The sequence below is a fragment of the Alphaproteobacteria bacterium genome, assembly GCA_035625915.1.
Classification (GTDB): domain Bacteria; phylum Pseudomonadota; class Alphaproteobacteria; order JACZXZ01; family JACZXZ01; genus DATDHA01.
Genome location: DASPOR010000039.1, coordinates 1 through 93,400, shown reverse-complemented (window position 1 = coordinate 93,400; position 93,400 = coordinate 1). Strand labels below are relative to the sequence as shown.

Sequence of the window (93,400 nt, the reverse complement as noted above, 5' to 3'; positions counted from 1 at the left end):
AGGACGCGTTGCCGCCGTGGCTGTCGCCGTGACAAAGTCCCGTCGAAAGACCCCGCCCGGTCTCCTCCAACCGACCGTCGAGCTTGCGACCGAGCTTCGCAAGATAGCCCCACGCCTTCGGATGCTCGACCGCGAGCGGGGTAAGCCGCGCGAGAGGCCTGCGGACAAGGAAATTGGCGTCGATCGGTGCGCGCGCGCGCCGGCTCGTGAAGCCTTCTCCCGCATTGTGGATGCGCGCCAGAGCATCGCCATAAGACTTGCTGGTGGCGATATCGCGCACGTGTTCCCGCCCGCTTGCATAAGCGAAAAGGACCGCAAGTCGCCTTCCCTCCGGTGCGGCGATGTACGTAATATATCCGCCGTCGCGTCGGGCGACCGGGCCGGCCACCGGCGCGCGCCGGGCGCAGAGATGAAGAAGTGCATCCACCTCGTAGGAAATCCCGGCACGGGTCGTCCACGCGACGCGGCAGATTCGCAGCATGAAGCGCCTCGATCCCGCGCGCACGTCATAGGTATCCGCGATGCCAGAGCGAAATAGCCGGCACTCGAGACGTGGACCGAGATCGTAGTCGGCCTTCACCACTTCGGCGAGATGTTCCGCCGACGGTATCGAATGGGTGACGGGAAAAGTTCTCATTGGCGAGGCGAGATGAGGTGCGTTGCGCGTCATCGAGAGGTGTGGCGCGTGCGCGGCACCCCTTGTAATCTCAGCCCCTCTTAGCAGGATTTCGAGGTAGTTTCATGATGATTCATCTGGATGTTCTAATGTCGTTGCTGGCCCTTGTCGGCGGTATCCTCATCCTGCTCATGCCTCGGCTTCTGAACGTCATCGTCGCAATCTACCTGATCATCGTCGGCCTTATCGGCCTATGGCCCCACATAGCGCGCTAACGGATTTGGCATCGCAGACTGCGCGGCGCCCGCCGCACTTAATCCGACTTCCCCAGAAGGGACATGAGTTCGCGCCACTCGCGCGCCGAAAGGCCCGAGCCGGCCTGCTCGACCTTCTCGCCGTCGATCATGCGCTTGACGATCGCGAGCCCCGCGGCCGAGACATGCGCACCTCCCACCCGGTATTGCACGAACGCATCGTGCACCATGGGAACCCAGCGCTTCATGGTCTCGAGCATCGCATCCGCATAGACGCGGATCTCGTACTGCGCATGCGGATCGGCGCGGAGCGACAAAAAGTGGAGAAGATTCTGGAGATCGGTCTTCCAATACCACTGGGTATAGACGTTGAGGGGCAAATTCATGCGCGCAAGCTCTCGGGCCAGGCCCTGTCGCCCGGCATCGATGCTGTTTCCGGTTTCGTCCTCGTTCAGCATCTCCGTGTAGTGCTCGTAACACCGTGCGGCGTCTTCGCGCAGAATCGCAAGCACGCGCGCCGCCTCGTCGCCTTCGAGCACGTGGCCGCGTCCCTGGCGATTGCTTTGCGACTGGGCGGCGAGCTGAGCCGGTGCTGGAATGTAGAATTCGCGATCCAGGATCGAATAGCGGGCCGAGTATTCGTTCACGTTCGCCGTCCGATGTCGAATCCACTGCCTCGCCACGAAGATCGGCAACTTCACGTGGTATTTGATCTCGCACATCTCGAAGGGTGTCGTGTGGCGATGGCGCATCAGGTAGTTGATGAGACCCCGGTCCTCCGAGACTTTCTTGGTGCCTTTGCCATAGGAGACTCGTGCCGCCTGCACGACGGCGCCATCGTCGCCCATATAGTCGATGACGCGAACGAAACCGTGATCGAGGACGGGGATCGCCTGGTAAAGAATTTCCTCGAGTGCAGGCACGGTGGCGCGACGTGTCGTGGCCTGATTTTCGCGCGAGGCCTCGATCTCCGCCTGCTGCTCACGGCTTAAACCCATCGGCATTCCTCCGTCGCCCTCGCACACGCACGCGATTCCGCTGCGGCACTCTACCCGCTCACCGACAGGCCGCCAACATCGCGCGTGGATATTCCCGAATCGGATCAGATTCAGCCGCCTGGCCCTCGCCGCTCCCCGACCGATCGTCGCCGCCTTTCACGTATTGGTTTGGGGGGTCGGCCGGCTGCCGGTTTCCTGGGCCGGCATTTGAGGTTCCTCCGGCACGCTCGGCTGCTGAAGCGCCATCGCGCCTTCCTCGGCGAAGGCGAGGGCCTTTTCGGTTTCGGGCAACGCCGGCACATCGTTTCTCGGCTCAACGGCGAAGCTGAAGGCGCTCGTGAGATCGCCGGTGACGCCGCGTCGCCACTTGCTCAAGTTCGGGACCTCAACGCCGAATCGGGTCTCGATGAGGCGCAGCGTCGATGTGTGGTCGAACGTATCGTGACAGACATAGCCGCCCCGGCTCCACGGCGAGATCACGAGGCAGGGGACGCGGAAGCCGAGCCCCACGGGCAGGCCGCCGACATACTCGTCGGAGGCGCCGGGTTCGGGTGTGGGTGGAGAAACGTGATCGAACAGACCGTCATTCTCATCGTAATTGATAATGAGTGCGGTGCGGGCCCAGAGCTTCGGGTTCGACCATAGTGCTTCGAGGATGCGCTGGGTGTGGCGCTCTCCGTATGCCGGGAGAAAGTCAGGATGCTCGCTTTCAAAGGAGGGCGGCACGATCCAGCTCACTTGTGGAATGTTCGCGGTGCGAATATCCCACAGAAGCTCGTAAAACGGCCGGGTCCTCATGGCATTTTCCCAGAGGGAGGAGCTTCGCGGCAGATTCTTGTACTGCGCAAGAAAGCGGACGACGTTGCAATTATAGTCGTCGAGATCGTGATAGATGCGCCAGGAAACGCCCGCGCGCTCGAGCCGCTCCGGGTAGGACTCCCAGCGAAAGTTGCGCGGTGAATTGTCGATGCCGGGCCCGCCTGCCTTACCCTCGGGGTCGATGGTGCCCGTCATGAGGTAATAGCGGTTGGGATGGGTCGGCCCCATGACCGAGCAATGATAGCCATCGCAAATCGTGAAGGCATCGGCGAGGGCATAATAGAATGGGATGTCCGCCCGCGTGTAATAGCCCATGGTAATGGCCGCATGGGCGCCATCTTGGCTGCGATGTCCTGAAATCCATTGATCCAATTTGCCGCCGTTCCAGGCGGCATGCTGTCCGCCCCAAGTGTGGTCGGTCGTCACGAGGCGCTGGGCGTTGGTCGTGCGCGTGTCGAGATGAAACGGCAGCACCCGCCGGCCCCGCTCCTCGTCCACCTGTTCGAAGATATGGCCTTGCCGCCGGGCCGAGGGGTCGCCGAAGCCCCGCACGCCCGCGAGCGTGCCGAAATAGTGATCGAAGGAGCGATTTTCCTTCGTCAGGATGATGAAATAATCGATATCGGTCAGCTTGCCCGGCGCCGTGCTGCCAATACCGCGTGCCGGCACGCCGAATACGGCCGCGCCACCCAGCACGGCAGCACCTCGAAGAAACCGCCGGCGCGGAATCTCGATCATCCTTGGATCTCCTTGCGGGCGGTGTCGGAAAGGAAAACCGTCGTATGCTACCAGGGATTTATGTCAGCGCGACGAACCGCGCCGGCGGTCCGCTTTCGGCCCGGATAGTGCCTGCTTTTCAAAACCGTCCGCAATCCCTATATTTCAAGGCGTCGGGGAAACTCGACTATGGCGATAAACGTCGTTCGTAATAACCAATGCGGACCCGGGGGCAGTACCCGGCGCCTCCACCATTCACCGATCGGCCTGCGGCCGCGAAACGCCGGCCGTGGGGTCCAATGGGGGCGAAATAGGATCGACGCGTGGCTAAAGGTGCGATTTTCGCCCGGCATGGTTCCACCGTTATCGGGCCATAGCATAGTTGCCAACGACAACTACGCGGAGGTTAGCCTCGCTGCCTAAGGGCGGCTGGTTAGCCTAAAGTTCAAGTCCTCGGCCGTCGCAAGCTGAGGCGGGGTTCGGAGGGCACCTGGCAACAGAAGCCCTCCACCTCTGATCCCGACAAGAGGATGGGGGGTGCACGCGGGGAGTGGGTGCGGCATGGGCAGAGATCTGCTCCGCTATGACAAGATGGTCGAAGACGCGTTACGCGGCGTCGTGCGGCAATCGCTTGCACAAGTCGAGAAGAACGGCTTTCCCGGCAATCATCACTTCTATTTGACTTTCCGCACCGGCGATCCGGGTGTTGCAATTCCCGACCATCTTCGCACCCAGTATCCCGAGGAAATGACGATCGTGCTCCAATTCCAATATTGGAGCCTCGAAGTGGGCGATGAAGCATTCGAAGTCACGTTGAGCTTCAACAAGCAGCGCGAGCGCCTGCGCATTCCCTTCTCGGCCCTGACCGGCTTCGTCGATCCGGCCGTGCAATTCGGCCTTCAGTTCAAAGGCGAGATCATTGCCGGCCAGCCCGAAAAGCCCGACACAGGAGGTGCGCCGGTCGCCTCGCCCGACCAGGGAACCGCACCCGTCCCGGCAGGCCAGGTCGTGACCCTCGACGCGTTCCGCAAGAAGTGATGTTGCCGCCCTGTCGTCCGACCCTCATATTCCGAGCCTCGTTCCGTTTCAACGCATCTCGCGTGGTCGGCGCGTCGGTCGATCGCCACGGCCATGGATGCGGATGAGACGATAGGAACGGAGCGACGCCTTCAGCCCAGAAACGGAATTAAAATCATGAGCGAGTTCATCCACCAGGAACTCTTCCCCCACGGGGAGGACACTGCTACTTATCGCAAGCTCACCGGGGATTTCGTCGAGACGGCGAGCTTCGCGGGCGGTCGCATGGTCAAAGTGGTGGCCGAGGCGATCACGCGCCTTACCGCCAATGCCTTCAATGACATCTCCCATCTGCTCCGCCCTGGACACTTGAAGCAACTTCGCGCCATCATCGACGACCCCGAAGCATCGGATAACGATCGCTTCGTCGCCCTCGATCTCCTGAAGAACGCCGTGATCGCGGCGGGGCGCGTCCTTCCCATGTGCCAGGACACCGGCACACCCATCGTCATGGGAGAGAAGGGCCAGCGCATCTTCACCGGCTTCGATGACGCCGAGGCGATCAGCCGCGGTATCCATAAGGTCTGGAGCGAGGCGAATCTGCGCTACAGCCAGATGGCGGCAATATCGATGTTCGAGGAGGTCAATACCAAGACGAACCTGCCGGCACAGATCGACCTCTATGCGACCGAGGGCGACGAATACCGCTTTCTCTTCATCGCGAAGGGTGGCGGATCGGCGAACAAGACGTTCCTCTTCCAGGAGACGCCGGCCATCCTGCGGCCGGAGGCACTCCTCAAATCGCTCGACGGCAAGCTGCGCTCGCTCGGCACGGCGGCGTGCCCGCCCTATCACTTGGCGGTCGTCATCGGCGGCACGTCGGCGGAGCAGAACCTGAAGGCCGTCAAGCTCGCGAGCACGCGCTATCTCGATAGCCTGCCCCACGAGGGAAACGCCTACGGCCGGGCGTTTCGCGACCTCGGACTCGAGGCGCAAATCCGCGAATTGACGCGCGGCTTCGGGATCGGCGCGCAGTTCGGCGGGAAATATTTCGTCCACGACGTCCGCGTCGTCCGATTGCCGCGCCATGGCGCGAGCCTGCCGATCGGCATCGGCGTTTCGTGTTCCGCGGATCGCCAGGCCCTCGGCAAGATCACCGCCGACGGGGTTTTCCTCGAGGCCCTCGAGACCAATCCGGCGCAGTACCTGCCGGAACCGACTGAGCGGGAAATCGGCGGCGAAGTGGTGCGCATCGATCTGGCCAAGCCGATGAGCGACATCAGAAAGACCCTCAGCCAATATCCGGTGCGCACGCGCCTGTCCCTGACGGGCCCGATGGCGGTCGCGCGCGACATCGCCCACGGACGCCTCAAGGACCGCATCGCACGCGGCGAAGGGCTGCCGGATGCGATAAAGAACTACCCGATCTATTACGCCGGCCCCGCCAAGACGCCCCAGGGTTTCGCATCGGGTTCCTTCGGACCCACCACATCGGCACGCATGGATTCATACGCCGATATCCTGATGAGGAACGGCGGGGGATTCGTCACCGTCGGCAAGGGCAATCGCTCGAAAGCCTTCATCGAAGCCTGCAAGGCCAACGGCGGTTTCTACCTGGGATCGATCGGCGGTCCGGCTGCGCGCCTCGCCCAGGATTGCATCCGCAAGGTCGAGGTCATCGACTATCCTGAGCTTGGCATGGAAGCGATCTACCGGATCGAGGTTGAGGATTTTCCCGCTTTCATCGTCACCGACGACAAGGGCAACGATTTCTTTCAGGGGCTTACCCGGTAGAGGGTCATGGCCTCGCCCAATCCTCCGCTCGTTGCGCGTATCCTAAAGCTGCTCACGCCCCTTGGCCCGGTCGAGGCTCGACGCCTCTTCGGCGGCCACGGGCTCTATCTCGACGGCACGATTTTCGCGCTCATTTTCGATCGCACGCTTTTCTTGAAGGCCGACGAAAAGACGAAGGGCGCTTTCGAAAGGCGCGGCTGCGGCCCGATTACCTACGAAGGGCATCGTGGGCAGGAGGTGGCGCTGCCTTATTGGGAGACGCCCAAGGAATTGCTCAAAGACGGCAAAGTGCTCTGCCGGTGGGCGCGGAAAGCCTATGAGACGGGTTTGCGCACCAACGCCAAGAAAGCGCAGAAACGCGAGGCGACGCAGGCTCGAAAGCCGTCGCGCGAAAGTGCCCCGGCCGCAAAGTCCCGGCGCCGTCCCCGATACGAACCGGATTTCTGAGTTCTACCGCTCGGGTGTTCCCACCCCACACCCGGTGCTATGAGTGGGCGCGCTTTTTCATGTGTGCTGGGAGAAGGCCATGGCGAGACCATCGAAGCAAAGAACCAGGATCGAGACCGACAGCTTCGGCCCCATCGAGGTGCCCGCGAATCGCTACTGGGGTGCTCAAACGGAGCGCAGCCTGCGCAATTTCAGGATCGGCGGCGAGCGGCTGCCGCCCGAATTCATTCGCGCGCTCGGCTTGCAAAAAAAGGCGGCGGCCCTCGCCAACATCGGACTCGGCGCCCTGGACAAGAAGCGCGGCCGCGCAATCGTCAAGGCGGCGGACGAGGTCATCGACGGCACGCTGACGGACGACTTCCCCCTCGTCGTTTGGCAGACGGGCTCGGGCACCCAGACGAACATGAACGCGAACGAAGTGATCGCCAACCGGGCAATCGAAATCCTCGGCGGGAAACTCGGATCGAAGACGCCCGTGCATCCGAACGATCACGTGAATATGTGCCAATCCTCGAACGACAGCATCCCGACCGCGATGCACATCGCGACGGCGGCGGAGATCGCCTGGACGCTCGTGCCGGCTCTCGAACATCTCCAGGGTGCCCTTGAAGCGAAGTCGAAGGCTTTCGCGGGCATCGTCAAGGTCGGACGCACACACCTACAGGACGCAACCCCACTCACCCTCGGGCAGGAATTCTCGGGCTATGCCGCGCAAGTCGAGAACGGCATCGCACACGCGCGCAACACGCTCCCCCGCCTCTTCCGTGTCGCCCAGGGCGGCACCGCGGTTGGAACCGGGCTCAATGCGCGCCGCGGCTTCGACAAGGCGTTCGCACGCCAACTCGCCAAGATTACGGGGCTTCCCTTTGCACCCGCCAGGAACAAGTTCGAGGGGCTTGCGGCACATGACGCGATGGTCGAAGCTTCGGGTGCGTGCAACGTGATCGCCTGCTCCCTGATGAAGATTGCGAACGACATCCGGCTTCTGGCGTCGGGGCCGCGCTGCGGCTTGGGCGAGTTGCACCTCCCCGAGAACGAGCTCGGCTCCTCGATCATGCCGGGCAAGGTCAACCCCACCCAGTGCGAGGCGATGACGATGGTCGCCGTCCAGGTCATGGGCAATCACACGGCAATTACGTTCGCCGGCAGCCAAGGCCATCTCGAACTCAACGTCTACAAGCCCGTGATCATCTATAATCTGCTGCAGTCGCTTCGCCTGCTTTCCGACGCGTGCGTCAGCTTCACCGACAACTGCGTCATCGGCATCGAAGCGAATAAAGAGCGGATCGACCGGCTCGTGCATGAATCGCTCATGCTGGTGACCGCACTCAACCCCCACATCGGCTACGACAAGGCGGCAAAGGTCGCGAAGAAGGCCTATGCCGAGTCGACGACGCTCAAGCGCGCCGCCATGGCACTCGGGTTCCTTACCGAGGCGCAATTCGACAAATGGGTGCGGCCGGAAGCGATGCTCGGGCCGCGCTAGGCATGGCGGGCCTCGCGAAACGCTCGGTCACGATCGCGGGGCACCGCACGAGCGTGTCGCTCGAGGCACCTTTTTGGGAGGCCCTCAAGGAGATCGCGAGCGGGCGCGGGATTTCGCTGAACCTGCTGATCGAGGAGATCGACGGCAAGCGGCGCGGCAATCTTTCGAGCGCGTTGCGCATTCACGTGCTGGAGACACTGAAGGCTTCTCGGTGACGAGGGATGCGCGCCGCGCAGAGCGATGCCCCGACCGATCGCGTCGGTTGATCGCGCCCGTTATTGCGGGGCCTTCTTGTTCAAGCTTTTCAAAAGATCCTGGATGATCGAGTCGGCGGATGGATTCGCCTCCGTATTGGCAGGTGCAGTCTGTCCCGCGTTGGCCGGCTTGTTCTCCTTGCCCGTGTCCTTGACCGCGGCGGCACTGCGCTTCAAGAGGTATTCCTGGAGCGCGTTGGCATCCAGGAACTTGCGCGGCTCGTCCGGAGCGCCCTTGAGCTTGATCGAAAAGGGTGGAGCGTCGGCCGCACCCGTAAGCGTGAACGCGATCTCGTATTCCATGTACCAGTTCGGCAAATCGAGGGTGCCCGCGCCCTTGCCGGAGGCGCCGTCCGTTTCGATCGTCAGGTCCTTGTTTTCGCCGACACCGTTCTTGAGCGTGAAGCTACCTGCGAGGCTTTTCACCTGACTTTCGCCGCCGGAGGTCGCGATCGCGGCAAGGGCGAGCAGATCGACCGTGCGGTCGAGCTTCGCGACGCGGTCGCTCATTGCCGAAAGGTCGATTCCCCTGAGCGTGCCGTCTTGCACCTTGAGCGAACCGCTGCCGTTCAAGGCGCGCACGAACGCGGCCTCGCTTGCGCCATGCGCCGAGAGGCTCGCCGTCGCCGACAATGAGCCCTTGATGAGCCGCACAGCACCGATCTTCAATCCGGCCTCGCCGAGGTTGGCTCCATCGAGATTCAGATCGAAATTCGCTGCCGGTTCGCCCGAGGCTTCGAGCCTCCCCGACAGCTTGAGATTGCCGTCAAGGAGCTTGCCGGTCAGCCCAGTGATATCGAGCGTGCCGTTCGACAACGTCGAGGTGAGTTTGGCGCTCTCGATCCTGTATTGCCCGGAGGTGAGTGCTGCACTCGCGAGCGTGAGATCGGCATCGGCGGACTTGAGACCTGCGAGATCGAGAGGTGCCGTCGACCAGCGCGAATTGATGCCCGTCACCGCCTGGCCGCGCGGCCGCGGCTTGCCTTCGCCCCCGCTTGGATCGCCGGCAGGCAGAAACGAATCGACATCGATGGGGCCGGCATCGAGCTTGGCGACGATCTTCGGGCGCGGTCCATCGAAGGATATCTCGACAGGGCCGCTCACCGTCGTGGAACCGATGCCCACTTCGAGATTTGAAATCTTCGCCTTGTCGAGCCCACCCGCCACCTTCGCATGAAGCCGCAAGTCGCCGAGCTTGTCGCTCATCGGTCGATAGCCGACCCCGCGCAGGAACACCGCGAAATCCGGGTGGGTTGCGTTGACGTCGAGGTCGTATGTCGGAGCATTCCCCGCGAAATCGATTGTGCCCACACTCTTGTAAGACACACCCCTCGTTTGCGCGTCGAGATCGATCGCGAACCGGTCCGGATTGCCTTTGACGTTACCCTTAAGGGTAAGGGCACCCCACTGGTCGGCGGTGGTGGCGGATTTGAGTCCGGAATATCGCAGGAACGTCGCCAGTTCCGCCGTTGCCACGCTTCCGGCGAGTTCGAATTTAGGCGTATCGTCTAAATCCGTGATCTTGCCGGCGACATTTCCCTTCAAGCCCGCGACGTCGTCGACGCTCGCGTCGCGCAGGATAAGATTGCCGCCCTGCAACGTGCCATCGAGGCGCAAGCCGAGAATTCGCTCGCCGTGAAACGTGACCTCGTCCGCACGTGCGCGAAAGTTCGCGTCGAACGCATCGAGGACGCGCGAGGGAATGGCGCTCGCGCCGGCCGTTGCCGATCGCGCTTTTGGCGGCGGCGCGGCACCCGGTAGCGTTCCACCCGACGCTGCATTGCCGGCCGCACTCGGCAAATAGGCATCGAGGTTGATCCGGTCGAGTGCAAGGCTCACGCCGAATGCGGGACGCCCCTGGAGCAGGATCGTAGCACCGCCGACGACATGCGATGAATCGATGTTGGCGTCGATATCGCGTAACTGTAGCTGATCCTCATTGAGTTGCACCGCCGCCGTAAGCAGGAGCTGGTGCAGCCGCTCGGCCGGCACGCCATCCGCGTCGATCATAAGCCAGCTAAGAAATCGACGCAGGTCGTCCGATGCAAGCTCCACATTGCCCGAGAAACTCGGCTTGCCATTCTGTGCGTTGAACGCCCCGTAGATCGTGAGATCGGAGCTGCCCGGAAACTCCGCCTTCAGCTCCTTGAGCGACACCTCTCCCTTGCTCATCCCCGCACCGAGGTGGATTTGGCGCACGACGTTGCCGCGGTAGAGAAGGGCCTCAACGGTGCCGTCGAAATCGAGATCGACATCGTTCGGCAGTGCCAAGGCCGCATTGCGGCCTTCGACCGGCTGCTTCGTTCCGGGGGAGGTGCCGGATGCGCTTCGCGCAGCCCCGGCGGGCAGCGGTGGCGCTGTGATCGAAAGCCATTTGTCTAAGTCGATGCTGTTAAGAGCGAGCTTGAGCGTTGCCTTCGTGGGCGTGCCGGGAACGATGTCGAGCCCTCCCCTCGCATCGGCGTCTCCGAGACGAAGGGCGAGGTCGCCAATCGCGACCTTCGCGGCCGACGCCGTGACGGAACCGTCGAAAGCGTAATTCTGCGCGAGGAAAGCCGGCAGGGAAGCTGCCCCGTCCGGATCGAACATGTCGTAAAAGCGGCGCAGGTCGCTTCCGGACGCTTGCAGCCTTCCTGTGAGCTGAGGGCTCCCGCCGCCATCTGATATGCGGCCGGCGAATTCCAGCTTGGCATCGGCAAGCGAGAGCTTGAGGGTCAGACCCGCAAGGCCGCCGCTGCCCGCTCGTTCGAGTGCGGTGTCGAAAGCGAAAGGCTGACCGGCTGCCACAGCTTTGCCTTGCGCGCGGATCGTCCCGATCTGCGGTGCGACGACCACGCCATCGATCTGGCCGAGAGTTGCGACCTTCCCGCTCCGATCGTCGCGATAAGCGAGCGTGCCGTTGTGAACCGCAATCCGGTCGAGCTGAATCCACTCCGGCAGACCGCAGTCCGCCGGGCTCAAGGCGACATTCGCTGGCGCTGGCTTGGCGCGCGAAGTGGCCGCTCCACTTGCGTTCGGCCCGAAGTGCCAATTATCCCGCCCATCCGCGAGGCGTTCGAACGTCAATTGAGGTTCGACGAGATCGAGACTTTCGACCTGGACGCGGCTCTCGAGCAACGGCGAAAAGCCGATATTGAGCGCCAGCGCCTTGAGTCGGAGGATGTCGGGCTCCGCCGCACCGGCGATGTTGGCGAACTTCACGCCGCCGACGTAAAGATAGGGACCCGGAATGATGCTGAGGGAGATTTCACCGTCGATTCTTAGCTTGCACCCGGTCGCCGCCTCGATCCGGGACGCGATTTCGCCCTTGTACTGGTTCCAGTCGACAAAGCTCGGACCGATGAAAGCCGCCGCCAAAATTCCGGCGATCAGAACGACAAGGCCAATCAGCAGCTTCTTCACGAAATCGGGCCTCCTCTCACTCTCGACGCCGGCACATCTTGTACCGCGAAGCCCGCGCGATAATAGCGGATGATCCGATCGGATTGAATCGGGTCATGCACCAGCTTTGGTGATTTAGTTGCATCTTCCACGGCAAGCCTGCAGCCACTTTGCCGGAAAATGCTCTATGTCGAATACCTGTCCGATTTACGGCGTGGGAAGCGTCAACCTTTCGTTCAAATGCGCAAGATCTTGCCCGGGTTCATCAGGTTATCCGGATCGATCGCCCGCTTGATCTGACGCATCACGCTCACGGCCTCGCCATGCTCGGCGACGAGAAAATCCATCTTGCCGATCCCCACACCGTGCTCGCCCGTGCAGGTGCCATCCATGGCGAGAGCCCGCATGACCATGCGCTCGTTGAAAGCCTCGGCCTCGTGTCGCTCCGCCTCGTTGTTCGGATCGATCAGGAAGAGGAGATGGAAATTGCCGTCGCCGACATGGCCGACGATGGTGATCGGCATGGTTGCTTTGGCGATGTCCTTGTGAGTTTCGAGAATGCACTCGGCAAGGCGCGAGATCGGCACGCACACGTCGGTTGAAATGCCGCGACAGCCGGGGCGCAACTGGATCGAGGCGAAATAGGCGTCATGGCGCGCCTGCCAGAGCTTGTTTCGCTCCTCCGGCCTCGACGCCCACTTGAAATCGTTGGCGCCGTGCTCGCCCGCGATCGCCTCCACGGTCTCGACCTGTTCCTTGACCCCGCTCTCGCTGCCGTGGAACTCGAAGAAAAGCGTGAAGGCTTCGGGGTAGTCGAGCTTCGAGAAGCGATTGATGGCGCGCATCGCGGTCGGATCGATGAGTTCGATACGCGCGATCGGCACGCCCATCTGAATTGTCTGAATGACCGTATTAACCGCCGCCTCGAGATTAGGGAACGGGCAAACCGCAGCCGAAATCGCCTCCGGTATGCCATAGAGGCGCAATGTCACTTCCGTGATCACGCCGAGCGTTCCTTCGGAGCCTACGAAAAGTCGCGTGAGATCGTACCCGGCAGAGGATTTCCGCGCGCGCTTCGCGGTGCGTATGACGCGCCCGTCGGGCAGCACGACGGTGAGGCCGAGCACGTTCTCGCGCATGGTGCCGTAGCGCACGGCATTCGTACCCGAGGCCCGCGTCGCCGCCATGCCCCCCAAGGACGCATCCGCGCCTGGGTCGATCGGAAAGAAGAGCCCCGTGTCGCGGATGTTCTCGTTGAGCTGTTTGCGCGTAACGCCGGCCTGGACGGTGACGTCGAGGTCCTCGCGGCTCACGCGGAGAATATTGTTCATCTGGCTCAAATCGACGCACACCCCGCCCTGAACGGCCAGCACATGGCCCTCAAGCGACGTACCCGTGCCAAACGGAATGACGGGCACCTTGTGGCGCGCGCAGATCTTGACGATGGCGCTCACTTCCTCGGTCGATTGCGCGAACGCGACGGCCTCCGGCGGTACGGCCGCGAAGCTCGACTCGTCCTTGCCATGAAGCTGACGCACCGCCATCGCGGTCGTGAAGCGTTCGCCCAACAGCGCCTTGAGTTCATCGAGGGCCGCCGCCTTGAGCCTCGGTTCAGAAGAAGTCTTCGGCACTGCACTCATCCAATGTCTCCTCGCCGGCACTCGTGACGGCATGACCCGGTGCGAATGCACCGGGGATCGACGCTACTCCCCGCATTTGGAGCCGGCAAGGACGAAAGGCAATAAGTGCTGCGGACGGCGGCGCGACCCGCTTCGAAGATTTTTTGGCCGAAGCGAGCGCCGACGACTTCATGCTCGCCATGCTAAGCTACTCGAACCTGCGCCTGAGCTAGACGATCGTTTGCACGGTGGGAGTCGAGAGATCGTGAACGAACCGCGTTTCATCGAACATCCCTCACCCAACCACGACACGCGTCCGGCCGGCGGTGCGATCGATATCCTTCTTCTTCACTATACCGGAATGACGACGTGTCGTGCCGCACTCGAACGGCTATGCGATCCTGCGGCGAAAGTCAGCGCCCATTACGCCATCGACGAGGACGGCGCCTGTTACCGTCTGGTGGCCGAGGAACGTCGGGCCTGGCACGCGGGTGTCAGCCATTGGGCAGGCATTCGCGATGTGAACGCACATTCGATCGGGATCGAACTGGTCAATCCAGGCCACGAGTTCGGCTATCGCGATTTCCCTGAGGCGCAGATGGAAGCCCTTGAAAACCTCGCCAGGGCAATCCTTGCGCACCATCCCATTCCCGCGCATCGGGTCCTTGGGCACTCCGACGTGGCTCCCACGCGAAAGCAAGACCCGGGCGAGCGTTTCGACTGGGCGCGGCTCGCGCGCGCCGGAGTTGGCCTCTGGCCGGATGCGAGCTTTCGGATTTCCGCCAACGCCAGCCGACTTGGCCCCGGTGCCTCAGGTCCGGCCGTTACAAATCTCCAGCTTGCCCTATCCGGCTTTGGCTACGGCGTTGAAGGGACAGGACTCTACGATCCAACCACGGAAGCGGTCGTAACCGCCTTCCAGCGGCATTTCCGCCAGCGATGCGTCGATGGCGTCGCCGACCCGGAGACGGTCAGCCTGCTGCATCACCTTTTGGGCCGGTTGCCGACCGAATAGCGCGCTGGGCGTGCCTCTGCTGGCAAGCGGCCGCCAGGAGGTCTTGACCCCATTCCACCCGGCGCGTACCTCTAAGGCGCCAGACGGCCGGATGGCCGCCTTCCGGCCGGCATGGCCGGGGGGAGGAAAGTCCGGGCTCCACGGAAACGCGGTGCCGGGTAACACCCGGCGGGGGCAACCCCAGGGACAGTGCCACAGAAAATATTCCGCCGGCCGGCCCGGAAACGGGTGCCGGTAAGGGCGAAATGGGGCGGCAAGAGCGCACCGCGCCCCCGGCGACGGGGGCGGCAGGGCAAACCCCACCGGGAGCAAGACCAAGTAGGGATGGCCGCTAACTCATTGTTAGCAGGCGAGTTTCTGCGCTGCCATCCGGGTAGGTCGCGCGAGGCGCCCGGCAACGGGCGTCCCAGATGAATGGCCATCCTTCGCCCAGGGTCATTGATCCGATGGCGAAGACAGAACCCGGCTTATAGGCCGTCTGGCATTTCTCGATTCCCGCGAATTGGAAAACAACGCGGCCCTTGCAGAGACTGCAAGGTGAGACCCATGAAAATCCGTGAAAGAACATTTTGAGAACAAATTTCCGCCTCAATCCCGTGAATGAATGTGCGCCGTTCCTTCAGCAACGTGGCACCTTTGGTCTTGGATGACCTTCGCGGCTTCAAATCGAGCAGGCGAAATCTCTTGGCTAAGCCTTCGCTTTTACTATGAAAATCCATTGACGGCCATTTTATCCCATGTTATCCCATGTTTTCCCAAGGATAGCATCCCGCCAACCAAGCGCAGGCGGGTGATGCCGGGGAAGTTCGGACCGTGCTGGCGGTCCAGTTGGGGGCAGCATGGCGCTGTTCGTCGGAACGGTGGTGAACAAGGTCGATCGGAAAGGGCGCGTGTCCGTTCCGGCGAGCTTCCGTTCCGCCATTGCGGGCCAGAGCTTTAGCGGTGTCGTCGCGTTCCCCTCCTTCAAGCACAAAGCCCTCGAATGTTGCGCCATCGACTTCATGCACCAGTTGGCCCGAAGCCTTTACGACGTTGAGACCTTCTCCGATCAACAGGAAGACCTCGCCGCCACCATTTTCGCCGAAGCCCATCAGCTCCCGTTCGATTCCGAAGGGCGCATCATGCTGCCCCAAGCGCTCATCGACCATTCGGGAATAACCGAGCTTGCGGCCTTCGTCGGACAAGGCCCTCGCTTTCAGATTTGGGAGCCCAAAGGGCGAGAGAGCTTTGCGGCCGAGGCGCGCGAGCGCGCGCGGCGCCAGGGCATGACGCTCAAGGTCCGCCCGCCCCAGGGCGCGCCGGGCGAAGGCGACGGCGGTGCTGGAGGCGCGCCATGATCGCGGCGAATGGCCTCCCCGGCGGCCACGTGCCGGTCATGCTGCGCGAAGTGCTTTCCGTGCTGGCCCCACGTGACGATGGAATCTATGTCGACGGCACGTTCGGCCTCGGCGGCTATTCCGAGGCTTTGCTTCGAGCCGCCCGCTGCACGGTTTGGGGAATCGATCGCGACCCGGTGGCGCTCGAGCGCGGGGAGCGGCTCGTGCAGCACTACGAAGACCGCCTCACGCTGCTTTCCGGCCGCTACGGCGAGATGGGCGACCTGCTCGCAAAGCATGACATCACGGCGGTCGACGGCGTTGCCCTCGATCTCGGCGTGAGCTCCATCCAGATCGACGACCCCGCGCGCGGGTTCTCCTTTCGCGCGGACGGCCCGCTCGACATGCGCATGGAACGGGACGGCGCCAGTGCCGCCGATATCGTCAACACCCTCGACGAAGCATCGCTTGCCCGCATCATTCACCATTATGGCGAGGAAAGGTTTGCCCGCCAGATCGCCCGTGCGATCGTGGCGGCCCGTACCGAGGCACCGATCGACACGACGGGCCGCCTCGCCACCATCATCCGCCGTGTCGTCCGCCAGGGACGCGACGGCATCGACCCCTCGACGCGAACCTTTCAAGCACTGCGCATCCACGTGAACGACGAACTTGGCGAGCTTGACCGCGGCCTCGCGGCGGCGGAGCGGATTCTCGCACCCGGCGGCCGGCTCGCCGTCGTCGCGTTTCACTCCCTCGAAGATCGCAAGATAAAGCGCTTTCTCAAGGCCCGCAGCGCGGTCGGAGCGTCGAAATCGCGGCTGCTGCCAGGCGAGGTCGCACCCCGTGCTGCGAGCTTCGAACTCATCGCCAAGAAGGCGATGCGGCCCAAGGACGATGAAATCGCAAGCAATCCGCGGGCGCGTTCGGCACGCCTACGCGCGGCCGTGCGCACGGGCGCCGCTGCGTGGCCCGTTGAGGCTTCCCCGGCCGAGGAGGTCCCATGATGCATCGAGCAACATGGCTCTGGCTCGCCTTCGTGTTGGCGCTCGGCTTCGCGCTCTTTCAGCTCAAGTACCAGGTCCAGGGACTTGAAGAGAAGCTGACTCGCATCAATCGCGAGATTCTCCAGAACGAGGAAACCATTCACGTGCTCAAAGCGGAATGGAGCTACCGAAATCAGCCCGAGCACATCGAGGCCCTCGCGCGCAAATATCTCAATCTCCAACCGCTCGCGGGTAAGCAATATGGCAGATTCGACGATCTGCCGATGCGCCCAGCACCTGCTGCGCCGCAGCCCGACGATGCGTCGCCGAGTGCTACGGCACCCATTCCTCCTGCCATACCACTGCCGGTTCCCCGGCCCCAAAAGGGTCGAAGCGGCAGTGTAACCCTTGCGAAGGACACGCTATGATGAAGCTTTGGCGGCAGAACCCCTGCCATCCGCACCACGACGCCGCCTGTAACGGCGGTCCGGTGCGCCTTGAAGGTGCGAACAAGCAAGCACTCGAGATCGGCCGCAATCGTCTGGTCTTTTGCGCCGGCCTCTTCACCATCGCGTTCGCGGTCATCGCCTTTCGCCTCGTCGACGTCACAGTCTTCAGCCAGCCGAAGGAGCCCTCACCCGAGCATGCGGAGCGCGCCACGCGCTTGCCGCTCGAGCGCGCGGATATCGTCGACCGCAATGGCGTGCTTCTCGCGACCAGCTTGGAGACGGCCTCGCTTTACGCGGACCCGAAGGAGATCCGTAACGCGGCCGATACCGCACGCCAGCTCGTGCGGGTTTTGCCCGAGCTCAAGGTAAAGGAGATCGAGGAAAAACTGACAAGAGAGCAGCGCTTTGTTTGGATCCAACGCAGTTTGAGCCCACGTCAGGAGTATGAGGTCAATCGTCTCGGCCTGCCCGGCCTCTACTTCCAGCGCGAGGATCGGCGCGTTTATCCGCATGGCGTCTTGACTGCGCACGTCGTCGGCTTTACCAACGTCGACAATCACGGCATGGCCGGCATCGAACGCCACTTCGATGAAACGTTGTCGAAGGGTGGCTCGCCGCTCGTCCTCTCGCTCGACCTCCGGATTCAGCACGTCCTGCGCGAGGAGCTTGCCCAAGGCATGGCGGAATACCAGGCCGCGGCGGCGGGCGGTGCGGTGCTCGATGCGCGCACGGGCGAAGTGCTCGCCATGGTCTCGCTTCCGGACTTTGACGCGAACAAGGCGGGCGAGGCGGGCGATGACGAGCGCTTCAACCGCATGACGCTCGGCGTCTACGAGATGGGATCGATCTTCAAGGTGTTCACGGCGGCGATGGCGTTAGAGACCGGTACTTCCAAACTGACGAGCAGCTACGACGCCTCGCATCCGATCCAGATCGCCCGCTTCACGATCAACGACTACCACAACATGCGGCGGGCCCTTACCGTGCCCGAAATCTTCATGTATTCGTCCAACATCGGGGCCGCCAGGATGGCGCTCGACTTCGGCGGGACGGTCCAGCACGAGTTCCTCGACCGGCTGGGGCTTTTGTCGCAATCCAAGCTCGAGATCGACGAACTCGGCGAGCCCGCCTTTCCCGCCCAGTGGCGCCCGATCAACACCATGACCATCGCATTCGGGCATGGCGTGTCGGTCGAGCCGATCCAGGTTGCAGCCGCGAGTGCGGCGGTTGTGAACGGCGGAATTCTCCACGACCCCACTTTGCTCAAGCGCCGGGCGGGCGAAGACGCATCGGGCGTGCGCGTCATCTCCGAGGGCACCTCGGATGAGATGCGCCGCCTGATGCGCCTCGTAGTCACCGACGGCACGGCCAAGGAAGGTTCTATTCCCGGCTATCTTCTCGGCGGAAAGACCGGCACGGCGGAGAAAGCGTCGCTCCACGGATATGCGAAAAAAGCGCTCCTCTCCTCATTCGTCGGGGCGTTCCCCATGACCAACCCGAAATATGTGGTGCTCGCGTTTTATGACGAGCCCCACGCGACAAAGCAGACGCACGGCTACGCGACCGGCGGCTGGACCGCGGTGCCGGTGGTCAACCGCGTCGTGCAACGCATTGCCCCTCTCCTCGGCGTCATGCCGATCGACGAGAAGGACCCGGCGATCGAGCGGGCACTTTGGGTGCAGATCAATCCACAGGAACGGAAGCTTGCGCTTAATTGAGCTGATGAACGGAGTTGCTTACACCGCACTGAATGACCCTGCCTGGGCCGAGATCGACATCCTCGGCCTTGCGTCCGACTCACGACGGGTCGAACCCGGTTATCTTTTTGCGGCCTTGCCCGGCGCAAAAACCGACGGACGGGAATTCATCGCTGACGCGGTCGAACGAGGTGCCGTCGCCATCCTCGCCGATGCCGACCGGATGCCGCTCAGGCGTGGCGTCGCATTTGTCGCCGATCCGAACCCGCGTCGACGGCTTGCGCTCATGGCGGCGCGATTTTACCGCCGCCAACCGCGCGTGGTCGCCGCCGTGACCGGAACCAGCGGAAAAACCTCGATCGCGTGCTTCACACGCCAGCTCTGGACCGAACTCGGTTTCCAGGCCGCGAGCCTCGGCACGCTCGGCATCATCGCGCCCGGCCTCACGCGCTATGGCAGCCTCACCACCCCGGATCCGATAGCGCTCCACAAGGATTTGGCCGATCTCGCCGCCGCGGGCATCGACCATGTGGCCATGGAAGCGTCCTCTCATGGCCTCGACCAATATCGCCTCGACGGGGTCGCGGTGCGCGCCGCCGCCTTCACCAATTTGAACCGCGACCATCTCGATTATCACCCGACGATGGAGGCTTATTTCGCGGCGAAGCGCCGCTTGTTCGCCGAGGTGATGGCGGATGGCGCCAGTGCCGTTCTGAACGCCGATGTGCCCGAATACGGCGCACTTTTGGAGACTTGCCGGGTGCGCGGGCTTCGGGTGCTGAGCTACGGCGTCAACGGCGAGACCTTGCGCCTCGAGAGCGTGCGCGCCAGTGCAACCGGCCAGACGGTCCACTTCGTCTATGAGAGCCGTCGTCATGAGGTATCGGTCGGACTGGTGGGCGATTTCCAAGCCGGCAATCTGCTTGCCGCCCTCGGTCTCGTCGTCGGCTCCGGTGGAGATGCGCACGCGGCGATCGCATCGTTGCCTCACCTGCAAGGTGTTCCCGGTCGAATGCAGCGCATCGCCCGCCTTTCCAACGGGGCAGCCATATTCGTCGACTACGCCCATAAGCCCGGCGCACTCGAAGCGGTCCTCCATGCCCTTCGTCGTCATACCGAGCGCCGTCTGGTCGTCGTCTTCGGCTGTGGCGGCGATCGCGACGCCGGCAAGCGGCCCCAGATGGGCGCCATCGCCGCGAGGCTTGCCGACCGGACGATCGTGACCGACGACAATCCTCGCACGGAGGATCCGAGCGCCATCCGCAGCCAGATTCTCGCGGATTGCCCGGGTGCGCTCGAAATCGGCGACCGTGCGGCGGCGGTGGAAACGGCGATGCGCTCGCTTGAAGCGGGCGACACGCTGGTGATCGCGGGCAAGGGCCATGAACGCGGGCAGATCGTGGGGGACAAGACGATTCCCTTCGACGACGCGGAAGTGGTGCGGGCAGTCGCTTCGGCCCTCGACGGGACCGTCAAATGACTGCCGTAAGGACTCAAATCTGGCGCTCGGATGAGGTTGCGCGAGCGACCGGCGGGGTGAGCAACGCGACATGGCATGCAAGTGGGGTTTCGATCGACAGCCGAAGTGCCGAGCCAGGCGACCTCTTCGTTGCAATCAAGGGTCCGCGTGTCGACGGGCATGACTTCGTCGCCGCGGCACTTGAGGCTGGTGCTGTCGCCGCGGTCGTGGCCGCAATACCCCGTGGCTGCGATGCGGCCCCGCTCGTCGTCGTCGAGGACACCCAGGCCGCACTCGAAGCCCTGGGCCGCGCCGCGCGTGCGCGCACGAACGCCAAGGTGATCGCGGTCACCGGCAGCGTTGGCAAGACCGGCACCAAGGAAGCCCTCAAGCTCGTGCTCGAGCGTCAGGGGAAGACGACGGCAAGTGCGGCGAGCCTCAACAATCTTTGGGGCGTGCCGCTTTCGCTTGCGCGCATGCCGCGCGATGCGCAATACGGCGTCTTCGAGCTTGGCATGAACCATCCGGGCGAACTGGCCCCACTCTCGGTTCTCGTGGCCCCCCACGTCGCAATCATCACCACCGTCGCCGCGGTGCACATGGAATACTTCGACACGGTCATGGCGATCGCCGAGGCGAAGGCTGAAATCTTCTCGGGCATGCGCGGCGGGGTCGCAATCCTCAACCGCGATAATCCGTTCTTCCCGGTCCTTATCGTAAGCGCCTACGCGGCGGGCGTGGACCGCGTCATCAGCTTCGGCGCTCATCGCGAAGCGCAAATGCGGCTCACGTCTTACAAGCCAGTGCGAAACGGCAGCGATGTGGGCGCCTCTTTCGATGGCCGCGAGATCAAATTTCGACTGGGTGTGCCAGGCCGGCATTGGGCGTTCAACAGCCTAGCCGTGCTCGCCGCCGCGCATGCGGTCGGCGCCGATGTCGACCAGGCGGCCGCAACGCTCAAGGAGCTTGCGGCGCCGAAGGGTCGCGGCAAGCGCCATCGCGTCGAAATGGCGGGCGGCAGCTTCGAGTTGATCGACGACAGCTACAATGCGTCGCCCGCATCGATGCGCGGTGCTATCGAAATCCTTGCGAATTCGAAGCCCGGTGCGGCGGGGCGAAGGATCGCGGCCCTCGGCGACATGCTTGAGCTTGGACCAGAATCGAGGCATCTCCACGCAAGTCTCGAGAGCGCCTTGCGCGCCGGGCGCATCGATCTCGTGTTCAGCGCCGGTACATTCATGCGGGCACTTCACGAGGCGCTGCCGGCCGAGATGCGCGGCGCCCACGCCGAGACTTCCGAAGCGCTTGCGAAGATTCTCGTGGAACAGATCCGTCCCGGGGACGTTGTGACCGTCAAAGGCTCGCTTGGCTCGCGCATGGCGAAGGTGGTGGATGCACTCCTAGCACTCCACCAGATGCCCCATGCGGTCAACGGGTAAGGAACAACAAGAAATGCTCTACGACATCCTTTCCCCCCTCGCCGAAGATTTCGGACCGCTCAACCTATTTCGGTACATCACGTTCCGCACCGGCGGGGCGATCGCGACGGCACTCTTCATTAGCTTCTGGCTCGGGCCGCATTTCATCGCCTGGCTCAAGCGCAAGCAGCGCGAAGGCCAACCGATCCGCGACGACGGGCCCGAGAGCCACCTCATCACCAAAAAAGGCACGCCTACGATGGGGGGCGTACTCATCCTCGCGGCCCTCACGCTCAGCACGCTGCTCTGGGCCGACGTGACGAACGGTTATGTCTGGCTCGTGATGTTCGTGACATTCGGCTTCGGGGCGATCGGCGCCGCCGATGACTACCTGAAGCTCAGCCGCCGCTCGAGCAAAGGCTTGCCGAGCAGGGTCAAGTTTCTCGGCCAGGTCACGATCGCCCTCCTCGCCGCCCTGTGGGTGATGCAGCATGCACCTTCCCCGCTCAATACGAGTTTCGCCGTACCTTTCTTCAAGGCCGTGCTCTTGCAGCTCGGCTGGTTCTTTTTGCCCGTCGCCGCATTCGTCATCGCGGGGGCATCGAATGCGGTCAATCTTACGGATGGACTGGACGGCCTCGCGATCGTGCCGGTCATGATCGCGGCGAGCGTGTTCGGTCTTATCTCCTACGTGGTCGGCAATACGGTCTTTGCGAACTATCTCCAGCTTCACTATGTGGCCGGAAGCGGCGAGCTCGCGGTTTTTTGCGGGGCACTCGTCGGCGCCTCACTCGGCTTTCTTTGGTACAATGCGCCGCCGGCGATGGTCTTCATGGGCGACACCGGCTCGCTTTCGTGCGGCGGCGCGTTGGGCGCCATCAGCGTCATCACCAAGCACGAGCTGGTGCTTGCGATCGTGGGCGGTCTTTTCGTGCTCGAGACCGTCTCGGTCATGGTCCAGGTCGCATCCTTCAAGCTCACCGGCAAGCGCGTCTTCCGCATGGCGCCGCTCCACCATCACTTCGAGAAGAAGGGCTGGAAGGAGTCGACGATCGTCATCCGGTTCTGGATCATCGCGTCGATTCTGGCGTTGGCCGGCCTATCCACGCTGAAGCTGAGGTGAGGCACATGATCGAAGTCGCCTCACTGGCCGGGCAGCCGGTCGCCGTGATGGGCCTCGGCAAAAGCGGGATGGCGAGCGCAAGGTCGCTGCTGCGAAGCGGCGCCGAGGTTTGGGCGTGGGATGACAATCCAGCACGCCGTGCCACGGCAGCCTCTTCGGGCGTGCCGGTCGTCGATCTCACAGGGGCAGATCTCGCCCGTGCACGCACCATCGTGTGGAGTCCCGGCATTCCTCACACCCATCCGAAGCCGCATCCGATTGCGGTGCGTGCCCGCGATGCCGGTCTCGAAATCGTCTGCGACGTTGAGCTTTTGGCGCGGAGCCAGCGGGACGCCGCTTATATCGGCGTCACTGGCACCAATGGGAAATCGACCACGACAGCGCTTATCGGCCACGTCCTCCGCAGCGCCGGACGGCGGGTCGAAGTCGGCGGCAATCTCGGCACGCCGGCCCTCGAACTTGCCCCGCTCGACCGGCACGGCATCTACGTGCTCGAGCTGTCGTCCTACCAGCTCGAACTCCTCTCATCGCTCGCATTCGACGTTGCGGTCCTAACCAATATCACACCCGACCATCTTGACCGTCACGGCGGGATGGAGGGCTACGTCCGCGCCAAGGCGCACATCTTCGATCGCCAGACGAAGCCTTGCACCGCCGTCATCGGCGTCGACGACGCCCATTCAGAGGGCATTTTCGAGGCGCTGACCAAAAAGAGTGACCGGATCGTCGTGCCGATTTCCGCAAAGCGCCGCCTGCAGCGCGGTGTATATGCGCCCGACGGCCTGCTCATCGACGCAGCCGATGGGCCCGAGACCGAGGTCGCGGACCTCAGGCGAATCCCGACCCTGCCCGGCCGGCACAACTGGCAGAACGCCGCCGCCGCTTACGCAGCGACGAAACCCACGGGCGCATCCCCAAGTGCTATCGCCGTCCATCTCGAAAGCTTCCCCGGATTGGCGCACCGCCAGGAACTCATCGCCACGATCGGCGGCGTGCGCTTCGTCAACGACAGCAAGGCCACCAACGCAGACGCAGCGGAAAAAGCCCTCGTCTGCTACGAGCATATCCATTGGATCGCGGGCGGGCGGGCCAAGGAAGGCGGCATCGCGTCGCTTGCACACCACTTCGGTCGCATCGCGCATGCCTACCTCATCGGTGAAGCGGCCGGGGATTTCGCGCGCACACTCGAAGGGAGAGTACCCCACACGCATTGCGGAACACTCGCCAAGGCCGTCGTGGCGGCGAATGCGGCCGCGACGCGCGAGCGCGCCGTCCGGCCCGTGGTTCTGCTTTCGCCTGCCTGTGCGTCTTGGGACCAATTCGAGAATTTCGAGGCCCGCGGCGAAGCGTTCCGCGCACTCGTCGGTGCGTTGCCCGGAGCGGACGGGCCGCGGCGCAATGCCGAGGTTCGCGCATGACCATGACCTTCGCCCGCACCGACAGAAGCGTCATTGGCCGCTGGTGGTGGACGGTCGACAAGTGGCTCCTTGTCGCGATCGGCGCCCTCGCCCTGTTGGGCATCATCCTGTGCCTCGCCGCGAGTCCCTCGGTTGCGGCCCGGATCGGCTACGACTCCTTCTATTTCGTGAAACGCGAACTTTTCTATCTCCCGATTGCGCTGGCGCTCATGTTGGCCGTCTCGCTCCTCGAGCCGCGCGGCGTGCGCCGGCTTGCGGTCGTCGTGTTCCTGATCGCTTTCGCCCTGATGGCGCTCACGCCGGCGATCGGCACGGAGATCAAGGGCGCTCGGCGTTGGATCTATCTCGCGGGCCTTTCGATTCAGCCCTCGGAATTCATCAAGCCCGCCTTTGCGGTGGTGACCGCGTGGATGTTCGCCGGGCAGCGTCAAGGCGCACGAATCCCGGGCAACTTCATCGCGATCGTACTCTACTTCGCCGTCGCTGCGATCCTCGCAGCACAACCCGACATTGGCATGCTCTTCGTCGTCTCTGCCGTGTGGTTCGCCCAATTCTTCCTTGCGGGATTGCGCATGTATTGGGTCGTCCTTTTCACCACACTCGGGATGGCGGCACTCGTAGCCGCCTATTTCACGCTCCCGCACGTAGCGAGCCGCGTCGACCGCTTTCTCAATCCGCAGTCGGGCGACAGCTATCAGGTCGAGCGCGCGATGGAAGCGTTCTCGAATGGCGGCCTCTACGGGCGCGGCCCCGGCGAGGGTGTCGCAAAGCTCCACCTTCCGGACGCGCACAGCGACTTCGTTTTCGCGGTTGCCGGCGAGGAGTTCGGGCTCTTCGCCTGCCTTGGGATCGTGACGATCTTTGGCTTCGTCATCCTGCGCGGCATCGGTCGGCTGTTGGAGGAGCAGAACCTCTTCGTGCTGTTATCGGGTGCGGGCCTTCTTGTGCAGTTCGGGCTTCAGGCCGTCGTCAACATGGCGTCCGAGCTGCATCTCATGCCGACCAAGGGTATGACGTTGCCTTTCATCAGCTATGGCGGGTCCTCCCTCCTCGCCCTGGCGCTCGGGATGGGGATGGTCCTAGCACTGACCCGCCGGCGCGTGGGACCGGGAGGAATCGGATGACCGGAGCACCCCGTCTCATCCTCCTGGCCGCAGGTGGAACCGGCGGGCACATGTTTCCCGCCGAGGCAACGGCGCGCACCTTGCTTGCGCGGGGCCATCGCGTCCTGTTGGTGACCGACCGCAGGGGTGCGGCCCATACCGAAAAATTCGCCGGTTCGGCGGTGCGCACGATCGCGGCGGGTGGAATCTCCGGCCGCAGCGTCCTTCAACGTGTCGCGGCGACGTTTCGCTTGGGCATCGGCTTTCTCGAGGCGCGATCCTGCATTTCATCGATGAAGCCCGACGCCGTTTTGGGTTTTGGCGGCTACGCCGCACTGCCGACGATGGCCGCGGCCGTCCTCGCCCGTCTCCCTACGGCCCTTCACGAGCAGAATGCGATCCTCGGTCGCGCCAATCGTCTGCTCGCCCCTTATGTGCGATCCATCGCGACCTCGTTCGAGGACACCGCGGCCGTCCGCCAGACCGACCGGGTGAAGATCGTGGTGACCGGCAATCCCGTCCGCGCGGACATCGCGGTTCTTGCGACGCAGCCGCCCTTCGCCTTCAAGGCTGACGGCCCGTTCAAGCTCCTCGTGACCGGCGGAAGCCAGGGCGCTCGCGTGTTCGCACACATCGTGCCTGCGGCAATAGCGCAACTCCCGCAAAGCCTGCGCGGGCGGATCGCCGTTGGCCAGCAGGCGCGGCCGGAGGATGTGGAATCCGTGCGCGCCGCTTACAGTGCCTGCGGGGTCGCGGCCGACATTCAGCCCTTCTTCGACGACATGCCCGCACGACTCGCGGCGTGCCACCTCGCTATCTGCCGCGCCGGTGCTTCGACCTGCGCCGAACTCATGGCTTCCGGCCGGCCGGCGATTCTCGTTCCCTACCCCCATGCGATCGACGGCCACCAACTCGCAAACGCGCAGGCCATCGACGCCGCAGGCGGGGCCTGGCTGATCCCGGAGCGACATTTCGATGCGGCCAAACTCGCAAGCCGGCTCGAAGCGCTTATCACGCTCCCCGAAGCGCTCGCTGCCGCCGCGCGCGCAGCGCAGGCGGTTGCGCGAATCGATGCCGCCGAGCGGCTCGCCTCGCTCGCGGAGCGGCTGTTGCCGGCCAACGGAAACCCCCAGCCCATGAAAGTTGCCGCGGAATGAGGACACTGCCTCTCGATATCGGGATCATCCACTTCGTCGGCATCGGCGGCATCGGCATGAGCGGCATCGCCGAGATTTTGCACAATCTCGGTTACAAGGTTCAGGGCAGTGACGTCTCGGATAGCGCCAACGTCCGCCGCCTCAGAACGTTCGGGATCCCGATTGCACTCGGCCATCGCGAGGAAAATCTCGGTGAAGCCGAGGTCGTCGTCGTCTCATCGGCGATCAAATCGGACAATCCCGAGGTCAAGGCCGCACGCGAGCGGCTCATGCCGATCGTACGACGCGCGGAAATGCTCGGCGAGCTGATGCGGCTCAAATGGTCGGTCGCGGTCGGGGGAACCCACGGCAAGACGACGACGACTTCGATGGTCGCCGCGATGCTGGAGACGGCGGGCATCGACCCGACCGTGATCAATGGCGGCATCATCAACGCCTACGGCACTAACGCGCGCCTCGGCAGCGGCGAATGGATGGTGGTCGAGGCCGACGAATCCGACGGCACTTTCGTCAAACTGCCGGCCACGATCTGCGTCGTGACCAACATCGATCCCGAGCACCTCGATTTTTACGGAAGCTTCGACAAGGTGCGCGACGCGTTTGCATCCTTTGTCCAGAATATCCCGTTCTACGGTTTCGCAGCGCTCTGCATCGACCATCCGGAGGTGCAGGCCCTCATCCCCCGCGTGCTCGACCGCAAGATCATTACATATGGCATGAGCCCGCAAGCCGACGTGCGTGCCTCCGACGTAACACTGGGCCCAAGCGGTTCGCGCTACACGGTCACAGTCGCCGACCGGTTCCGGGGCGAGGAAAAACGCTTCGAGGGGCTCACGCTCCCCATGCTCGGCCAGCACAACGTGCAAAATTCCCTCGCCGCCATCGCCATCGCCTACGAGATGGGAATGGAGGAGGCGACGATCCGCAAGGCGCTCGCGAGCTTCGCGGGAGTGAAGCGTCGGCTCACCGTGATTGGCGAAGTCGCGGGTATCCGCGTCATCGATGACTACGGCCACCACCCGGTCGAGATCGCAGCGGTGATGCGCGCGGTGAGGACGGCTTGCCACGGTCGAGTCATCGCGGTCATGCAGCCCCACCGCTATACGCGCCTTCACGATCTATTCGAGGATTTTTGCACCTGCTTCAACGAGGCGGATGCCGTGATTGTCGCGGAGGTCTACGCGGCAGGCGAGCAGCCCATCGAAGGGGTCGGCCGCGACGCGCTCGTCGAGGGACTGCGCAGCCACGGCCATCGCAGAGTGATCCCGCTCGCCGATCCCGCCGAGCTTGCCGGCATCGTCGCCGAGGTGGCGGAACCGGGCGACATGGTTGTCTGCGTTGGGGCGGGCAGCATCACGAATTGGGCGCACGCGCTACCGGCGGAGCTCGAGGCGCAATTTTCGCGGCGTGCGGGCCAACGAAGCGGGGCAAACGGATGATGGCCGCAAAGCAACTCCCGCTCCACGTTATCGAGCGGCTCCCGCCCGTTCGGGGACGACTTACGGAGAACGCGCCCCTCGACCGGATTACGTGGTTCCGTGTCGGCGGTGCGGCGGAAGTGATGTTCCGGCCCGCCGACCGCGAAGACCTCGCCGCATTCCTTGCCGCAAAGCCCGTCGACGTGCCCGTAACGGTCATCGGCGTCGGATCGAACCTTTTGGTTCGAGACGGCGGCGTGCCCGGCGTGGTGATCAGGCTCGGGCGCGAATTTGCGGGGATCGAGGTCGAAGGTACGAGGCTGCGCGCGGGTGCGGGTGCGCTCGATCTCAATGTCGCGTTGAGTGCTGCCGAAGCCGGCTTGGCCGGACTAGAGTTCCTCTCCGGGATTCCCGGTACGATCGGCGGCGCCTTGCGCATGAATGCCGGTGCTTACGGCCGCGAGATCAAGGACGCATTGGTGGAGGCGGAAGCGATCGATCTCGCCGGGCATCTCCATCGCTTGCCCCTCTCGGCCCTCGGCCTCTCCTATCGACATTGTGCTGCACCCGAGGATTGGATTTTTACGGGAGCACTCCTCCAGGCAGCACCGGGCGACCGATCCTCGATCGCCAAGCGCATGCAAGAGATCCAAAGTGCGCGCGAGGATAGCCAGCCGATTCGCAGCCGCACCGGCGGCAGCACCTTCGCAAACCCGGATGGCGCCGATCCTGCGGGCCGTAAAGCATGGCAACTGATCGACAAGGCCGGTTGCCGCGGCCTTCGCTGTGGCGGCGCCATGGTTTCGGAAAAGCACTGCAATTTCCTGATCAATGTCGGCGGTGCGACCGCCGCCGATCTCGAAGCGCTCGGCGAAGAAGTCCGCCTGCGCGTTTGTGAGACGAGCGGGGTCAAGCTTCGCTGGGAAATCCGCATCGTCGGCGTGCCGCCCGCGGGCGGCTTGCGGCCCATCCCGCAGGTATCGCCATGACGAAGCATGTCGCGGTGCTCATGGGCGGGTGGTCGGCGGAGCGGGAAGTATCCCTCACGAGCGGGAAGGCATGCGCAAGGGCGCTGGGTCAAGCCGGCTACGAGGTGAGCGAAATCGTCGTCGAGCGCAACCTGCCAAAGCTCGTAGCAGCACTCGAGCCGTTGCCGGACGTGGTTTTCAACGCGCTTCACGGCCGCTGGGGCGAGGATGGTTGCGTTCAGGGTGTGCTCGACATTCTCGGCGTCCCCTACACTCATTCCGGATTGCTCGCCTCCGCGCTCGCCATGAACAAACCGATGGCGAAGCGCTTGTTCCAGTCGGTTGGAATCCCCGTTGCCGACGGAAAGGTCGTGCACCGCGACCTTGTCCTCCGAGGCGACATCATGCCGCGCCCCTATGTCGTGAAACCGGTCTCCGAAGGATCGAGTGTCGGCGTGCGCATCGTCAACCTTGGCGACAACGCAATGCCCTTCGAGCGCGATGCCTGGCCCTATGGCGACGAGGTGCTTGTCGAGCGCTTCATTCCGGGGCGAGAGCTGACGGTCTCGGTCATGGGCGACAAGGCGATCGCCGTGACTGAGCTTCGTCCGTTGAGCGGTTTTTACGACTACGCCGCGAAATATACGGAGGGCAAGACCACTCACCTGGTTCCCGCCCCCATCCCCGAACGAATCGCGCAGCAATGCATGGAGTTCGCCGCACGTGCGCACGAAGTGCTCGGTTGCAGAGGTGTCTCGCGCGCCGACTTCCGCTACGACGACACCGCGCGCATCGGCGAGATTTATCTCCTCGAAATCAATACCCAACCCGGAATGACGCCGCTTTCGCTCGTGCCCGAGCAGGCGGCGCACATCGGCATGTCCTTTTCCGAGCTCGTCACCTGGATGGTGGAGAACGCGGCATGCGACAAGTAACCGCCCCATCGCTCCCCGCGGCAAAGCCGCGCTGGCGTCGACCGACACCGCGTTGGCTCGGTGCGGTGGTTCGCTACGGAGGTGCAGCGCTCCTTGCAACGCTTGTTTGCGTCGCCGGAGCCTGGGTTTGGCGGAGCGGGACGGCTGAAAGGACTTTGCTCGCCTTGCTCGATGCCGGACTTCAAACGACATCCGGCCTCGGCCTGCGCGTCGGCGATGTGATGGTCGAAGGCCGGCATGAGACCACCGCGCAGGAACTTCTCGCTGCACTGGGTGCGAAGCGCGGCGCACCGCTTCTCGGCCTCGACCTCGGCGCGGCGCGCGAGCGGCTCGAATCGCTCCCCTGGGTTCGCGCCGCCTCGGTCGAGCGGCGCTGGCCGAGCCTCGTCTTCGTGACCATTGAGGAGCGCACCCCGCTCGCACTCTGGCAATCGGGCGGCAGGATCAAGCTCGTCGACCGGGAAGGCAAGGTGATCGAGGGTGCTGACGTCGCGCGCTTCGCTCAGCTCCCGATGGTCGTCGGCGAAGGGGCTCCCAAGCAGGCACCTGCTTTCCTCGACATGCTCGCGAAAGTGCCCGAACTCGCGCGCCATGTCGAATCCGGCATTTGGGTCGGAAACCGCCGTTGGAATCTTCACCTCAACGAAGGCATCGACGTGCGCCTGCCCGAGATCAATCCGGACGAAGCCTTGCAGCGCCTTGCAGACCTCGACGCCAAAGAGCGCCTGTTCGAGCGCGACATCGTGCTGATCGATCTGCGTTTGCCCGACCGTCTCATCGTCCGGCTTTCGCCCGACGCCGCGGCACGCCAGGGCAAGCCCGGCAAGAACACGTGACGCCGCGATGACCCAAGGGATGAAGCAACAAGGCAGCAAATGGGGATGCCGATGAAGAGGGGATTGGCCAAGCCGCGCAGCGGTCTCGTCGCCGCACTCGACGTCGGCACGACCAAGGTCTGCTGCTTCGTCGCCCAGATCGGCGGCGAGGGAAATATCCGTGTCGTCGGCATCGGGCATCAGAAGTCTCGTGGCCTGCGCGCGGGAGCCATTATCGACATGGACGCTGCCGAGGAATCGATTCGAGGTGCCGTGCACGCGGCCGAACAAATGGCGGAAGAGACCATCCGCGAGGTCTTCGTCAATCTGACGTGCGGCACCCCGCTCTCGCAGACCGTCGCGGTCGAGGTCTCGATCGCGGGTCATGAAGTCGGCGACACCGATCTGCGCCGCGTCCTCGGACAAGGTTATCTCCTGAACGATGCCAGCGAGCGCGAAATCATCCACTCCATCCCCGTGAGCTACACGATCGACGGCAGCAACGGAATTCGCGACCCGCGCGGCATGTATGGCGAACGCCTCGGGGTCAACATGCACGTGGTGAGCGCGTCCGCGGGATCGGTTCGAAACCTCAAGACCTGCGTCGCACGGTGTCATCTCGATCTGCAGGCGCTGGTCGTCTCGCCTTACGCGGCCGGCCTCGCAACGCTGGTCGAGGACGAGATGGACCTCGGCGTTACCTGCATCGATATGGGCGGCGGGAGCACCTCGATCTCGGTCTTTTTCGACGGCGAGGTCATCTATACCGACTGCATTCCGGTCGGCGGGCAATACGTCACGAGCGATATCGCACGCGGCCTGTCGACCCCGCTCGTCCACGCCGAGCGCATGAAGACCCTCTACGGCTCAACGTTCGCCACATCCTCCGACGAGCACGACGTGGTCGACGTACCGCAGGTGGGCGAAGACGAGCATGCCAGTCCCAATCATGTGCCGAAATCGATTCTCGTGAGCATCATTCAGCCGCGCCTCGAGGAGACGTTCGAGCTCGTGCGCGGGCGTCTCGAGGCAAGCGGCGTCGATCGTACCGCCGGGCGTCGCGTGGTGCTCACGGGTGGTGCGAGCCAGCTTCAGGGCGTGCGCGAACTCGCAGCACTCGTTCTCGACAAACAAGTTCGGATGGGTCGCCCGCTGCGCATCGGCGGGCTCGCCGATTCGACCGCGGGCCCTGCGTTTGCGACTTGTGCGGGATTGCTTCAATACGCGTTGACGCGCTTTGCGGGTTCGCCCTCGCGTGCGCGCCGCGTTCAGGAGCCGCCGAGCGATGTGTTCGGCCGATTTGGAGTGTGGCTGCGGGAAAATCTGTAGGCTTGCCACGGCCGCGCCGCCGCGGCCGGAGCCCGGCAAGGGCTCGAAATGTCGACGGCCGTTACGGATTACGGAAGTTACCGACGAACATGGGGAACTGGAGGCTGACATGACCATCAACCTATCCGTGCCTGAGCCGGCTCATGAGCTGAAGCCGCGCATTGTTGTAATTGGCGTCGGCGGCGCTGGCGGCAACGCCGTCAACAACATGATCGCCGCCAACCTCGAGGGAGTGGAGTTCCTCGCCTGCAACACGGATGCGCAGGCGTTGGCGCTCTCGAAGGCGGATCGCCGCATCCAGCTTGGGCTGAGCGTTACCCAGGGATTGGGTGCGGGTTCCCGACCGGACGTTGGTCGCGCCGCCGCCGAGGAGGGCCTCGACGCCATCCTCGAGTATCTTGACGGCGCTCATATGGTATTCATTACCGCGGGAATGGGTGGCGGGACCGGCACCGGGGCCGCACCCGTCATCGCGCGCGCCGCACGCGAGCGTGGCATCCTCGCTGTCGGCGTGGTGACCAAGCCTTTCCATTTCGAAGGGCAGCACCGCATGCGCATCGGCGAACAGGGGATTGAAGAACTCCAGCAATTCGTCGACACGCTGATCATCATTCCCAATCAGAACCTCTTCCGCGTCGCCAATGAGAAGACGACCTTTGCCGACGCCTTCAAGATGGCGGATGACGTTCTCTATTCCGGCGTGCGCGGCGTCACCGATCTCATGGTCATGCCCGGCCTTATCAATCTCGACTTCGCCGATATTCGCACGGTGATGAGCGAAATGGGGAAGGCGATGATGGGCACCGGCGAGGCTCAGGGCGAGCGGCGGGCGCTCGATGCCGCCGAAGCCGCGATCTCGAACCCGCTTCTCGACGACGTGTCGATGAAGGGGGCCAAGGGAGTCCTCATCAATATCACGGGCGGCATGGACATGACGCTCTTCGAGGTCGACGAGGCGGCGAATCGAATCCGCGACGAGGTCGACCCCGAAGCGAACATCATTTTTGGCTCGACATTCGATGAGCACCTGGACGGCAGCGTGCGCGTGTCCGTCGTCGCAACGGGTATCGATGCCGCAGCCGTCCAGCAGCCGAAGCCGCTTCGGCCCGTCCTCGTCAGCGATCGCCCAGCGCCCCGTACGATCGTGGCGGCAGCGCCGCAGCCGGTTCAAGCGCCGGCCGTGGCGAGCGAGCCACTCCGCGTCATCCGTGCTGCGGCCGAAGCGCCGCAGATTGTCGCCACGGGAGCGGAGCCGGCACTCGCCCCAATCCCCGTGGCTGTACCGACTGCACCCACAGCACCACCGGTTCGGGCGGCGGCGGCCCCCGCTTCGGCCACGATCAAGCCTGCACCTACCCAACGCGTCTCGGCGACAGCTGCAGCGCCCAACGTGCAGTCCGAATTTTTCACGGCCCATGAGCCGGAGCTTGCGGCCGCGGTGGAGGAAATCGCGGCGCGTGGTGTTCCATCCGCCGAGGCGGCCCACGGTTCAATGGCCGTGGAGCCAGGCAAGGTACGCCGGGGCATGGCGGGTCTATTCAATAAAGTGACGGGTGGAACGCGCAGGGCACCCGAACCCCAGCACGAGCCGGCGACACCATCTCAACCTCGCCTTGGGGGGCTCGATCCCAGTGACCGGCTTGCAACTTCGAAAGGAGACGACGACCTCCTGGAGATCCCCGCGTTTCTCCGCCGCCAAGCTAACTAGGGTAGCGTAAGTTATTGAGAATGCAATGTTCTACCGGTAACAATCCGTAACAAAAGGTGATTTGAGTGCTTCGCGGACCATTGGTAAAGAGTCATCGAAGCACTCGGTCGCCCGTGGGGACCGGAGCAGACCGGAAACAAACATTTTAAGTCGCAATGGGCCATCGACGGTCCTGAGCGTCGATCCAAGGGGAGACTGTAATATTTTCCAACGAACCCTGAAGACCCCGATCAGTTGCTCGGGCATCGGCTTGCATTCCGGACAGAAAGTCACGATGACGCTATTGCCGGCTGAGCCGAACACCGGCGTCGCTTTCCGTCGCATCGATCTCTCGGGCGGTGGGGTCAAGATCCCCGCCACTTGGCGGCACGTCGTCGATACCCGCATGTGCACCACGCTCGGTGCTGAGGCTCCCGGCAAGCACGGTCCCGTCAAGATCGGCACGGTCGAGCATCTTCTTGCGGCGGTGGCCGGCTGCCACATCGATAATCTCGTCATCGAACTCAATGGGGCCGAGGTTCCGGTCATGGACGGAAGCTCCGCACCGTTTGTGTTCCTGATCGATTGCGCGGGCATCGTCGAGCAGGCTGCACCGAGACAGGCCATTCGAGTGCTGAAGCATGTCGCCGTCGGTAATCACGAAGCCATGGCATCGTTCACGCCGAGCAGTGGGTTCTCGATCAGCTTCGAGATCGATTTCGAGGCGAGTGCCGTGGCGCGCCAGGAATATTTCGTCTCGCTGCAAAACGGCGCGTTCAAGAACGAAATCGCACGAGCGCGCACGTTCGGCTTCGTCGAGGACGTCGAGAAGCTGCGCGCTGCGGGACTGGCCCTCGGCGGCTCGCTCGATAACGCCGTCGTCGTCGACGGAGATCGGGTCATGAATCCGGACGGGTTGCGCTACGAGAACGAATTCGTCCGCCACAAGGTCCTCGACGCCGTAGGGGATATCTCCCTCGCGGGCGCACCTGTCATCGGCCATTTCCACGGCTTCCGCTCAGGCCACGGCATGCATAACAAGTTGTTGCGCGCGCTGTTTGCCGACCGCGACGCGTGGCGCCTCGTTCCGTTCGAAGGTCGTGAGGCCGTTAGTCCGCATAGCCAGGATCGCCAGCCGATGGCGGCGTCCGCCTGATCGACCTCGACGACTGTCGGGCCGAACGTCAATATTATCGAGTTTTATCCTGCGGGATCACCGTGGCGCGTCGATTTTGAACGACCGCAAGCCTATGGCAACGCAATCTATCGTGCTATAAGAAGGCAAGCGTCAGGGGCTGAGACAATCGGCCCCGCAAATTAGACCGGGCAGGGGTTGCGCAAGACAGTGGGTTCGATGGTAAGGATTCGAGGCGGTGCAGCGAGACGCATGCTCGCGTGCGCAGGCTTGGCCCTTGCGTTGTTTGCGCTCGGCGCTTGCTCCGGCGACGATGAAAAGGATAAGTACGTCGAGGAGCCGGTCAACACTCTTTACAACAGGGGCATGGACGCGTTGGCGGAGCAACGCTACCCGGCGGCGGCCAAGGCGTTCGACGAGGTCGAGCGTCAGCACCCTTATTCGATTTGGGCGACAAAGGCGCAGCTCATGTCCGCCTATGCGCTCTATCAGGACAATAATTATCAAGAGGCCATCAACGCGCTCACCCGGTTCATCCAACTCCATCCGGGCAACCGTGACATCGCCTACGCCTACTACCTCAAGGCGCTCTCCTATTATGAGCAGGTGACCGACGTGGAGCGCGATCAGACCAACGCCGATCAGGCGCTTACCTCGCTCGAGGAGTTGATTCGCCGCTACCCGGATACGCCCTATGCCAAGGACGCACGCCGCAAGATCGACCTCGTAAGAGATCATCTCGCGGGCAAGGAGTTGGAGGTCGGCCGCTTCTATGAGACGCGCGGGGCCTACGTCGCAGCGATCAGCCGCTTTAAGACCGTGGTCGACAAATACCAAACGACGACCCAGGTGCCGGAAGCACTCCATCGCCTCGTCGAATGTTACATGGCGCTTGGCGTCGTCGACGAAGCGAAGAAGACGGCGGCCGTGCTTGGGTACAACTACCCCCGCAGCCAGTGGTACGTCGACAGCTATCAGTTGGTCGAGAACGTCAAAGTCGATCGTGACACCGGTGTAGCAACAAAGAACGACGACTCGTTCATTGCAAAGACCTGGAACTCGATAAACCTCTTCTGAGTATGCTCGTCGGCCTTTCGATCCGGGATGTGGTGCTGATCGAGCGGCTGGATTTGACATTCCGAGCCGGGCTTTCGGTCTTGACGGGGGAAACCGGAGCGGGGAAATCGATCCTCCTCGACGCCCTCGGATTGGCGCTTGGCATGCGCGCGGAATTTTCGCTTATCCGCGAGGGTGCTCGGCAGGCGAGCGTCACGGCCGTGTTCGAGCTGCTCCAAGATCACCCCGCCTGGCGGGCTCTCGACGAGCAGGGACTCGCACGGGACGAGCAACTCGTCCTGCGGCGCACGCTCAGCGCGGACGGTCGTAGCCGGGCCTTCGTGAACGACCAATCCGTGAGTGCTGGCTTGCTGCGCGAGCTCGGCGCCCAACTCGTCGAAATCCAGGCGCAGCTCGATCAGCATGGCCTCCTCGACGAGACGACCCATCGTGCGGCACTCGATGCTTTCGGCGGCGATCCGACGGTCGACGCTCGCGTGGGCGCTGCCTACCGGGATTGGCGGCGCGCCGAGAAGGCCAAGACGGCGTTCGAAGCAGAACTCGCGAACGCACGGCGCGACGAGGATTATTTGCGCCATGCCGTGGCCGAGCTCGGCCAGCTCGATGCCAAGGATGGCGAGGATGTTCGGCTTGCTGAGGAACGCCAGCTTCTCATGCACCGCGAGCAGGTCGTCGAATGCCTGAATGCGGCCCTCGCCGCGCTCACGGGGGACGCATCCGGTGCGCGGGAAGGTGTGGAAGCACAGCTCCGCAGCGCTCGGCGCCAGCTTGAGCGCGGTGCGGAAAAAGCCTTCGGGCGCCTCGATCCGGCCCTCGCCGCGATCGACCGCGCGATCCTTGAACTCGGCGAAGGGATAGCGGAACTGCAGGCCTTTGGAACCACCGTCGAGTTCGAGCCCGGCCGGCTCGAGACGGTCGACGAAAGGCTTCATGGGCTGCGCGATGCGGCACGCAAATTTCAAGTGCCGGTGGAGGCCCTTTCGGCGCTGAGGTCAACGCTCGCGTCGCGCCTTGCTGCGATCGAGGAGCGGGGCGATGCAAGGCAGCACCATGAGCGAGCCGTCGCGGAAGCAAGGACCGCCTTTATGACGGCGGCACGCGCACTCTCTCATGCCCGCGCCCAAGCAGCAGTAAGGCTCGATGCGGCGATCGCCGCAGAATTGCCGCCGCTCAAGCTGGAAAAGGCCAAATTCCGGACTCGGCTCGACGCTCTCGAGGAAAGCGAATGGAGTGCCGATGGTGTAGAGCGCGTCACGTTCGAGGTCGCGACCAATCCGGGCACGTCGCTCGGTCCCATCGCCAAGATCGCATCCGGCGGCGAGCTTGCCCGATTTATGCTTGCGCTCAAGGTGGTCCTGTCGCGCGTGGGCGCAACACCCACCCTCGTCTTCGACGAGGTCGACAGCGGTATCGGCGGTGCGGTCGCGGCAGCGGTCGGGGAACGGCTTGCACGACTGGGGCAGGAGCTGCAGGTTCTCGTCGTCACGCACTCACCGCAGGTCGCCGCACGCGGTCGCCATCACTTGCGCGTGAGCAAAACCGAGACCGGGAGGGGTTCGGCGCGCGCGTCGCTGACCGTGGTCGAGGAGCTGCCGAGTGTCGCCCGACGCGAGGAGATTGCACGTATGCTTTCAGGCCAATCGGTGACCGACGAAGCGCGTGCAGCGGCCGACAGCCTTATCGCCGGCAGTGCGGCGTGAAGGGCAGCCCGGGCCAATGGAGCGAGCGATGAGCAAAGGGCGGCACGATAATCCGGTCGACAAGCTCAGCCGCGCCCAGGCGGAAAAGGAACTTGGTCGCCTTGCGCAGGAAATAGCACTTCACGACCGGCTCTATTATCAGGAGGACGCGCCGAAAATATCGGACGCCGACTACGACGCGCTTCGCCGTCGTAACGAGGCGATCGAGGCGCGCTTTCCCGACCTCGTGCGGTCCGACAGCCCGTCGCGACGGATCGGCGCTGCACCGGCCACGGGCTTTGCCAAGGTCACCCATGCAAGGCCGATGCTGTCGCTGAACAACGCGTTTTCCGAGGAGGAAACGAATGAATTCATGGCGCGGGTGCGCCGCTTCCTCGGCCTCGGTGCCGACGATCCCCTGGAACTCGTCGGCGAGCCCAAGATCGACGGGCTCTCCGTCTCGGCGCGCTACGAGCGGGGGCATTTTGTCCAGGCGGCCACGCGGGGCGACGGCATCGTCGGAGAGGACATCAGCGCCAATCTCCGCACCGTCAAGGGCGTTCCCGAGCGCCTCCACAGCACCCACGTGCCGGCCGTGCTCGAGGTGCGCGGCGAGGTCTACATGACGAAGGCGGATTTCCTTAAGCTCAATCAACACCAGGAGAAGGAAGGCAAGCCGCCCTTCGCCAATCCGCGCAACGCGGCCGCCGGCTCGCTTCGCCAACTCGATCCGAAGATCACCGCGTCGCGACGCCTTTCGGCGTTCTTCTACGCCGACGGCGAGCTGAGCGAGTCGATCGCCTCGACTCAGTGGGATTTCCTGAAGGCCCTCCGAAAGCTCGGCTTCTCCACGAACCCGATTGCGCGCCTCTGCCCGACCGTCGACGACGCCCTGACGCTCTACCGCGAGATCGGCGAGGAGAGAGCCGAACTCGACTACGACATCGACGGGGTCGTCTATAAGGTGAACCGCTTCGATTTCCAGGAGCGGCTTGGCATGGTCAGCCGCGCGCCGCGCTGGGCGCTTGCGCACAAGTTTCCTGCCGAGCAGGCGACCACCGTCCTCAACGACATCACAATCCAGGTCGGGCGGACGGGCACCTTGACACCGGTCGCCGAGTTGGAGCCCGTCACGGTCGGCGGCGTCGTCGTTTCCCGCGCGACCCTCCACAACGAAGACGAGATCGCGCGGAAGGACGTCCGCATCGGCGACACGGTGATCGTGCAGCGCGCCGGCGACGTCATTCCCCAAATCGTGGCAATCGTCGAAGCAAAACGACCCAAAAGCGCCACTCCCTATGTCTTCCCGGACGAATGCCCCAAATGCGGCAGCTTGGCTGTGCGCGAGGAAGGGGAAGTGGCGCGGCGCTGCACGGGTGGTTTGATTTGCCCCGCCCAGGCGGTCGAACGATTGCGCCATTTCGTATCGCGCGACGCCTTCGATATCGACGGGCTCGGGCGCAAGCATATCGAGGCCTTTTACGCCGACGGCCTCCTCAAAAGCCCGGTCGACATCTTCAGGCTCCGCGAACGCCGTGACGACCTTATGGCGCGCGAGGGTTGGGGCAAGCAGTCGGTCGAGAACCTCTTGCAAGCGGTCGAGCAGCGCCGGCGGATCGGGCTCGACCGCTTCATCTACGCCCTGGGTATCCCTCAGGTTGGCGAGGCGACCGCGAAGCTCCTCGCTCGCACCTATCGGACGCTGCCGGCGTGGCGTCAGGCCATGATTGTGGCCGAGGACCATGCCAGCGAGGCCTATCAAGACCTCACCAACATCGAGGGCATCGGCCCTTCGGTCGCCGAGGACATCCTGAATTTTTTCGCCGAGCGGCATAATCTCGAAGTGCTCGACCGGCTGTCGCGCGAAGTGTCGGCGGAGGAGTTCAAGGTCCCGCGCACGACGAGCTCGCCAATCGCGGGGAAGACCGTCGTCTTCACGGGAACACTCGAACGGATGACGCGCAACGAAGCAAAGGCCCGTGCCGAGGCCCTCGGCGCCACGGTCGCCGGCTCGGTTTCAAAGAAAACCGACTACGTCGTCATGGGCGCTGATGCCGGCTCGAAGGCGGCGAAGGCGCGCGAACTCGGTGTCGAGATCCTGTCGGAAGAAGATTGGCTCAGGCTGATCGGCGGCTGACGGGCAGCAAGTCAAGTGCTGAGCGGGCGCGTCGCTTCCGCGAGCCAGCCGGCCGTCGCCTCGTCGACCAGCGGGGTCAGCGTGTCCCGCACGCGGATATGATAATCGTCGAGCCATCCCACCTCATCCGCGCTAAGCAGGCCAAGCTCGACGAGGTCGAGATCGATCGGTGCGAGCGTGATCGTCTCGAAGCCGAGCATCTTGCGCTCGGCCCCGGCAACGCCGTCCGCAGGCGCCACGACGACCAGGTTCTCGATCCTGATGCCGTAGGCGTCTGTCTTGTAATAGCCGGGTTCGTTCGAGACGATCATGCCGGGCTTGAGTGCGACGGTGTTCGCGACTTTCGAAATGCGCTGCGGGCCTTCGTGCACGCCCAAGAAGCTTCCGACGCCGTGTCCGGTGCCGTGGTCGAAGTCGAGGCCAGCCTGCCAGAGTGCGGTGCGCGCGACCGTGTCGAGCTGGGATCCCGTTGTACCTTCGGGAAATCGGGTGCGCGCGAGTGCTATGTGCCCTTTGAGCACGCGGGTGAAGCGATCGCGCATTTCGACACTCGGTTCGCCGATGGCCAACGTGCGGGTGACATCGGTCGTGCCATCGAGGTATTGAGCGCCGGAATCGACGAGGAAGAGCTGGCCGGGCTCGATCGGACGGCTGGTCGCCTCGGTGACGCGGTAATGCACGATGGCGCCGTTCGGCCCGGCACCTGCGATCGTCGAGAATGAAAGGCCGCGGAAAAACTCGCCCGTCCGCCTGATCGCGTGCAGCCGCTCTGCCGCCTCGATTTCCGTGATCCCACCCTTCGCCGCCTGGCGCTTTATCCAGGCGAGAAACCGCGTAAGGGCCGCCCCGTCGCGCCGATGCGCTGCACGCGTCCCGTCAAGCTCCGTCGCGTTCTTGCACGACTTGGGCAAGGCACAGGGATCGGGCCCGCGAACGACCATCGCACCGGCCTGTTCCAGCCGATCGAAGATGAAGGCGGCTGCGCTCGCCGGGTCGACCTGCACGCGCAACTTACTCGAGCCAAGTCGATCGAGCTCCACCGCGAACGCCTCGCGCGGGCTCGTTTTGACGGCGTTGCCGAGATGCTCGGCAAGGCCAGGGGCGAGCTTGCGGGGATCGCAGAAGATTTCCACCGTCGCATCGGCATGAGCGATCGCGAAGGAAAGCGGTAGCGGCGTGCAGGGTACGTCGGCGCCGCGGATGTTGAGAAGCCAAGCGATCGAGTCCGGGGCCGTCAAAACTGTCGAATCGACCCCGCTCGCCTTCAGCGCCGCCGCAAGTTCGGCGCGCTTTTCGGCCGAGGCTTTGCCGGCATAGCGCAATGCATGGGGTACGACCGGTGCGATCGGCGCGGCCGGACGACCGATCCAAACGGCATCGATGGGATTGCTCTCGCATGGTTCGACGCGCCCACCCGCCTTCGCGGCGGCCGCGGCGAAACGCTCCCGCTCCAGCGGCGTATGGAGCCATGGGTCGTAGCCGAGGGTCGCCCCGCGCGGCAGGTTCTCGGCGCACCAGGCGCTTGCCGGGCTTTCGGTCAGATGGTGAAACTCATAGAGCGCACCGTCGGCCTGGGCACGGACCTGAAGCGTATAGCGGCCGTCGACGAAAATGGCGGCCTTTTCCGCGAGCACCACGGCCAGGCCCGCCGAGCCTGTGAAGCCGGTCAACCACGCAAGGCGTTCCGCGCAAGGGGGGACATATTCGCCCTGATGCTCGTCCCCTCGCGGCACGATGAAGCCCGCGAGGCCGCGACGCCGGAGTTCGGCACGCAGCGTTTCCATACGTTTGGCATAGGACAAAGGCTTCGCATCGCGCGCCGAGCGTTCCTGGCGCATCATGGCCTCAAGTGCCAGCAGCTGTGCCGTCAGCGCCTCACTCGCCGTGGGTGTCACGAGCTGCACCCAGGCCGCCCGGTCCTCCGCTTGTGGTGCTGCGATCACGCCGTCGATGAGGCCCCGCAGGGCGGCAAGGTCTAGTGTTGAGCCATGCTTCGCCAGAAGCTTCTGCATCGCCTCGTCGCCCTGATAGGCTGCTCGACAATCTTGCACCGATGCCCTCACAAGCTCATGCGTTTCCAATGAGGGCAAGCTAGGCCCCCCAATGAGGGTAGGCAAGCCTCCCATAGCCGTCGAGGACCGAGCGGCCCGCACGACGTCAGACAATCATTGAGCCAATCATTTTTCGCAAAAAGTGACCGCGAACTATGCGTATTTGGCAATGCTGCGTTGCACAATAAAATCTGTGGATAAGAAGTTAAGATACTTATCTAGAAGGGTGCTCTCGCGCCAGGCACATACCATCGATCACGTTGCGATGTGCCCTTGAGAGCAAACGGAAGTTAGGAATGTTTGACGAGAAGGATTGAAGAAATGCGTGCAGTTGCCAAGAAGTCCTCTGTTGCGGGCAACGGGTTTGCCCGAAGGGTTGCCCAGGCGATGTTACGGGCGGTCGCCGATTGGCGCGCGCGTCAGATTGCACTTGCCGAACTTGAAGGTCTCGACAATCACATGCTTGCCGACATCGGGATTTGCCGCGGCGAAATTCCGGGGGTCATTGCGGGGACGATCCTGCCCCACCGGGCGGTGAACGAGAACGAGGCGGTCAAGGTAGCCTGAGCCCGCCCTTGCATGACGGTTTTGAGGTATTTTGCGCAGGGTGCTGAATCGCTGCCGATGCACTAGAATCTAAACCGGATTGCCCAAGACTTCTTCATTCGTCATGCCCCGGCTGGGCCGGGGAAACCAGGTCTTTCAGCGCTCCGGGCATGACAAGCGGAGAAGCCCGGGGTTACTTGTCGGACACCGCTCGCTAAAAAGTTCCTACAGCTGAAAAACCCCTTGTATCAGGTCGTTGAATGACCATATCGGCCAACGTGGGCAAGGGGATAATCTGGCGCGCAAGATGGCTCCGCAGGATATGCCTCGCGGGGATCATTGGATGCTCGATGGCGGGTGCGGTGCGCGCCGGGATCGCCTTTCCAGTCGATCCGCCGATACCGGTTCCAAAGCCCGGCACCTCCCCGACTGCCCGAACAATCGAGCTTCCTTCGGTGCTTTCGCCGTTTGCAAGTCCAGACACACCGGACGGTACGACGGCCGAAGGCCAAGCCCCGCGTGCCGATAAGCTTCCCGGCGACGCGACGGGGCAAGGCAAGAACGCCGACCTCCGCCTTGAGTTCCCCGCAGGTCCGAAGACCACCGTGACGCCGACCCTTCGGCTCGATGGCAATGGAACCACCAACCCGAATGATATCCGCGTGTCCCCACCGCGCGATCAGGAGTTCAACCCCGCTCCCGGCCTCGGTGCGAGCGTCGATCTCGGCGACGTGACGGTGGACGCGAACGTCTCGCAACCGCTCAAGGGAAGTGGGCCGCGAATCGGCCCAGATGGCCGCGTGACCAGCGACGGCACCAATGTGGGCGTCGACATGAAGATGAGATTCTAACGCTTCCTCAAGACCAGGGTCGCCCATTCGCCGAGACGATAACGACGCTCAAGCGCCAAGCCTTGAGCGCGAAAAGCGGCAACCACACCCGGAATCTGTTCCGTAAGCAATCCCGATAAGATCAATCGGCCTGGGCGGACGAGCAATGGTGCGACTTGCGGGGCCAACCGCTCGAGCGGCCGGGCCAGGATGTTCGCGACGATCAGATCGTAGGGCCGGCGGCGCCTGAGCACCGGTGCGCGCACCCCGTCGCTCCGGATCCCGTGCACGAGATTTGGAACGGCGTTGCGCGCAGCGTTCGCGCGTGCCACCGCAACCGCCACCGGGTCGATGTCCGCCGCAACGACAGGAGCGCGCCAGAGCTTCGCCATCGCGATTGCGAGAATGCCGGAGCCAGTGCCGAGATCGAAAGGGCGAGCGAAGCGGCGGCGGCGCGCAAGCCGGTCGAGCGCCATCAGGCATCCGCGCGTCGATTCGTGCGTGCCGCTACCGAAGGCGAGCCCGGCGTCGAGTGCAATCGCAACACTGCCGGCGGGCGCACATCCATCGAAATAGGAGCCGTGGACGAAAAACCGACCGATCGCGGTTGGCGGAAATTGCTTGCGGTTCTCGGCGAGCCAATCCCGCCGCGGGAGGTGCGTGATCTCGACAACCGGCGGCGCTACACCGACGGCGGCCGCCACAAGGGCGAGTTTCACGGAAATGGCGGCCCGCTCGGGCTCCGCACCCACGAGGGCTTCGAAGCGCCAGCCACACCTGTCCGCGGTCTCGAAGCAACTATGGCTTGCGGCGAGCTCACCGACCGCGTCGGCGAAGACCGCACCGGCGGCCTTCGGCACCTCGAAGGCGATCACCCAGGTGGAGGGGGTCACGCGCCAACCGGCTCCACGAAGCTCGCAATCACCATCTTCTCGCCCGCATGATCGAAGACGATCTTGAGCTTGTCGCCGTCGACGGCGACGACGCTGCCATTACCGAATTTCTGGTGAAAAACACGCTGGCCGGTGCCGAAGCTCGGCGGCGATCTCCCCGAGTCGAGACGCTGCACCTCGCCCTCGATGAGGCGCGCGCGCTGAGGCGGCGCTGGGTTCGTGCGGCCGCCGAAGGGCGACCCAGTGCGGCCGGCATAACCGAAGCTGCTATGCGTCTCCTGGGACCGGCGTTCGATTTCATCGTAACCGCCGTAGAGGCCTGGTTCGGTCGATACCTCGACGCGGTCGCGCGGCAGCTCATCGATAAACCGCGACGGGATCGCATTTTGCCATTGGTTGTGGATGCGCCGGTTGGCCGCAAAGGAGATAAAGGCGCGGTGGCGCGCGCGCGTGAGCCCGACATAGGCGAGCCGGCGCTCTTCCTCGAGCGCCGCCAAACCGCCCTCATCGAGGGCTCGCTGATGGGGGAAAAGACCCTCCTCCCAGCCGGGCAGGAATACGGCGTCGAACTCGAGCCCCTTCGCGGCGTGGAGCGTCATCAGGCTGACCTGCTCGCCGGTCGTCGCCCCCTCATTCTCCATGACGAGGCTCACATGCTCGAGGAAACCTTCCAAATTCTCGAACTCCTGAAGTGCGCGCACGAGTTCCTTCAGGTTTTCGAGCCGGCCGGGCGCCTCGGCCGATTTGTCAACCTGCCACATTGCCGTATAGCCGGATTCGTCGAGGACGGTTTCCGCAAGCTCCACGTGGCTGGCCGCGTGGGAGAGTGCGCGCCAGCGATCGAAATCGTCGAGCAGTGCCTTGAGCGCCCCTCGCGCCTTGGGCTTGATCTCGTCGGTCTCGCAGAGGCGGTGGGCAGCGGCCGCGATCGGAATGCCTTGGCGCCGCGCGAGACGATGGACGGCTTGCATCGTCGAATTGCCGATCCCTCGACGCGGCGTATTGACGATGCGCTCAAAGGCAAGGTCGTCGTCGGGCTGGGCGATCACGCGCAGATAGGCGATCCCATCGCGGATTTCCTGACGCTCGTAGAAGCGCAAGCCGCCGATCACCCGGTAGGGCACGCCGATTGCGATGAAGCGCTCCTCGAACTCGCGGGTCTGAAAGCCCGCGCGAACCAGGATTGCGATTTCGCCGAGGCTGATCTTGTTTCGCTGAAGCGCTTCGACCTCGTCGGCGACGACGCGCGCCTCCTCGTCGCCGTCCCAAAGCCCTCGGACGGAGATCGGCGTTCCCTCCTCGCCTTCGGTCCATAGCGTCTTGCCGAGGCGGCTTTCATTGTGCGCGATGAGGCCTGAAGCGGCGGCGAGGATATGCCCGGTCGAGCGGTAGTTCTGTTCGAGGCGGATAATGCACGCGCCCGGAAAATCCTTCTCGAAGCGCAGGATGTTCCCGACCTCTGCGCCGCGCCAGCTATAGACGCTTTGGTCGTCGTCGCCCACGCAGCAAATGTTCTTGTGTTTCTGCGCGAGGAGCCGCAACCAGAGGTACTGCGCGACGTTCGTGTCCTGGTATTCGTCGACAAGGAGGTATTTGAGCCGTTCCTGGTAGTCCGCGAGGACCTCCGCACTTGTCGTGAGGAGCGTGAGGCCGTGAAGCAGGAGGTCACCGAAGTCGCAGGCGTTGAGCGTGCGCAGGCGTTCCTGATATTGCGCGTAAAGCTCGACCACGCGTCCACCCGCGATTTCCCCGCTGTCGCCGGCGGGTACGCGATCGGGGGTGAGGCCGCGATCCTTCCAACGCTGAAAGACCGCGAGCACCGCGCGCGCGGGCCAGCGTTTATCGTCGACCGACTGGGCTTCGAGGAGCTGCTTGACGAGACGGAGCTGGTCGTCGGTGTCGAGGATCGTAAAGTTGGGCTTGAGGCCAATCATCTCGGCGTGACGGCGCAATATCCGCGCACCGAGTGCGTGAAACGTGCCGAGCCAAAGCCTGTCGACCGGCATGCCCAAAAGCCGCTCGATGCGCGCCTTCATCTCGCGAGCGGCCTTGTTCGTGAAGGTGACCGCCATCACCTCCCACGGCCGGGCCAAGCCCTGATTGAGGATGTGGGCAAGCCGCGTGGTAAGCACGCGCGTCTTGCCCGTGCCGGCACCCGCGAGGACGAGCACGGGACCCTCCGTTGCGAGTACTGCGGCGCGTTGCGCCTCGTTGAGGCCGTCGAGATAGGCCATCGGACGCGGCACGGGTGCGGTTTTGCGCGCGGGCAACTCGACCTCGGGAAGCGCAAATGGGTCGTCGAACGGATTGTTCTGGGGATCGGCCATCGCTCCCCCTTATATAGCATCTTTCCAGGGCTGAAAGTGCGGTGGAACCCACACCGTTCGACGTGACGGCCAGGCCCGAGGAGAGCATCCAGGCGGGATACGACGGCGCGCGGGGCAAGCCCCAACGCTACGGTTGCGCGATCAAATCCCAGGCGATGGAAATGCGCCGCTCGGTCGAGGTGAACGGCACCGTGTTGTGGAAGAAATAGCCTGGGAAGAGCAGCATACGCCCTTCTTTCGGCTGGATGCGCCGGACGATAGGTGGCGCTTCGGTGTGGAGGATGGCGGGGGGACGCCCGAGCTCGAACCAGCCGGCTTCGCCCCGCCCTGTCTCCGAGACGACCTTGGGCAAGAGCGGGTAGTAGACACCCCCGAGATAGCCGTCGTGATGAATATGCGGAACAAGGTTGCCCTCGCCTGCAAGCCGCGTAGCCCAGGCGGTCAATCGCCATTGCCTCGGAAAATTCACAAGGAACGGGTGAGGCGGCTCGCGCGGCACGGCCGCCAGATAGCCCGCGATTGCGTGGTACACCATCCGCTCGAAATCGGCCATCGGCCCGCTCGGTTCTCCAAGCAGCTCCTCGGTGATCTGCAATGCCGGGTGATGGTAAGTCGGATGGTCCGTCGGCGGCACCTTGAGGGTGGGATGGGATTCGACGGCGCGCACAAGGGCGGCGTTGAAATCGGCGAGGCTCGCATAGGCGGGTGGTGCTTCGAAATCGACGACGCGAACGAAACGGTCGAAGTCGAGGATGAAGCGCGCGGCTTTCTCATCTCCGCTTTCATTGAGCAAGATGGCCTTGAGCGCTTGCGCCTCCACACTTGCCCGATCCACGGCAAGCCACGACTCGCATTCGTCGACCGCCGCACGAAGATCGCCATGCTTCATCAGCGCGTGGATAAGATGGCTGTGTGCTGACGGCCAATCCGGCTTGAGCGTTACGGCGCGACGAAAGGCATCGACCGCCTCTCCGGGCCGAGCGGCGGCTTGCAGCGCAGAGCCGAGGCTGAATGCGCTTTCGGCCCCTCCCCCCAGGGAAAGCGCATTGCCAAAGCATTCGATGGCGCCGTCGAGGTCGCCGAGATCGCGCAACACGCTTCCGAGATTATGGCGTGCCGCCCCAAACGTCGGCTTCTCCGAGAGCGCTCGGCGATATGCGGCGACGGCATCCGGAAGGCGACCGAGGCGCTGGAGTGCGATCGCGAGATTATAATGCGCATCGGCGAAATCGGGCTTGATGGCGACGGCATCGCTATAATACTCGACCGCATCCTCGAGTTGGCCGAGCTGTGTGGCGATCATGCCGGCGAAGCTCAGGACGTCGGCCCGGTTGGGCTGTCGTACCAGGATGGCGCGACACGCCTCGAGAGCGACTCGTAACCGGCCCGTCCGATAGGCGGTCATCGCCTGCTGCTGTAGTTCTTGAATTACGGAGATGGCGGCTTCGGCCTCCGTCATTGCCGCAGAAGGCGAGGGCGCAGCAAGGCGATGCTTTTTCGCCTCCTGCCTCATTTTATGGCGTCGTTCCTTGCGCGACATCCGATCAGGTTCCAGTCACGCACTACGCTTGATGCGAATGGCGCGCCCAACTTGCGGCGGCCTCGGCAGTTTTCTATGTTCCGCCATCAGCCGCGCGAGCGTGTCAGCCGTCTCGGGCGAAAAGGGACGCGAGCGGCGCGTGCCGAGATCGACGTGAATGCTAAGGATTTCGTTGGTCGCCGCGAGATAGCCTTCGGTTGCGTGATACATGTTGTGGAAGAGCTGAACGCGCTTGGCGTCGAAATCGACGAGCTGGCTCGTACAGCGAATTGGCTCGCCCGCCTTCAGCTCGCGCTCGTAGGTCAGATGGGTCTCGAGTGCAAAAATCGAGCAATTCGTGCGTTTGATGTAGGGCGAACCGAGATCGAGAAACTCGAACACACGATCGGCAGCGTGGTCGAACGCCAACAAATAGTAGGCCAAGTTCATGTGGCCGTTATAGTCGACCCATTCGGGCAAAACAGTCTCGCGATGGAGATCAAGGGGTGCGGGAGCGGGGCCGGATCCAAGTGCCGTCGGCATGACGGGCGAGGATAGTCGATCGTGGACGGGCTGAAAACGAGAATAGCGGTCGGCGACAGTGGAGAAGAGCGGGGCCGCGTCCAGTTTCAAGGCCGCTCGCCCCCGGATTGCGCCTTAAACGGGGTTCGTAGTCCGGTTGACAGGTGCAGTTCGGACGCGCACATTTGTGCGACTGCCGCTACTCGAATGCCGCGATCACTGGGCGCGAGAGTGGGGGTGCTGTTCTCAGGGAGGTTCACAAATGAAACGACATCTGTTGGCGGCGGGCCTCGGTCTTGCGGCTGCCGTAACATTCGCCACGGGTGGGCAGGCCAAGACCTTGGTGTATTGCTCCGAAGGTAGTCCGGAAAACTTCTATCCCGCCATCAATACGACGGGCACGTCGTTCGATGCTTCGGCGCGTCAAATCTACAACCGGCTCGTCGAGTTCAAGATGGGAACAACCGAGACCGAGCCCGGGCTCGCGCAGAGCTGGGACGTCTCGCCGGACGGCCTCACCTACACGTTCCATTTGCGCAAGGGCGTGAAATGGCAGACCACGAAGAACTTCAAGCCGACTCGCGACTTCGACGCCGATGACGTGATCTTCAGCTTCGATCGTCAATCGAACAAGGACAATCCCTACTTCAAGGTGACGAGCGACAACCATACGTACTACAACGACATGGACATGCCGAAGATCGTGAAGTCGATCGAGAAGGTCGACGCCAACACGGTCCGGATCGTGCTGAACGTGCCAAATGCGCCGTTCCTTGCGAACATGGCGATGGACTTCGCCTCGATCAGCTCCAAGGAATACGCCGACGCCATGATGAAGGCTGGCAAGCCCGAGACGGTCGACCAGGAGCCGGTCGGCACGGGCCCCTTCGCGCTTGAGAGCTACCAAAAGGACGCGCAGATTCGCTACAAGGCGAACCCGACTTTTTGGCGCGGCAAACCGAAGATCGACGGGCTCGTTTTCGCGATCACGCCGGACGCATCAGTGCGCTTCGCCAAACTCAAGTCGGGCGAGTGCAACGTGATGCCATATCCCGCACCGGCCGATATTCCCGCGATGAAGAGCGACCCGAAGCTGACGGTCTACGAGCAAGCCGGCCTCAACATCGCCTATCTTGCCTTCAACACGACGAAGAAACCCTTTGACGACAAACGCGTGCGCCAAGCCCTGAACATGGCGATCAACAAGAAGGCGATAATCGACGCCGTTTATCTCGGCACCGGCATACCGGCGAAGAACCCGATTCCGCCCTCCATGTGGTCCTACAACGACGCGGTCAAAGACTATCCCTACGATCCGGCCCAGGCGAAAAAGATGCTCGCCGACGCAGGCTATCCGAACGGCTTCGAGTCGGATCTATGGTATATGCCTGTTCAGCGCCCCTACAATCCGAACGCCAAGCGCATCGCCGAGTTGATGCAGGCCGATCTCGCCAAAGTGGGCGTCACGGCCAAGCTCGTCACTTACGAATGGGGCGAGTACCGCAAGAGGCTCCAGGCGGGCGAAGCCATGATGGCGCAATTCGGATGGACCGGCGACAATGGCGATCCGGATAACTTCCTCTATACCCTTCTCGGTTGCGCTGCAGCACCCGTCGGCGGAGGCAACGCCGCCCGCTGGTGCTACAAGCCCTTCGACGATCTCGTCGTCCAGGCGCAGCAAACGTCCGATATCAAGAAGCGCACGGAGCTTTATAAACAAGCTCAAGTGATCTTCAAAGAGGAAGCACCGTGGTACACCATCGCGCACGGCGTGCAGACCGCCGCCACGACGAAGAATGTCGAGGGCTTCAAGTTGAGCCCGCTCGGCTACCACGACTTCTCTGAGGTGAGCCTCAAGTAGCTGTCATGATCCTGTGACGCAGGACCCGAACCGGCGGAGCGACCTCGTGCTGCTCCGCCGGCCGGCCGCAAGAAGCTGATGCTCCGCTTCATTTTCACCCGGCTAACACTGATAATTCCGACCTTCATCGGAATAACGCTGCTTGCGTTTTTGCTGGTCCATTCGGTGCCGGGCGATCCGATCGAAGCGATGTCGGGAGAGCGCGGCCTTCCGCCCGCGCGGCATGCCGAACTCCTCCATGACTACGGGCTCGACCGTCCGCTTTATGTCCAGTACTTGGTCTATATCGAGCACGTGCTGTCGGGCGATCTCGGGCTATCCCTCATCACGCACGCGCCGGTGGTCGAAGAATTCAAGGAGCTTTTTCCGGCCACGATCGAGCTTTCGGTCTCGGCGATGCTGTTCGCTATTCTCCTTGGATTGCCCGCCGGCATCATTGCCGCCGTACGGCGCAACTCGATCTTCGATCACGGCGTCATGGGAGTTTCCCTGACCGGCTATTCGATGCCGATCTTCTGGTGGGGCCTGCTGCTCATCATCTTTTTCTCGAACACGCTCGAGTGGACGCCCGTCTCGGGTCGCATCGGCGCTGAGTACGATGTCGAACCCGTGACCGGGTTCCTTTTGATCGACAGCTTGTTTTCGGACGACGAGGGTGCTTTTAGGTCGGCACTTAGCCACCTGATCTTGCCGATGATCGTCCTCGGCACTATTCCGCTTGCAGTGATCGCGCGCATGACGCGCTCCTCGATGCTCGAGGTGCTCGGCGAGGACTATATACGCACCGCCCGCGCCAAGGGATTGGCGCCCGTCTTGGTGATATGCATCCACGCCTTGCGGAATGCACTGATTCCCGTGATCACGGTGATCGGACTTTATATCGGCTCGCTTTTCGCGGGAGCCATCCTGACCGAGACGATTTTCTCCTGGCCCGGCGTGGGAAAATGGCTCGTCGAGGCGATCAATCGCCGCGACTACCCCGTACTCCAAGGGGGGGTCATGCTGATCGGCACGGTCGTGATGTTCGTAAACCTGACCGTCGACGTGCTCTATGGCTTCATCAATCCGCGCATCCGGCATACCCGGTGAACTGAAATGACGACCGACACCGAACGCCTTGCGCCAACCGCTCCCGCCCCGCCCGGACCCATTCTGGAGACGTGGCGGTATTTCCGCGCCAATGCCGGTGCTGTCGCCGGGCTGATTATAATCGGCATTATCATCTTGTTGGCGATATTTGCGGACGCGATTTCGCCTCACTCGCCCACCGCGATCCATGACGATGCCTTCCTGCGGCCCCCGTTTTGGGAGGATGGCGGATCGGCCACTTATCTCCTCGGCACCGACGCGATCGGCCGGGACATGCTCTCGCGGCTCATCCATGGAACGCGTTACTCGCTGCTTATCGGTAGTGTCGTCGTCACGATATCGCTGGTCAGCGGCGTGGTCGTTGGCCTTATCGCCGGATTCTTCCGAGGCGCGACCGAAATCATGATCATGCGCTTCATGGACATTGTGTTGACCATGCCCGGCCTGCTGCTCGCGATCGTCATCGTGGCGATCCTCGGCCCCGGCATCATCAATGCGGTGATTTCCGTTGGGATCGTGTATCTGCCTTATTTCGTCCGTGTGACACGGGCGGCCGTGATCGGCGAGCTTGCCAAGGATTATGTGACGGCGTCGCGTGTGAACGGCGCTTCGACGGCGCGGCTCATGTTCCTGACGATCTTGCCGAACTGTCTTGCACCCCTCATCGTCCAGGCGAGCTTGAGTTTCTCGACGGGCATCCTGGATGCGGCAGCCCTCGGCTTTCTCGGCCTCGGCGCGCAGGCGCCCACCCCCGAGTGGGGTACGATGCTTGCCGATGCGCGGGAATTCGTTTTGCGCGCCTGGTGGGTGGTCACGCTTCCCGGCCTTGCGATCTTGATCACGGTGTTGGCCTTCAACCTCATGGGGGATGGGCTGCGCGACGCCCTCGACCCCCGGCTGAAGCGCTGAAAGGTGAGCCCGCCCATGGCGCTTCTCGAAATCGAAAATCTCTCGGTCACGTTCGGCACGCATTCGGGCGCTTTGCGCGCGGTCGATCAAGTCAGCTTCTCGACCGACCAAGGCGAAGTGCTCGGCATCGTCGGGGAATCGGGCTCGGGCAAAAGCGTTTCCATGCTCGCCCTCATGGGCCTCATCGGATTTCCCGGCGTCGTCCGGGCCGACAAGCTGCGCTTTGACGGCCGCGATGTGCTCGCCATGAGTGCGGCCGAGCGGCGCAAGATCGCCGGCAAGGACATCGCCATGATTTTCCAGGAGCCGATGACCAGCCTCAACCCGTGCTTCACGGTGGGCTATCAGATCATGGAGACGCTCCGGATTCACGAGGGTGGTTCGCGCAAGTCGCGTCGCGCGCGCACCATCGAACTCCTCGAACAGGTCGGCATTCCGGCGGCCGCCACGCGGCTCGACGCATTTCCGCATCAGCTTTCGGGCGGGATGAATCAGCGCGTAATGATTGCCATGGCGATCGCCTGCAATCCTCGACTGCTGATCGCGGACGAGCCGACGACCGCACTCGACGTGACCATCCAGGCCCAGATCCTCGATCTTCTTCTCAAGCTTCAGCGCGAACGCGGCATGGCGCTCATTCTCATTACCCACGACATGGGCGTCGTCGCGGAGACCGCGCGTCGTGTCGTCGTCATGTATGCCGGCCAAATCGTGGAAGAGCAGAAGGCCGATTCGCTCTTTGCGGCACCGCATCACCCTTACACCTCGGCCCTCCTCGACGCACTTCCCGAGCGAAGTCACGGCGAGCGGCGTCTGCCGACCATCGCGGGCGTCGTTCCCGGCTTGAGCGACCGTCCAAACGGGTGCCTGTTCAATCCGCGCTGCCGCTTCGCCGACGATCGCTGCCGGGCCGAGCAGCCGGCGCTTCGATCGCAGAACGGTACGCGGGTGCGTTGCCATTATCCGATCGGCATGGCAGCGCATGAAGAGGCGCGCCAATGAGCGCAATTCCAAGCACCGCCGCGAGGGAAGGACCCCGGGAACCCGTCATCGAGGCGAGTGCGCTCACTAAAGTCTATAACGTCCGCCGCGGCATGTTCGCCCCGCAGGCTCAGCTTCGGGCCGTCGACGGCGTTGCCTTCCGCCTCCAACCCGGCAAGACACTCGCCGTGGTGGGTGAATCGGGGTGCGGCAAATCGACACTTGCACGCATGGTCACGATGATCGAGCCGCCAACGGCTGGCAGCCTCAAGCTCGTCGGGCAAGAGGTCGCGGGTGCGGGGCCTCCGACCATTCGCAGCTTGCGACGCAACGTGCAAATCGTGTTTCAGGATCCTTACGGTTCGCTCAATCCGCGCCGAACGGTCGGAAGCATCCTCGAGGAACCGCTCGTCATCAACACCGACATCGCCGCCGCCGAACGGATGCGGTCGGCCCGCGCGATGATGGCCCGTGTCGGCCTGCGCCCGGAACACTACGAACGGTATCCGCATATGTTTTCAGGTGGCCAGCGTCAACGCATCGCGATTGCCCGCGCCCTCATGCTGCGGCCGAGGATCATCGTCGCGGACGAGCCCGTTTCGGCCCTCGACGTCTCGATCCAGGCGCAGGTGCTCAACCTTCTGATGGATTTGCAGGAGGAATTCCAACTCGCCTATCTCTTCATATCCCATGGCCTATCCGTCGTGCGGCACATCGCGGACGACGTTATGGTCATGTATCTCGGCCGCACGGTCGAACAGGGTCCGAAAGCTCGCATTTTTGGCCGCCCGCGGCATCCCTATACGAAGGCATTGCTTGCCTCTACCCCCTTTGTCGATCCAAAGCTCCGCGCCCAGCGCGTCATGTTGAAGGGCGAACTCCCTTCCCCGTTGAACCCGCCGGCCGGATGCGCTTTCCATACCCGTTGCCCCTATGCGACCGACCGCTGCAAAACCGAGCGGCCGGAGCTTCGAACGCTGGACGATCAGCTCGTCGCTTGCCATTACGCCGAGACGATCGGCTAGACATTTTTAGTCCGAGGACGAACTCCTGCTCGCTACTTTCACGGGAAAAATGAACGGCGCATGAACGACGAACGATCCATAAGCGATGCCGTTTTCGATCATTCGAAAAAATCATCGAGCTAAGCATCGCGACTCCTCTGGACGCCGGGGCGGCCTTTTCTATATACACTGAAGGTCCATGTTGGATCGGCCGCGGCGTAAGCCGTCATTGACTGGCGTACTTTGTGACGAAGGGGTGGCGAGGAAGGCGATAACCTAGATTCGGTCTGGGCGCGGCACCGGCAGGGCAAACCGGCTTCTATTGATTTACGATCCGATTGACGCTTGAGATGAGCGGTTCGCGCGCACGCCGCAACGTTCGCTCATGGTCGAGTGCTGGATCCCGGGCAGTCCCAAAAATGACGCAACAGGCCGGCAGGGCGATGCGATAGGGTTCGCAGTACCAATCCCTGCTCGTAAGTCGGGTAAGTTCTTCTTTCTGCCCCATGGCATGCAAGGTCTCCGGCGGCGAACCGTTCGCAAACGTAATTGTGCGTCGAGAAGACAAATTAATGCGTCGCTCAAACCTGATCGTCATAGCCCTGGTAGTGCTTGCCAACCTCGCCGTGTGGGGGGCATTGAACTCACCACTCGACGTTCCATCGTGGTCGGGCAATATCCAGGGCGTGTCGTTCAGCCCCTATCGCGAAGGGGAGAATCCCCTCACTGGCAAATTTCCGACCAAGCAAGAAATCGATAATGATCTCGCGGTACTTCCCGTGGGCGCGGTGCGCACCTACAGCACTACCGAAGGTGTTCAAGACGTCCCCGGCCTTGCCGCGAAATATGGCTTGAGGGTCACCGCGGGTGCTTGGCTCGACAAGCGTACCGAACTCAACGAGCTTGAATTACAGTCGCTTGTCAGCATGGTGCGGCGCTACCCTAATATCGACCGGGTCCTGGTTGGCAACGAGGCGATTCTGCGCGCGGACGTGACCGTTCCGGAAATGATCCAGTATTTGAGGCGGGCGCGTAGCCAGATCGAGGTTCCGGTTTCTACGGCGGAGCCCTGGCATGTCTGGCTTGCCCATCCCGAACTCGTCAAGGAGGTCGACTATATCGCCGTCCATATCCTGCCTTACTGGGAGGGCGTGCCGATCGAGGATGCGGTCAAGTACATCCAGTTCCGCTACAAACAGCTCAAGGAAGAGTACCCTCACAAGCCCGTGGTGCTGACCGAGGTCGGTTGGCCGAGCAAAGGGCGCCAGCTCGGTCTCGCCCAGGCGAGCCTCGCCAATCAGGCTCGCTTCATGCGCGAGTTCCTGAATTTCGCGGACCGGGAGGGCGTCCAGTACTTCCTCATGGAGGCGTTCGACCAACCCTGGAAGGAGAAGATCGAGGGGACCGCAGGCGCCTATTGGGGACTTTATGATGCGGACCGGCACGCCAAATACTCCTTCACCGGCCCCGTCATCGAAAACGGCTACTGGCCGGCGCTGGCGCTTACCGGAAGCCTGCTCGCGTTCCCCGCCATATTGTTCTTCCTCTATCGCTGGTCGGAACTTCGCTTCGGCGGCCGACTTTTCTTCGCAACCCTCGCCCAGGCGGCCGGCTCGCTTCTGGTCTGGACCATACTTGCCGGTGCCGAGCGGTACATGACACCGGCGAGTACGGCACTCTGGAGCGTCATGGTGATCGGCCAGATCGGCCTTCTCGCACTCCTCGTGACCGAGAGCGGGCAGATGGCCGTGATGCTTTGGACCAAGCGTTGGCGCCGGGAATTCAAGCCGCTCGCCCCAGAGCCGGCTGGGCGTCTGCCCAGAGTCTCGCTTCACCTTCCGATCTACAACGAGCCACCACGCATGGTGATCGAGACGGTGAACAGTCTCGCCAAACTCGATTACCCCAACCTCGAGATTCTGGTAATCGACAACAACACCAGGGACCCGGCAGTGTGGGGGCCGGTCGAGGCGCACTGCGCAAGCCTTGGCGAGCGGGTGAAGTTTATCCATGTCGACCGGCTTAAGGGCTTCAAGGCCGGTGCTCTCAATCTTGGCCTGCGTGCGTGCGATCCCGAAGCCGAGATCATCGGCGTGATCGACAGCGATTATGTCGTGCGAGCGGATTGGCTCAAGGCCACTGCCCCCTATTTCGCCGATGAGAAGGTCGGCGTTGTCCAATGCCCGCAAGACCACCGCGACGGCGGCGAGAGCCTCTTCAAGAAGGCGGTCAACTGGGAGTATGCCGGCTTCTTCAATCTCGGGATGGTGCTTAGGAACGAATCGAACGCGATCATTCAACACGGCACGATGACGCTCGTGCGCCGCTCGCTTCTTGAAAAGCTCGGCGGCTGGGCGGAGTGGTGCATTTGCGAGGATGCCGAACTCGGCTTGCGTGTGATGCACGCGGGCTACGAGACCGTTTATATAAAGGAATCCTTCGGACGCGGTCTGACGCCGGACAGCTTCGCCGCCTATCGCGTGCAGCGCTTCCGCTGGGCTTACGGCGCCATGCAGATCATGAAACGGCACATCCGCTGGTTCGCACCGGCTGACAGGAATTTATCGCTCGCACAGAAGTTCCACTTCCTGGCCGGGTGGCTTCCGTGGCTCGGCGACGCGCTCCAACTTCTTTTCACGCTCGCTGCCCTTGTCTGGACCTTGTTCCTTGCACTCTGGCCGCGATGGTTCGAATACCCCTTGACCGTGTTCGTCGTTCCCGCCCTCGTGATGGTCGGGTTCAAAGTCGTCGAAACGCTGTGGCTGTACAAGGCGAAGGTCGATTGCGGCCTCGGCGAACGCATCGGCGCGGCGATCGCCGGCATGGCCTTGACCCATGCGGTTTCGAAGGCCGTGCTTACTGGCCTCTTCACGAAGAAGCGCCCCTTCTTGAGAACGCCGAAATGCGAAGACAAATCCGCGGTCGTCCGCGGCATCGTCGTCGCATGGGAGGAGTTCGTGCTGTGCCTGCTGCTTTGGCTCGGCGCCGTGGTGATCCTTATCGGCGACGGCACGCTCGGAAGCGGGTGGCGCAACCAGGAAGCGGTCACCTGGGCCGCCATGCTCATGGCGCAGTCGCTCCCCTATTGTGCTGGGGTCCTTGCCTCCCTCGCGAGTGCGATGCCCACCTATGCCGAACGTCGTGTCGTGAAAGCACTGCCCGCACCGGTCCCCGTACCACTCCTCACGGGCGGCATTCCCGCAACCATTACGGTGAATACCGCCCAGGACCACCAGGGGATTCGAATCTCCTAGTTTCGAGGGCGAATGCGAGCGACGCGCGAGCCATAAGCCGCCGCCGTCACACCGCGAAATATTTCGCCTGGGGATGATGGACGATGATCGCCGAGGTGGACTGCTCGGGCTCGAGTTGAAATTCGTCGCTCAAGGTAATGCCGACTTGCTCCGCACCCAAGAGACTCAAAAGCTGCGTCTGATCCTCGAGCCTTGGGCAGGCGGGATATCCGAAGGAATAGCGGGACCCGCGATAGCCCTGCTGAAGTAAACTGCCGAGCTCGCGCGCATCGTCCCCTGCGAATCCGAGTTCGCCACGTACCCGCTTATGGATATATTCGGCGAGCGCCTCCGCCATCTCCACGCCGAACCCGTGAAGATAGAGATAGTCTTGATAGCGATTTTCGGCGAACCACTGCCGGGCCACGTCCGAGGCGCGCTGGCCGACGGTGACGACCTGAAGGCCGATCACGTCCCGTTCGCTATCGTTCACGTCGCGAAAGAAATCGGCGATACAGAGCCCGCCTTCCCTTGCTTGGCGCGGAAAGGAAAATCGCGCCACTTCATTGGCCCCGTTATCGGGATCGAAGAGGATGACGTCGTTACCGTTCGCCGCACATGGCCAGAAACCGTATGCCGCCTGGGGCTTGAGGATGTCCTGTTGGATACAGATGTCCAGCATGCGTTTCAGCACGGGACGAAGCTCCTTGCGCGCCCATTCGATATACTCGTCGAGCCGGCGTCCCTCCTTGCGGAAACCCCAGTGAAATTGGAAAAGCATCCGCTCGTTGAGATAGGGCACCAGCGACTTGACCGGGACGCGCGCGACCACGCGCGGGCCCCAGAATGGCGGAATGGGTACGTCGACACCCTTCGCAAGTTCCGCGCGATGAAGTCTGATCTCCTCGAAATCGACCGGCCGTTGAGGTGGTGCCGCCGCCTCCCGCGATACACCGCGCAGCCGGGCCGGTTTTCCCGATGTATTGGCCTGGCGCTTCGCCGCAATCTCGCCCGCGAACGCGGCGAATTTACCCGTCACGACCTTATCCATGAGGTGTAGCCCGTCGAAGGCGTCGCGCGCATAAGCGACCTGCCCGCTTGCGTAGGCGCGCACGCAGTCCTCCTCGACATATTGACGGGTGAGTGCTGCACCACCCAAAAGGACCGGCAGATCGACGCCCAGCTTGGTCATTTCCTCGAGGTTTTCGCGCATCACCACGGTCGACTTGACGAGAAGACCCGACATGCCGAGCGCCTGTGCGCGGTGTTCCTTCGCCGCTTCGAGGATATTATGGAGCGGCTGCTTGATGCCGAGATTGACGACCTTGTAGCCATTGTTGGTAAGGATGATGTCGACAAGGTTCTTGCCGATGTCGTGCACGTCGCCCTTCACGGTCGCCAGCACGATGATGCCCCGCTCCTGACCTTCCACCCGCTCCATGTGAGGCTCGAGATAGGCGACCGCCGCCTTCATCGTCTCCGCCGAGCGGAGAACGAATGGAAGCTGCATCTTGCCGGAGCCGAACAGCTCGCCGACCACTTTCATTCCGTCGAGCAAGAAGCGATTGATGATGTCGAGCGCGGGGTATGACTTCATGGCAAGCGTCAAGTCCTCCTCGAGGCCTTGTCGGTCGCCGTCGACGATGCGCTGCGCCAGACGCTCCTCGACTTTTTCGGGTCGCGTCTTTTTGGCCCTTTGTTCCTCAAGACGATCGGCGAAGAGCGCCATGAAATTCTGCAATGCGTCCGGGTTGCGGTCGAAAATCAGGTTCTCCGCCGCCTCGAGCTCCTTTTCGCCGATTTTATGAAGCGGCAAGATCTTGCTGAAATGCACGATCGCCGCGGTGAGTCCGCGCTTATAGGCGTGGTCGAGAAAGACCGAATTCAAGACCTGGCGCGCGGCCGGATTGAGACCGAAGGAAATATTCGAGAGGCCGAGGAGGATCTGCACGTCCGGGAGTGCCGCACGAATACCCTCGATGGCATCGAGCGTCCAAAGGCCGAGTTTGCGGTCGTCTTCATTGCCCGTGCAAATCGTGAAGGTGAGCGGGTCGATCATCAGATCGGCGGACGGCAAGCCAAAGCGCCCGCAAGCAAATTCGTGGAGGCGCTTGGCGACGGCGATCTTCGATTCGACGGTCTTTGCCATCCCGCGCTCGTCGATGGTAAGGGCAATCACGCCCGCACCGAAGCGGCGTGCGAGCTCCATGCGTTTGACGGCCGGTTCCTCCCCGCTCTCGAAGTTGATCGAATTGAGCACACCCTTGCCGCCGTAAAGCTTCAGGGATGCTTCGAGCACTGGAAGCTCGGTCGAATCGAAGACGAGCGGTGCGGTAACGGCGCTGCGCATGCGCGTTACCACTTCGGTCATGTCCTCAGTCTCGTTGCGGCCTACGAAGGCCGTGCAGATATCGAGCGCATGGGAACCCTCGGCCACCTGCTCGCGGCCCATCTCCACGCACCCCTCCCAATCGCGCGCTTCTTGAAGCCGGCGGAACTGACGGCTGCCATTCGCATTGCAGCGTTCGCCGATTGAAAGGTAGGCGTTTTCCTGCCGCAGCGGGACCTGGCAGTAAAGCGAGGCGAGGCCTGGCACCCAAAGCGATTTGCGCCGCGCGGGCGTCGGCCTCAGCTTGCCCCCCGCCCGCTTTTTCAGCATGGCGTCGAGTGCCGCGATATGCGGCTCATGGCTGCCGCAACAGCCACCGATCAGATTGAGCCCATCCTCCTCGACAAAACGCTCGAGCCACTTCGCCATTTCGTCGGGATTGAGAGGATAGTGCGTGTGCCCGTCGACGAGCTCGGGCAAGCCCGCGTTCGGCAAGCAGAGGAGAAGCCCTGGCCAGTTCTGGGAAAGCCAACGTATATGCTCCGCCATCTCCTGCGGGCCTGTCGCGCAATTCACACCCATGACCGTGACGCCGAGCGCGTGTACAACCGTCGCCGCGGCGGCGATGTCGGCACCGACGAGCAACGTGCCCGTGGTCTCGACCGTGACGTTGGTCATGATCGGCAAGGTGGCGTTCGACTTGGCGCACGCGCGTTTGGCGCCATTGACGGCGGCCTTGAGCTGGAGGAGGTCCTGGCAGGTTTCTATCAAAATTGCGTCGACCCCGCCGGCCAAGAGTCCAGCCGATTGGATCGCCAGGGCGTCTTCGAGCCGTTGATATTCGATCTGGCCGAGCGAAGGCAGCTTGGTGCCCGGACCGATCGAGCCCAGGACGAAGCGTTCTCGGCCATCGCCCTTGAACTCGTCGATAGCCTCATGGGCGATTTCAGCCGCGCGCTTGTTGAGATCAAACGCTTCCGCCTCCAGGCCGAATTCCGCCAGGGTCACCGGGGAGCCGCCGAAGCTGTTGGTCTCGACCGCATCGGATCCAGCCTCGAGATAGGCCACGTGGATGCTGCGGACGAGGTCAGGACGACTTCGATTGAGGATCTCGGTGCAGTTTTCGTGGCCGAGAAAATCCTTGTCCGTATCCAGGTTGCGGGCCTGAACCTGCGTTCCCATGGCACCGTCCGCAAGCACAACGCATTCGCAAAGAATATCGAGAAGACGGCTCATGCTTTCGCTCGCAAGTTCTCGGCCGCGGCGTCCGGCACGGGTCGAAGGCCAAGAATGTGGCAGATTGCGTAGGACAGATCTGCGCGGTTAAGGGTGTAGAAATGGAATTCGTCAATGCCTTCCGCGTAAAGCTCCCGGCATTGCTCGGCCGCCGCGGTCGCGGCAACGAGTTGCCGCGTCGACGGGTCATCGTCGAGGCCCTCGAAGAGGCCGGCCAGCCAGCGGGGTATCGAAGCGCCACAGCTCTGCGCGAACTGCACGACACGCGTATAATTCGTGACCGGAAGGATGCCCGGGACGATCGGCACGGTAACCCCCGCGGCGCGACATTTATCGACGAAACGCAGATAGACGCCAACGTCGAAGAAAAACTGCGTGATTGCGCGCGTAGCACCCGCGTCGATCTTGCGTTTTAGATTGTCGAGATCGGCGGCTGCGTTTTTCGCTTCGGGATGTATTTCGGGGTAGGCGGCAACTGAAATCTCGAAGTCGCCGACGCGCCTCAGCCCACTCACGAGGTCTGCCGCGTAGGCGTAGCCGCCCGGATAGGGTTCGTAGCGCGCGGCAGGTGCGGGCGGATCGCCTCTGAGAGCTACGATATGGCGAATGCCGGCTCCCCAATAATCGCGGGCGACAGCGTCCACCTCTTCGCGGGTGGCGCCGACGCAGGTAAGGTGTGCTGCCGGCTCGAGCCGGGTTTCCCCGCGAATACGGCGCACCGTCGCGTGGGTGCGTTCGCGCGTCGACCCACCCGCACCGTAGGTGACGGAGACGAACAAGGGGTCGAGGGGCTTAAGCCGCTCAATTGCATTCCAAAGCTGGTGCTCCATTGCCTCGGTCTTGGGCGGGAAGAACTCGAAAGACACCTTGATTGCCCCGTGCGCGAGCGGCCCGGAGAACGGCAAGCGCTCCAATCGTTGTCGAGATGAGAAGGACGCCATCAGCGCACGCTACGCGCGGCACCGGCGCGCCCATTTCCCCCATTGCCGCGACGTGCGCGCCAAATCGCAACGGTAAGCGGATCGCCTGGCAACTCTCGCACTTCTTCCGGCGCCAACCCAGCCGCCATCAGCCATTGCCTCACCTCCGCATCGCGAAAGCCGAGCCGACGGTGGGCGTGTTCGGTACGGAGGAATTCGAGGTCGTGCGGCGCGAAATCGACGATCAAAAGAACACCGCCCGGGCGCAGGACGCGCGCGACTTCCGCGATCGCACCCGCCGGATCGTCGGCGAAATGCAGCACCTGATGGATCGTTGCCCCATCGAATGAGCCCGCCGCCCAGGGCAGTTGATACATGTCGCCGTGTCGCACGCTCACGTTGCGCAAGCCGGATTTCTCGATGTGCGCGCGCGCGACCGAGAGCATCTCGCGGCTCAAATCGACCCCGACGGCCCGACCGACGCGGGGCGCAATAAGCTCCAGGATCCGTCCCGTACCCGTACCCACATCGACGAAATCGTGAATGTCCTCAGTTTGCAGAGAATCGAGGAGGGCGCGCTCAACGAGGGCCTCATCGATATAGAGCGAGCGCATCCGATCCCACTGCCCGGCATTTTCGCGGAAGTACTTGGCCGCCACCTCGGCACGCGCTGCCTTTATCGTCTGCAGCCGTTCGAGGTCGAGCGCCGGGGTCACGTCCTCATCCGGAACCAGATCGACTAGAAGTTCTGCCAGACGCGCCCCTTCCCCCTCCTTTGCCAAGGTGAAGAAGGCATGGGTTCCTTCGCGGAATCGCTCAAGGAGGCCTGCCTCGCAAAGAAGCTTCAAATGGCGAGAGACGCGCGGCTGACTTTGGCCGAGGATCTGCGTGAGTTCGCTGACTGTAAGTTCGCCGTGGGCGCAGAGTGTCAGGAGGCGCAACCGGGTCGGCTCCGCCGCCGCGCGCAACCCTGCAAGCAACCGCTCCATTCCCGGTTCGGATGCCGCGGCTGAAGGCGAATGTTGCATGCCGGCCAAGGCCATAGCCAAACTCCAAGGCAATACAATCATATCAATATAAACATATCTTTATGAATACAAGAAAAATCGTCAGAATACAAGGGAGTGCATCGGGATAGGTCCCATCCTATTTTCTCCCCTGTCTGGGGCTCATCCCTCGGCCGCCCCGCTTAAATCTCACACTTGCCTATAGGGTCCGTGGGACGCCTCGCACCCCATAAACGCATCATCGTCGGGCTCACCCTCCGAAGGCAATCCGGAACTTCCGTCGGTCGATCCTCGACGCTTGAAGAACTCGGCCAAAGGGCACTCGCGACTGCTTTCGCGCGCAATCTTCTCCGCTTAATGGAGACTCGAGCGAATTGCGGTCGCCAGCTCGAGACGCACGAATCGCTCCGCGTTTTCCCTCGCTACTGGTCTTTTAACTATTCCTGTGTTAGGTGAATTGATCATGCAAGACGACGTTACCGGGGTTTGGGACGTCGGCTGCATGGTGGCTTGGGAGGCGAGCCGCAGTTGAGCTTGTCTTGATCGGCAAGAGGCGCTTTCGCAAGAGCGCCCGGTCGCACGAAGGGGGTCTTAAGGGTTCGCAATGCAACGCTGGCAGGTTGGCTCGGCAATCGCGCCGCAGTCAGCGTGGCGATTGAGTGCCTACGCCGAGACGGAAAGGGACGGGATGCCCGCAAGCACGAATAACAAACAGGACCGCAGGCTACCTCGGCTCGGCCTTTCGCTCGGATCGGTTCTGCTGGCCTCGGCGCTCGTCGGGGGCTGCGCAACTCCCCCGACCGATCCTGCCGCACTCGCCTCCTTCAACGAGGCCAATGATCCCCTCGAGCCGATGAACCGCGACATATTCGATTTTAATTTGGCCCTCGACGACAACATCGTAAAACCGGTGGCGCAGGTCTACGGCGAGACACCTGCGGAATTTCGCAAGGGCATGCACAATATGATCCAGACCGTGCGCTCGCCGGACGTCTTCATGAACCAGATGCTGCAGGGCGATGTCGACGGCGCCGCGGACACAGTTCTTCGTTTGCTGATCAACCTCACGGTGGGCCTTGCCGGCTTTTTCGACGTGGCGGCGGACCGCGGCGGGGTTAAGGCCCACGACACCGATTTCGGTGTAACACTCGGGAAATGGGGTGTGGATGAAGGGCCCTACCTGATGCTTCCGCTGTTCGGTCCCTCGAATCCCCGCGATGCGACGGGGCTCGTGGTCGACAACTTCGCGGATCCTGTCGGATACTATGCGACCTTCGGCCAGTCCGTTGCGCGCGCCGCATACGAAGGCATCGACAAGCGCGAACCGCTGATCGCCCCGCTCGACGAAATTCGGCGCACGTCAGTCGACTATTACGCCACGTTGCGAAGCCTTTATCGCCAACGCCGCCAGGATCAGATCACCAAGGGGGCCTCGGGCAGCAATATCGTAGCACCGTCGATCGAGATCGACGAGATGAACGATACGCCGAGCGATTCGACGAAACCGGCGAATTCGGACGATGCGGTTTCTCAAATACCCCAATAGCCGCGCCGACATGTGGTCCCGCAGAGCATTCCTGTCCCGAACGATCGTTGCGTTGGCCGCCAGCTTTGGTCCGCCGCGCCTGGCGCGCGCCAACGATGTTCCCGAGCAAGCGGCGAATTTCATCAAAAGTCTCGCCGACGAAGTCATCGCCATCCTCAAAAACAAATCGCTCGGCAAGGATGACCGCGTTCGAGAGCTGGCGCGAATTTTCCTCGAGGGATTCGATGTCCGCGCCATCGGTCTTTTCGTGCTCGGTACCTATGCGCGAAACTTACACGAAGACGAGCGGAACAAATATATCGACACATTCAAGGACTACGTCGTGGAAACCTATGCCGCGCGGTTCAATACCTATGCGGGCGAAGATTTTATCGTGACCGCATCGACCCCTGACGGCGAGAAGGGCGCCTGGGTGTTCACCAACATAGGCTTGCCCGGCGACGAGCCGACCGAAGTTCAGTGGCGCGTTCGCGGCACCCCCGACGGCTTCAAGATCGTCGATGTCGTCGTCGAGGGCGTAAGCCTCGTCGTCACGCAACGTTCGGAGTTCGCGGCAGTGCTCCAGCGCAACAACGGGAGCGTGCCCGCGTTGACGGCCTTGCTTCATCAGAAAATCGACCAGCTCAAAAGCAAGAGCTAGCGTGGTGGATTTGAAGTTCCTGTCATTTTGGTGGCATCCGCGTTTAGGAGCTTCAAATCCGAATACCATACTCGATACAATATATTCCTCGTGTGGCTTTGAATCCGAAATTCGCTCACGGTCCCGCACCCAGATAAGTCGAATTTCGGATTCGCCACACTAGAACGTGACGAGGCCCTCGACCGCTCTCATGCCCGCACCAACGGCTTATACTTAATGCGGTGGGGCTGGTCGGCCTCCTGCCCGAGCCGACGCTTACGGTCGGCCTCGTAATCGGTGTAGTTGCCCTCGAACCAGACAACTTGGCTGTCACCCTCAAAGGCCAGGATGTGCGTCGCGATGCGATCGAGAAACCAACGGTCGTGGCTGATGACGAGCGCACACCCTGCGAAGGCGAGGAGTGCGTCCTCGAGGGCACGAAGCGTGTCGACGTCGAGATCGTTCGACGGCTCGTCAAGCAGCAACACGTTGACCCCGGCCTTCAACATCTTGGCGAGATGGACGCGGTTGCGTTCCCCGCCGGAAAGCTGGCCGACCTTTTTCTGCTGATCGGTACCTTTGAAGTTGAACGCGGCCACATAGGCGCGGCTCGCGACACGGTGCCTTCCAAGCTCGATCTGATCGAGCCCGTCGGAGATCTCTTCCCAGACGGTCTTCTCGGCGCGGAGGGATTCGCGCGACTGATCGACATAGCCGAACTTGACGGTATCGCCGCGCTGAAGTGCCCCACCGTCGGGGTTCTCGGCGCCGACGATCATCCGGAAAAGCGTGGTCTTGCCCGCGCCATTCGGGCCGATCAGGCCGACAATTGCGCCGGGGGGTACGCGAAAACTGAGATCGTCGATCAGGAGCCGGTCGCCGTAGGCCTTGCGCAGATGCTCCGCCGTTATCACGAGATTGCCAAGCCGAGGTCCGGCCGGGATCACAATTTGCGCCTGGTCGGGATTGCGGTCCCGGCTTTCCGCCAACAACGCCTCGTATGCCGTCACGCGCGCCTTGCTCTTGGCCTGACGCGCGCGCGGTGTTGCGCGAATCCATTCGAGCTCGCGCGCCAGCTCCCGCTGGCGCCCTTCCTCCTGCCGCTCTTCCTGCTGAAGGCGCTTCTGCTTCTGCTCCAGCCAAGACGAATAGTTGCCCTCGAAGGGGATGCCCCGGCCTCGATCCAGCTCGAGAATCCAGCCGGCGATATTGTCGAGAAAATAGCGATCGTGCGTTACCGCCACAACGGTGCCGTCATAGTCGTGAAGAAATCGCTCGAGCCAGGCGACCGACTCGGCATCGAGGTGGTTGGTCGGCTCGTCCAGGAGCAGAAGGTCCGGATGTGAGAGGAGCAGCCGGCAAAGGGCGACCCGGCGGCGCTCGCCGCCCGAAAGCGTGCTCACGTCCGCGTCACCCGGCGGGCAACGCAGGGCGTCCATCGCGATTTCCACTTGGCGCTCGAGTTCCCATCCGTTGATCGCATCGATCTTGGCTTGCAGATCGGCCTGCTCGGCGATCAAGGCGTTCATCTCGTCGTCATCGAGCGGCTCGGCGAAGCGTGCACTGACGGCCTCGAAGCGATCAAGCAGCGCCTTTTTCTCGCCGACCCCTTCGAGCACGTTGCCGATCACGTCCTTTTTCGGGTCGAGTTGCGGCTCCTGCGGCAAAAAGCCGACCTTCGCACCCTCGGCCGCCCAGGCTTCGCCGGTGAAATCGGATTCGACCCCTGCCATGATACGCAAGAGTGTCGACTTGCCGGAGCCGTTCGGACCCAGGACGCCGATCTTCGCGCCCGGAAAGAACGAGAGTCGAATGTCCTTGAGGACCTGCCGGCCCCCCGCGAAGGTCTTCGACAAGCCATTCATGACGTAGATGTACTGGTAGGCGGCCATAGGCTCCCTCGAGGTGGCGAAGAAAGGGGTATCGGTGAAATCGGGACACTTTGTAGCCTACCCCACGTCGCCGGAGCAACCGCGTTGGCTCGTTTCCGCACGTTTGCATGCGGAGCGAAATGCCCGCGCGGCTGGGCCATGGGGCCCCGCCAGAAACGATCGTCGCCGCGTTGCTACCGTGGTGCTGCCTTCAGCACCGTCGAGGCACGGCGCCCGACCCTGCCGCGTAGAGTGCGATTGCGTGTCCGCCAGCGGTCGATGCGTCGCGGCGAGACGAGGCCGCTTGGCGCCCCGTCTCGCCAGCCGCAGGCGTCGGTCGTTATAATTGATCCGGAACGAGCGGCGGTGCGCCGCCCACCTCATCCCAGATTTTCACATGGTGCGTGGGCTCTCGGATACCCACAAGGCTCACGACGACACCAAGTGCCGCGATGCCCATCGGATAGAACAGCCCCCCGAGGGCAATCCCGGTCAGCGCAGCGATCGAGGCGCCGGCCGCCGGAACAAGTCCACCGAATACCCCATTGCCGATATGGTAAGGCAACGACATCGACGTATAGCGAATGCGCGCCGGAAACAGCTCGACCAGGAACGCGGCAATCGGGCCGTACACCATTGTGACCAAGATCACCATGTAGAAGACGAGAATCGTCAGCACAACCGGATTGTCCTTGAACGTCCCCAACCACGTGAATACCGGCCAATACGTGGCCACGGCAAGCGCGAAGCCGAGCGTCATGATGTTGCGGCGGCCGATTCGGTCCGAAAGAGAGCCAAAGTAGATGAAAAAGGGCGCGCCGGCGGTAAGCGCTATCATCATGATGACGTAGACCGTCACATAATTAATCTTGAGCACGGTCGTCATGTAGAATAGCGCGTAGAATTGGCTCGTGTACCACACGACACCTTCCGGTGCGGTGGCCCCGAACAGTGCTAGCAATATCAAACCCCAATTTCGGCCGCTGCCAAAGCTCTCCAGTGCCGGGTTGGAGGACGCCTTCCCCTGCTCCTTTAGCATCGCATAGAGCGGCGACTCCTCGAGTTTCATGCGAATGTAGATCGACAAGACGACGAGGACCGCCGAAATGAGGAAGGGCACGCGCCATCCCCAATCGGTAAAAGCCTGATCGCCAAGCTGCAGCCTGCAAATAAGAATCACGAGGAGTGCCAGGACGATACCCATCGTGGCTGTCGTCTGGATCCACGAGGTGTAAAAGCCGCGCCTCGAATCGGGTGAATGCTCGGCTATGTAGGTTGCCGCACCGCCATATTCCCCGCCGAGGGCCAAGCCCTGCAACACACGCATTGTCACGAGCAAAATCGGTGCGAAGACGCCAATCGCGTCGTAACCCGGGAGCAGGCCAACGACGAATGTCGACGTACCCATCAGCAGCAAGGTCAGCATGAATGTAAACTTGCGTCCAATCAAATCGCCGAGGTGACCGAATACGATCGCCCCGAAGGGACGCACCAGGAACCCAGTCCAAAACACGAAAAGGCTTGCGATAAGGGCGACGGTCGGGTCCAAGCTCGGCGAAAAGAAGTGCTTGCTAAAGAACACCGCGAGCACGCCGTAAAGATAGAAGTCGTACCACTCGATCAGCGTGCCGACCGACGAAGCGCCAATGATGAAAGGCAGATTGGTCCCCTTCGCAAAACCGCCTTGTGCAGATGTCGAAACTGCCATGGGTATTCCCCCTGTTCAGTTATGCTGTTGTTCTCAAGGCCGCATCCCGACGCATGCTGATGGATCGAGGGCGCTACCCTGTTCTTATCACGAAACCTTAACCCGGCTGGCAAATGGGTGCAACCGCCGACAATCCGTGCCCGCCCAAAATGCAGCCTGACGCACCCATTCCAGCGGTTCCCCCATGGCTCCAAAGGTATTTTAGAACTTGCGGAAGTTCCCGCACCTCGTGTGGACTTGCAGCGGCTTAAAGAGGTCGGTTGAAATCAGTCCGAGGTGGGCTCGGCGTTCAAATAGGATTGCCTAATCCTTGCGCGGCGGTGGCCGGATTTCAGGTGAAGCGACCTATTCGCAGTTTCGATCCGCGTCGGTTAGGGTGTTGCGATTCGTGGCGTCGATCGGGATGACTTGCGGAGAGGCAATTGCCGGAAAGCGTTGTGGACAATCGATCGGATGAGTCGCGGGCGAAATCGCGGTCCCGTCGCGCGCACGCGCTGACCTTTCTTTATCTCGGCTTCACGATCCTCCTTTGGGGTAGCAACTGGCCGATGTTGAAGCTTGCGGTCGCGGAGGCGCCGCCGATTGCCTTCACCGTTGCGCGCCTTCTCGGCAGTGCTGCGATCCTCGCCATCTTGCTCCTTGCATGGCGGCTCCCGCTCCTACCCGAACGGGGCGAACGCGTCATGCTTGCCTGGAGCGGCTTTCTCCAGATCGGCGCACTCCTTGGCGCCAATATGATCGGGCTTCAATTCATGCAGCCCGGACGCGCTGCGGTATTGACCTTCACGATGCCGCTCTGGGCCATTCCGCTCAGCGTCTGGCTCCTTCACGAGCGGCCGCACCCGATGAAGATCGTCGGCGGGTTGGTCGGGCTGCTCGGGCTTGCCGGATTTTTCGATCCGGCCATCGTCGATTGGCGCGACCGTGGCGTGCTCATTGGTAATGGCGCCATACTGGTCGGTGCATTCTGCTGGGCTGCCGGGGCAGTGCTTTATCGGCGTCGGCGCTGGCGCACGGGATTTTGGACTCAGACGTTCTGGCAAATTCTGTTGGGTGGGGTACCCCTTTTGCCAGTGTCGTTCGTGTTCGAAGGCCACCTTCCCGTTCATTTCACGGGCACGCTTTTCATTGCGTGGGCGTTCACCGCACTCCTCGGCACTGCGGTTTCCTATTGGTGCTGGGCCAAGGTGCTTACTGACATGCCCGCCTCGACGGCAGGGCAATTCACCATGCTCGTTCCCGTATTGGCCTTTTTCTACTCCGTCGTTTTCTTCGGCGATCGCGTAACACTACATATCGCCGCGAGTGCTGCGCTGATATTTGCCGGGATACTGCTCACGCTGCGGACGAAGTTACTGCCGTGAGCCAGCGTGGCGGCCGCCGCAGCAACAGGTGCGCGCGGTAAAACGGCCACTCAGCCGGCATGCGCCTTGACCTCGAGGGCGAGGGGTGGCGAGCTGCGGAGCGTCTGGAACACCACGCAATACCGTTCCGTGAGCTTGGTGAGAAGATCGATCCGCTCCCGCGGTTCGTCGGAATCGAGCTCGAAGCGCAAGCGGATATTGCGAAAGCCTACGGGCGCTTCCTTGGCAACACCCAGCGTGCCGCGGAAGTCGAGCTCCCCCTCGGCCGATACGGTTCCGGCGCCGAGTTTGAAGTCGAGTGCGGTCGCGACCGCCTTGAGGGTGACGCCCGCGCACGCGACAAGGGCCTCGAGCAGCATGTCGCCCGAGCACGCCTGAAGTCCGCTCCCACCCGTCGCGGGATGAAGTCCGGCTTCCACGATGGCGCGCCCGGTCTCGACCCGGCACGCGACACCGAGTTCGTCGAGCGTTCCCTTCGCGCGCAACGTCACGACTGCCGTCGCCGGCGTCTCACGATATTTTTCCTTGATCGGCGCTTGCAGCGCCTTCAGCTCCTCCGCCGTCAGTGTCGAAACCTTGGCCATGCTCACACCGCCTTTTTGAAATGCACGATCCCGGCATTTTCATCGATCTCTCCGGTGCGATCAACCGGGGCGGCACGAACCGAGTCATGAAGCTCGGCAAAGAGACTCTGTTTCCAGGATTGGAATTGCTGGTCGCCGCGATTTCGCGGGCGCGGCAGATGGGGTGCCGAAATCGAATGGATGCGCCCCGGTTGGCCGCGCATCACGACGACGCGATCGGCGAGAAAAAGTGCTTCTTCGATGTCGTGGGTGACCAGCACCAGAGTCGGCCGGTCAAAACTCCACAATTCCACAAGATGCTCCTGCAGGTCGTATCGGGTCAAGGCATCAAGCGCGCTGAACGGTTCGTCGAGAAGCAGGACCGAGGGCCGTGCTACGAGTGCGCGCACCAAACTGACCCGCTGGGCCATGCCGCCCGAGAGTTCACGGGGCCAGTGATCGCCAACATCGGCGAGGCCGACCCGTGAAAGCGCTTCGACAACGCGCGCATGCTTCGCCTCCTTCCGCAGGTCGCGCAGACCGAAGCCGACATTCTCTCGAATTGTGAGCCACGGCATGAGCCGCGGCTCCTGGAAGACGAGGCCGATTTCCGGATGGGGTGCAATGACGCTTTTGCCGTTGAGCGATACGTTTCCACCACTCGCTCGATCGAGCCCGGCGATCAGGCGCAGAAGGGTCGATTTTCCGCACCCACTCCCGCCGACGACAGCGACGATCTCGCCCGCGGCGACATCGAGGTCGAATCCCGAAAGAGCGAGATGACCATTCGGGTAGCGCTTGGCGAGACGGAGGATGTTCAACATATTCCAATTTCCCTTCGCGAGCGTATCAGGCCGAGGGTTTGAAGGCGTCTTGCCAGCGCAAGACCCGTTCGGCGAGTCTCGCGAGGCCCCAGTCGGTGAGCTTGCCGAGGAATGCAAATGCGACGATGCTCGCAAGGATCACCTTCGGGTTTCCCGTCATTTGACCGTCGGTCAAAAGGAAGCCGAGACCCTCGCTCGCTCCCATGAACTCGGCGGCGACGACGAACATCCAGCCGAGGCCAAGACCAGTTCGCAATGCAATGAAGTAGCTTGGCAGTGTTGCCGGAAGGAAGACCCGCCACACCATTGCAAGGCGCGAAAGACGGAAGACGCGCCCGACCTCGACCAGCTTTCGATCGAGATTGAGGATGGCACCGGACAATGCCAAATAGATCGGAAAGAATACGCCGACGGCGATGAGCAGGACCTTCGACAATTCGAAAATACCGAACCACAGGATGAAGAGCGGAACCCAGGCAATCGAAGGGATGCTGCGCAAGCCCTGAAACGTCGGATCCAATAGCCGCCGCGCAAGGGAGGACGTGCCGGTCAGGGCGCCAATCGCAGTGCCCGCCAGGACGCCCAAGAGAAAGCCAAGGCCAACCCGGCCAAGTGTCGCGACCACATGACCGGCAAGTTCCCCCGTCAGCGTCAAATCGGCGAACGTGCGCAGAATCCGCGACGGCGGAGGCAAAAGCCGCCCTTCCGCCCAGCCCAATCCGACGGCGATTTCCCAGCCAAGTGCAAGTCCAACGGGCACGATGAGCCCGAGCACGAAGCTGCGGTCCCTTGTCGTCGTGATTGACCGCTCGAAAAAATCGTGAGCCCCGCTTCCATGGCGCGGATCGGGAAAGACGATTGGATCGAGAAGCGGAGTCGTCGGGATCATCGCGACACTCCCTGCATCAGTGAAGTGCGAGTTTCGCCGTGTACTGCGGATCGATCAGGCTCGTCACGGTCGCGGGCACATCCACGTCCGAAGCGATGACACCGGCCTGCTGGAGCGCCAGACCCGCCGCCTCGATCGTGCGGCGCTGTTTCTCTCCGATGGCTGCGTCGCGCAGGTCCGTGCGCTCGAGCTGGCGCGCTGCGACCGCGTCGCTCAGGCGTGCTGCCTTCGCGATGACCGCCTTGAGCTCATCGGGATGCTCGAGAGCGTAGCGCCGGCCACGCTCGTAGACCGCGAGAACGCGGCCGACGAGGAGTGGATTCCTCGTCGCGAATGCCTCCCGAACGTTCAGCACGCCATAGGTGTTGAGATCGGGGTCGCGAAAGAAAATCCGGTCGGCATTCTCGATTTCCGCCTGCGCCATCATCGGGTCCAGGCCGGCCCACGCATCGACGTCGCCCTTGTCTAGGGCAGCGCGACCGTCGTGATGCTGTAGAAGGACGAGTGTTACGTCCTTCTCGGTCAGTCCCGCCCCTTGCAGGGCCCGCACAAGGAAAATATGTGGATCGGTCCCGCGGGTGACGGCGATGCGTTTGCCCTTGAGGTCGGCGACGCTGTCGATTGTCGACTCTTTCGTCGTGACTAGAGCGGTCCACTCCGGCTTCGAATAGACGTAAATCGACTTGATCGGGTTGCCATTGATTCGGCCAAGAAGTGCAGCAGCCCCCGCCGTGGAGCCGAAATCGAGACTGCCGGCATTGAGGAACTCAAGTGCTTTGTTGCTGCCGAGGCTCAGCACCCAGCGCACGGCGATGCCGTCGGCCTTGAATTCGTCCTCGACCCAGGCCTTCTCCTTGATGAGCAGGCTTACCGGATTGTAATAGGCGTAATCGAGGCGAATTTCGCTTGGAGCCTCTGCGGCCAACAGCGGGCGCTCGGCCCCAAATGCCCATACTGCCGCGCTCAGCCCCAGTGCCGCGACAATCTTCCACCCCAATCGAAGCTTCGTCATGCCACAACCCTCCTTCCCAGGCCCCGGCCGCGACCGGGGCGCCCATGCCGATATTCTCGCAAGGCGGGCTGTGAAAATCGACCCGCCGCAGCAGCGCAATGGGCGGGTTGCCCAACGCTTTAGCCGCACTTTTTATGCGCCCGCAAGCTGTCGCTCAAATCGGCGCAAGCACGATCTAGGAATACTCACGATCCGCTGTCAAATCAAAAATTATAACACCAAGATATTGTTATTACGGAAGATGGCAGAAATGGTTTCTGCAGTACCTGACGGTACGGCTCGAAGGCGCGACGCGGCGACCTCAGTCGCCCGGACCGCAGGTCACCTCTGCCACGTCGCCGAGCATCCCAGCAATCGAGGTCGGTGTCTTCCGTCGATTCTGGAGGCTGATGTGTGTCCCCCGCGGGACAAATCGACATATTGAATATTCGCGCTGCCCGAAAAGATGGAAACGCGAGAGCGGACTTTTAAGGGTCCCTCGAAGGAGAGGGGGTCGTACGCTGAATCTAGTGTCACGTGCGATACTATGACCTGCAGGAAGTTGGAGAATCTGTGGTTGGAGCATGCCGCCTCGGACAATCGGAAAAAGTCGCACGGGGGCTGCCGCGAAGTAAGACGGCCGCTCATTCGCTCGCGACGAGGGTGACTACGAAAGGCTGGGCGCGCACCAGTGGTCTGTTATGCTCGGCACCGGGTGTTGGCAGGCATCCCGACGGCTCACAGGTGGTGTCTCGTTACCCTGTTCCTTGGTTTGCTCTGAGTTGCCGCCAACAGCGAACGATGGGGGTAGGCCCTCCCGCGCGCTCAAATCTTTCGAATATAGGGTGGTACCCGCGCACGAGCGACAGCGGGGGGTGCCGGGGGTCGGTCGTAACTCACGCCAAGACCTGGAAGACCCATTTAGCGGTTAGTCGATGCTTGGACGCTCGGTTCCAACGAACTTGCGCTGCAAGCTCGGCCGTCGCGGTGCCATCGGGGTATACTTTGGCGTGAAGAGGAGCGTGTGACCGAGAAGCATAAAGCCCGCGAGCTCGCACGATGGCTGCTCTGTCAACGACAGGAGCGCCGACCTTACGAATTACCGCCACCAGAGCTTCGTCTAAACGACGCAGAAGAAGCGTACGTGGCACAGGTCGCTCTTTTAGACCTACTGCGCGCCAATCAAGGCCGACTTGCGGGCGCAAAAATTGCGCTGACCACACCAGTAATGCAGAGGCTTGTAGGAGTCGACAAACCATTGGCGGGCGGCATCATGTCCGAGACCATCCATCGCCTGCGCGCCAAACTGCCGTGCTCGAAGTTCGTGCGACCCGTTGTTGAGTGCGAAGTCGCCATCGAGCTTGCATCAGAGCTTGGGCCAGCTGGAGCTCCCCACACGACCGACAGTGTACGCGAGGCAGTTGGAGCCTGCATGGCAGCCATCGAGATCGCAGACGACCGTGCCGCTGACTTCACCGCGCTCGATCCGCTTCTGCTCATTGCCGACAACACGTGGAACCGTGGATGCGTGCTGGGGCCGCGCGTGACGGACTGGCATGGTCTCGATCTCAGTCGGTCGGTCGGGACCATGCGCATCGCAGGCAAGGAAGTCGGAAGCGGCCGCGCAGGCGACGTAATGGGCGGACATACGCTTGCGTCACTTGCCTGGCTCGCGAACCATGCCGCCGCCCAGGGCCGCACGCTCGCGAAGGGCTACGTGATCTTGACGGGGAGTCTGGTCGCCAGCCAATGGCCGAGGCGCGGCGACAACGTCGAAGTTTCGATCGAAGGCTTGGGCGAAGCGCAGGTCGTTTTCGCATAACGGCAGAATGATCGCGGGGACAATCATAAGCCCAGTCCTCGTCGGTTTGTCTGGGGTACTTGATGAAGGACGACGTAGATGCGGCCCGGCGATGGTTCGCTGAGGAACTGAGGTATACCGCTCGGGTACAGTCACCCGCTGTGGTGAAGGCTTTCGCCACGGTGAAACGCGAGCATTTTGCTGGGCCTGGACCGTGGCGTCTTCTGAGTCCGGTACGGACGACCGACTACTGGACGACAGAGAGCGCTGACCCTGCGCATCTTTATCATGACGTTCTGGTCGCTATCGACGAAGAACGGCGACTCAACAACGGTCAACCCAGCCTATGGGCTTCCTTGTTTGACCAACTTGGGCTCTCGCCTGGAGAGCATGTCGTCCATATCGGGACCGGTACTGGCTACTACACCGCCATCCTTGCCGAGACCGTCGGGCCGACCGGCCACGTCACAGGGGTCGAAATCGACCCTCATCTCGCGGAACGAACACGCCAAAACTTGGCATTGCATTGGCCGCAGACCGCCATCGTCACCGCAAACGGCTTCACATATCGTCCCGACCGACCCGCAGACGCGATTGTTGTGAATGCAGGGGTCTCGCACCTTTCACTAATCTGGCTCGACGCTCTCGCGCCTGAGAACGGCCGCCTCCTTGTCCCACTAACCATCTCCGAGGGGGTCGGTGCCTTCCTACTCATCACTCGTCAACGCGGCGAGACTCGGCGTTACGCCGCACAGTTTGCGGGCCGGACCGGCATAATCGACTGTGTTGGCGGCCGCAACGCCGAGGCTGAGGAGCGACTGAAAGCGGCGTTGCGAGTGTCCTACTTCACGGCTGTCCGGTCGCTGCGTCGTCCCCCTGAAGAGCCAAACGACACGTGCTGGTTGGCGGGAGACGGCTGGTGGTTTTCGACTGCGCCAATGTGAGGAGCGCTGTCGTCATATTGGCGGACCCAAGAGCGGCCGCACACGCCGCTGTTGGCTGACCGGAGTACAGAGTCAGATCACACGTTCAAAAAAGTCGAGCATAGGGTGGTACCGGGGCACGAGCGCTCGCGGGGGGTGCCGGTGGCCTTGCCCTTAATGTTCCCTATTAGCGGCGCGATTTCAGAAAGGCTCGCACCGAACCATTGGCCGCACCGTCTCGTCCGACGGCTATGGCAAATCACGCCTCGACGCGCACGACGCAGCTTTACGACCGCCGTCGCGATGAGATAAGCCTCGATGAGGTTGAGCGGGTCGTCATCTTTACTAGAAGTGCCACAGTAAGGTCCGATGGAACGTCAGGTCTCAATGTCTCGGAACTCCCCCGCCCAAACATGGTTCAGAGCGCTTGCGATCACATTTGTTCTCGCGCTCGGTGTGCCAACAGCCGTCGCTGCGGACGGACTCCAAACGGATGCCAGGCCGGACTGCGACCGACCGACCGACCGGCAGGACGGGTGGTCGGTTGGAACCCCTGAGGAATATGGGTTCGACCCGGCCGTGATCTGCCCCATGGGCCGTCGCGCAGCGCAGAGCAAGGTGAACGCCATCATCATCGCCCGGCACGGCGTGCTGGTCTACGAGCGCTACTTTTCCGTACAGGATCAGCGTGCTGGCGAGCCACTCGCCAGCGAGAGCTTCGATGCCAACACCAGGCAGCCCCTGTTCTCCGCCACCAAGAGTGTCGTTTCGCTCGCCTTCGGCATTGCGCTTGCGCGCGGCTGGGTCAAGGATCTCAACGTGCCGGTCGCCTCGTACTTTCCCGAGGATGGGGATCTCATCACTCCCGCCAAAAGCCGAATCCAAGTGCGCCATTTGCTCACGATGTCCGACGGGCTCGACTGGCACGAGTGGTTTCCGCCCTTCGACAGCGACGACGAAATCGCGAAAGCCGCCGACCCCTATCGCTATGTTCTCGGACGCGACGTCCTGCTGCCGCCTGGCCGCAGCTTTAATTACAATAGCGGCGACACCGAACTGCTCGGCGAAATCCTGCATCGGGCGGCCGGGCGGCCGCTCGACATACTCGTGAAAGAGGAACTCCTCGACCCCCTCGGTATCGAGGACGTCGACTGGCGACGCTGGCCCAACGGGAATCCGAAGGCCAATAACGGGCTCTTGCTGCGGCCTCGGGACACCGCGAAAATCGGCCAGCTCGTGCTTAACCACGGCGCTTGGGGAAATCGCCAGCTCGTCCCAGAAACGTGGATCGTTCAATCGATCACGCCGCATAACAACGGGCCCGACAGCTATCTCTACGGCTATCAGTGGTGGCTCGGCCGATCCTTGATCAATGGGCACGAAATCAGTTGGGTCGGTGCGTTCGGTTGGGCTGGCCAACGCCTGATCGTGGTTCCCGAGAAGGATCTCGTCGTTTTCGTTAGCGCGTGGCTCATACACGGCATGAGCTTCGTGCAATTCCCGGAATCAGTGCTGCTTAATCAGTATATTCTGCCCTCAATCGTGGGCGACTAACCCATCCGAACCGTGGGGACGTGATAAACCGCATTACCTCGTGCATTGGATTACCCTTATTGGGGGTGTGCCGCCATGGCCTCGATTCAAAATCCGCCAACGGGCGCGATCTCAAAAAAGGCGCGCACGGACCATCAAACGCGCGTCTCGTCCGACGGGCTACTCGCGGTAGGTCCAGACTACAAGGTTGGGGAAGTCGTCCGAGTTGGGTGGGGTCGTTCGCCAGGTCTGGAACTGCCTTGCGGCGATCTCTTCCAACGCACGTAAGAAGTGGCGCTTAAGCTGTGCGCTGTCACGGTCGGCACGCAGGGATTGCCGAAGGTCCTCGGTATATGACCGCCACCGCGCTGTCGACGCAAGCAAGGACGGCGGGTCAATGAGATAGACGCCTGGGCCGGGCTGACGAGGTGCCCGACCCGCGCGAACGTCATCTTGGAACGCCTTAACCTTTGCCCTCAGTGCACCCCAATATTCGTCATGCTCAGCCATTGAGTCGAACGGCCAAGGCGGTGCGAAGCGGCCTGTGAGTGGCATGGGAACCCCGCTTGGATTGGCTGAGCAGAAATATGGCCTCGATGACGCGTTCGCAAGCCGTCATTAATCGCCCAAAGTCGCCCAATTTCGGCTCTCATATCTGGGCTGAGACGTGGGCTGGAATTCGACAAATCTTAAAAATCGCGGTTTTCCGGCCTTCTCACTGGAATAAATGGCAGAAATGGTTGGCGCTATGTCGTTGCGGCCAGCTCAGGCGATGCCGACACTCGGCGGGCGACAAGCAAAATCGTCAGCACCGGCGCGCATACCCCTCGTGATTTGACCGTCGACGCCGCCGCACCTAGCTTGATGCGAACCCCGGCCCGAGAAGGACAAGCCATCGATGTCATCCGCCCCATTGCCAATCGCCGCCAGGCTTGCCCATGGGCGGTTTCATTATGGGTGGGCCATCCTGGGCGTCACATTCACGACGCTGCTGACGGCCGCCGCGACACGCGCGACACCGGGCGTGTTCATCGTTCCGTTCCAGCAGGAGTTTGGCTGGTCGCGGGCCACGATCTCCTCCGCCGTTTCAATCAACCTCGTTTTGTTTGGATTGATGGGACCGTTCGCGGCCGCCTTGGTCGAATACCTCGGTGCGCGGCGCACGATGATGTATGCGGTAACCCTCGTTGCGATCGGCGTCGCACTGACCACGCTTATGACGCAGCCGTGGCAGCTCATGCTGCTATGGGGATTCGTCGTGGGCGGCGGAACGGGGATGACGGCGCTCGCACTCGGCGCCACGGTCGTCAATCGCTGGTTCACCCGGAGCCGAGGACTAGCGATGGGCATGCTCACCGCAAGCAACGCGACGGGGCAGCTTATCTTCCTCCCGCTTCTTGCGAAGATCGTCGAGGATCACGGCTGGCGCACAGCGGCCCTGGCGGTCGCCGCGTTCGGCTTTCTCATGCTGCCGCTCATCGGCTTCCTCATGCGAAACCATCCCGCTGATATCGGCCTCAACCGCCTGGGCGAGCCGGGCGTTGCCGCCAGGCCCAAGAAGGGCGGGCTAAACCCTGCGCAAATGGCGATATCCGCCCTCATGATCGGTATCCGCAGCCGGGATTTCTGGCTCCTTTTCGGCACCTTCTACATCTGCGGTCTCAGCACGAACGGCCTGATCGGCACGCACCTCATTCCCGCCTGCATCGATCATGGGATACCCGAGGTCAAGGCCGCGGGACTGCTGGCAATCATCGGCGCATTCGATTTCGTGGGCACACTCGCATCCGGGTGGCTTTCCGACCGCTGGAACAATCGCATGCTGCTCGCCTGGTATTACGGATTGCGCGGCCTGTCGCTCCTCTACCTGCCTTTTTCATTCGACGTCTCGATCTACGGCCTTTCGGTCTTCGCGATATTCTACGGGCTCGATTGGGTCGCAACGGTGCCGCCAACGGTCAGGCTCACAGCGGACGTTTTCGGGCGCGAGCACGCCGGCGTGATGTTCGGCTGGATCTTCTGTGGCCATCAGCTTGGGGCGGCGACCGCGTCGCTCGGCGCCGGCATCATCCGCGACGACTTCGGCGACTATCTTTTTGCGTTCCTGGTCGCGGGCGCCTTCTGCCTGCTCGCCTCGCTCATGTGCCTCGGCATAGGGCGCGGGCGTCGCGAAGCAGCCCCGGCAACCGCGCCGGGAGTCGCATGACGGCCTACTCCGCCGCCCGAGCGCGCACAGGAACGGCGCCCGACTCCATAAGGCGCTCTATCTCCTCCGGCGCGTAGCCGGCCTCGGCGAGCACGTCACGGCATTCCTCGCCGAGCGAGGGGGGAAGCCGGCGAAGCCCGCCAGGCGTGCGGGATAATTTGATCGGCGTGCCGATGCCCTTATAGCCGTCGCGGGAAATCACCATTTCGCGGTGAAGGGTGTGGGGCTCGGAAAGTGCTTCCGGCACGTCGCGCACCGGCCCGCACGGAACACCCTGTCCAAGGAGCGTTTTGGCCAGCGCCTCACCATCGACTGCGGCCAAAGCGACCTTGATCTCGCCGGACAATTCGTCGCGATGCGCCACGCGATCCTTGTTGGTGCGGAACCGGGGATCGTCGGGAAGATCGGGCCGACCGATCTCGGCGCAGAAGCGTTGGAACTGACGGTCGTTGCCAGTACCGACGAAGATCGGCTTCGTCTTCGTCGGATAGGCGTCGTATGGCGAGATGTTCGGGTGTGCGTTGCCGGTGCGCCTCGGCGGCTTGCCCGAGAGAAACCAGTTAGCCGTGTGCGGATGTTGAAGGGCAATGGCGCTGTCGTAGAGGGTTGTCTCGATGAATTGGCCCTTGCCGGACCGTGTGCGTTCGGCGAGCGCCATCAATATTCCAACAGCGGCATAAAGCCCCGTGCCGAGATCGACGATCGGAATTCCCAGGCGCATGGGCATCGTATCCGGCTCGCCATTGATCGTCATAAGGCCGGTCATGGCCTGTACGATCGCGTCATAGCCCGGAAAGCCGCCCAACGGCCCGTCCGCGCCGAAACCGGAAACGCGGCAATGGATAAGCCGCGGGAATCGCCCTTTCAGGGTCTGCTCGTAGCCAATGCCCCACTTCTCGAGGCTACCGGTCTTGAAATTCTCGACCAGTACGTCGGCATCCTCGAGGAGCCGCAGCAGCACTTCACGTCCTTCGGGCCGGGTGAGATCGAGAACGATGCCCCTTTTGTTTCGATTGACGCCAATGAAATAGGACGCCGTGTCGCCCTTGAAGGGCGGGCCCCATCCACGCGTTTCATCACCGCCTGGCGGTTCCACCTTGATCACGTCTGCCCCGTGGTCGCCGAGAATCTGCGTGCAGTAAGGCCCGCCGAGCACGCGGGTCAGATCGATGATTTTCAGGCCCGCCAAGGCCCCTTGAGCAGTATTCGTCATTTCAGTCCCTTTTATTGGCGCGGATGTCTTGGATCGAGCACCGCATGAGCGGAAGAATCGAGGGCAGATATTACGATGCTGTCATGCCACTGTCGCGCCTTCAGTGCGAGCGAGCCAGCCGCTTCAGTCCGGCGCCTTCATCCGGTAGCCAACACCGGTTTCCGTGAGGAGGTATTGCGGCTGCGTGGGGTCCTTCTCGAGCTTCTGGCGCAGGCTTCTGACATAGACGCGCAGATACTGCACATCCTCGGTATTCGCCGGGCCCCAGATTTCCCGAAGGATGAAATCGTGCGTCAGCACGCGGCCGGCCTGTCGTACCAGAAGCTGCAGCAGATCGAATTCCTTCGCCGAGAGCTTGACCTCGACGCTGTCGACTTTGACGTGGCGCCCGACAAGATCGACCGTGAGCGAGCCGGATCGATATATTGGCGTCTCGCCCTTCTCCTGCATACGGTGGCGCAAGGCGGTACGAATGCGCGCGGTCAATTCGGCCATGCCGAATGGTTTCGTCACATAGTCATCGGCGCCGAGCTCGAGCGCGCGCACTTTTCCCTGTTCGTCGCTGCGCACGGAAAGTACGACGATCGGCACGGCGGAAATACGACGGATGCGTTGAATGACCTCAGTCCCCTCCATGTCGGGGAGACCGAGATCGAGCACCACGACGTCGGGCTTGAGTGTCGCCACACTTTCGACGGCTTCGGCACCCGTCTCGGCTTGACCGACCGAGAAGCCCTGGCTGGCCAATCCGGCGTTCAGGAACCGGCGGATCGCCTTTTCGTCATCGACGACGAGTATTTTGTGGGCGCCGTTCACGCCGGGGCACTCGCTTCCTTGGCCTGCGGGGCCGCTGCGGCAAGGGGAAGCGAGATGGTAAAGACCGCGCCCGAGCGGTCCGTGCGGTTTGCCGCGGTGACGGAGCCGCCAAGGCTCTCGATGAAACCGCGGCAAATCGCGAGGCCGAGCCCGGTGCCGGGCGAGCGCTTGTCGCCATCCGCGACGCGATGGAATTTATCGAAGATGCGCTCGAGCTGCTCGGCGGGAATGCCCGGTCCCTCGTCCGAGACGCTCACCTCGACCCGATCATCGCTTCGGCGCGCTGCGACCCGGATGAGCGAGCCGGCCGGCGCGTACTTGGCGGCGTTGTCGAGTAGGTTGAACAGCGCCTGCTCGATCAGGATTGCATCGCTCTCTATCATCGGAAGACCCGAGGCGAGATCGACCTGCAGCTTGTGCTGGGCGAGCAAGCGAGACGCGCGCCGCAATGCCGTTTCAAGAAGCTCGCCGACGTCGTTCACTTGAGGATTGGTGCGCAGATTGCCCGATTCCAGCCGGGTCATGTCGAGAAGATTGCCGACGAAGCGATTCAATCGCTCGGACTCGTCCTGGATCGTCGCAATCAGCTCCGCCTGCATTTCGGATTCGACGCCACCTTTGAGCGATCGAAGGGTGGTGACCGAGCCGATGATCGACGCGAGCGGGGTTTTGAGATCATGGGAGATCGACGTGAGCAGGGTGGATCTCAGCCGCTCCGCCTCGCCGGCTATTCGCGTCGTCTCGACATCCTCTGCGAGCTTCACCCGTTCTATCGCGACCGCCACGAGGTCGGAGAGCGCGTCGAGCAGCCGTCGCTCGTCGGGCGAAAGTATTGGCCCCGGCCGATCCCTGTCGATGCCAAGCACGCCAATGATGCCGCGCCCGGTGCGCATGGGCAGGAAAAGGCGCCGCGCACCCGGTAGCGTGTCCGATGCGCGTCCTGCGGCCTGGTTGCGGTCCCACGACCATTTCGCGGCCGCAAGGTCGGCCTCGTCGAGCTCGTCCTCGGGCGGGTAACCGGCACGCACGGCGATACCATTCTTCCCCGGCAGCAGCACCACGACGCTCACCTTCAGAAGTGAGGCGACCTGATAGCAGAACGCCCAAAGCAGGTCGTCGATATTGCCCGTGGCGGCGAGCTTGCGGCTGAAGGCATAGAGCTCCGCCGCTTCCCGCGCGCGGCGCTGCGCCGTCACGACTTGCTCGCGCGTCCGCGCGGTCAGATTGCTCGTGAGTGCGGCGACAATGCCAAAGAACAAGAGTGCTACCACATTCGCCGGATCGGAGATGGTGAAGGTGTAGATCGGGGGTAGAAAGAAGAAGTTGTATGCGAGAACGCTGAGCAGCACCGCGAAGAGCGATGGCCAAAGGCCATAGGCCACCGCCGTGTACAGAATCGCCGCCAGGAACACGAGCGAAAGGTTCGGGACTGACACGAACGTGTCGACCCCGAGCGCTACCACGGTCGCGGCGGCGACCGCCCCGATCGCGGCAAAATAGGGCAGCGCGTCGAAGGGCTCTCGCGCCATGTGCGGTTGCACGGTCTTTGGTGGTACGGGCGGGCCTTCGGACGTGACGACCTGGATGCTGATATTGCTCGCCCGCCGGATCAGATCGTTCACCAATGAGCCCCGCAGCCAGTTTTGCAGTCGCGAGCGGCTTGGCTTCGCGACCAATATGCGGGTCACGTTGTTGGCACGGGCGTAAGTCAAGACGTCTTCCGCGACCCCTTGGCCTGGAATCGTGATCGCCTCACCGCCGAGGCGCTCGGCCAGGCGCAGGGTGTCGGCTATCCGATCGCGCGCGACTTCGGGTAGCCGATGATGCCGGGAGGTTTCGATGTAGAGGACCGTCCATTTCGCCTTGAGATGGTCGGCGACACGCTTGGCTTCGCGCACTACTTGCATCGAGTTCGGATTCTCGCTCACGCATGCAAGGACGCGCTCGCCTGCGGCCCAAGGGCCGGCGATCGCATGCTCCTGCATGTAGCTCAGCATCTGCTCGTCGACGCGCTGGGCGGCTCGCCGTAGCGCAAGCTCGCGCAAGGCGGTCAGATTGCCCGGCGAGAAGTAATGCCTGAGCGCACGCTCGGCCTGGTGCGCGACGTAGACTTTTCCTTCCTGGAGGCGCTGGATCAAATCCTCCGGCGTCAGGTCCACGACCTCGATTTCGTCGGCTTCGTCGAGCACGCTGTCAGGTAGCGTTTCGCGCACCCGAATGCGGGTAATCTGCGCAACGACATCGTTCAAGCTTTCAAGATGCTGAACATTGAGCGTGGTATAGACATCGATCCCGGCCGCAAGCAGTTCTTCGACGTCCATGTAGCGCTTGGGGTGACGCGCACCGGGCGCATTCGTATGCGCAAGCTCATCGACGAGGACAAGTTGAGGTTTGCGCGCAAGCACCGCGTCGAGGTCCATTTCATCGAGGGTGCGACCCCGATATTCCACGCGCCGACGCGGAATGACTTCGAGGCCGCGGACGAGCCGCTCCGTTTCGACGCGGCCGTGGGTCTCGACGACACCGATGACCACGTCGACGCCCTCCTGCTTTCTGGCCGCTGCGGTCAACAGCATCTCGTATGTCTTGCCGACTCCAGGGGCGGCACCCAGGAAGAGCTTGAGCTTCCCGCGCCCTGCACGCTTTGCAACGGCGAGGAGTGCGTCGGGCGATGGGCGTTGCTCGCGCGCTGATTGGTCTGGCTGGCTCATCGGCGTCCTTGCCTAGGAGGCAGGTTACGGCCAAGGTGGCGACTTACCAAGTATAGCCGATCGGGTACGAATGCGTGCGGGAGGCGTTGGGGCCGGCTCGTCTTAATCCGCTTGCCCGCCGGCCGATTGCTCCGACTGCGCAACCGGCGCCAGTCGCCGCAACCGCCCCTCGCCCAAAAGCAAAAGGATCGGCGCGCCGATGAAGATCGACGACGACGTGCCGATGACGATTCCCACCAGAAGCGTTATCGCGAATTCGCGAAGCGTGTCCGCACTCATTATCGCAAGTGGGAGAATGGCGAGAAAAACCGTCCCCGATGTAGCGATGGTGCGGCTCAAGGTCTCATTGATGCTCAAGTCGATCAGCTCGCGTAGCGGCATTCGCCTGTAAAGCCTCAGGTTTTCCCGCACGCGGTCGTACACCACGACCTTGTCGTTGATCGAATAACCCATGATCGTGAGGATCGCGACGATGCTCGTCGCATTGAATTGGAATTGGGTCAGGCCATAGAAGCCGACGATCTTCGTGACGTCGAGCACCAACGTGAGCGTCGCCGCGACGCCGAATTGCCATTCGAAACGGAACCAGATGTATATGAGCATCGCAACCATCGCGATCGACAGCGCGATCATGCCGTCGCGGAACAGCTCGTCGCTCACCGTAGCTCCCACCGCTTCAACCTGGGGGAAGGTCGTCCCAGGGTATTGGCGGGTGATCATGCCGCGAACGGCGCCCACTGCGTCCTGTTCCGCCGAGTCCCCCCCCGGCTGCCGTTGGAGTCTGATTTCGACGTCATTCGGCGAACCGAACTGCTGCAAGTCGATCTGGCCGAGATTCAACTGCTCGAGCTGGCTACGGAGCTGACTGAAATCGACCGGGTTGGGCATTTGGGCCTCGATGCCGATTCCGCCGCGGAAATCGATGCCAAAGTTGAGGCCCGGATAGAACGCCAAAATGAGCGACGACAAGCTCAGAACGGCGGAGACGACCAGACCGGCAATCCGTCCATTCATGAATCGGATCTTGGTGTCGTCGGGCACAAGGCGGGGTCCGAAGAACACGTACTATCTCCTCAAGCCAAGAGCGCCTTGGGGCGCGTGCGACGCAACCAAACGGACATGATCAGGCGAACGAGCACGATGGCGCTGAACATCGATGTGAGGATGCCGATGCTGATCGTAACCGCGAATCCCTTGACCGGTCCCGTTCCGAGCAGGAACAGGATGGACATCTTTAGAAGCGTGGTGACGTTCGCGTCGACGATCGTCGACATCGCCTTGCTGAAGCCGGTTTGAATCGCGGCCACCGGCCCCCGGCCCTTGCGGGCCTCTTCGCGGATACGCTCGTTGATGAGCACGTTGGCATCGACTGACATTCCGACGGTGAGGAGGATCCCGACGATGCCCGGGAGCGTTAGGCTGGCCTGGAGCAGCGACAAAACCCCCATGAGCAGGCAAAGATTCACGATCAGCCCCAACGACGCGAAAACGCCGAACAGGCGGTAAAAAAAGACCATGAAGAAGACGACTAAGCCGCCGCCGATGGCGCAGGCATAGATACCGGTGCGTATCGCGTCCGCCCCCAGATTTGGCCCGACGGTCCGCTCTTCGATGATCTTGAGCGGTGCCGGCAGAGCACCGCCCCGCAGAAGGATCGCGAGATCGTTCGCACTCGCAGCGGTGAAATGGCCGCTGATCTGACCGCGCCCGCCGAGGATGGGCTCCCTGATCACGGGCGCGCTGATGACTTTGTTGTCGAGGACGATCGCCAAGTAACGGCCGACATTTTGTTGCGTCGTCGTGCCGAACTGCCGCCCGCCGAGCGCGTCGAACTCAAAGCTCACGATCCATTCGCCGGTCTGGGAATTGGTGGTCGCTCGCGCATCGCGAAGGTGTGAGCCATCGACTTCGATATTTCGTTGAACGAGATAGCGCGCGGGTCCTTGAGAGCCTTCGCTTGCTGGCAGGATTTCGGTGCCGGGCGGTGCGGTGCCGCTTGCCGGAATCGGTGAGGTACTCAGGAGGTGAAAGGACAATTTCGCGGTCGTGCCCAAGAGGCGCTTTAGACGCTCCGGATCGCTGATACCCGGGAGCTGCACGGCGATCCGGTCAGCGCCTTGACGCGCGATCGAGGGTTCCGCGACCCCGGTCTCGTCGATACGGTGGCGGATGATTTCAATCGAGCGCTGAAGCGCGTCGCTCGCGCGGTCCCTCACGCCGGCCTCGCTCGGCTTCAGCGCGATTTCGCCGGCGTCCGTCGTCACGATCGCGAAATCGGCATTGGCGCCGATCCCAGCGATCGGTTGGAGGAGCTTCCGCGCATCCTCGATTTTCGCGGGATCCCGCGCATTGAACTTGATTTCACCATCCTGGACGCGAAGGTCCGTATATTGGATGTCGCCGCCACGAAGCGCTCGGCGAACATTGTCGAGAAAACCCTCAAGGCGCTCGCGCTCAGCCGCCTCGATGTCGACCTTAAGAAGGAGATAGCTTCCACCCTTGAGATCGAGGCCGAGGTGAATTTGACGTGCGAAGGGAAGATAGCGAAGCACGTCCGGGCTCGTCACGTTCGGCAGCGCCAGCAGGACGCCCAATGCACAAATCGCCACGATGAAAATGGTCTGCCAGCGGGAATAGAACACAAGCGCCTCTTAGCCTCGGTCGAACAACGGGCTTCCGCCCGGCGCGCGCCGACCGACATCGACTTATCGTCTCGGCCGCGATGCCGCACGCTCGCTGCGCCGAGGACCATGTCCGCATGATCTTGCGGCGCCTCCCGCGGAAGCGCGCCATCATGGCAAGCTTTGCGCCGCAACGCTAGTCGGGATTTTTATTTATTTTCAGAAAGTTATCTGTCGAGGGGTCCGCTTCCAGAAGAGGCACGACCGCAACCCGTTAGGGCTTGCTCTGAGACAACGCGTCGAGCGCCAGGTTGAGCGCAAGGACATTCACGTGCGCTTCGCCGAAGACGCCGAGATCGCGGCCCTTGGTGAAACGCGCCACGAGCGCGGACACCTCGCCCTCCGGAAGATTGCGCGCCTTGGCCACGCGGGGAATCTGGAACTGCGCCGCCGCCGGCGTGATATCGGGGTCGAGGCCGCTTCCGGAGGCCGTGACGAGATCGACCGGGACGGGCTTGTCGTTTTCGGCATGAAGTGCCGTGGCGGCGTCCTTGACGCCGTCGACGAACGCCTTGCTGGTTGGACCCAGGTTGGAGCCCATTGAATTGCTCGCGTCGTAAGGGGTCGAAATTGTCTTCGTCGGGTCCTTGGGATCGGGGGCGCTGATCGCCGAGGGCCGGCCGTGGAAATATTTGTCCGACGTGAAGCTCTGTCCGATCAGATGCGAGCCGATGACCTTGCCGTCCTTTTCGATCAGGCTGCCGTTGGCCTGCCAAGGGAACAGAACCTGGGCGACGCCGGTCATTGCGAGCGGATACGCAAGGCCCGTCAAAGCCGTCAGCAGGACGAGCAGCACGATGGCAGGTCGAAGTTCCTTAAGCATGACTCAGTTCCTTAAACGAGGCCAAGGGAGGCGAGGCCGACGGCACTTAAGACCATATCGATCGCCTTGATGCCGATGAACGGGATGATGACGCCGCCGACGCCGTAGATGATGAGATTGCGGCTCAATAATCTAAAGGCGCTTTCCGGGCGATACTTGACGCCGCGGAGCGCGAGCGGGATGAGTGCGATGATGATGAGGGCGTTGAAGATGATCGCGGACAGAATTGCGCTTTGCGGGGTTGCGAGGCGCATGACGTTCAGCACGTTGAGGCTTGGATAGAACGCCGCGAACATCGCCGGAATGATCGCGAAATATTTCGCCACGTCGTTTGCGATCGAGAACGTGGTGAGAGCACCGCGCGTGATCAGCAACTGCTTGCCGATCATCACGATCTCGATCAGCTTGGTCGGGTCGGAGTCGAGGTCGACCATGTTGCCGGCCTCGCGCGCGGCTTGCGTGCCGGTCTGCATTGCAACGCCGACATCGGCCTGAGCGAGGGCGGGTGCGTCGTTGGTGCCGTCGCCGCACATCGCGACGAGCTTTCCCTTGCCTTGTTCCTCCCGGATCAGGCGCAACTTGTCCTCGGGCGTCGCCTGAGCCAGGAAATCGTCGACCCCCGATTCCGCGGCGATCGCGGCCGCGGTCAGCGGATTGTCGCCCGTGATCATGACGGTGCGAATACCCATGCGCCTCAGTTCGTTGAAGCGCTCGCGGATGCCGCCCTTGACGATGTCCTTGAGGTGGACTACGCCGAGAATGCGCCCGTTCTTGGCGACCGCGAGCGGCGTGCCGCCCGCGCGCGCGATGCGGTCGGAAATCTGAGTGAGTTCCGACGGTGCTGGCATGTTCGGGATGTTGTTGACCTGCCGCACGTATTGAACGACCGCGTCGACGGCACCCTTGCGGATCGAGGAACCTTCGAAATCGATGCCGCTCATCCGCGTCTGGGCCGAGAACTTGACGAACTGGGCGTGGAGCGGGGCCATTTCCCGGCCGCGAAGGCCGTATTTGGTCTTGACCAGCACCACGATCGAGCGGCCTTCCGGCGTTTCGTCACTGAAGGAGGCGAGCTGCGAGGCGTCGGCAAGCTCGGCCTCGTCCACGCCGGGCATCGCGATGAGTTCAGTGGCCTGGCGATTACCGAGCGTGATCGTGCCCGTCTTGTCGAGAAGGAGGGTATCAACGTCTCCCGCCGCCTCGACCGACCGGCCGGACATGGCCAGCACGTTGAATTTCACGAGCCGATCCATGCCCGCGATTCCGATCGCAGAGAGCAAGGCGCCGATCGTCGTCGGAATGAGCGTTACGAAGAGTGCGACCAGGACGAGGACGGATATCGCACCACCGGCATAACTCGTAAAGCTCGGGATCGTGACCACAACGAAGATGAAGATGATGGTCATGCCCGCGAGCAGGATATTAAGCGCGATTTCATTCGGCGTCTTCTGCCGCACCGCACCTTCGACGAGTGCAATCATGCGGTCGAGGAAGCTCGCCCCCTGAGCTGCGGTGATCTTCACCACCACCCAATCCGAAAGTACGCGCGTGCCGCCAGTTACCGCGGAACGATCGCCGCCACTCTCGCGGATGACCGGTGCGGATTCGCCTGTGATCGCCGACTCGTCGACCGATGCGACACCGTTCACGACGTCGCCGTCACCCGGGATGATGTCGCCCGCCTCGACGAGCACATGATCGCCCGGCCTCAACTTGAGTGCGGAGACCTCCTCGTAGTCGCGCGTGGTCGCGGCGCGCAGTTTCTTCGCCTTCGTTTCGGTGCGCGTTCGCCGCAGCGCTTCGGCCTGCGCCTTGCCGCGCCCTTCGGCAACTGCTTCGGCGAAATTCGCAAAGACGACCGTGAACCACAGCCAGAAGATGATTTGCACGCTGAAGGCGATGTGGCCGCCACCGACGATCAAGTCGCGCACGAGCAGCACGGTCGTCAAGGCCGCCACAACCTCGACAGCGAACATGACCGGATTCATGACCAGCGTGCGCGGATCGAGCTTGCGAAAAGCGTCGCCAATCGCGGTCACGATAATGTCGCGATTGACGCCGGTCCGTGCGGCCTTGGCGCGCTTGCCTTGGTCGATCACAACGGGTTTGACGGAGATGTCCATGGCGCTGCCTTTAGAACAGGGTTCCGGCTTGCATCAGCATGTGCTCGACCACGGGGCCGAGTGCCAGGGCCGGGAAGAATACGAGACCACCAACGATGACGATGACGCCCACGAGGAGGGCCACGAACAGGCCGTTATCCGTCGGGAAGGTGCCCGAAGAGGGCGGCACCAGCTTCTTCTCAGCGAGCGAGCCCGCGACGGCGAGCATCGGCACGATCATGGCGAAACGGCCGATGAGCATCGCAAAGGCGCCGGTCACGTTGTAGAACATGGTATTGCCGTTCAAGCCCGCAAATGCACTGCCGTTGTTGCCGGTCATCGATATGAAGGCGTAGAGGATCTCGCTGAAGCCGTGCGGGCCTTGGTTCGAGATACCCGCAAGACCGGCCGGAAGGGCGGTTGCCAACGCGCTGAAACCGAGGTTCGAGAACGGCAGAATGAGCAGGGCGAGCATGGTCATCTTAACGTCGCGCGACTCGAGCTTCTTGCCGACATATTCGGGGGTTCGTCCGACCATCAAGCCGGCGATGAACATCGCCACGATCGCGAACAGCAGCATTCCGTAGAGTCCGGAGCCGACACCGCCCCAGATGATCTCGCCGAGAGCGATGTTTATCATCGGCACCATGCCGCCGATGGGCGTGAAGCTGTCGTGCATGCCATTGACCGCACCGCAAGACGCGTCGGTCGTGAGCGTGGCAAAGAGTGCCGTATCGGCAATGCCGAAGCGGACCTCCTTGCCTTCCATGTTGCCGCCGGCTTGCATGATGCTCGGGGCCTGGTCGACGCCGAAGGGTGCCAAGTTCGGATTGCCCGCCGCCTCGGCGCTATAGAGGGTGATAACGCCGGCGACCGAAAGAACCATCATGGCGCCGAAGAGCGCCCAACCTTGAAGCTGCTTGCCAACCATGCGGCCGAAGACGTTCGTGAGTGCTGCACCGATGACGATCATCAGCAGCATCTGGAGGAAATTCGAGAGAGCCGTCGGATTCTCGTAGGGGTGTGCCGCGTTGGCGTTGAAAAAGCCGCCGCCGTTGGTGCCGAGCATCTTGATCACGATTTGGGACGCAACCGGTCCCTGGGCGATCACTTGCTTGCCGCCCTCGAGCGTCGTCGCCTCGACATAGGGGCCGAGGTTCTGGGGAATGCCCTGCCAGACCAGGAAGAGTGCAGCAACGACCGAGATCGGCAGGAGAACGTAGAGGACGCAGCGCACGAGATCGACCCAGAAGTTGCCGAGCGTCTTGACCGACTTGCGGGCGAAGCCGCGGATCAGGGCCAAGGCGAGCGCGATACCCGTCGCCGCCGAGACGAAATTGTGAAAGGTCAATCCGCACATCTGCACCAGGTAGCTCATCGTGGATTCGCCACCGTAGTTCTGCCAGTTCGTGTTGGTGTCGAAACTGACCGACGTGTTGAAGGCAAGATCGGGGGCCACGTCCGCCATGCCTTGCGGATTGAACGGCAGGATCGATTGGGTCCGCTGCATCACATAAAGAAGCAGGAAGCCAGCAAGGTTGAAGAGCAGCATGGCGATGGCGTAGGTCATCCAGTGCTGCTCGTTTTTGGAATCGACGCCGGAAAGCCTGTACAAGAGCCGCTCGAGCGGCTGCAATACCGGTGACAAAAATGTGCGTTCGCCCGCGAAGACACGTGTCATGTAGCCGCCGAGCGGCTTGGTAAGCGCCACGAGGATCGCGAAATAGACCGCGATCTGAAGCAGACCGTTCGTCGTCATATCGGGACTCCTGGGACCGCCCGTTGTTCAGTAATCGCGCCGTTCAAAATCGTTCGGGCCGAACCAATGCGAAGACGAGGTATGCGAGCAGCCCGAGCGCAACCACACCACCGAGAATTAGATCGAGCAGCATTGGCGACCTCACAATTTGTCGCAGAGGACGGCGTAGCCGATCAGGATCGCAAAGGACGCGAGCCCAAGCACAACCATGAGAACGTCAAGCATTTGCGCCTCTCGTTGCCACGACATGCTCCTTTGTTTCCCTGGAGCGCCCAATCCTCATGAGCGCCAAGACGCGCGGGTCCCACCTTGGATCGGCGGGTCCGGCGTGGCCGAAAGCAATAGACGCTCCCGCCATAAAAAATCGATACCGAACTGCTGACGTAAAAATAAAGACGGCATAAAGACGCGGACGTGGATCGAGGCACGGCGAAGTGCCGCGCGCGCTCATTGGCGCCGCCGCGCTCGAAGTGTCATGCGCGGCCGTCATCGGAAACCCAGCAGAAAAGCGGATCCATCCCCGGCAACCAGCGCGGGTTGTGATGCCGTGCGCGCATGCTCGCGCCGTCGATATTAAATATTAAAATACGCTGATATAGTGAAATGTAATATTAGAGATCACGAATTGAATATTCACCATGAAATTACAAAGAATATTCAGATGTCATTTGCGCGCGACTCGGGATTCTGTTAATAAGATACCCCGAAGTGGAATGCCATATTCTGGCAATTGAGGGCGGAAAAGCAAAACATCGTGGGTGAGATCTATGACTCGGATGCGTAACAGCTTGTTGGCCGGTTCGGCGGCGGTGATCTTTGCTTGCGGTATTCAGCACGCCGCGGCACAAAGCTTGCGCGAATCGGTGGCGGGCGCGCTCGGGACCAATCCCCGCATTGGCGGCGTCGTCGACAACCGCCAGGCGGTAGATGCGGAACTGCGCCGCGCGCGCGGCCTTTATCTGCCCCAAGTGGATGTTCGCAGCGGTGACGGCCCGGAATACTCGGACGACCAGTTCACGCGCACCTCGGGCAACGCCTTCCACCTTCGCCAGGAGTTGTCGGCGATCTTGACCCAACGTCTCTTCGATGGCGGCGAGGCGGACGGTACGGTTGACCAACAGATCGGACGATCGAAATCGGCCGCTTTTCGCGTGCGCGAGACCTCGGAGGCCGTGGCGCTCGACGCCGTGCAGTCGCATCTGGACCTGGTTCGGCTGCATCGAATCCTGAATTTGGCCGAGGGCAATCTCAACGTCCATAAGGACGTGCTGGAGCGTGTCCGCCGGCGGGCGAGCGGGGGTGCGGGCACGCAAGCCGATATCGACCAAGCGCTTTCGCGCCTCGAGGAGGCGAACGCGGACCGGGAGGAAACCATGGGTGCGCTTCGCCAGGCCGAGGCGACGTATCTGAACGTGGTCGGCCGCGAGGCGGGCACCCCACTCGACGTCGAAACGCCGGTCAACGCTCTTCCGGTCGG

General features: G+C 62.5%; 72 protein-coding genes, 2 other RNA genes and 1 pseudogene. 46 read left to right on the top strand and 29 right to left on the bottom strand.

The window, feature by feature from the left end; all coding sequences use genetic code 11:
* A partial coding sequence (locus VEJ16_03825) for a phosphotransferase (protein HYB08779.1) occupies positions 1-637 on the bottom strand: 637 nt, incomplete at its 3' end.
* Between the two features lie 104 nt (positions 638-741).
* On the opposite strand from VEJ16_03825, the gene VEJ16_03820 reads away from it, so the two are divergent.
* Positions 742-891, top strand: a complete 150-nt coding sequence (locus VEJ16_03820; GenBank protein HYB08778.1) for a DUF3096 domain-containing protein — start codon at positions 742-744, stop codon at positions 889-891.
* A gap of 38 nt (positions 892-929) precedes the next feature.
* Here the strand turns inward: VEJ16_03820 and thyX are convergent, their stop codons facing one another.
* The gene (thyX, locus tag VEJ16_03815; GenBank protein HYB08777.1) at positions 930-1,868 is read right to left on the bottom strand and encodes an FAD-dependent thymidylate synthase; all 939 of its coding nucleotides are present in this window, start codon (positions 1,866-1,868) and stop codon (positions 930-932) included.
* A 156-nt stretch (positions 1,869-2,024) separates the two neighbouring features.
* On the bottom strand, positions 2,025-3,425 hold the full coding sequence (locus VEJ16_03810) for an alkaline phosphatase family protein (protein ID HYB08776.1): 1,401 nt from the start codon (positions 3,423-3,425) through the stop codon (positions 2,025-2,027).
* 111 nt (positions 3,426-3,536) lie between these two features.
* Between VEJ16_03810 and ssrA the strand changes: the two genes are divergently transcribed.
* From ssrA to VEJ16_03780, 6 genes are all read left to right on the top strand, one after another.
* Positions 3,537-3,916, top strand: a transfer-messenger RNA (tmRNA) gene (ssrA, locus tag VEJ16_03805).
* Between the two features lie 49 nt (positions 3,917-3,965).
* Positions 3,966-4,442: a ClpXP protease specificity-enhancing factor SspB gene (locus VEJ16_03800; protein HYB08775.1), complete on the top strand. Its 477-nt coding sequence runs from the start codon at positions 3,966-3,968 to the stop codon at positions 4,440-4,442.
* A 156-nt stretch (positions 4,443-4,598) separates the two neighbouring features.
* Complete coding sequence (locus tag VEJ16_03795; GenBank protein HYB08774.1) at positions 4,599-6,215, top strand: fumarate hydratase; 1,617 nt, start codon at positions 4,599-4,601, stop codon at positions 6,213-6,215.
* A 6-nt stretch (positions 6,216-6,221) separates the two neighbouring features.
* Entirely contained in the window at positions 6,222-6,662 is a 441-nt protein-coding gene (locus tag VEJ16_03790) for a TfoX/Sxy family protein (GenBank protein HYB08773.1), read from the top strand.
* A 79-nt stretch (positions 6,663-6,741) separates the two neighbouring features.
* Positions 6,742-8,148 carry a class II fumarate hydratase gene (gene fumC / locus VEJ16_03785; GenBank protein ID HYB08772.1) on the top strand — a complete coding sequence of 469 codons (1,407 nt, stop codon included), beginning with the start codon at positions 6,742-6,744 and terminating at the stop codon, positions 8,146-8,148.
* Positions 8,149-8,150: 2 nt separating this feature from the next.
* Positions 8,151-8,363, top strand: a complete 213-nt coding sequence (locus tag VEJ16_03780) for a ribbon-helix-helix domain-containing protein (GenBank protein HYB08771.1) — start codon at positions 8,151-8,153, stop codon at positions 8,361-8,363.
* Between the two features lie 60 nt (positions 8,364-8,423).
* Here VEJ16_03780 and VEJ16_03775 read toward each other — a convergent pair whose 3' ends face one another.
* Positions 8,424-11,804, bottom strand: coding sequence for an AsmA family protein (locus VEJ16_03775; protein HYB08770.1), 3,381 nt, complete (start codon positions 11,802-11,804; stop codon positions 8,424-8,426).
* 215 nt (positions 11,805-12,019) lie between these two features.
* A complete protein-coding gene (locus VEJ16_03770; GenBank protein ID HYB08769.1) occupies positions 12,020-13,423 on the bottom strand; it encodes an FAD-linked oxidase C-terminal domain-containing protein in 1,404 nt (467 codons plus the stop codon).
* 244 nt (positions 13,424-13,667) lie between these two features.
* On the opposite strand from VEJ16_03770, the gene VEJ16_03765 reads away from it, so the two are divergent.
* From VEJ16_03765 to ligA, 22 genes are all read left to right on the top strand, one after another.
* Positions 13,668-14,417: an N-acetylmuramoyl-L-alanine amidase gene (locus tag VEJ16_03765; protein ID HYB08768.1), complete on the top strand. Its 750-nt coding sequence runs from the start codon at positions 13,668-13,670 to the stop codon at positions 14,415-14,417.
* A gap of 79 nt (positions 14,418-14,496) precedes the next feature.
* Positions 14,497-14,903, top strand: an RNA gene (gene rnpB / locus VEJ16_03760) — RNase P RNA component class A.
* A gap of 353 nt (positions 14,904-15,256) precedes the next feature.
* A complete protein-coding gene (locus VEJ16_03755) occupies positions 15,257-15,754 on the top strand; it encodes a division/cell wall cluster transcriptional repressor MraZ (protein ID HYB08767.1) in 498 nt (165 codons plus the stop codon).
* A complete protein-coding gene (gene rsmH, locus VEJ16_03750) occupies positions 15,751-16,740 on the top strand; it encodes a 16S rRNA (cytosine(1402)-N(4))-methyltransferase RsmH (protein ID HYB08766.1) in 990 nt (329 codons plus the stop codon). The genes VEJ16_03755 and rsmH overlap by 4 nt, the downstream gene beginning before the upstream one ends.
* Positions 16,737-17,147 (top strand): hypothetical protein, encoded by a 411-nt coding sequence (locus VEJ16_03745; protein HYB08765.1) that lies wholly within the window; start codon positions 16,737-16,739, stop codon positions 17,145-17,147. Before rsmH ends, VEJ16_03745 begins: the two co-directional genes overlap by 4 nt.
* A complete protein-coding gene (locus tag VEJ16_03740; protein HYB08764.1) occupies positions 17,144-18,886 on the top strand; it encodes a penicillin-binding protein 2 in 1,743 nt (580 codons plus the stop codon). The genes VEJ16_03745 and VEJ16_03740 overlap by 4 nt, the downstream gene beginning before the upstream one ends.
* Positions 18,887-18,890: 4 nt before the next feature.
* The gene (locus VEJ16_03735) at positions 18,891-20,345 is read left to right on the top strand and encodes a UDP-N-acetylmuramoyl-L-alanyl-D-glutamate--2,6-diaminopimelate ligase (protein HYB08763.1); all 1,455 of its coding nucleotides are present in this window, start codon (positions 18,891-18,893) and stop codon (positions 20,343-20,345) included.
* Positions 20,342-21,763 (top strand): UDP-N-acetylmuramoylalanyl-D-glutamyl-2,6-diaminopimelate--D-alanyl-D-alanine ligase, encoded by a 1,422-nt coding sequence (locus VEJ16_03730; protein ID HYB08762.1) that lies wholly within the window; start codon positions 20,342-20,344, stop codon positions 21,761-21,763. Before VEJ16_03735 ends, VEJ16_03730 begins: the two co-directional genes overlap by 4 nt.
* 13 nt (positions 21,764-21,776) lie before the next feature.
* Positions 21,777-22,865, top strand: coding sequence for a phospho-N-acetylmuramoyl-pentapeptide-transferase (mraY, locus tag VEJ16_03725; protein ID HYB08761.1), 1,089 nt, complete (start codon positions 21,777-21,779; stop codon positions 22,863-22,865).
* Between the two features lie 5 nt (positions 22,866-22,870).
* Complete coding sequence (murD, locus tag VEJ16_03720) at positions 22,871-24,283, top strand: UDP-N-acetylmuramoyl-L-alanine--D-glutamate ligase (GenBank protein HYB08760.1); 1,413 nt, start codon at positions 22,871-22,873, stop codon at positions 24,281-24,283.
* On the top strand, positions 24,280-25,407 hold the full coding sequence (locus VEJ16_03715) for a putative peptidoglycan glycosyltransferase FtsW (protein HYB08759.1): 1,128 nt from the start codon (positions 24,280-24,282) through the stop codon (positions 25,405-25,407). The genes murD and VEJ16_03715 overlap by 4 nt, the downstream gene beginning before the upstream one ends.
* The gene (gene murG, locus VEJ16_03710) at positions 25,404-26,543 is read left to right on the top strand and encodes an undecaprenyldiphospho-muramoylpentapeptide beta-N-acetylglucosaminyltransferase (protein HYB08758.1); all 1,140 of its coding nucleotides are present in this window, start codon (positions 25,404-25,406) and stop codon (positions 26,541-26,543) included. Before VEJ16_03715 ends, murG begins: the two co-directional genes overlap by 4 nt.
* Entirely contained in the window at positions 26,540-27,982 is a 1,443-nt protein-coding gene (gene murC / locus VEJ16_03705) for a UDP-N-acetylmuramate--L-alanine ligase (protein HYB08757.1), read from the top strand. The genes murG and murC overlap by 4 nt, the downstream gene beginning before the upstream one ends.
* Positions 27,982-28,950: a UDP-N-acetylmuramate dehydrogenase gene (gene murB / locus VEJ16_03700; protein ID HYB08756.1), complete on the top strand. Its 969-nt coding sequence runs from the start codon at positions 27,982-27,984 to the stop codon at positions 28,948-28,950. Before murC ends, murB begins: the two co-directional genes overlap by 1 nt.
* Positions 28,947-29,864, top strand: a complete 918-nt coding sequence (locus tag VEJ16_03695) for a D-alanine--D-alanine ligase (protein ID HYB08755.1) — start codon at positions 28,947-28,949, stop codon at positions 29,862-29,864. The genes murB and VEJ16_03695 overlap by 4 nt, the downstream gene beginning before the upstream one ends.
* The gene (locus tag VEJ16_03690) at positions 29,852-30,700 is read left to right on the top strand and encodes a cell division protein FtsQ/DivIB (protein ID HYB08754.1); all 849 of its coding nucleotides are present in this window, start codon (positions 29,852-29,854) and stop codon (positions 30,698-30,700) included. The genes VEJ16_03695 and VEJ16_03690 overlap by 13 nt, the downstream gene beginning before the upstream one ends.
* A gap of 51 nt (positions 30,701-30,751) precedes the next feature.
* The gene (ftsA, locus tag VEJ16_03685) at positions 30,752-32,008 is read left to right on the top strand and encodes a cell division protein FtsA (protein ID HYB08753.1); all 1,257 of its coding nucleotides are present in this window, start codon (positions 30,752-30,754) and stop codon (positions 32,006-32,008) included.
* 109 nt (positions 32,009-32,117) lie between these two features.
* The gene (gene ftsZ, locus VEJ16_03680) at positions 32,118-33,716 is read left to right on the top strand and encodes a cell division protein FtsZ (GenBank protein ID HYB08752.1); all 1,599 of its coding nucleotides are present in this window, start codon (positions 32,118-32,120) and stop codon (positions 33,714-33,716) included.
* Between the two features lie 142 nt (positions 33,717-33,858).
* Positions 33,859-34,851: a UDP-3-O-acyl-N-acetylglucosamine deacetylase gene (gene lpxC / locus VEJ16_03675; GenBank protein HYB08751.1), complete on the top strand. Its 993-nt coding sequence runs from the start codon at positions 33,859-33,861 to the stop codon at positions 34,849-34,851.
* A gap of 231 nt (positions 34,852-35,082) precedes the next feature.
* Positions 35,083-35,907: an outer membrane protein assembly factor BamD gene (locus VEJ16_03670; GenBank protein HYB08750.1), complete on the top strand. Its 825-nt coding sequence runs from the start codon at positions 35,083-35,085 to the stop codon at positions 35,905-35,907.
* 2 nt (positions 35,908-35,909) lie between these two features.
* On the top strand, positions 35,910-37,607 hold the full coding sequence (gene recN, locus VEJ16_03665; protein HYB08749.1) for a DNA repair protein RecN: 1,698 nt from the start codon (positions 35,910-35,912) through the stop codon (positions 37,605-37,607).
* 28 nt (positions 37,608-37,635) lie between these two features.
* Positions 37,636-39,723 carry an NAD-dependent DNA ligase LigA gene (gene ligA / locus VEJ16_03660; GenBank protein ID HYB08748.1) on the top strand — a complete coding sequence of 696 codons (2,088 nt, stop codon included), beginning with the start codon at positions 37,636-37,638 and terminating at the stop codon, positions 39,721-39,723.
* Between the two features lie 11 nt (positions 39,724-39,734).
* Here ligA and VEJ16_03655 read toward each other — a convergent pair whose 3' ends face one another.
* The gene (locus tag VEJ16_03655) at positions 39,735-41,735 is read right to left on the bottom strand and encodes an aminopeptidase P family protein (protein HYB08747.1); all 2,001 of its coding nucleotides are present in this window, start codon (positions 41,733-41,735) and stop codon (positions 39,735-39,737) included.
* A gap of 360 nt (positions 41,736-42,095) precedes the next feature.
* Here VEJ16_03655 and VEJ16_03650 point away from each other — a divergent pair, with 360 nt between their 5' ends.
* Positions 42,096-42,341 carry a DUF1127 domain-containing protein gene (locus VEJ16_03650; GenBank protein ID HYB08746.1) on the top strand — a complete coding sequence of 82 codons (246 nt, stop codon included), beginning with the start codon at positions 42,096-42,098 and terminating at the stop codon, positions 42,339-42,341.
* A 329-nt stretch (positions 42,342-42,670) separates the two neighbouring features.
* Positions 42,671-43,171 carry a hypothetical protein gene (locus VEJ16_03645; GenBank protein HYB08745.1) on the top strand — a complete coding sequence of 167 codons (501 nt, stop codon included), beginning with the start codon at positions 42,671-42,673 and terminating at the stop codon, positions 43,169-43,171.
* Here VEJ16_03645 and VEJ16_03640 read toward each other — a convergent pair.
* The 4 genes from VEJ16_03640 to VEJ16_03625 all read right to left on the bottom strand — a co-directional run bounded on the left by VEJ16_03640 (position 43,168) and on the right by VEJ16_03625 (position 48,522).
* Entirely contained in the window at positions 43,168-44,043 is an 876-nt protein-coding gene (locus VEJ16_03640; protein HYB08744.1) for a 50S ribosomal protein L11 methyltransferase, read from the bottom strand. The two genes, VEJ16_03645 and VEJ16_03640, sit on opposite strands and share 4 nt — an antisense overlap.
* Entirely contained in the window at positions 44,040-46,277 is a 2,238-nt protein-coding gene (locus VEJ16_03635) for a UvrD-helicase domain-containing protein (GenBank protein HYB08743.1), read from the bottom strand. The genes VEJ16_03640 and VEJ16_03635 overlap by 4 nt, the downstream gene beginning before the upstream one ends.
* A 220-nt stretch (positions 46,278-46,497) precedes the next feature.
* Positions 46,498-47,883 carry a tetratricopeptide repeat protein gene (locus VEJ16_03630; protein HYB08742.1) on the bottom strand — a complete coding sequence of 462 codons (1,386 nt, stop codon included), beginning with the start codon at positions 47,881-47,883 and terminating at the stop codon, positions 46,498-46,500.
* A gap of 42 nt (positions 47,884-47,925) precedes the next feature.
* Positions 47,926-48,522, bottom strand: a complete 597-nt coding sequence (locus tag VEJ16_03625; GenBank protein HYB08741.1) for a thioesterase family protein — start codon at positions 48,520-48,522, stop codon at positions 47,926-47,928.
* A gap of 151 nt (positions 48,523-48,673) precedes the next feature.
* On the opposite strand from VEJ16_03625, the gene VEJ16_03620 reads away from it, so the two are divergent.
* The 5 genes from VEJ16_03620 (at position 48,674) to VEJ16_03600 (ending at position 54,276) form a co-directional block, all read left to right on the top strand.
* Positions 48,674-50,272, top strand: coding sequence for an ABC transporter substrate-binding protein (locus VEJ16_03620; GenBank protein ID HYB08740.1), 1,599 nt, complete (start codon positions 48,674-48,676; stop codon positions 50,270-50,272).
* Between the two features lie 78 nt (positions 50,273-50,350).
* The gene (locus VEJ16_03615) at positions 50,351-51,361 is read left to right on the top strand and encodes an ABC transporter permease subunit (GenBank protein HYB08739.1); all 1,011 of its coding nucleotides are present in this window, start codon (positions 50,351-50,353) and stop codon (positions 51,359-51,361) included.
* 6 nt (positions 51,362-51,367) lie between these two features.
* Positions 51,368-52,270 carry an ABC transporter permease subunit gene (locus VEJ16_03610; GenBank protein ID HYB08738.1) on the top strand — a complete coding sequence of 301 codons (903 nt, stop codon included), beginning with the start codon at positions 51,368-51,370 and terminating at the stop codon, positions 52,268-52,270.
* A gap of 15 nt (positions 52,271-52,285) precedes the next feature.
* Positions 52,286-53,272 (top strand): oligopeptide/dipeptide ABC transporter ATP-binding protein, encoded by a 987-nt coding sequence (locus tag VEJ16_03605; GenBank protein ID HYB08737.1) that lies wholly within the window; start codon positions 52,286-52,288, stop codon positions 53,270-53,272.
* Positions 53,269-54,276, top strand: coding sequence for a peptide ABC transporter ATP-binding protein (locus tag VEJ16_03600; protein HYB08736.1), 1,008 nt, complete (start codon positions 53,269-53,271; stop codon positions 54,274-54,276). Before VEJ16_03605 ends, VEJ16_03600 begins: the two co-directional genes overlap by 4 nt.
* 298 nt (positions 54,277-54,574) lie before the next feature.
* Here the strand turns inward: VEJ16_03600 and VEJ16_03595 are convergent, their stop codons facing one another.
* Positions 54,575-54,763, bottom strand: a complete 189-nt coding sequence (locus VEJ16_03595) for a hypothetical protein (protein ID HYB08735.1) — start codon at positions 54,761-54,763, stop codon at positions 54,575-54,577.
* A 64-nt stretch (positions 54,764-54,827) separates the two neighbouring features.
* On the opposite strand from VEJ16_03595, the gene VEJ16_03590 reads away from it, so the two are divergent.
* Entirely contained in the window at positions 54,828-57,509 is a 2,682-nt protein-coding gene (locus VEJ16_03590) for a glycosyltransferase (protein HYB08734.1), read from the top strand.
* A 46-nt stretch (positions 57,510-57,555) separates the two neighbouring features.
* Here VEJ16_03590 and metH read toward each other — a convergent pair whose 3' ends face one another.
* The 3 genes from metH to VEJ16_03575 all read right to left on the bottom strand — a co-directional run bounded on the left by metH (position 57,556) and on the right by VEJ16_03575 (position 62,962).
* Positions 57,556-61,053, bottom strand: a complete 3,498-nt coding sequence (metH, locus tag VEJ16_03585; protein ID HYB08733.1) for a methionine synthase — start codon at positions 61,051-61,053, stop codon at positions 57,556-57,558.
* Positions 61,050-61,883: a methylenetetrahydrofolate reductase [NAD(P)H] gene (metF, locus tag VEJ16_03580; protein ID HYB08732.1), complete on the bottom strand. Its 834-nt coding sequence runs from the start codon at positions 61,881-61,883 to the stop codon at positions 61,050-61,052. The genes metH and metF overlap by 4 nt, the downstream gene beginning before the upstream one ends.
* Positions 61,884-61,993: 110 nt before the next feature.
* Positions 61,994-62,962, bottom strand: coding sequence for a metalloregulator ArsR/SmtB family transcription factor (locus VEJ16_03575; protein ID HYB08731.1), 969 nt, complete (start codon positions 62,960-62,962; stop codon positions 61,994-61,996).
* A 706-nt stretch (positions 62,963-63,668) separates the two neighbouring features.
* Here VEJ16_03575 and VEJ16_03570 point away from each other — a divergent pair.
* On the top strand, positions 63,669-64,526 hold the full coding sequence (locus tag VEJ16_03570) for a VacJ family lipoprotein (protein HYB08730.1): 858 nt from the start codon (positions 63,669-63,671) through the stop codon (positions 64,524-64,526).
* Entirely contained in the window at positions 64,501-65,166 is a 666-nt protein-coding gene (locus tag VEJ16_03565; protein HYB08729.1) for an ABC transporter substrate-binding protein, read from the top strand. The genes VEJ16_03570 and VEJ16_03565 overlap by 26 nt, the downstream gene beginning before the upstream one ends.
* 188 nt (positions 65,167-65,354) lie before the next feature.
* Here the strand turns inward: VEJ16_03565 and ettA are convergent, their stop codons facing one another.
* Both ettA and VEJ16_03555 read right to left on the bottom strand, forming a co-directional pair.
* Positions 65,355-67,037, bottom strand: a complete 1,683-nt coding sequence (gene ettA / locus VEJ16_03560) for an energy-dependent translational throttle protein EttA (protein HYB08728.1) — start codon at positions 67,035-67,037, stop codon at positions 65,355-65,357.
* Between the two features lie 319 nt (positions 67,038-67,356).
* Entirely contained in the window at positions 67,357-68,724 is a 1,368-nt protein-coding gene (locus VEJ16_03555) for an MFS transporter (protein HYB08727.1), read from the bottom strand.
* Between the two features lie 422 nt (positions 68,725-69,146).
* Here VEJ16_03555 and VEJ16_03550 point away from each other — a divergent pair, with 422 nt between their 5' ends.
* The gene (locus tag VEJ16_03550; GenBank protein ID HYB08726.1) at positions 69,147-70,088 is read left to right on the top strand and encodes a DMT family transporter; all 942 of its coding nucleotides are present in this window, start codon (positions 69,147-69,149) and stop codon (positions 70,086-70,088) included.
* A 50-nt stretch (positions 70,089-70,138) separates the two neighbouring features.
* On the opposite strand, the gene VEJ16_03545 is transcribed toward VEJ16_03550, so the two are convergent.
* From VEJ16_03545 to VEJ16_03530, 4 genes are read right to left on the bottom strand one after another with little or no spacing between them, the layout of a single operon-like run.
* Positions 70,139-70,654, bottom strand: coding sequence for an OsmC family protein (locus VEJ16_03545; GenBank protein HYB08725.1), 516 nt, complete (start codon positions 70,652-70,654; stop codon positions 70,139-70,141).
* A 20-nt stretch (positions 70,655-70,674) separates the two neighbouring features.
* Positions 70,675-71,475, bottom strand: a complete 801-nt coding sequence (locus tag VEJ16_03540) for an ABC transporter ATP-binding protein (GenBank protein ID HYB08724.1) — start codon at positions 71,473-71,475, stop codon at positions 70,675-70,677.
* A gap of 25 nt (positions 71,476-71,500) precedes the next feature.
* Positions 71,501-72,364 (bottom strand): ABC transporter permease, encoded by an 864-nt coding sequence (locus tag VEJ16_03535; GenBank protein ID HYB08723.1) that lies wholly within the window; start codon positions 72,362-72,364, stop codon positions 71,501-71,503.
* 16 nt (positions 72,365-72,380) lie between these two features.
* Positions 72,381-73,376: an aliphatic sulfonate ABC transporter substrate-binding protein gene (locus tag VEJ16_03530; protein HYB08722.1), complete on the bottom strand. Its 996-nt coding sequence runs from the start codon at positions 73,374-73,376 to the stop codon at positions 72,381-72,383.
* 1,252 nt (positions 73,377-74,628) lie between these two features.
* Between VEJ16_03530 and VEJ16_03525 the strand changes: the two genes are divergently transcribed.
* The 5 genes and pseudogenes from VEJ16_03525 to VEJ16_03505 all read left to right on the top strand — a co-directional run bounded on the left by VEJ16_03525 (position 74,629) and on the right by VEJ16_03505 (position 79,818).
* A complete protein-coding gene (locus VEJ16_03525; protein HYB08721.1) occupies positions 74,629-75,177 on the top strand; it encodes a fumarylacetoacetate hydrolase family protein in 549 nt (182 codons plus the stop codon).
* A gap of 62 nt (positions 75,178-75,239) precedes the next feature.
* Positions 75,240-76,100 carry a methyltransferase domain-containing protein gene (locus tag VEJ16_03520; GenBank protein ID HYB08720.1) on the top strand — a complete coding sequence of 287 codons (861 nt, stop codon included), beginning with the start codon at positions 75,240-75,242 and terminating at the stop codon, positions 76,098-76,100.
* Between the two features lie 227 nt (positions 76,101-76,327).
* Positions 76,328-76,420: pseudogene (locus VEJ16_03515) on the top strand (integrase).
* A gap of 250 nt (positions 76,421-76,670) precedes the next feature.
* Positions 76,671-77,633, top strand: coding sequence for a serine hydrolase (locus VEJ16_03510; protein HYB08719.1), 963 nt, complete (start codon positions 76,671-76,673; stop codon positions 77,631-77,633).
* 877 nt (positions 77,634-78,510) lie between these two features.
* Positions 78,511-79,818 carry an MFS transporter gene (locus VEJ16_03505; protein HYB08718.1) on the top strand — a complete coding sequence of 436 codons (1,308 nt, stop codon included), beginning with the start codon at positions 78,511-78,513 and terminating at the stop codon, positions 79,816-79,818.
* A gap of 4 nt (positions 79,819-79,822) precedes the next feature.
* Here VEJ16_03505 and VEJ16_03500 read toward each other — a convergent pair whose 3' ends face one another.
* From VEJ16_03500 to kdpF, 9 genes are all read right to left on the bottom strand, one after another.
* On the bottom strand, positions 79,823-81,031 hold the full coding sequence (locus VEJ16_03500) for a CoA transferase (protein HYB08717.1): 1,209 nt from the start codon (positions 81,029-81,031) through the stop codon (positions 79,823-79,825).
* Positions 81,032-81,154: 123 nt separating this feature from the next.
* On the bottom strand, positions 81,155-81,847 hold the full coding sequence (locus VEJ16_03495; GenBank protein ID HYB08716.1) for a response regulator: 693 nt from the start codon (positions 81,845-81,847) through the stop codon (positions 81,155-81,157).
* Positions 81,844-84,558 carry a sensor histidine kinase KdpD gene (locus VEJ16_03490; protein HYB08715.1) on the bottom strand — a complete coding sequence of 905 codons (2,715 nt, stop codon included), beginning with the start codon at positions 84,556-84,558 and terminating at the stop codon, positions 81,844-81,846. Before VEJ16_03490 ends, VEJ16_03495 begins: the two co-directional genes overlap by 4 nt.
* 102 nt (positions 84,559-84,660) lie before the next feature.
* Positions 84,661-85,620: a protein translocase subunit SecF gene (secF, locus tag VEJ16_03485; GenBank protein ID HYB08714.1), complete on the bottom strand. Its 960-nt coding sequence runs from the start codon at positions 85,618-85,620 to the stop codon at positions 84,661-84,663.
* Positions 85,621-85,631: 11 nt separating this feature from the next.
* Positions 85,632-87,200 (bottom strand): protein translocase subunit SecD, encoded by a 1,569-nt coding sequence (secD, locus tag VEJ16_03480; GenBank protein ID HYB08713.1) that lies wholly within the window; start codon positions 87,198-87,200, stop codon positions 85,632-85,634.
* 253 nt (positions 87,201-87,453) lie between these two features.
* Positions 87,454-88,062: a K(+)-transporting ATPase subunit C gene (locus tag VEJ16_03475; GenBank protein HYB08712.1), complete on the bottom strand. Its 609-nt coding sequence runs from the start codon at positions 88,060-88,062 to the stop codon at positions 87,454-87,456.
* A gap of 11 nt (positions 88,063-88,073) precedes the next feature.
* On the bottom strand, positions 88,074-90,185 hold the full coding sequence (gene kdpB / locus VEJ16_03470) for a potassium-transporting ATPase subunit KdpB (protein HYB08711.1): 2,112 nt from the start codon (positions 90,183-90,185) through the stop codon (positions 88,074-88,076).
* A gap of 10 nt (positions 90,186-90,195) precedes the next feature.
* Positions 90,196-91,923, bottom strand: coding sequence for a potassium-transporting ATPase subunit KdpA (kdpA, locus tag VEJ16_03465; protein HYB08710.1), 1,728 nt, complete (start codon positions 91,921-91,923; stop codon positions 90,196-90,198).
* A gap of 43 nt (positions 91,924-91,966) precedes the next feature.
* The gene (gene kdpF, locus VEJ16_03460) at positions 91,967-92,056 is read right to left on the bottom strand and encodes a K(+)-transporting ATPase subunit F (protein ID HYB08709.1); all 90 of its coding nucleotides are present in this window, start codon (positions 92,054-92,056) and stop codon (positions 91,967-91,969) included.
* A 634-nt stretch (positions 92,057-92,690) separates the two neighbouring features.
* On the opposite strand from kdpF, the gene VEJ16_03455 reads away from it, so the two are divergent.
* On the top strand, positions 92,691-93,400 hold a 710-nt coding region (locus VEJ16_03455), incomplete at its 3' end, for a TolC family protein (GenBank protein ID HYB08708.1).

Coding starts and splice junctions, on each gene's coding strand:
- VEJ16_03820 (HYB08778.1), top strand. CDS start 742: ATGATGATTCATCTGGATGTTCTAATGTCGTTGCTGGCCCTTGTCGGC.
- thyX (HYB08777.1), bottom strand. CDS start 1,868: ATGGGTTTAAGCCGTGAGCAGCAGGCGGAGATCGAGGCCTCGCGCGAA.
- VEJ16_03810 (HYB08776.1), bottom strand. CDS start 3,425: ATGATCGAGATTCCGCGCCGGCGGTTTCTTCGAGGTGCTGCCGTGCTG.
- VEJ16_03800 (HYB08775.1), top strand. CDS start 3,966: ATGGGCAGAGATCTGCTCCGCTATGACAAGATGGTCGAAGACGCGTTA.
- VEJ16_03795 (HYB08774.1), top strand. CDS start 4,599: ATGAGCGAGTTCATCCACCAGGAACTCTTCCCCCACGGGGAGGACACT.
- VEJ16_03790 (HYB08773.1), top strand. CDS start 6,222: ATGGCCTCGCCCAATCCTCCGCTCGTTGCGCGTATCCTAAAGCTGCTC.
- fumC (HYB08772.1), top strand. CDS start 6,742: ATGGCGAGACCATCGAAGCAAAGAACCAGGATCGAGACCGACAGCTTC.
- VEJ16_03780 (HYB08771.1), top strand. CDS start 8,151: ATGGCGGGCCTCGCGAAACGCTCGGTCACGATCGCGGGGCACCGCACG.
- VEJ16_03770 (HYB08769.1), bottom strand. CDS start 13,423: ATGAGTGCAGTGCCGAAGACTTCTTCTGAACCGAGGCTCAAGGCGGCG.
- VEJ16_03755 (HYB08767.1), top strand. CDS start 15,257: ATGGCGCTGTTCGTCGGAACGGTGGTGAACAAGGTCGATCGGAAAGGG.
- rsmH (HYB08766.1), top strand. CDS start 15,751: ATGATCGCGGCGAATGGCCTCCCCGGCGGCCACGTGCCGGTCATGCTG.
- VEJ16_03745 (HYB08765.1), top strand. CDS start 16,737: ATGATGCATCGAGCAACATGGCTCTGGCTCGCCTTCGTGTTGGCGCTC.
- VEJ16_03740 (HYB08764.1), top strand. CDS start 17,144: ATGATGAAGCTTTGGCGGCAGAACCCCTGCCATCCGCACCACGACGCC.
- VEJ16_03735 (HYB08763.1), top strand. CDS start 18,891: ATGAACGGAGTTGCTTACACCGCACTGAATGACCCTGCCTGGGCCGAG.
- VEJ16_03730 (HYB08762.1), top strand. CDS start 20,342: ATGACTGCCGTAAGGACTCAAATCTGGCGCTCGGATGAGGTTGCGCGA.
- mraY (HYB08761.1), top strand. CDS start 21,777: ATGCTCTACGACATCCTTTCCCCCCTCGCCGAAGATTTCGGACCGCTC.
- murD (HYB08760.1), top strand. CDS start 22,871: ATGATCGAAGTCGCCTCACTGGCCGGGCAGCCGGTCGCCGTGATGGGC.
- VEJ16_03715 (HYB08759.1), top strand. CDS start 24,280: ATGACCATGACCTTCGCCCGCACCGACAGAAGCGTCATTGGCCGCTGG.
- murG (HYB08758.1), top strand. CDS start 25,404: ATGACCGGAGCACCCCGTCTCATCCTCCTGGCCGCAGGTGGAACCGGC.
- murC (HYB08757.1), top strand. CDS start 26,540: ATGAGGACACTGCCTCTCGATATCGGGATCATCCACTTCGTCGGCATC.
- murB (HYB08756.1), top strand. CDS start 27,982: ATGGCCGCAAAGCAACTCCCGCTCCACGTTATCGAGCGGCTCCCGCCC.
- VEJ16_03695 (HYB08755.1), top strand. CDS start 28,947: ATGACGAAGCATGTCGCGGTGCTCATGGGCGGGTGGTCGGCGGAGCGG.
- VEJ16_03690 (HYB08754.1), top strand. CDS start 29,852: ATGCGACAAGTAACCGCCCCATCGCTCCCCGCGGCAAAGCCGCGCTGG.
- ftsA (HYB08753.1), top strand. CDS start 30,752: ATGAAGAGGGGATTGGCCAAGCCGCGCAGCGGTCTCGTCGCCGCACTC.
- ftsZ (HYB08752.1), top strand. CDS start 32,118: ATGACCATCAACCTATCCGTGCCTGAGCCGGCTCATGAGCTGAAGCCG.
- VEJ16_03670 (HYB08750.1), top strand. CDS start 35,083: ATGCTCGCGTGCGCAGGCTTGGCCCTTGCGTTGTTTGCGCTCGGCGCT.
- recN (HYB08749.1), top strand. CDS start 35,910: ATGCTCGTCGGCCTTTCGATCCGGGATGTGGTGCTGATCGAGCGGCTG.
- ligA (HYB08748.1), top strand. CDS start 37,636: ATGAGCAAAGGGCGGCACGATAATCCGGTCGACAAGCTCAGCCGCGCC.
- VEJ16_03655 (HYB08747.1), bottom strand. CDS start 41,735: ATGCAGAAGCTTCTGGCGAAGCATGGCTCAACACTAGACCTTGCCGCC.
- VEJ16_03650 (HYB08746.1), top strand. CDS start 42,096: ATGCGTGCAGTTGCCAAGAAGTCCTCTGTTGCGGGCAACGGGTTTGCC.
- VEJ16_03645 (HYB08745.1), top strand. CDS start 42,671: ATGGCGGGTGCGGTGCGCGCCGGGATCGCCTTTCCAGTCGATCCGCCG.
- VEJ16_03635 (HYB08743.1), bottom strand. CDS start 46,277: ATGGCCTATCTCGACGGCCTCAACGAGGCGCAACGCGCCGCAGTACTC.
- VEJ16_03630 (HYB08742.1), bottom strand. CDS start 47,883: ATGAGGCAGGAGGCGAAAAAGCATCGCCTTGCTGCGCCCTCGCCTTCT.
- VEJ16_03620 (HYB08740.1), top strand. CDS start 48,674: ATGAAACGACATCTGTTGGCGGCGGGCCTCGGTCTTGCGGCTGCCGTA.
- VEJ16_03615 (HYB08739.1), top strand. CDS start 50,351: ATGCTCCGCTTCATTTTCACCCGGCTAACACTGATAATTCCGACCTTC.
- VEJ16_03610 (HYB08738.1), top strand. CDS start 51,368: ATGACGACCGACACCGAACGCCTTGCGCCAACCGCTCCCGCCCCGCCC.
- VEJ16_03605 (HYB08737.1), top strand. CDS start 52,286: ATGGCGCTTCTCGAAATCGAAAATCTCTCGGTCACGTTCGGCACGCAT.
- VEJ16_03600 (HYB08736.1), top strand. CDS start 53,269: ATGAGCGCAATTCCAAGCACCGCCGCGAGGGAAGGACCCCGGGAACCC.
- VEJ16_03595 (HYB08735.1), bottom strand. CDS start 54,763: ATGGGGCAGAAAGAAGAACTTACCCGACTTACGAGCAGGGATTGGTAC.
- VEJ16_03590 (HYB08734.1), top strand. CDS start 54,828: ATGCGTCGCTCAAACCTGATCGTCATAGCCCTGGTAGTGCTTGCCAAC.
- metH (HYB08733.1), bottom strand. CDS start 61,053: ATGAGCCGTCTTCTCGATATTCTTTGCGAATGCGTTGTGCTTGCGGAC.
- metF (HYB08732.1), bottom strand. CDS start 61,883: ATGGAGCACCAGCTTTGGAATGCAATTGAGCGGCTTAAGCCCCTCGAC.
- VEJ16_03575 (HYB08731.1), bottom strand. CDS start 62,962: ATGGAGCGGTTGCTTGCAGGGTTGCGCGCGGCGGCGGAGCCGACCCGG.
- VEJ16_03570 (HYB08730.1), top strand. CDS start 63,669: ATGCCCGCAAGCACGAATAACAAACAGGACCGCAGGCTACCTCGGCTC.
- VEJ16_03565 (HYB08729.1), top strand. CDS start 64,501: ATGCGGTTTCTCAAATACCCCAATAGCCGCGCCGACATGTGGTCCCGC.
- ettA (HYB08728.1), bottom strand. CDS start 67,037: ATGGCCGCCTACCAGTACATCTACGTCATGAATGGCTTGTCGAAGACC.
- VEJ16_03555 (HYB08727.1), bottom strand. CDS start 68,724: ATGGCAGTTTCGACATCTGCACAAGGCGGTTTTGCGAAGGGGACCAAT.
- VEJ16_03540 (HYB08724.1), bottom strand. CDS start 71,475: ATGTTGAACATCCTCCGTCTCGCCAAGCGCTACCCGAATGGTCATCTC.
- VEJ16_03535 (HYB08723.1), bottom strand. CDS start 72,364: ATGATCCCGACGACTCCGCTTCTCGATCCAATCGTCTTTCCCGATCCG.
- VEJ16_03530 (HYB08722.1), bottom strand. CDS start 73,376: ATGACGAAGCTTCGATTGGGGTGGAAGATTGTCGCGGCACTGGGGCTG.
- VEJ16_03525 (HYB08721.1), top strand. CDS start 74,629: ATGTCCGAGACCATCCATCGCCTGCGCGCCAAACTGCCGTGCTCGAAG.
- VEJ16_03520 (HYB08720.1), top strand. CDS start 75,240: ATGAAGGACGACGTAGATGCGGCCCGGCGATGGTTCGCTGAGGAACTG.
- VEJ16_03510 (HYB08719.1), top strand. CDS start 76,671: ATGGGCCGTCGCGCAGCGCAGAGCAAGGTGAACGCCATCATCATCGCC.
- VEJ16_03505 (HYB08718.1), top strand. CDS start 78,511: ATGTCATCCGCCCCATTGCCAATCGCCGCCAGGCTTGCCCATGGGCGG.
- VEJ16_03500 (HYB08717.1), bottom strand. CDS start 81,031: ATGACGAATACTGCTCAAGGGGCCTTGGCGGGCCTGAAAATCATCGAT.
- VEJ16_03490 (HYB08715.1), bottom strand. CDS start 84,558: ATGAGCCAGCCAGACCAATCAGCGCGCGAGCAACGCCCATCGCCCGAC.
- VEJ16_03475 (HYB08712.1), bottom strand. CDS start 88,062: ATGCTTAAGGAACTTCGACCTGCCATCGTGCTGCTCGTCCTGCTGACG.
- kdpB (HYB08711.1), bottom strand. CDS start 90,185: ATGGACATCTCCGTCAAACCCGTTGTGATCGACCAAGGCAAGCGCGCC.
- kdpA (HYB08710.1), bottom strand. CDS start 91,923: ATGACGACGAACGGTCTGCTTCAGATCGCGGTCTATTTCGCGATCCTC.
- kdpF (HYB08709.1), bottom strand. CDS start 92,056: ATGCTGCTCGATCTAATTCTCGGTGGTGTGGTTGCGCTCGGGCTGCTC.